91 protein-coding genes and 1 other RNA gene (1 of these 92 running past the window's edge) are annotated in these 109959 nt (G+C 30.0%); 55 read left to right on the top strand and 37 right to left on the bottom strand.

What is annotated here, in order from left to right; translation table 11 throughout:
- Positions 1-253: 253 nt before the first annotated feature.
- The 6 genes from mdh to BTO16_RS08710 form a co-directional block, all read right to left on the bottom strand.
- Entirely contained in the window at positions 254-1180 is a 927-nt protein-coding gene (gene mdh / locus BTO16_RS08735; protein WP_105021202.1) for a malate dehydrogenase, read from the bottom strand.
- 130 nt (positions 1181-1310) lie between these two features.
- A complete protein-coding gene (locus BTO16_RS08730) occupies positions 1311-2312 on the bottom strand; it encodes a DUF6588 family protein (RefSeq protein ID WP_105021201.1) in 1002 nt (333 codons plus the stop codon).
- A gap of 109 nt (positions 2313-2421) precedes the next feature.
- Complete coding sequence (gyrB, locus tag BTO16_RS08725; protein WP_105021200.1) at positions 2422-4359, bottom strand: DNA topoisomerase (ATP-hydrolyzing) subunit B; 1938 nt, start codon at positions 4357-4359, stop codon at positions 2422-2424.
- A gap of 284 nt (positions 4360-4643) precedes the next feature.
- A complete protein-coding gene (gene gatB/aspS / locus BTO16_RS08720) occupies positions 4644-7985 on the bottom strand; it encodes a bifunctional amidotransferase subunit GatB/aspartate--tRNA ligase AspS (protein ID WP_105021199.1) in 3342 nt (1113 codons plus the stop codon).
- On the bottom strand, positions 7985-9382 hold the full coding sequence (locus tag BTO16_RS08715; protein WP_105021198.1) for an amidase family protein: 1398 nt from the start codon (positions 9380-9382) through the stop codon (positions 7985-7987). The genes gatB/aspS and BTO16_RS08715 overlap by 1 nt, the downstream gene beginning before the upstream one ends.
- Positions 9383-9447: 65 nt before the next feature.
- The gene (locus BTO16_RS08710) at positions 9448-9717 is read right to left on the bottom strand and encodes an Asp-tRNA(Asn)/Glu-tRNA(Gln) amidotransferase subunit GatC (RefSeq protein ID WP_170064433.1); all 270 of its coding nucleotides are present in this window, start codon (positions 9715-9717) and stop codon (positions 9448-9450) included.
- A gap of 762 nt (positions 9718-10479) precedes the next feature.
- On the opposite strand from BTO16_RS08710, the gene BTO16_RS08705 reads away from it, so the two are divergent.
- The 10 genes from BTO16_RS08705 (at position 10480) to trpA (ending at position 18777) form a co-directional block, all read left to right on the top strand.
- On the top strand, positions 10480-11871 hold the full coding sequence (locus tag BTO16_RS08705; RefSeq protein ID WP_105021196.1) for an anthranilate synthase component I family protein: 1392 nt from the start codon (positions 10480-10482) through the stop codon (positions 11869-11871).
- Positions 11872-11941: 70 nt separating this feature from the next.
- Complete coding sequence (locus BTO16_RS08700; RefSeq protein WP_105021195.1) at positions 11942-12520, top strand: anthranilate synthase component II; 579 nt, start codon at positions 11942-11944, stop codon at positions 12518-12520.
- 80 nt (positions 12521-12600) lie between these two features.
- Positions 12601-13590, top strand: coding sequence for an anthranilate phosphoribosyltransferase (trpD, locus tag BTO16_RS08695; RefSeq protein WP_105021194.1), 990 nt, complete (start codon positions 12601-12603; stop codon positions 13588-13590).
- Between the two features lie 142 nt (positions 13591-13732).
- A complete protein-coding gene (locus BTO16_RS17605) occupies positions 13733-13906 on the top strand; it encodes a hypothetical protein (RefSeq protein ID WP_170064432.1) in 174 nt (57 codons plus the stop codon).
- 115 nt (positions 13907-14021) lie between these two features.
- Positions 14022-14810, top strand: a complete 789-nt coding sequence (gene trpC, locus BTO16_RS08690) for an indole-3-glycerol phosphate synthase TrpC (RefSeq protein WP_105021564.1) — start codon at positions 14022-14024, stop codon at positions 14808-14810.
- A complete protein-coding gene (locus BTO16_RS08685) occupies positions 14810-15289 on the top strand; it encodes a DNA-deoxyinosine glycosylase (protein ID WP_105021193.1) in 480 nt (159 codons plus the stop codon). The genes trpC and BTO16_RS08685 overlap by 1 nt, the downstream gene beginning before the upstream one ends.
- The gene (locus BTO16_RS08680; RefSeq protein WP_456153914.1) at positions 15286-15981 is read left to right on the top strand and encodes a phosphoribosylanthranilate isomerase; all 696 of its coding nucleotides are present in this window, start codon (positions 15286-15288) and stop codon (positions 15979-15981) included. Before BTO16_RS08685 ends, BTO16_RS08680 begins: the two co-directional genes overlap by 4 nt.
- 57 nt (positions 15982-16038) lie before the next feature.
- Positions 16039-17223: a tryptophan synthase subunit beta gene (gene trpB / locus BTO16_RS08675; protein ID WP_105021192.1), complete on the top strand. Its 1185-nt coding sequence runs from the start codon at positions 16039-16041 to the stop codon at positions 17221-17223.
- On the top strand, positions 17223-17999 hold the full coding sequence (locus BTO16_RS08670; protein ID WP_105021191.1) for a DUF3050 domain-containing protein: 777 nt from the start codon (positions 17223-17225) through the stop codon (positions 17997-17999). Before trpB ends, BTO16_RS08670 begins: the two co-directional genes overlap by 1 nt.
- Positions 18000-18009: 10 nt before the next feature.
- Positions 18010-18777, top strand: coding sequence for a tryptophan synthase subunit alpha (trpA, locus tag BTO16_RS08665; RefSeq protein ID WP_105021190.1), 768 nt, complete (start codon positions 18010-18012; stop codon positions 18775-18777).
- A gap of 50 nt (positions 18778-18827) precedes the next feature.
- Here the strand turns inward: trpA and BTO16_RS08660 are convergent, their stop codons facing one another.
- The 7 genes from BTO16_RS08660 to BTO16_RS08630 all read right to left on the bottom strand — a co-directional run bounded on the left by BTO16_RS08660 (position 18828) and on the right by BTO16_RS08630 (position 28358).
- Positions 18828-19274 (bottom strand): FKBP-type peptidyl-prolyl cis-trans isomerase, encoded by a 447-nt coding sequence (locus BTO16_RS08660; RefSeq protein WP_105021189.1) that lies wholly within the window; start codon positions 19272-19274, stop codon positions 18828-18830.
- A gap of 35 nt (positions 19275-19309) precedes the next feature.
- The gene (locus BTO16_RS08655; protein ID WP_105021188.1) at positions 19310-20923 is read right to left on the bottom strand and encodes an amidohydrolase; all 1614 of its coding nucleotides are present in this window, start codon (positions 20921-20923) and stop codon (positions 19310-19312) included.
- Between the two features lie 8 nt (positions 20924-20931).
- Positions 20932-21294, bottom strand: coding sequence for a DoxX family protein (locus BTO16_RS08650; protein ID WP_105021187.1), 363 nt, complete (start codon positions 21292-21294; stop codon positions 20932-20934).
- A gap of 4 nt (positions 21295-21298) precedes the next feature.
- Entirely contained in the window at positions 21299-22732 is a 1434-nt protein-coding gene (locus tag BTO16_RS08645) for a M20/M25/M40 family metallo-hydrolase (RefSeq protein ID WP_105021186.1), read from the bottom strand.
- A 61-nt stretch (positions 22733-22793) separates the two neighbouring features.
- A complete protein-coding gene (locus BTO16_RS08640) occupies positions 22794-23510 on the bottom strand; it encodes a CDC27 family protein (protein ID WP_105021185.1) in 717 nt (238 codons plus the stop codon).
- A gap of 33 nt (positions 23511-23543) precedes the next feature.
- The gene (locus BTO16_RS08635; RefSeq protein ID WP_105021184.1) at positions 23544-25325 is read right to left on the bottom strand and encodes a porin family protein; all 1782 of its coding nucleotides are present in this window, start codon (positions 25323-25325) and stop codon (positions 23544-23546) included.
- 3 nt (positions 25326-25328) lie between these two features.
- A complete protein-coding gene (locus BTO16_RS08630) occupies positions 25329-28358 on the bottom strand; it encodes a tetratricopeptide repeat protein (RefSeq protein WP_105021183.1) in 3030 nt (1009 codons plus the stop codon).
- A gap of 162 nt (positions 28359-28520) precedes the next feature.
- Between BTO16_RS08630 and BTO16_RS08625 the strand changes: the two genes are divergently transcribed.
- The 23 genes from BTO16_RS08625 (at position 28521) to BTO16_RS08515 (ending at position 47457) form a co-directional block, all read left to right on the top strand.
- Positions 28521-29207, top strand: a complete 687-nt coding sequence (locus BTO16_RS08625; protein WP_105021182.1) for a cell division ATP-binding protein FtsE — start codon at positions 28521-28523, stop codon at positions 29205-29207.
- An 18-nt stretch (positions 29208-29225) separates the two neighbouring features.
- Complete coding sequence (locus BTO16_RS08620) at positions 29226-30323, top strand: glycosyltransferase (RefSeq protein WP_105021181.1); 1098 nt, start codon at positions 29226-29228, stop codon at positions 30321-30323.
- A complete protein-coding gene (locus tag BTO16_RS08615) occupies positions 30324-31079 on the top strand; it encodes a glycosyltransferase (RefSeq protein WP_245892039.1) in 756 nt (251 codons plus the stop codon).
- Entirely contained in the window at positions 31072-31887 is an 816-nt protein-coding gene (locus BTO16_RS08610) for a 2OG-Fe(II) oxygenase (RefSeq protein ID WP_211298213.1), read from the top strand. The genes BTO16_RS08615 and BTO16_RS08610 overlap by 8 nt, the downstream gene beginning before the upstream one ends.
- 334 nt (positions 31888-32221) lie before the next feature.
- The gene (locus tag BTO16_RS08605; protein WP_105021180.1) at positions 32222-33550 is read left to right on the top strand and encodes a tyrosine-type recombinase/integrase; all 1329 of its coding nucleotides are present in this window, start codon (positions 32222-32224) and stop codon (positions 33548-33550) included.
- Positions 33551-33620: 70 nt separating this feature from the next.
- On the top strand, positions 33621-34313 hold the full coding sequence (locus BTO16_RS08600; RefSeq protein WP_105021179.1) for a hypothetical protein: 693 nt from the start codon (positions 33621-33623) through the stop codon (positions 34311-34313).
- A 91-nt stretch (positions 34314-34404) separates the two neighbouring features.
- Entirely contained in the window at positions 34405-34671 is a 267-nt protein-coding gene (locus BTO16_RS08595) for a helix-turn-helix domain-containing protein (protein ID WP_105021560.1), read from the top strand.
- A gap of 4 nt (positions 34672-34675) precedes the next feature.
- Positions 34676-35056 carry a hypothetical protein gene (locus BTO16_RS08590; protein WP_105021178.1) on the top strand — a complete coding sequence of 127 codons (381 nt, stop codon included), beginning with the start codon at positions 34676-34678 and terminating at the stop codon, positions 35054-35056.
- 63 nt (positions 35057-35119) lie between these two features.
- Entirely contained in the window at positions 35120-36376 is a 1257-nt protein-coding gene (locus tag BTO16_RS08585) for a hypothetical protein (RefSeq protein WP_105021177.1), read from the top strand.
- 537 nt (positions 36377-36913) lie between these two features.
- Positions 36914-38167 carry a tyrosine-type recombinase/integrase gene (locus BTO16_RS08580; RefSeq protein ID WP_105021176.1) on the top strand — a complete coding sequence of 418 codons (1254 nt, stop codon included), beginning with the start codon at positions 36914-36916 and terminating at the stop codon, positions 38165-38167.
- Between the two features lie 9 nt (positions 38168-38176).
- The gene (locus tag BTO16_RS08575) at positions 38177-39187 is read left to right on the top strand and encodes a hypothetical protein (RefSeq protein WP_105021175.1); all 1011 of its coding nucleotides are present in this window, start codon (positions 38177-38179) and stop codon (positions 39185-39187) included.
- 71 nt (positions 39188-39258) lie between these two features.
- Positions 39259-39540: a helix-turn-helix domain-containing protein gene (locus tag BTO16_RS08570; protein WP_105021174.1), complete on the top strand. Its 282-nt coding sequence runs from the start codon at positions 39259-39261 to the stop codon at positions 39538-39540.
- Between the two features lie 100 nt (positions 39541-39640).
- Positions 39641-41017 (top strand): DUF3987 domain-containing protein, encoded by a 1377-nt coding sequence (locus tag BTO16_RS08565; protein WP_105021173.1) that lies wholly within the window; start codon positions 39641-39643, stop codon positions 41015-41017.
- 169 nt (positions 41018-41186) lie between these two features.
- Positions 41187-42233, top strand: a complete 1047-nt coding sequence (locus tag BTO16_RS08560; RefSeq protein ID WP_146105370.1) for a DUF6371 domain-containing protein — start codon at positions 41187-41189, stop codon at positions 42231-42233.
- Between the two features lie 86 nt (positions 42234-42319).
- The gene (gene mbpA / locus BTO16_RS08555) at positions 42320-42622 is read left to right on the top strand and encodes a mobilization protein MbpA (RefSeq protein WP_105021171.1); all 303 of its coding nucleotides are present in this window, start codon (positions 42320-42322) and stop codon (positions 42620-42622) included.
- A complete protein-coding gene (locus BTO16_RS08550) occupies positions 42623-43384 on the top strand; it encodes a relaxase/mobilization nuclease domain-containing protein (protein ID WP_105021170.1) in 762 nt (253 codons plus the stop codon).
- Positions 43385-43386: 2 nt separating this feature from the next.
- Positions 43387-43854, top strand: coding sequence for a DUF6730 family protein (locus BTO16_RS08545; protein ID WP_105021169.1), 468 nt, complete (start codon positions 43387-43389; stop codon positions 43852-43854).
- The gene (locus BTO16_RS08540) at positions 43844-44443 is read left to right on the top strand and encodes a ParA family protein (RefSeq protein ID WP_105021168.1); all 600 of its coding nucleotides are present in this window, start codon (positions 43844-43846) and stop codon (positions 44441-44443) included. Before BTO16_RS08545 ends, BTO16_RS08540 begins: the two co-directional genes overlap by 11 nt.
- 42 nt (positions 44444-44485) lie before the next feature.
- Positions 44486-44710 carry a hypothetical protein gene (locus BTO16_RS08535; RefSeq protein WP_105021167.1) on the top strand — a complete coding sequence of 75 codons (225 nt, stop codon included), beginning with the start codon at positions 44486-44488 and terminating at the stop codon, positions 44708-44710.
- A 159-nt stretch (positions 44711-44869) separates the two neighbouring features.
- Positions 44870-45856, top strand: coding sequence for a hypothetical protein (locus tag BTO16_RS08530; protein ID WP_105021166.1), 987 nt, complete (start codon positions 44870-44872; stop codon positions 45854-45856).
- Between the two features lie 195 nt (positions 45857-46051).
- Positions 46052-46267, top strand: a complete 216-nt coding sequence (locus BTO16_RS08525) for a hypothetical protein (RefSeq protein WP_105021165.1) — start codon at positions 46052-46054, stop codon at positions 46265-46267.
- Between the two features lie 219 nt (positions 46268-46486).
- Entirely contained in the window at positions 46487-47101 is a 615-nt protein-coding gene (locus BTO16_RS08520; RefSeq protein ID WP_105021164.1) for a metallophosphoesterase family protein, read from the top strand.
- A 170-nt stretch (positions 47102-47271) separates the two neighbouring features.
- A complete protein-coding gene (locus BTO16_RS08515; RefSeq protein ID WP_245892037.1) occupies positions 47272-47457 on the top strand; it encodes a DNA repair protein in 186 nt (61 codons plus the stop codon).
- Positions 47458-47680: 223 nt separating this feature from the next.
- Here the strand turns inward: BTO16_RS08515 and BTO16_RS08510 are convergent, their stop codons facing one another.
- Complete coding sequence (locus BTO16_RS08510; protein WP_105021163.1) at positions 47681-47875, bottom strand: DNA repair protein; 195 nt, start codon at positions 47873-47875, stop codon at positions 47681-47683.
- Between the two features lie 303 nt (positions 47876-48178).
- Here BTO16_RS08510 and BTO16_RS08505 point away from each other — a divergent pair, with 303 nt between their 5' ends.
- The 7 genes from BTO16_RS08505 to BTO16_RS08475 all read left to right on the top strand — a co-directional run bounded on the left by BTO16_RS08505 (position 48179) and on the right by BTO16_RS08475 (position 56895).
- Entirely contained in the window at positions 48179-48967 is a 789-nt protein-coding gene (locus BTO16_RS08505) for a type IV toxin-antitoxin system AbiEi family antitoxin domain-containing protein (protein WP_105021162.1), read from the top strand.
- On the top strand, positions 48964-49755 hold the full coding sequence (locus BTO16_RS08500) for a nucleotidyl transferase AbiEii/AbiGii toxin family protein (protein ID WP_105021161.1): 792 nt from the start codon (positions 48964-48966) through the stop codon (positions 49753-49755). Before BTO16_RS08505 ends, BTO16_RS08500 begins: the two co-directional genes overlap by 4 nt.
- Before the next feature lie 4 nt (positions 49756-49759).
- Positions 49760-51382, top strand: coding sequence for a type I restriction-modification system subunit M (locus tag BTO16_RS08495; RefSeq protein ID WP_105021160.1), 1623 nt, complete (start codon positions 49760-49762; stop codon positions 51380-51382).
- Positions 51382-52617: a restriction endonuclease subunit S gene (locus tag BTO16_RS08490; protein WP_105021159.1), complete on the top strand. Its 1236-nt coding sequence runs from the start codon at positions 51382-51384 to the stop codon at positions 52615-52617. Before BTO16_RS08495 ends, BTO16_RS08490 begins: the two co-directional genes overlap by 1 nt.
- Before the next feature lie 90 nt (positions 52618-52707).
- A complete protein-coding gene (locus BTO16_RS08485) occupies positions 52708-53403 on the top strand; it encodes a DUF3800 domain-containing protein (RefSeq protein WP_105021158.1) in 696 nt (231 codons plus the stop codon).
- Positions 53403-53867 (top strand): hypothetical protein, encoded by a 465-nt coding sequence (locus tag BTO16_RS08480; RefSeq protein WP_105021157.1) that lies wholly within the window; start codon positions 53403-53405, stop codon positions 53865-53867. Before BTO16_RS08485 ends, BTO16_RS08480 begins: the two co-directional genes overlap by 1 nt.
- A 175-nt stretch (positions 53868-54042) precedes the next feature.
- Positions 54043-56895, top strand: a complete 2853-nt coding sequence (locus BTO16_RS08475; RefSeq protein WP_105021156.1) for a type I restriction endonuclease subunit R — start codon at positions 54043-54045, stop codon at positions 56893-56895.
- 401 nt (positions 56896-57296) lie between these two features.
- Here the strand turns inward: BTO16_RS08475 and ssrA are convergent.
- Positions 57297-57689: a transfer-messenger RNA gene (gene ssrA / locus BTO16_RS08470) on the bottom strand.
- Between the two features lie 174 nt (positions 57690-57863).
- Here ssrA and BTO16_RS08465 point away from each other — a divergent pair.
- The gene (locus BTO16_RS08465) at positions 57864-59069 is read left to right on the top strand and encodes an NAD(P)-dependent oxidoreductase (RefSeq protein ID WP_105021155.1); all 1206 of its coding nucleotides are present in this window, start codon (positions 57864-57866) and stop codon (positions 59067-59069) included.
- Positions 59070-59291: a DUF3820 family protein gene (locus BTO16_RS08460; protein ID WP_105021154.1), complete on the top strand. Its 222-nt coding sequence runs from the start codon at positions 59070-59072 to the stop codon at positions 59289-59291.
- Here BTO16_RS08460 and BTO16_RS08455 read toward each other — a convergent pair.
- The 3 genes from BTO16_RS08455 to kdsA all read right to left on the bottom strand — a co-directional run bounded on the left by BTO16_RS08455 (position 59288) and on the right by kdsA (position 62133).
- Entirely contained in the window at positions 59288-59851 is a 564-nt protein-coding gene (locus tag BTO16_RS08455) for a hypothetical protein (protein ID WP_146105369.1), read from the bottom strand. The two genes, BTO16_RS08460 and BTO16_RS08455, sit on opposite strands and share 4 nt — an antisense overlap.
- Before the next feature lie 388 nt (positions 59852-60239).
- A complete protein-coding gene (locus tag BTO16_RS08450; protein ID WP_105021152.1) occupies positions 60240-61199 on the bottom strand; it encodes a transglutaminase domain-containing protein in 960 nt (319 codons plus the stop codon).
- 115 nt (positions 61200-61314) lie between these two features.
- Entirely contained in the window at positions 61315-62133 is an 819-nt protein-coding gene (kdsA, locus tag BTO16_RS08445; RefSeq protein ID WP_105021151.1) for a 3-deoxy-8-phosphooctulonate synthase, read from the bottom strand.
- A 68-nt stretch (positions 62134-62201) separates the two neighbouring features.
- Between kdsA and BTO16_RS08440 the strand changes: the two genes are divergently transcribed.
- The gene (locus tag BTO16_RS08440) at positions 62202-63209 is read left to right on the top strand and encodes a M28 family peptidase (protein WP_105021150.1); all 1008 of its coding nucleotides are present in this window, start codon (positions 62202-62204) and stop codon (positions 63207-63209) included.
- A 6-nt stretch (positions 63210-63215) separates the two neighbouring features.
- Positions 63216-63722, top strand: a complete 507-nt coding sequence (locus BTO16_RS08435) for a DUF4136 domain-containing protein (protein WP_105021149.1) — start codon at positions 63216-63218, stop codon at positions 63720-63722.
- A gap of 63 nt (positions 63723-63785) precedes the next feature.
- Here the strand turns inward: BTO16_RS08435 and BTO16_RS08430 are convergent, their stop codons facing one another.
- Both BTO16_RS08430 and BTO16_RS08425 read right to left on the bottom strand, forming a co-directional pair.
- On the bottom strand, positions 63786-64229 hold the full coding sequence (locus tag BTO16_RS08430) for a hypothetical protein (RefSeq protein ID WP_105021148.1): 444 nt from the start codon (positions 64227-64229) through the stop codon (positions 63786-63788).
- Positions 64230-64328: 99 nt separating this feature from the next.
- Positions 64329-70997: an alpha-2-macroglobulin family protein gene (locus tag BTO16_RS08425; RefSeq protein ID WP_105021147.1), complete on the bottom strand. Its 6669-nt coding sequence runs from the start codon at positions 70995-70997 to the stop codon at positions 64329-64331.
- 152 nt (positions 70998-71149) lie between these two features.
- Between BTO16_RS08425 and BTO16_RS08420 the strand changes: the two genes are divergently transcribed.
- Positions 71150-72502 (top strand): UDP-N-acetylmuramate--L-alanine ligase, encoded by a 1353-nt coding sequence (locus BTO16_RS08420; RefSeq protein WP_105021146.1) that lies wholly within the window; start codon positions 71150-71152, stop codon positions 72500-72502.
- Here BTO16_RS08420 and BTO16_RS08415 read toward each other — a convergent pair.
- From BTO16_RS08415 to trkA, 6 genes are all read right to left on the bottom strand, one after another.
- Positions 72486-73586: a nucleotidyltransferase family protein gene (locus BTO16_RS08415; RefSeq protein ID WP_105021145.1), complete on the bottom strand. Its 1101-nt coding sequence runs from the start codon at positions 73584-73586 to the stop codon at positions 72486-72488. The genes BTO16_RS08420 and BTO16_RS08415 overlap by 17 nt on opposite strands.
- Positions 73576-74712: a phosphoenolpyruvate carboxykinase (ATP) gene (locus BTO16_RS08410; protein WP_105021144.1), complete on the bottom strand. Its 1137-nt coding sequence runs from the start codon at positions 74710-74712 to the stop codon at positions 73576-73578. The genes BTO16_RS08415 and BTO16_RS08410 overlap by 11 nt, the downstream gene beginning before the upstream one ends.
- Before the next feature lie 58 nt (positions 74713-74770).
- The gene (locus BTO16_RS17600; protein WP_170064431.1) at positions 74771-74941 is read right to left on the bottom strand and encodes a hypothetical protein; all 171 of its coding nucleotides are present in this window, start codon (positions 74939-74941) and stop codon (positions 74771-74773) included.
- Positions 74942-74966: 25 nt separating this feature from the next.
- Positions 74967-77984, bottom strand: coding sequence for a lamin tail domain-containing protein (locus BTO16_RS08405; RefSeq protein WP_105021143.1), 3018 nt, complete (start codon positions 77982-77984; stop codon positions 74967-74969).
- Positions 77985-78146: 162 nt separating this feature from the next.
- Positions 78147-79646 (bottom strand): TrkH family potassium uptake protein, encoded by a 1500-nt coding sequence (locus BTO16_RS08400; protein WP_105021142.1) that lies wholly within the window; start codon positions 79644-79646, stop codon positions 78147-78149.
- A 1-nt stretch (position 79647) separates the two neighbouring features.
- Positions 79648-80994: a Trk system potassium transporter TrkA gene (trkA, locus tag BTO16_RS08395; protein WP_105021141.1), complete on the bottom strand. Its 1347-nt coding sequence runs from the start codon at positions 80992-80994 to the stop codon at positions 79648-79650.
- A 158-nt stretch (positions 80995-81152) separates the two neighbouring features.
- Here trkA and radC point away from each other — a divergent pair, with 158 nt between their 5' ends.
- From radC to BTO16_RS08380, 3 genes are all read left to right on the top strand, one after another.
- The gene (radC, locus tag BTO16_RS08390) at positions 81153-81839 is read left to right on the top strand and encodes a RadC family protein (protein WP_105021140.1); all 687 of its coding nucleotides are present in this window, start codon (positions 81153-81155) and stop codon (positions 81837-81839) included.
- 70 nt (positions 81840-81909) lie between these two features.
- On the top strand, positions 81910-83214 hold the full coding sequence (locus tag BTO16_RS08385; protein WP_105021139.1) for a polysaccharide deacetylase family protein: 1305 nt from the start codon (positions 81910-81912) through the stop codon (positions 83212-83214).
- Between the two features lies 1 nt (position 83215).
- On the top strand, positions 83216-84121 hold the full coding sequence (locus BTO16_RS08380; RefSeq protein WP_105021138.1) for a hypothetical protein: 906 nt from the start codon (positions 83216-83218) through the stop codon (positions 84119-84121).
- Here the strand turns inward: BTO16_RS08380 and BTO16_RS08375 are convergent.
- Genes BTO16_RS08375 through BTO16_RS08360 form a run of 4 tightly spaced genes read right to left on the bottom strand, consistent with a single transcriptional unit; the run spans position 84111 to position 88714 of the window.
- A complete protein-coding gene (locus BTO16_RS08375) occupies positions 84111-84722 on the bottom strand; it encodes a DapH/DapD/GlmU-related protein (RefSeq protein ID WP_105021137.1) in 612 nt (203 codons plus the stop codon). The genes BTO16_RS08380 and BTO16_RS08375 overlap by 11 nt on opposite strands.
- Positions 84723-86315, bottom strand: a complete 1593-nt coding sequence (locus BTO16_RS08370; RefSeq protein WP_105021136.1) for an asparagine synthetase B family protein — start codon at positions 86313-86315, stop codon at positions 84723-84725.
- Entirely contained in the window at positions 86315-87424 is a 1110-nt protein-coding gene (locus BTO16_RS08365) for a CapA family protein (protein WP_105021135.1), read from the bottom strand. The genes BTO16_RS08370 and BTO16_RS08365 overlap by 1 nt, the downstream gene beginning before the upstream one ends.
- Positions 87425-87427: 3 nt before the next feature.
- A complete protein-coding gene (locus BTO16_RS08360; protein ID WP_105021134.1) occupies positions 87428-88714 on the bottom strand; it encodes a lipopolysaccharide biosynthesis protein in 1287 nt (428 codons plus the stop codon).
- A gap of 610 nt (positions 88715-89324) precedes the next feature.
- Here BTO16_RS08360 and BTO16_RS08355 point away from each other — a divergent pair.
- Together BTO16_RS08355 and BTO16_RS08350 are read left to right on the top strand one after the other, a co-directional pair.
- Positions 89325-92279 carry a SusC/RagA family TonB-linked outer membrane protein gene (locus BTO16_RS08355; RefSeq protein WP_105021133.1) on the top strand — a complete coding sequence of 985 codons (2955 nt, stop codon included), beginning with the start codon at positions 89325-89327 and terminating at the stop codon, positions 92277-92279.
- Positions 92280-92296: 17 nt separating this feature from the next.
- Entirely contained in the window at positions 92297-93940 is a 1644-nt protein-coding gene (locus BTO16_RS08350; RefSeq protein ID WP_105021132.1) for a RagB/SusD family nutrient uptake outer membrane protein, read from the top strand.
- A 941-nt stretch (positions 93941-94881) separates the two neighbouring features.
- Here the strand turns inward: BTO16_RS08350 and BTO16_RS08340 are convergent.
- Complete coding sequence (locus tag BTO16_RS08340) at positions 94882-97020, bottom strand: alginate lyase family protein (protein ID WP_262503050.1); 2139 nt, start codon at positions 97018-97020, stop codon at positions 94882-94884.
- Positions 97021-97419: 399 nt separating this feature from the next.
- Here BTO16_RS08340 and BTO16_RS08335 point away from each other — a divergent pair, with 399 nt between their 5' ends.
- From BTO16_RS08335 to BTO16_RS08320, 4 genes are read left to right on the top strand one after another with little or no spacing between them, the layout of a single operon-like run.
- Entirely contained in the window at positions 97420-98106 is a 687-nt protein-coding gene (locus tag BTO16_RS08335; protein WP_211298212.1) for a YjjG family noncanonical pyrimidine nucleotidase, read from the top strand.
- A gap of 33 nt (positions 98107-98139) precedes the next feature.
- On the top strand, positions 98140-98685 hold the full coding sequence (locus BTO16_RS08330; protein WP_105021129.1) for a hypothetical protein: 546 nt from the start codon (positions 98140-98142) through the stop codon (positions 98683-98685).
- A gap of 1 nt (position 98686) precedes the next feature.
- On the top strand, positions 98687-100057 hold the full coding sequence (locus tag BTO16_RS08325) for a DUF5723 family protein (protein WP_105021128.1): 1371 nt from the start codon (positions 98687-98689) through the stop codon (positions 100055-100057).
- Between the two features lies 1 nt (position 100058).
- Complete coding sequence (locus tag BTO16_RS08320; RefSeq protein WP_105021127.1) at positions 100059-100850, top strand: hypothetical protein; 792 nt, start codon at positions 100059-100061, stop codon at positions 100848-100850.
- On the opposite strand, the gene BTO16_RS08315 is transcribed toward BTO16_RS08320, so the two are convergent.
- On the bottom strand, positions 100847-102118 hold the full coding sequence (locus BTO16_RS08315) for a replication-associated recombination protein A (RefSeq protein WP_105021126.1): 1272 nt from the start codon (positions 102116-102118) through the stop codon (positions 100847-100849). The two genes, BTO16_RS08320 and BTO16_RS08315, sit on opposite strands and share 4 nt — an antisense overlap.
- A gap of 76 nt (positions 102119-102194) precedes the next feature.
- Between BTO16_RS08315 and BTO16_RS08310 the strand changes: the two genes are divergently transcribed.
- Positions 102195-102887 carry a rhomboid family intramembrane serine protease gene (locus BTO16_RS08310; protein ID WP_105021125.1) on the top strand — a complete coding sequence of 231 codons (693 nt, stop codon included), beginning with the start codon at positions 102195-102197 and terminating at the stop codon, positions 102885-102887.
- A 57-nt stretch (positions 102888-102944) separates the two neighbouring features.
- Here the strand turns inward: BTO16_RS08310 and rlmB are convergent, their stop codons facing one another.
- The 5 genes from rlmB to BTO16_RS08285 form a co-directional block, all read right to left on the bottom strand.
- A complete protein-coding gene (gene rlmB, locus BTO16_RS08305; protein WP_211298211.1) occupies positions 102945-103700 on the bottom strand; it encodes a 23S rRNA (guanosine(2251)-2'-O)-methyltransferase RlmB in 756 nt (251 codons plus the stop codon).
- Positions 103701-103794: 94 nt separating this feature from the next.
- Positions 103795-106968, bottom strand: a complete 3174-nt coding sequence (locus BTO16_RS08300) for a T9SS type A sorting domain-containing protein (protein WP_105021124.1) — start codon at positions 106966-106968, stop codon at positions 103795-103797.
- Between the two features lie 90 nt (positions 106969-107058).
- The gene (locus tag BTO16_RS08295; RefSeq protein ID WP_146105368.1) at positions 107059-107931 is read right to left on the bottom strand and encodes a hypothetical protein; all 873 of its coding nucleotides are present in this window, start codon (positions 107929-107931) and stop codon (positions 107059-107061) included.
- Between the two features lie 10 nt (positions 107932-107941).
- On the bottom strand, positions 107942-108808 hold the full coding sequence (locus BTO16_RS08290) for a hypothetical protein (RefSeq protein ID WP_146105367.1): 867 nt from the start codon (positions 108806-108808) through the stop codon (positions 107942-107944).
- 26 nt (positions 108809-108834) lie between these two features.
- Positions 108835-109959, bottom strand: the 3' portion of a protein-coding gene (locus BTO16_RS08285; RefSeq protein WP_105021121.1) for a SusD/RagB family nutrient-binding outer membrane lipoprotein. 309 nt of this gene lie beyond the right edge of the window; 1125 of the gene's 1434 nt are visible here — the last part of the coding sequence; the start codon falls outside the window, past its right edge; the stop codon is at positions 108835-108837.

The raw sequence follows: 109959 nt of genomic DNA, 5'->3' as shown, positions 1-109959 counted from the left end.
ATAAATTATATTCTTACTCTAATTATAACTACGAGTCTTGGTCTGAGCTTGTCGAAGACTACTTGATACATCGACAAGCTCAGTGTGAGGTTTTGAGTTTTAATAGTAGTACATAATTGGAAAATTAATTTGATATCATTAAAAGTTAGGTGAACAACAAATAATATTTTAGTGATATCATTTAACAAAAAAATCCAACTCAATGAGTTGGATTTTTACTGTGTACTAACCCCTAAAAACTAGGAATTAATTATTACAATTCTAATAAAGCATTTGTACCAGAAACTCCTTTTGCAGAAGCAATCATTTGTGCTTTTTCATCATCAGATAATTTGATTTCTACGATGCTTTCAATTCCGTTTTTACCTAAAACAACAGGAACTCCAATACATAAATCATTTAAACCATATTCACCTTCTAATAAAGAAGAACAAGGGAAAATCTTTTTAGTATCACAAGCAATTGCTTGTACCATTGCAGAAACTGCTGCACCAGGAGCGTACCAAGCAGAAGTGCCTAATAAACCTGTTAATGTTGCGCCACCAACTTTGGTGTCTTGTAAAACTTGTTCTAATCTTTCGTTAGAAATAAATTCAGAAACAGGAACCGAGTTTCTTGTTGCTATACGAGTTAAAGGAACCATTCCTGTATCAGAATGACCACCAATTACCATACCGTCAACATCAGAAATAGGAGCACCTAAAGCTTCTGCTAATCTATATTTAAAACGAGCAGAATCTAATGCGCCACCCATTCCTATAATTCTATTTTTTGGTAAACCTGTAGTTTTATGAACTAAATAGGTCATTGTATCCATAGGGTTAGATACTACAATAATAATTGTGTTTGGAGAATGTTTAATTAAGTTAGAAGAAACTGTTTTTACAATTCCTGCATTAATACCAATTAATTCTTCGCGAGTCATTCCTGGTTTTCTAGGAATTCCAGAAGTAATTACACAAATATTAGAATTTGCAGTTTTTGCATACTCATTTGTACTTCCTGTAATTTTTGTATCAAAACCATTTAAAGAAGCGGTTTGCATTAAGTCCATTGCTTTTCCTTCTGCATATCCTTCTTTAATGTCTAATAAAACTACTTCAGAAGCAAAATCTTTAATAGCAATGTATTCTGCACAACTTGCACCTACTGCACCTGCACCAACAACTGTAACTTTCATATATTTATTTTTTAATTATGTTGATAAAATTCGTTAAACAAAAGTACGAATTTTAGAAATAATAGTACTGCTAAAAATAAAAAAAGACACCCTAGATTGGTGTCTTTTTTATAAAATGATTTTGGTATTTCTATCTAAAGCTAAACGCAACACCTAAATTAGCGGTATTGTATTCTTGTAACGTGTAGCTGCCGTATAGTTTAAAAAAACCTAAACTTAATCGTAAGCCAGCCGTGGTTCTAAAACTGCCAGCATCAAATGAAGAATCAATAGGGTCTGTTATTGTTCTACTAACTAAAGCGTTGTAATTTAAGGTGTAATCTCCTGTCATTTTAAGAGTAGAGTTTCCTGAACCATATCCAATTCCACCATAAATGTTTATAATAGGAAAATTTAATGAGGCAATTGCTTGAACTGTGTAAGCATTTAGTTTAAATTCTGCTAATCCGTCTTGAACATCAACAGCGCCAGTAGCGTTGATGTTATAATCAACTGTCATTGTTGTGTAAGCAGCAAGTAAAGATACATGTAAAGGTGTTTTTCCTACTGGTCCAAACCAATTTGTAATCTCTTTTTTTAAGCCTACACCTAACAAGTTTCCTTTTACGTCTTCCGAACCAATTTTTGGAACCACTCTTAAACTTACTTCAAAATTTGATGGTAAGCCCATGCTAATTTGTACTGCTGGTGCAGGAACAGCGCTTAAAGGTAAGCTTTCTTTAACTCCGCCTGGTGCACTAAAAGTTGTACTATATGTTACGTTGTTTTCTGTGAAATTAACGGTAGTTAAAGGGGTATTATTTTCCGACCCTGCAACTGAAGCAGCAGTAATAGAACCTGCATTAATTGATGTTAATCCTGATAAGCTAAATATTTCGTCTTTTTCTGGTACTAAAGACGCATTTAGACCAATAGCAATATCAAATCCAAACGGTTTATGAACTTTTGCTGTGTGATACCATCCATTATTCATGCTAAAAATTAGACCTTTCATAGCAGGATCTACATAGGCTTCAATTAATTTAGACCTATCGTCAGTATCTGCTAAAAGGTATCCTTCAAAGCCATCTTGGGCTTTTGTGTTAAACGATAGGGCAAATATCCCTATAAGAATTAATACATATTTTTTCATTATGTGATTGATTTTAGTTATTATTTAATTTTGGTTTTGTAAGCTAAGGTATAAAAAAAAACACACTCTTAACTTAAGAGTGTGTTTTTTGAGTTTGAAAATAAATAAACTAGATATCTATTTTTGCATATTTTGCATTTTTTTCAATAAAAGCTCTACGTGGTGGAACCTCATCTCCCATCAACATAGAGAATACTCTGTCTGCTTCGGTTGCGCTATCAATTACAACTTTACGTAATGTTCTAAATTCTGGATTCATTGTTGTGTCCCAAAGTTGGTCTGCATTCATTTCTCCAAGACCTTTGTAGCGTTGAATAGTTGCAGAACCGCCCATTTGATGTACAAGCAAATCACGTTGATTATCATCCCAAGCATATTCTCTCTTTTGTCCTTTTTTAACTAAATATAAAGGAGGCGTTGCAATGTAAATATAACCTTGTTCTACCATTTCTCTCATATATCTAAAAAAGAATGTTAAGATTAAAGTTGCAATATGGGATCCATCTACATCGGCATCACACATAATAACTACTTTATGATAACGTACTTTTGATAAGTTTAAAGCTCTAGGATCTTCTTCTGTACCTATAGAAACGCCTAATGCTGTAAACATGTTTTTGATCTCTTCGTTTTCAAAAACTTTGTGTTGCATCGCTTTTTCAACATTTAAAATCTTTCCACGAAGTGGTAAAATTGCTTGGAAGTTTCTATCACGACCTTGTTTTGCTGTTCCGCCTGCCGAATCTCCCTCAACTAAGAAAATTTCGCATTGTGCAGGATCAGTTTCCGAGCAGTCAGATAATTTACCAGGTAAACCACCAATGCTCATTACTGTTTTACGCTGCACCATTTCACGTGCTTTTCTTGCAGCATGTCTTGCAGTTGCAGCTAAAATCACTTTTTGAACGATGATTTTTGCGTCATTAGGATTTTCCTCTAAATAATCAGTTAACATTTCTGAAACTGCTTGAGATACAGCAGAAGTAACATCTCTGTTTCCTAATTTCGTTTTTGTTTGTCCTTCAAATTGTGGTTCTTGAACTTTTACAGAAACAATTGCCGTTAAGCCTTCTCTAAAGTCATCACCTGCTATTTCAAACTTTACGTTTTTTAATAATCCAGAGTCATCAGCATATTTTTTTAACGTACTTGTTAAACCACGTCTAAAACCAGCTAAGTGAGTTCCTCCTTCGTGCGTATTTATATTATTTACATACGAGTGTAAATTTTCTGCATATGAAGTATTATAAACCATAGCAACTTCAACCGGAATGCCATTTTTTTCGCCTTCCATAGAAATTATGGTAGAAGTTAATTGCTCACGAGTAGAATCTAAATACCTTATAAATTCTGGTAAACCTTCGGTACTATGAAAAATTTCTGTTGGAAAATTACCTTCATCATCTGTTTCACGTTTATCCGTTAATGTAATTGTAATCCCTTTATTTAAATAGGATAACTCACGCATACGAGATGCTAAAGTATCATAGTTAAATTCAGTTGTTTGCGTAAAAATAGTTTTGTCAGGTAAAAAAGTAACAACGGTTCCGTTAAAATCAGTTTCTCCAATAGTTTTTACTGGATATAATGCTTTTCCTTTAGAATATTCTTGTTGCCAAAGTTTACCGTCTTTATGAACGGTTGCCGTTAAATGTTCTGATAATGCGTTCACACAACTTACACCAACACCATGTAAACCACCAGAAACTTTATAAGAATCTTTGTCGAATTTACCACCAGCACCAATTTTTGTCATTACAACTTGTAATGCAGAAACGCCTTCTTTTTCGTGAATTCCAACAGGAATTCCACGACCATTATCTTTAGTAGTTACAGAATTGTCTTCATTAATGGTAACATTAATAGTATCACAATAACCACCCATTGCTTCATCAATAGAGTTGTCTACAACTTCATAAACTAAATGGTGTAAACCTCTAATACCAACATCTCCAATATACATGGATGGACGCATTCTTACATGCTCCATTCCTTCTAATGCCTGAATACTCGAGGCATCATAACTATGTTTTTTTTCTTCGCTCATTATAAAAGTGACTTGTTAATTTTTAGGTTGATAGCATCCGAAATTAAAAACGAATGTATTTAACTCAAAATTACAATTTTTAAGATTGATTTTAAGGCTTTTGATTGAATTACTTTTAAAATTATCAACATTTGTTAAAAACAAGAAAATGCTTTAAATCGCTTATAATTGGTTTTATTTCTGATTTTAAAATTTTTAAGTAAGCTTGAAGTTTGATGAAATAAAAAAATCTCGCAAAAGCGAGATTTTAAAATGATATCTTTATAAGAATGTAAAAATTTAAGTTACTTTCTTATTACTCTCACGTTCATTTCTTCTACTTTTTTATCAGAAAGCGGAGAAGGTGCATTAAACAATAAGTCTTCGGAAGTTCCTGTTTTAGGAAAAGCCATTACTTCTCTAATAGAAGCTTTCTTCTCTAAAATCATCATTAAACGATCAATTCCCCAAGCGATTCCTCCGTGAGGTGGCGCGCCATATTGAAAAGCCTTGTGCATCGTTCCCACACTTTTTAACATTTCCTCTTTAGTATAGCCCATATTTTTATAGGTTGCTTCTAAAATTTCTGCTTTGTGCGCACGAACAGATCCGCCACCAATTTCGTAACCGTTTAAGATTAAATCGTATTGTTGCGCAATAATGGTTCCTATCTCGTCATCATTGTTGTTCATGTGTTTTTCTAAATCATAAATTGCTGGCATAGAAAACGGATTGTGTGTAAACGTCCATCGTCCTTCTTCCGTTCTTTCAAACATCGGGAAATCAACCACCCAAGCAGGTCTTAATTCCTTCGGATTGATCAATTTTAAAATACGTCCCATTTCTTGACGAACCGCATCCAAAGCTTTATTTGCGGTTGCATAATCCGCAGCTGAGAAAAATACAATATCCCCAATTTGAGCATCCGTAGCTTTTATAATATTCGCTGCAATTTCTTCGCCTAAAAACTTAATAATGGGCGATTGCAACTCATTTTCATTTACAATAATATACGCCAAACCACCTAAACCATTTTGTTGTGCAATGGCTGTTAAGTTTTCAATTTGCCCTTTAGACATTCTTGAATTTCCTTGTTCTTCAGCAGAAACTTTAATACATTTTACAATTCCGCCATCATCAATAGGTTTGCTAAAAACTTGAAAAGTGGTGTCTTTTACAATGTCTGTAATATCTTGCATTTGCAAACCGTAACGTAAATCTGGTCTATCACAACCATATTTATCCATCGCATCTTTGTAAGTAACGATTTCAAACGGATGTAAAATCCATTTTTTACCATAGATTTTATGCACAACTTCGTTAAACATTTTGGTGTTTAAATCGATAATTTGCTGCATGCTTGCAAACGCCATTTCAATATCTAATTGTGTAAACTCTGGTTGACGATCTCCACGCGAATCTTCATCTCTAAAACAACGTGCAATTTGAAAATATTTCTCAAATCCGCCCACCATTAGCATTTGTTTAAATTGCTGTGGCGCTTGTGGTAATGTGTAAAATGAGCCCGCTTGTTTTCTGGTAGGAACAATAAACTCTCTTGCACCTTCGTCTGTTCCTGCAGTTAAAATTGGCGTTTCAATTTCTAAGAATTCTTCTTCGTCTAAAATATCACGTAATAACTTAATTACTTTATGTCTGTTGATGATTGCTTTGCGAACATCATCATTTCTGTGATCTAAAAATTTATACTGAAAACGAACATTTTCATTCGATTTTGTTGCTTTTTTAATTTCAAACGGAAGGGTTTTAGATAAGTTTAAGATTTCTAAAACGGCTGTTTCTAACTCAATTTTACCAGTTCTTAAACCCGCATTGTAATCATCTTCTTTTCGTTGAACTACAATTCCAGTAACCATAAGCACGGTTTCTGGTTTTAATTTTACCAATTCATCTAAATTAGGAAATGTTTCTCTACTTAAACGTACTTGAAAAATCTGGTTGCTTGAGTCGCGTAAATCAATAAAAATTAATTCACCGTGATCACGAACACTTGCTACCCAACCTGCTAAAGTTACTTCTTCTTTTATAGAAGTTTCTGATAACTCAGAAATCTTGTGAGTTCTGTATTCTTCTTTAATAACAATCGGAATTTGAGGTAAAATTTCTTCTTCCTGATTTTTAGCTTTTGGTTGATTGTTTTTTGTTACTTGTTCTAAATTTCTTGATTCTTGGTTCTTAGTTCTTGCTTCTTTTTCATCCAATTGCTCTAAAATGCTTTCACGAATCACTTTACCAGAAGCACCTTTACCAATTATCGCAATTACTTTTCCAACTAGAATACCCGCTTTTCCTTGGTTTCCTGCTTTAATTTCGTTGGCAGTTTCTTCGTTTTCTGCAATTACTTTTAAAACAGCGTCTTTGATTGTGTCTGCAGAAATTGTATTGTCTGTAAAATATTTTTTATAATCAAAAGTTCTGTCTTTTAAATAAGAGGTAATTCCGTTTTGAACTAAAACCGAAGTGATTTTATCATCTTTAAATAACTGAAAAATTTCAATTAAATGTTCAATATTATGGATATTTGCATATTCATCTGCACCAATATTATTTACCAATGTTTTGGCAACAAAAGAAGGGTCATTAAGTACCGTATTTATAGCAACAAAAGTTTGTGAACGTAAAGAATCAGCAGTAAAAAACTTAGCATCTTGTGGCAAAACGCCCCCTTTTATCAGAATAGATTCCACTGCAAAAGGTAAAGAACTTACATCAACCTTAATGTTTTCTACAACCCGCTTAATATTTACAAAAGGTAAATCTGGTTCAGAAATAAAACGATAATCCGCTTCAAATTCTTTAGTACGCATTGTTTTGGTTTGCTTTAAATCAGCATCCCATAAAACCGTAGTTTGCTCTGGTCTAAATTCTTTATGTTCTATATAATAATTTAGTTGTTTTTCAATTTCTTCCTTCAAAGCATCCACCATAAACTTAAACGAATTCAAGTTTTTAATTTCTGTTCTAGGATTTAAATTATAGGTATGTTTTTTTCGAAGTGATACAGAGACATCCGATTTAAACTCTCCTTTTTCAAGATTTGCTTCGGATATTTTTAAATTCTGAACAATTCGCTGAATATATTGTGCATAGGTTGATGCGTCTTCGATATGACGAATACAAGGATCTGTTACAATTTCGATTAACGGTACACCGGCTTTGTTAAAATCGACCAAAGAAACTTTCTTTTCGTGCATCAATTTTGCCGCATCTTCTTCTATGTGAACTTGCGTTAAGCTCACTGTAAATTGAGAACCGTCATTTCTAAAACAAGAAACTTCACCATCCGGAATTACAGGATTGTGAAACTGTGTAATTTGAATGTTTTTAGGATTGTCTGGATATTCGTAATGTTTACGATCCCAAGAAATCACCTCATTCGAAAAAGTAGATTTTACGGCTTTTCCAAAATAAATAGCCTTTGTAATTGCTTCTTTATTAAGAGAAGGTAAAACGCCCATTTGTCCTGTACAAACAGCACATATATTTTGATTAGGTTGTGCTATTTCTTGATTTGCACAAGAACAGAATAACTTCGATTTTGTGTTTAAACGAACATGCGTTTCAAGACCGATAACCAATTCTAAATCGTGTTTTTTTAATAAATCGTTTAAGTGATCTAATTCCATTATATCGTATCTTTTAAGAAGTTAGCAAACTTCAAAACGAGTTCGTCATTATTTTTTGCAGCGGTAATTTGTAAACCAGTTGCTGTTCCTTGCGGAATTGTTAACGTTGGTAATTGACCTAAACTAAAACCAACAGTATAAGCATCCGATAAATACATTGCTAGCGGATTTTTTAAACTTTCGCCAATTTTTGGTGGCGTATTTGGGGTAACTGGCGATAAAATGATATCAACTTCTTTAAAGTCTTTTTCAAAATTCTCACTAATTTGATCTCTTAAATTCAATCCTTTTAAATAGATTTCATCAGAAAAACCTTGCGATAATACTTGGTTTCCACCAACAATTCTACGTTTTGTTTCTTCTGAAAAGTTTTCTGAACGCGTTATTGAATAGGTGTCTTTTAAATTCTCACCTTCAATTCTTTGTCCGTAATTTGTACCATCTAATCTTGATAAATTAGAAGCAGTTTCTGCCATTGCCAATGTGTAATAAGTAGAAACTAAGGTATCAGCTTCAAAGAAATCTAATTCTTTAACTTGAATTCCTGTTGCTTTTATTTTTTCGATGGATGCTAAAAAGGCTGATTTTATCTCAGGATCAATGGCATCAGTTTCTATAAAGTTTTTAAAATAGCCAACCGTTTTTATTTCTTCAGCATTTAAAATATTCGAAGCAGAAATTTCTGATGATTGATAGCTAGTTTGATCTTTTACATCTTTACCACTCATTACATTTAAAATAATTCGAATATCTTCAATCGATTTTGCAATTGGCCCAACACAATCTGTAGAGGATGCATATGCCATTAAGCCAAAACGAGAAACTCTTCCGTAGGTTGGTTTAAATCCGAAGACATTGTTATAACCAGCTGGCTGACGAATAGAACCTCCTGTGTCTCCGCCAATTGAAAAAACCGTAAAATCTTTTGCCACGTTTACAGCAGATCCTCCGCTTGATCCACCACCAACTAAATCGGTGTTTACAGCATTTTTTACAGCCCCAAAAATGGTGTTTTCTGATGATGAACCATGCCCAAAACTATCGCAATTTTCTTTTGCTAAAGGTATTGCGCCAGCATCTAACAATTTTTGAATAGCAGTTGCTGTGTAAGGAGATTTGTAGTTTTTTAGTAACTCTGAACTTGCGGTTGCTAAAGTTCCTTGCAGCATGTACACATCTTTAATTCCAAAAGGAATTCCTTCTAACAAACCAATTTCTTGTCCGTTTTTAATTTTAGCATCTACTTTTTCGGCTAGCGCTAAAGCGAATGTATCTAAAAGCGAGTTTACAGTGTTGTGCGTGTTTGATTTTAATAAATCTAATCTGTCTTGCACTAATTTTGTACAAGTAATCTCTTTATTTTTTAATTGAGTATGTATTTTTCTAATCTGACTCATAAATATTATTTTTTAGTTTTGTTGTTATTACTAACAACTAAAAACTAATAACTAAAAACTATTTTTTATTCTTCTATAACTTTAGCAACAACTAAATAGCCATTTTTTTCTTTCGGAAAGTTTTCAATAATGAGTTGTTTTTCGAATTTAGGGCTGTTAATAACAACATCGTCTCTTAAATCATCTAAAGAAACTGCATTGGTATGATTTTTATTAAAAGAGTTGTTATTTGTAGAATTGGCTTTTTTAATTGCTTCAAATAATTTATTCACTGCCTCAGATGGCTTCGCTCCTTTAATACTAGACAATATGTCTACGGTCATCATTTTACTCATTTCTTTAATTTAAGGTTTAAAAAAAGCCTTCCGAATTCGGAAGGCTTTATTTATATATTTTTAAACAACAACCTTCTTATCCTAACAATTAGGATTATTGAAATTACGATTGTTATTATTATTTATCATTTTTTAAAATTCTATTGCTTAGGCAAATATATGTAGAAAAAATGGTACAGAAATCTCTTTTTTATGTTTTTAAATAATACTTATGGTATCAGTAAAATATTGATGTTTAATTAGTAATTCAATAAAAAAAAATAAAACACACCAACAATTTAAAGTTTAAATCATTGGTGCGTTAATTAATTCAGTAAATTCAAATCAAACATTAGTTCGAGCCACAAAAAAACGATTTTTTATTCGGTTTAGAAAGTCAATTTGTAATTTATGTTATAAATTGAAACTTTAATCAGTAATTAAGTCCTTAAGTGTAACTTGAAGTTAATTTTTTACATCATTTTTATTTTCATTTTAAATTAACAGAAAAATATTGAAATAAATTTGTTCACGTAAAATTTGCTTTCTACATTTGTAACTCAATGAAAAATCAATTAAACATATGGTGGTGGAACTCTCTTAATAAATAAGTGAGAACTAAACCTATATGTAAAAAATATAAAAAAGGCTTATCTCACGATAAGCCTTTTTTACTTTTACAGAACGTCATTACGAGGAGGTTACGACGAAGTAATCTCTTCATAAATAAACAGATTGCCACAGCAAATGAAAAAATTTGCTTCGCAATGAGAAAGAAAAATAATGAAAAAAATACACTTTAAAACAATTTTTAAAACGAAAATAGCAGATACAGTAACACCTGTAGGTTTGTATTTACGCTTTAGAGACAAATTTGCAAATACACTTTTGTTAGAAAGTTCTGATTATCATAGTAAAGAAGAAAGTTTTTCTTTTATCGCTATTGAACCTATTGTAACAATGAAAGTTGATGATTATCAGTTTACTGTTTCTCATAAAGGAACAGAAATTGATGCGCAGCCAATCGATAAGAATTTTTATCAATTATTTGATAAATTCACAAACTCAATAGATTTAGAGTGTCCGTCGGAATTAAAATCATTTAATGGTTTGTACGGATATACAACGTTTGATTCTGTTCAATATTTTGAGAATATCAAATTCACAAACAAAAAAGCACCTTCTGCGATTCCGGAAATGCAATACAGTTTCTATCGATTTATAATTGCCATCAATCATTTTAATGATGAAATGACGTTGATAGAAAATATCGAAGAAGGCACCGAATCTCGTATTAAAGAAGTTCAAACGATTATTGATGCACAAGCATTTAATACCCAGAAATTTGAAATTATTGGCGAAGAAACTTCAAATGTAACAGGCGAAGATTTTAAGGAATATGTTCGAAAAGCAAAATCACACTGTAAAAGAGGTGATGTTTTTCAGTTGGTATTGTCACGCCAATTTCAACAAAAATTTAAAGGAGACGAATTTAATGTTTATAGAGCATTGCGTTCTATAAATCCGTCGCCCTATTTGTTTTATTTCGATTATGGTTCTTTTAAATTAATGGGTTCTTCACCAGAAGCACAAATTAAAATATCCGAAGGAAAAGCAACGATCAATCCAATTGCTGGTACATTTAGAAGAACGGGCGATATGTCAGAAGACAGAAAGTTGGGTAAAAAATTATCCGAAGATAAAAAAGAAACTGCAGAACATGTAATGTTGGTCGATTTGGCAAGAAACGATTTAAGCAAACATGCCGATAATGTTACCGTTGAGGTGTTTAAAGAAGTACAATATTTTAGTCATGTAATTCATTTAGTTTCGACTGTTAGAGGAAAAATTAAAGGAAACCCAATTGAAATTGTTGGCGATACTTTCCCCGCTGGAACCTTAAGTGGTGCGCCAAAATACAAGGCGATGGAATTAATTAACAAATATGAGAATCAAACACGTGGCTTTTATGGCGGTGCAGTTGGTATTATCGGTTTAGATGGTTCTGTAAATTTGGCAATTGCCATTAGGTCGTTTGTGAGTAAAAATAACGTGTTGTATTCGCAAGCAGGAGCAGGTATCGTTATTCATTCCGATGAAGAAAAGGAATTACAAGAAGTAAATAATAAGTTAGCAGCGTTGAATAAAGCGTTGATTTTAGCAGAGAATATTTAAAAATAGCGTTTAGCCTTTGGCGGTTAGCAATCTGCTATAAGCCAAGACCTAAAAGCCAAAAGCTTTAAAGATGAAAATATTAATTTTAGACAATTACGATTCGTTTACCTACAATTTGGTTCACATGGTAGAGAAAATCACAGGAAATTATCCTTCGGTTTTTAGAAATGATGAAATAAGTATTAAAGATGTAAATAATTATGATGTACTTATGTTGTCTCCAGGACCAGGAATCCCTGATGAAGCAGGCATCTTAAAAGAAGTAATTAAAACATACGCAGGCGTAAAACCAATTTTTGGAGTGTGTTTAGGTTTGCAAGCAATTACAGAAGTTTTTGGCGGAAAAATCATCAATTTAGAGGATGTTTTTCACGGAGTTGCCACAGAAATGAGAGTCACAGATAAAAATGCAATTATTTTTAAAGATGTGCCAGAAACATTTTTAGCAGCGCGTTATCATTCTTGGGCAGCAACAGACGAAGGTTTTCCAGAAGAAATACAAGTAACAGCTAGAGATGAAGATGGATTAATCCAGGCGATTGAACATAAAATATTTCCAATTTCGGCAGTTCAGTTTCATCCAGAATCTATTTTAACAGATGTTGGTGAGCAGCTATTGAGAAACTTTATAAATAGTATAAAAAAGTAAGCAAATAAAACGTTGATAAACTTTAGAGGTAACTTTGCATACTGGCTTTAGCATCTTTAAATTTTTAGAATTCCATTGAAATGAAAGCAATTTTAAACAAATTATATAATCACGAAAGATTGTCGAAATCTGAAGCAAAACAAGTCTTAATAGATATTGCTGCAGAGAATTACAATGATGCACATTTAGCGTCATTTATGACGGTTTTTATGATGCGACCAATTACAGTTGATGAACTTTCGGGTTTTAGAAATGCGTTAAAAGAGCTGGCTATAAAAGTAGATTTATCAGATTATAACACGATTGATATTGTTGGAACTGGTGGCGACGGAAAAGATACGTTCAACATCTCAACATTAACTTCTTTTATCGTTGCAGGAACCGGACAAAAAGTAGCAAAACACGGTAATTACTCGGTGTCTTCGCAATCTGGTTCTTCGGATATGTTAGAAAGTTTTGGATACAATTTTACGAATGATGAAGATATTTTAAGAGCACATTTAGAGAAAGCAAATATTTGTTTTTTACATGCTCCAAAATTTCATCCAGCAATGAAAGCGGTTAGCGCAACCAGAAAAGCATTGGCATTAAAAACGTTCTTTAACATGTTAGGACCTTTGGTAAACCCGAGTTCGCCAAAAAATCATCTGTTAGGAACTTTTAATTTAGAAATTGCACGTTTGTACAATTACATTTTACAAGCAGAAGATATTAATTACGGAATTATTCACGCCTTAGACGGCTATGATGAAATATCTTTAACAAGCGGATTTAAGTTTTTCACTAAAAAAGGAGAACAAATTATAAATCCGGAAGATTTAGGACAGAAAAGAATTCAACAATCAGAAATTTTTGGAGGAAACTCAGTTGCCGATGCCGCTAAAATTTTTAAATCAATTTTAGAAGGAAAAGGAACCGAAGCACAAAATAATGTGGTGTTAACAAATGCTGCGTTTGCTTTAACAATTGTAGATGAGACTAAGTCTTTTGAAACTGCTTTTGAAGAAGCAAAAGATTCTTTATTTGGATTGAAAGCAAAACGAACGTTAGAAAAATTAGTGAGTTTGTAAATAAAAAAGGTTCTCGATACAATCTCGCCGAAAAAGCGTGATCACTAGAACCGACATAATAAAAAAAACGTGCTGTCACATCGAGTAAAATTTCTTTTTCAGAAATTTTGTATCGAGATGATATTGCAAAAAGTACTATAAGATGACAAAAAAGAAAAATAATTTAATTTTGATTATTCCTGCATTTCTCTTAATGGGAATGGCACTTGGAATTCAGACTCAAAGTGTTTTAAAACAGTCAATTATTGGTTTGATTGTAGGAGTAATTGTTTACTTTTTTTTGAGTTATAGAAATAAGAAATTTAATAGTAAATAAAAAAACTGTCATTACGAATGAGGTACGAGTGAAGTAATCTGTAAAATTAAAAACAGATTGCTTTTTTACTGAATAAAGTTCAGCATTAATCCTTACAATGACTAAAGATATTTATATGACAATACTAGATAAAATAATCGCATTTAAGAAAAAGGAAATTGCTAAGATAAAAGCAGAAGTTCCTGTTCAAAAATTAGTACAAAGCCCCAGTTTTGGTAGAGCAACTTTTTCATTAAAAAAGTCTTTGTTAGAAGTTGGTTCAACAGGAATTATTGCTGAATTTAAGCGTCAATCACCATCCAAAGGAATTATAAACGACACAGCAACAATTGCCGAAGTTACCAATGGATATTTAGGCGCAAATGTGGCAGCGCAATCTATTTTAACGGATACTTCTTTTTTTGGAGGAACGATGGCAGATTTGATGGAAGCAAGAGTTATTAATCAGCAAAAACCAATTTTAAGAAAAGACTTTATTGTTGACGGATTTCAAATTGTGGAAGCAAAAGCAATAGGAGCAGATGTAATTTTATTGATTGCGGCTTGTTTAACATCCGCAGAATTAAAAAACTACGGAAACTTAGCAGCAGATTTAGGTTTAGAGGTTTTATATGAAATACACACGCAAGAAGAATTAGATAAAATTAACGATTTAGATAATAAAATTATCGGAATCAATAATAGAAATCTAAAGACTTTTGAAGTTGATCTAGAACATTCAATTAAGTTGGCAAGTCAGATTCCAGATTCTTGTATTAAAATTTCAGAAAGCGGAATTTCTGATCCAAGAATAATTATGGGATTAAAAGAATATGGCTTTCAGGGATTTTTAATTGGTGAAACATTTATGAAAACAGCCAATCCAGGAGAAGCTTGTCAAGATTTTATCAATCAGATTAGATAATGGAAAGAGTTTCTTTTGATCCAATTTTACCAGAAAACCCTAAAGTATTTATTTTAGGGACAATGCCTGGAAAACAATCTCTTAAGAAACAGCAATATTATGCAAATAATAGAAACTCATTTTGGAAAATTATTTATGAATTAACAGACGAGGTTTACAGTGAAAATTATACAGAAAGGATTGATACTTTGAAAAAAAATAATATTGCAATATGGGATATTTGTCAGTTTGGAGAAAGAGTAACAAGCTTAGATTCTGATATAAAAAATGAAGTCCCAAATCCTATCAATGAAATTATTGAAATGTTTCCTTCGGTGAAACAAATAATTTTTAATGGCAAGAAAGCTGAAAAATTATATGATAAATATTTTATAAAAATTGAGAATATAATTTATGAAACTGTTTTGTCTACAAGTCCGGCAAATGCAAGGTTTTCGTTTAAAGAAAAATTAAATAATTGGAAAATAGCACTCGTATGAAATTAAAGGTTTGCGGAATGAAATACGTAGAAAATATTCAACAAGTTGCAGCATTGCAGCCAGATTACTTGGGTTTTATTTTCTATGAAAAATCAAAAAGAAACTTTGAAGGCATTATTCCGGAACTGCCAAAATCAATAAAAAAAGTGGGTGTTTTTGTAAATGAATTCATAGAAATAGTAGTTTCGTTAGTAGAAGAATATCAATTAGATGCGATTCAATTACATGGCGATGAATCTGTAGCATACGTTAAAGAACTACAAATTCAATTATCAGAAAGAAGAGTTTTATTTATTGAGGAAAATAAACATCAGAAAAAGGAAAAGAATAAACATTTTATTGCTGATGAAAAAGTAGAAATTATTAAAGTATTCGGAATTAAAGATGAGTTTGAGTTTGATGTTTTAAACCCTTATTTAGAAAATGTAGATTACTTTTTATTTGATACCAAAGGAAAAGAACGAGGAGGAAATGGTGTACAGTTCGATTGGAAAGTGTTAGAGAAATATCCTTTTAAAAAACCATTTTTTTTAAGTGGAGGTATTGGTTTAAGTGACGTTGAAGAAGTTAAAAAAATAGTGAATTCAGGTTTACCAATTTATGCTTTAGATGTAAATAGTAAGTTTGAGAGTGAGCCAGGAGTTAAGAAAATAGAAGAAATAAAGAAGTTTAAAAAAAGTTTAACTGTTTAATTGTTGAAACGTTTAAAAAAGTCAACGGTAACAAGATTATACAAATAGGAGAGAGATATGAAATCAAAATTTCAACCAGATGAAAACGGATATTTTGGACAATACGGAGGTGCATTTATTCCGGAATTACTATATCCAAATGTAAAAGAATTAGCAGATAATTACGTGCAGATTATCGAGTCTGATGAGTTTCAAAAAGAATACAAATCGTTATTAAAAGAGTACGTTGGTAGACCAACACCTTTGTATTTAGCGAAAAGATTATCAGAAAAATATGGCGCTCACATTTATTTAAAACGTGAAGATTTGTGTCATACAGGAGCTCACAAAGTAAACAATACGGTGGGTCAAATTTTAATAGCTCAGAAATTAGGGAAAACTAAAATTATTGCAGAAACAGGAGCAGGGCAACATGGAGTTGCTACGGCAACAGTTTGTGCTTTAATGGGGTTGGAATGTACTATTTTTATGGGCGAAAAAGACATTGTTCGTCAAGCGCCAAACGTTGCTAGAATGAAAATGTTAGGTGCAAAAGTTGTGCCTGCCACAAGCGGAAGTAAAACATTAAAGGATGCAACAAATGAGGCAATTCGCTATTGGATTCAGCATCCAGAAACGTTTTATTTAATAGGTTCTGTAGTTGGGCCAGCACCTCATCCAGACATGGTAGCGCGTTTGCAAGCTATTATTTCTGAAGAAATGAAATGGCAGTTAAAAGAAAAAACGGGTAAAGAAAATCCGGATACAATTATTGCTTGTGTTGGTGGTGGAAGTAATGCTGCTGGAGCTTTTTATCATTATTTGGATGATGAAGATGTAGAATTAATTGCTGTTGAGGCTGCTGGTTTAGGAGTTCATTCGGGAGAAAGCGCGGCTACTTCTCAATTAGGTCAAGTAGGAATTATTCATGGAAGTAAAACTATTTTAATGCAAGATGAATATGGTCAAATTAAAGAGCCATATTCTATTTCTGCAGGTTTAGATTATCCAGGAGTTGGCCCTTTACATGCTTTTTTATATGAAACTAAAAGAGCTAAATTTATGAGTGCAACAGATGATGAAGCATTAGAAGCTGCTTTTGAGTTAACTAAAATAGAAGGAATTATTCCTGCCTTAGAAACGGCACATGCTTTGGCGGTTTTATCAAAAATTAAGTTTAGAAAAGACCAAGTTGTAGTGGTAAATTTATCGGGTAGAGGAGATAAAGATTTAGAAATATACATAAAGCATCTAAAAGAATAATGATCAATAACTTAGTATATATTGAAAAAGAATTAGCCGGTTTAAGAAATGAATTAAAAAATCATTCTCTGTATAAAAAGTTACATACTTTAGAAGACGTGCAGGTTTTTATGAGTCTTCATGTCTTTGCAGTTTGGGATTTTATGTCACTTTTAAAAGCGTTACAAGTAAATTTAACCTGTGTTTCCATTCCTTGGATGCCAGTTAAAAATGCTGAATTAGCGCGTTTTATAAATGAAATTACGGTAGCAGAAGAAAGTGATTTTGATGCTTATGGAGCAATTAAAAGTCATTTTGAAATGTATCTAACTGCGATGCAAGAAGTAAATTCAGATCCTACTAAAATGAACGAATTTATAAAAGCGTTACAAACTAATACTTCTGTAGAAAAAGCATTAGAAAATTCAGAGATACCTAATGACGTAAAAGAATTTGTTAATTTTACGTTTGATACCATAAAAACGAATAAAAGTCATTTAATAGCTTCCGCATTTACTTTTGGTAGAGAAGATGTAATTCCAGATATGTTTATTAATATTATAGAGAAAGCTTCTTTGGATACCAATAAATCGTATGACAGTTTTATGTACTATTTAAATAGACACATTGAATTGGATGGCGATGAACATGGACCATTGTCGTTAAAAATGATTACAGAATTATGTGGGAATGATGCACAAAAATGGGCAGAAGTTTTAGAAACTGCAAAAAAAGCATTGCAACTAAGAATTAACTTGTGGAGTTCTATTGAACAACAAATAATGAATAGAAATTAAAATTATTGATATGAATTCGATACAAGAATTATTTCAGAAAAAAGACAAAAATCTACTGTCTATTTATTTTACTTGCGGATATCCACAGTTAACGGATACTTCAAAAGTGATTTTAGGCCTAGAAAAAAGTGGAGTTGATTTTATAGAAGTTGGTTTGCCGTATTCAGATCCTTTGGCAGATGGACCAACGATTCAAGATAGTAGTCAAAAGGCGTTAGAAAACGGAATTAATTTAGATATTATTTTTGAGCAATTGTTAACCATTAAAGAAACTAATAAAACGCCTTTGGTTTTAATGGGATATTTAAATCAGATGTTAAAATATGGCGAAGATAAATTCTGTAAAAAGATGATCGTATGCGGTATTGATACTGTAATTATTCCTGATTTACCAATGGTAGAGTTTGAAAATCATTATCAAGAATTATTTGACAGATACGGAATTACCAATGTGTTTTTAATTACGCCGCAAACATCCGAAGAAAGAATTAGAAAAATAGATTCCTACTCAAAAGCATTTATTTATGTGGTGGCTTCCTCGTCAATTACAGGAGCAAAAGGAGAAATATCTAGCAGTCAAATAGCTTATTTTGAAAGAATTAAAGCAATGAATTTGCAAAGTAAATTAATTATTGGTTTTGGTATTTCTGATAAACTAACTTTTAATACTGCTTGTAATTATGCACATGGAGCAATTATCGGCTCTGCCTTTATAAAGAATTTAGGAACGAATGGAGTCGATAAAATTGATGATTTTATCAAACCAATTATTTCTTAAACCAAAAAGAAGCGAAACTGTTAAGTTTCGCTTTTTTTTTATCTAAAAATTTAGTTTACTGTAAATAGTTTTATATCAAAGACCAAAACAGCTCCACCAGGTATAGGATTTCTTCCGTTAATACCGTAACCTAAATCGTAAGGAACTATTAAAATTCCTTCTCCGCCTTCATTAAAAAGTTGTATACCTTCTGTCCAGCCTCTAATTACTCGGTTTAAATCGGTAGTGTAACCATTAGGATTCTGGTCAAAAACTTTACCATCTAAAAAATAACCTTTGTAAGAGACAGTAACATTAGCGCTGCTACTTGTAGGTCTTTTTCCTGTACCTTGTTTATTAATTACATAATATAGACCAGAACTAGTTTTTTTAGCGTTTAATTTATTGTCAGCAATATATTTTATGATGTCAGCTTCTGTCTGTATTTCTGGGTTAGCATCATCAGAGCAAGAAGTAAAAAGAAATATTGATAAAAATATAAATAGGTAAGCTTTCATTTTTTGATTTTATTTGCAAATATACATTGATATTTTTAAAACACCTTTTCTCCGTTTAAAAAAGTAGAGACCACTTTAGTTTTCGGAATTTTATGACTATCAATGCTCATAATATCTTGATTTAAAATTACAAAGTCTGCAAATTTACCTACTTCAATAGAACCTTTTTCTGCTTCTTCAAAATTAGAAAATGCAGCCCAAATGGTCATTCCTCTCAATGTTTCTTCTCTTGATAAAGAATTTTCCATTTGAAAACCTTCTTCACGAAGATTTGTTGAATCCTTTCTGTAAGTAGCTGAATAAAATGTTAAAAACGGATTTACCTTTTCGACGGGGAAATCTGTGCCTAAAGCAATTTTTCCATATCTATTTAATAAGTTTCTATAAGCATAAGCGCCTTTCATACGTTCATTACCAATTCTAGCTTCTGCCCAATCCATATCGGACGTGGCATGCGTTGGTTGCACAGACGGTAAAATATCATCAAAATTCTGAAAATCTTTTTTAGATACAATTTGGGCGTGTTCAATTCGCCAGCGTCTATTTTCAGTGTTTTTTAAAACCTCTATGTAGGTTTTTAACATCCAAGTATTTGCAGAATCACCAATTGCATGGGTATTCATTTGAAATTCTGATGCAGCAATTTGTTTGGCAATTTCTCGATATCTTTCTGGAGCGTAAATTAAAGCACCAAAGTGATTTTCTCTATCTGAATATGGTTTTCTCATGGCAGCCCCTCTTGAACCTAGAGCGCCATCGCCATAAACCTTAAATGAACGAACATTTAAACGGTCGGTTTTGGTAATTCCTTTTTTAATGTAATAATCAATTTGATCTTGTTTGTCACCAGAAACCATGGCGTAAATACGCATTTTTAATCGGTTTGATTTTTGTAAATCATCAATTAGCTCGATTGTATTTCTATCTAAACCAGCGTCATCAACAGTTGTTAATCCGTATGAAAACGCGATTTTTTGAGCAGCTAATAAGCCTTGAATTGCTTCTTCATTAGAAGTATCTGGAAACTTGATAAAACGCATAGCCGCATCAATTAGAACACCAGTCATTTTTCCGTTTTTGATAATAATTTCTCCTCCACTAACTTTGGTGTCTTTTGTAATTTTTGATAAATCAATGGCAGCTTGGTTTACCAGTAAAGCATGGCCATCTATTCTATATAACGCAACCGGAATGTTTGGGAATAAAACATCTAATTTTTCTTTTGTTGGGAATTCTTTTACATCCCAATCATTTTGATCCCAACCATCACCAATAATAAAAGAAACATTTTTTTCATCTTGATAAGTCACTATTTTTTTTAAAACGTCCTCATAACTTTTAGTACCCGATAAATCAACTCTTTGTTGTAATAAGCCAAACTCGTAAAAATGACAATGTGCATCAATTAGACCAGGAACTATGGTTTGATTTTTTGCATCAACTACATTCTTTGATTTATAACTTCCTTGAATTTCTTTAGAAGTGCCAACAGCAATAAATTTACCATCTTTAACAGCAAAAGCTTCTGCATTCTCAAATTTTTTGTTAACTAAATAGGTGTTCGAGTTGATGACAATTAAATCTACTTTTTCTTTTTGACAAGAAATTAGTATTAAAGTGAATATAAAAAGTATAAAGGTTTTTTTCATGTGTTGATTTATGAATTTAGATAGATTAAATAAGATAAATACATCAATAAAAATTGAAGAGGGATTCTGATAATAGCTAATTTTTTTGAGCCAATTGCTGGTTTTTCTTTTAATACGTCCCAAATATGTATAGGAAGAAATAGTGACATTAGCATAAAAACTCCTAATGCGGCAATTTTAGACGTCTGATTAAAAAATAAACCAACTCCTAAGATAAACTCGAGTGCTCCAAATATATAATTAACAACTAGTTTTGGTAAAAAATTAGGGATAAATCCGTTAAAAAATCTAGGTTTTTTGAAATGCATAAATCCTGCATAGCAGAAAAAAAGGCCAAAAATAATTCTAAGAATTAATGTAAAAATACTCATTTTATTAAGGTTTTACTGGTGTATTGCGGTATAAATATTTGTCCATTAAATAAATAATACTTGCCATAGACGCACTACCTAGTTCAAGTTCGCGTTTATTTACTTTATCGAAAGTATCATTACTTGTATGGTGGTAATCAAAATAACGTTGAGAGTCTGGTTTATAGCCAACTAAAGTTACATTCTCTTCTTTTAACGGACCAATATCTGCGCCAGAACCGCCTTTGTCTAAGTCATGCAATCCGTAAGGAGACAATAATTTTTTCCAACTTTGTAATAATTCTGTATTTACAGTATTTGCATCGATAGAAAAACCTCTTGGTGTATGACCTCCAGAATCAGATTCTAAGCCACCAATGTGTTTTTCTTTGTTCATTTTTGATAGTGCAGCGTATTCTTTTGCGCCTCTAGTTCCGTTTTCTTCGTTCATAAAAAAGACAACTCGTAAGGTGTTTTTTGGTTTGATGTTATTTTTCTTAAACAAATAAGCAACTTCTAAAGATTGCACAATTCCCGTTCCGTCATCATGAGCGCCTTCACCTAAATCCCAAGAATCTAAATGGCCGCCAACTACTATAATGTTTTCTGGAGTTTCGCTTCCTCTAATTTCGCCAACAACATTAAAAGAAGGAGCATCTGGCAAGGTTTCACAACTTTGTTTAAAATAGAATTGTAAATTAGGATTTTGTTTTAAATCGGCACTTAAAATATTTGCAGCTCTGCTACTAATTGCAGCTGTAGGAATGTATTTATCAACAGGTAAATCTCCATAACTCATAGTTCCTGTGTGTGGAAAATCGTCAATAGAATTTGTCATTGAACGCACAATCACACCTTTTGCACCAAATGCTCCACAAACTTCAGCGCCGTTTACACGTTGGTCTACACAGCCGCCGTAAGCACTAAACGTACTAATTAATGTATCATCAAAAGGGCGGTTAAAAAAGATAATTTTCCCTTCCATTTTAGAGCCTAGAGCTCTGGCTTCGTCTAAACTTTTAACCTCAAGTACTTCTGCTAAAACGCCGTATTTTGGGGTAGCAATAGAAAAACCCAATGCACAAATTGGTACATTTTTTTGTATACCGTTTAACGTGTATGTTGCAATTTCTTTTTCGCCTCTAACCCAATGAGGAACCATAACAGGTTGCAACCAAACAGAATCTAAGCCAACTTCTCTCATAATTCGTTCTCCCCAAATAACACTTTTTGCAGCACCTTCTGAGCCTGATAAACGCGAACCAATATTCTGAGTTAAATCGCGCAGCCATTCGTACGATTTTCCATCGGTTAAAACAGCATTAAATAAGGTTTTAATGTTTGTAGAATCAATCTTTTCTTCGGATGAAAGAGCATCAGAATTTGTTGTTTTTACTTGCTCTTGTTTACAAGAAAATAAAAGAATTGTTAAGGAGGATAAGAGTATAAGTTTTTTCATTTTGTAGTTATTATTAAAGTTTATAAAACTACAAAAATCAATTGAGAAACGGTAGAGGTTATTAAGGATTTAATAATTTTTCAGCTTCGGCTAAAATAAAATTGTATTTCTTTTTATTTAGTGAGGTCATCGCTGTTATTTCTGTTGACATTTCTGTTAGAATTTCTTTTGCGTCTTCTTTTTTATTTCTTCGGATTAAAAATTTAGAAAATTCTAATCTTTCAGGATAGTTTGAGTATCTTCTATCTACTTTTTTAAGTTGAATTTCGGCTTCTTCAAGCATTCCTTTTTTCTCTAAAGCCAATCCGTAAAAATAGATAGATTCTTTAAATTCTTTATTGATGTCTATTTTGTTGGCATATTCAATAACTTTATCAAAATTAGCGGTTTCAAAATAGCAATGCACCAATTTGTTTAAGGTGTGCGGATCGTTTTTAAAATTACCTTCTAGCGCTTTTTCATAATATAAAATGGCGTTGGTGTATTCTTTATTTTCTAGATACGCATTTGCTAAATTTATTTTAGATTGAAAAGTATTTGAAAACTCTAATTCCTTTTCTAAATCTTTAATTTTCTTTGTAGGATTTATTATGGTCGTAATTTCTTGGGTTATTGTTGCAACATCTTGTCTGTTAACTACCTGAGTTAATAAATAAATTATACAGCCAATTAATGGAAGAAAAAAAATGATAAAGTACCAATAATAAGCACTTCTATTTTTATAGGCATGATAGATGCAAAAAACCTGTAAACCAATGGTTATATAATATAGAAACATACTGTAAAGATACTAAAGATGCTTTGTAAAAAATTAATAATCAAATTTATATGTAATACCTGCTAATGCTTGAAAACCTTGTACATCAAAATTTGCAAAACGTTGGTAATTTTGGTTTAACACATTATTTAATTTTAAGAAAGCAGAAAATTTATCATTAAAATGATAACCACCATTTAAATTTACATCTACAAATGAAGATAAAGTTTGCAAACCATTTGTACTTGAAGGAAAAGTGCTGCTATATAAAAGATCATTTCGTTCGTTTACATAAAAAATATTGGAAGTTGCATACCAATTATGGGTTTTGTATTTGGTTATAAATGATGTTTGAAACGTTGGTAAATTCCATGCTTTTGCTTGATTTGTCATCGAAAAGTTATCGAATTGCATAGTAGAGGCAAATGTAATTTCTTTAGTATAATCGTATTCTAATTCTGCAAAAATGGAAGTTGTTTTTACATCATCATACACTACATTAAAAGAGTTTCCATATTCATACCCTTTTAGCGTATTTCCATTTAAAGTTGTATTAGTTCCGTCGGATTTTGAGTTATTTCTCAAAAATAAAGCCTTATCCTGTTCCTCTTTTATACTTGTAGAGATATTAAAACTAATGTCATTATTTAGATTTCCGTTTAATCCTAAAAAAGCTTTATATTTTTCAGAAGTCTGTGTCATAAAAAGCGTAGGAGCTATGTAAGGATTTTCTTCTGAAAATTGCTTGTAGGTATTTGTTTTTAAATCGCCTGTTACTCCGCCATAAACAGTTAAAAACTCTTCGATTATTGGTTTTTGGATATGGACATCTGGATATATCAAAAAGTTATTTACACTATTTTCAGTATCAAAAGAACCGAATATTTTTGCACCTAATTTTACAGAAAAACCACTAAAAGCAGCTTTGTATTCAGGGTTTATTTTTGCTGTAAAAATAGAATATTTTAACGCATCTCGAGTTGCATAGTTGTTCTCAAACTTTCCTTTTAAAAGTTCTAAGCCCGTTTTTATAGTAAGATTATCTAGTTGATTATATATAATATTTAAAGGCAAGTCTAACTGTGTATCAAAATTTAATAAAACTTCGCTGCTATTAAAAGCATCAGAAAAATAAGAGATAGAAAGTGAACTTTTATCTAAGTATGCATCTAAAAAATTAATTTCGCCAAGAACATTAAAATAATTAAAGGTCTGTTTTTCATCAATTAAATTAATTGTATTTTGAGTAAAACTGTTGTTTGGTAAACCATACCAGTTGTATTGATTTCTTTCTGAGTTTAAGCTTACTTTCCAGTCAAAATAGCGTTCCTCTTTTTTGTAGAAAACAGTTGCTAAAAAGTTTGAAAAATTACTATCTAAAAGTGTGTTTTCAACATTATCAAAAGAAGCCGTATACTTTGTGTACAGACCAAATTCACTCTCAAAACGAGTACTGCTATTTATATATGCTTCAAAATAAGGAGATGTATAATTACCAAAACCTGCGGCAATGTAATTGTTATACAAACGTTCTTTTACACCAACATCAATACCTTTTACAACACCTGTTTTAGGTATGAAAGTAGATGCAACGGGTGCTGAGAAAATAGTATACGCTAATTTTTTCTTTTTGCTTTTGTCGGATAATTTTAAAACCGGATTTTTTTTAATCTTACTAGCGTCTGCAATCTCAGGATTGTATTTAGTTTCCACTTCAACAACCTCTGTTTTAACCGTATCTATTTTTACGTTTTTTGCTTTTTCTGCTGGTTTTTTTTGTGCAGAAAGATTTAAAACACCTAATAAAAATAAAAATATAAGAAAACCTTTTTTCATTTTTTAATTTTTTTGGATGATTGAATTATTAGTTTTGGCTTCGGTTTCTTTTATTTTGGTTAGTTCAATTTGCGCCTCTTTTACAATATCTTTATATTGAGAAAAGTTTTTTATTACATTTTCTAAAATAAAAGTTGCCTGGTAAGCATCCTTTAAACTGTAATAATTTTTACCCATAATAACATAACTTTTTACGCCCCAATATTTATAAGCAGAATAATTTGCAATTAATTCTTGAATAATTTTGTTAGAAGCTTCAAATTTTTGTTGTTGATTTTTAAAGAATGAATTGTAGTATAATGTTTCTGCTTTTAACTCGCCAGTTGCATTTTTTTCAAGTGCAGTATAATATTCTTGCGCAGTAACAAAATCATCAGTTTTAATAGCAGAACGGGCAATAATTGTTTTTGCATCTTCTATTAAAGAGTTTTTATCCTTATTTATAGAAAGTACTTTTTTAGCATAAGAAATAGCTTCTTTATACCCTTTGGTTTCATAATAGCCTTTCATTAAATTACTTTGTGCAAACTGTATGTTTTCTGTAGCATACGCTTCTTGCTCTAGTCTTTCTAATAAAGGAAGTGCATCATTAAAATTTTCTTTTTCTAAATAAATTTGCGACAATTTTGCTAGAGCATCTTCGCTATATGCAGATGTACCAGCTTTTAAAACTATTTTATAATTTGCAATTGCAGCATCAAATTGTTTGTCTTTAAATAAAACATCTGCCACATAATAGTTAGCTTTTAAGCTGTGCGTTCCTCTAGGAAATTTTTCTAGGTATTTGTTAAGTGTAAAAATGGTTCCGTAATTATTTTTGCCTTCAAAATATTTTCTTTCTGCAATTACAAATGTTGAGTTGTCTAAATCGTCATCAGAAACATTTATAAAATCTAATTTTTTAACCCAAGCAACATAGTCATCTAGTTTATCTTCATCTAAATAAATGTTTTTTGCATTGTTTACAGCCTGAATTGCATCTGGAGTGTTCGGGAATTTCTGAACCGTAAGCTTAAATTTATCTAATGCTTTTTTATTCTGATTATCGCTATAATACAACAAACCCTGTCTTACTAAAGCTTTTGATAAAAATGAACTCTTAGGATGATTGTCTAACAAACGATCGTAGGCTTGATGCGCCTTTTCATTATTTTTAATTTTGATATACGTATTTGCTATTTGAAATAGTGCATCATCTTTTAAAGAAGAAGACTTGTAATCATTTACAACGCTTGTTAAGGCTTTTATCTTCTCTACGCTTTCATCTCTAAAACCATGACTCATACCTATTTGATATGCTGCATAATCTGCATCTGCACCAGAATTTTTAACCACAAATTGGTAAGCGTTAATGGCATCAGCATAATTTCTTGTAGCAAAATAACTATCACCTAAACGCACATAAGCATCTTCGTTTATTGATTTATCATATTGGCCATCGGCTAAAAATTGTTTAAAAGAACTAATTGCTTTATTGTAGTCTTTTAGCTTAAAATAGCTGTAACCAAGATTGTAATCAATTAATGAAAATTCTTCTTTATTTGATTTTAAAAATCTTTTTGCTGATGTGTATTTCGTAGCTGCTTCCTCGTATTTTTCTAACCTAAATAAGGTTTCTGCCTCCCAATAAAGAGCTTTTTGGTTAATTTCTGCATCTTTAGATTCTTTACCTTTTACAAAGTAAGAAAGTGATTCTTGGTATTTACTATCATTAAATAACTGAATTCCTCTGTAGAAAGAAACCTCGGTTAATAAGGTGCCGTTATCTAATGAACTTTTCTTTTTTAAATAATCTAATGCGCCTTGATAATCTTGCTGATGTATAAATGATGAAACAATCAATTCGTTTATTTCTTTATAAGCGGATGAGTTTGGGTATTTTTTTAAATAGTTTTGTAAAACATCAGAAACATTTTGAAAAGGATTACCAGCCTCATAACTTAATTTAGCATAATTTAAAGCAGCATCTTCTTGAATTTCAAGATTAAAAGTCATTTCGCTAGCTGTTTTAAAAGCATTTAAAGCCTCTGTTTTCTTATCAAGGTTTAAGTAACACTCCGCTAAATGATAATACGCATTTTGTGAAACAGCATTTTTTTCGTCAATAATTTTATTAAAATATGTTATTGCATTTTCAAAATCATTTTGTTTGTAAAGCACATATCCTAATTGATAATAATCTGTATTTGTCCATTTTCCGCCTTGCCCTGCGTAGGCTTTTAAATACGTAATTGCTTCTTCATATCTTTTAAGATTAAAATAACTTTCGCCTACAATTTTAGAGATTTCAGAAATATCTTTTCTTTTAGAAGTTTTTAAAAGTTCTTTACCTACGGTGATACAACGTTCAAATTTCCCTGATTTAAAGCTGATATCTAACAAATAATAAGAAATTTCTGCTTTGTAAGATTTATTATCAGCAATTTCTTTTAATGTAGATTCTGCAACGCCATAATCTTCTAATTTATAAGCAATAAAACCAAAATAATACCTAGAATCATTGCCGTATTTAGCATCATTAATTAAAGGTAAAAACTTGCCTTTTGCTAAAGTTAAGTTATCTGTTACCAGCAAACCATAGCCCATTTTAAAGTTTAATTCTTTTTGATCTTCTTTAGAAAGTAAATCGACATTTACTTTTTGATACCATTTTAATGCGTATGAAGCTTTTTTGTTTGCAAAATAATAGTTGGCAACATTAAAATAAGCTTTGTTTTTTTTGTTACTAGTTGGGTTTTCTTCAACAAAATCAATTACCTTTTGGTCTGCATTGGTTTGGTTCAGTTTTACAGCACACATGGCGTCATAATAAGAAGCATCCGCCTTTAGGCTTGAACTTTTTTGCGCTTTTTCTTGTATTTTTTCAAAGATTTTTTGAGCAGCAGCATAGGCTTTGTTATTGTATAAGGCAAATGCATTATTAAAATCTTTAGTACCATTTACATCTACAATACTTTGTTGACTAAATGCAGTAAAAACTGTTAAAAAACAGCATACTATTAAGAAGTGGCTTTTTACAAAACGAAGTTTCATACAATTTTATTTGTTATACTCTAATTAACGAACATTTTTTAAATTTGTTTGATTGATACAAAAAAAATATTCAATATTATTTTACATCAAAAGTAAGAATAGTTATAATTTATTGCGATAAAATCAACAGAAACTTATAAGTTTGTATAAACAACTATTTTTATGGAAAAACCAGTTTTACATTTAGAAAATGCAGACATTTATCAAAGAGATAATTTGGTTATATCCAAGGTGAACCTTACGATTAACAAAGGAGAATTCTATTATTTAATTGGTAAAACCGGAAGCGGGAAAAGCAGTTTAATGAAAACTTTGTACGGAGATATTCGTTTACAAAGCGGAACAGGTACTATTGTAGATTTCGATTTAAAAGATTTAAAGGATAGAGAAATTCCTTACTTAAGAAGAAAAATAGGAATTGTTTTTCAAGATTTTAAATTATTAAACGATACAACCGTATTCGGAAACTTAGAATTTGTTTTAAAAGCTACTGGCTGGAAAAATAAAGTAGAAATAAAACAAAAAATTAACGAGGTTTTAGAAAAAGTTGGTATGCAATCTCAGTATTACAAAATGGCTTTTGAACTTTCTGGTGGCGAACAACAAAGAGTTGCCATTGCAAGAGCACTTTTAAATGATCCAGAATTAATTTTGGCAGATGAGCCTACTGGCAACCTAGATCCAAAAACATCTTTAGAAGTGATGCACCTTTTAAACGAAATTCACAAAAGCGGCAAAACAATTTTAATGGCAACCCATGATTATCAGTTAATTGTAAAGTTTAAACACAATACGCTAAAAGTAGAAGCCGGCGAATTATTTGAAGTTTCACAGCAAACTACAGTTTAGCCTAAAAAGAATCACTTTTTGAGAAATAAAAGAATATTTGTAGCGCTTACTAATGATATTTCTACTGATTATAGAGTGCATAAAATATGTAATTATTTAATACGTAAAAATTATGAAGTGGTTGTTTATGGTAGAATCTTACCAAATACATTTGATGTAAAAAGAGATTATAAAATTATTAGAAAAAAGCATCTTTTTAATAACAACTTTTTGTTCTACGCAGAATATAATATCAGATTATTTTTTTATTTAATTTTTAGAAAATACGATTATATTTTGTCTAATGATTTAGATACATTACCGGCTTGTTTTTTTGCAAGCAGCATAAAAAATACAGCTCTAGTATATGATAGTCATGAACTTTTTTCAGAAGGGCCAGAGTTGCAAGGAAGAAAATTTGTACAAGGCTTTTGGAGAAAATTAGAGGACTATTTATTACCAAAAGTAAAAAACGCATATACTGTAAGCCAATCTATTATTGATTTTTACGATGATAAATATCAGAATAAAATGGGACTTATTAGAAATATTCCATTAAAAAAAGATGTTTTAGAGTTAGATGATGTTGTTTTTCCAACAACGAAAAGAACTATTTTGTACCAAGGAGTTTTAAATCCTGGACGAGGACTTAAGCCAATGATTAAAGCGCTAAAATTTATTGATAATTTAGATTTGATTATTATTGGTTATGGAAAAGTAGAGGCGGAGTTAAAAGCTTTTGTAATTGAAGAAAAAATGACCGAAAGAGTTCATTTTTTAGGAAGAATATCTAGAGACAAGTTATTTAATTACACAAAAAAAGCAACTTTAGGAATGGTTTTAGAAGAACCTTTAGGATTGAGTTTTCAATTTTCTTTGCCAAATAAATTATTTGATTACATCCATGCAGGTATTCCAATTGTAGCCGGAAATTTACCAGAGATTACGAGCATTGTAAAAGAATACAAAGTAGGTGTTTTAGTAGAGAATTATGAGCCGAAAACCATTGCAGCTGCTATAAATAATCTTTTAAATGATGAAGCACTTATGCTACAAATAAAAGAAAACCAACAGATAGCAAAAGAAATTTTATGTTGGGAAAAAGAAAGTGAAAAATTAGATATTTATTTTAAATAATTGAAAGCTATCAAACCAAAACTATCCATAATAATTCCGGTTTTAAACAATCTACAAGGATTGACAAAAACTATTGATAGTATAAAAAATCAAACTTTTAAAGATTTTGATGTCTGGATTATTGATGGTGGTTCTGCAATAGAAACACAAACATATTTAAGTAAACTAGAAGCGCCTTTTTTTTATCAATCAAAAAAAGATAAAGGAATTTATGATGCTATGAATATAGGAATTTCTTTGTCTAAAGGAGAGTGGTTATATTTTTTAGGTGCAGGAGATTTAGTATTTAGTAAACATGTTTTACAAACTGTGTTTAACAATTCTTCTAATATAAATGCACGTTTAATTGCCGGAAAAATAATTTATGAAGGTGTTTTAAAACCTTTTGTGTACAGTAAAAATAAAATGACAAAAGCACCTTTTTGGTCGCCTTTTATTTGGATTGTAAATGGGTTACACCATCAAGGAACTTTTTATAAAAAAGAACTTTTTTTAAATAATAATTATAACTTAGAATATAAAATAGTATCAGATTATTGGTTTAATATTCATTTGTTTAAAAATAAAGAAAAGTGTTTTTTAATTGATGAAACTATTGCCAAATGCAATTCTGACGGAGTTTCAAAATCAGGAAATTGGAGTTTATATCAGGAAGAAATTGATTTAAAAACAGCATTAAGTTTGCCTATAACTAGGCCTTTTTTTTATATTATTGCAGCAATGAAATTTTTAGTAAGAAAAATTATAAATGATTAACAGAAAAGAAATATCGTTATTAATTGTTGAGAAATTAACAAAAGAAAAAGAGACTTTAAGAGAGAAGTTTCTTGAAAGTAAAAACGAAATTGGTTTTTTTTATATCGACAATTTATTGCCTAACGAATTGGTGCTAACTATACATAAAAAATTTCCTGAACTGCATGAAACTAAAGAGAGAAAGAGTTTAAGAGAGCATAAGTATACTGCGTATCAAATGAATAAATATAATCCTTTACTAGAAGAGGTAATTTATGCTTTTCAGGAAGAAAACGTGGTGAAAGCTGTTTCTGATATTTGTCAAATAGAAAATATGTTGCCAGACGAAAATTTATATGCAGGAGGTTTATCATTAATGGCAAAAGACAATTATTTAAGTCCGCATTTAGACAATTCTCATGATAAAGATAGAGACAGATGGAGGGTTTTAAACTTATTATTTTATGTAACACCAAATTGGAAATTAGAAAATGGTGGTAATTTAGAAGTTTGGCCTAACGGATTAAAAGAAAAGCCAATTACTATTGAAAGTAGATTTAATAGACTTGTTGTGATGACAACACACCAAAAATCGTGGCATTCTGTTAGTAAAGTTCAAATAGAAACGATTAGATGTTGTATTTCTAATTATTATTTTTCTAATACACCTTTGCTTGTTTCAGATTTGTTTCATGTTACTACTTTTAGAGGCAGACCAGAGCAAAAAGTAAAAGATATTATTTTACAGATGGATAATTATGTTAGAAACGGGTTGCGAAAATTTTTTAAGAAAGGAATTAGAGAAAATCCACATCGTTATAAAAAGTAAAAACCCACTCCTCAATGAGAAGTGGGAAATTGCTATGAAAAAGAATGATAAGACGAATCCTATCCTTCTTATAGTCGTTAATTTTTTAAACTTCTTACAAAATTTAAAAAATATTTTGTGGAGACGCCGAGAGTTAAACGCCTCTTTTTGTTACTTTTTAGTACCCCTTTAAAATGGGGGTTTTCTCAATGTATTCAATGTATCCCTTTATTTTAATAGGTTTTTGATAATTGAATCAAATTGAATGTATTTTAAATCGGTTGACTAAATGTTGACTAGATGTTGACTAACTTATTTTTATTCGTTATATTTGAATGTTCAAATGTTCTAAATTATGGCAACAATAAAATATCAACTTCAAAGTAAGTCAGAAAATGCACCTATTTATTTACGCCTATCTTTAGGTAGAAATAAATTATACAAGCGTAAAACTTCATTAAGTATCAACCCTAAAGAATGGAGTGTAGCAAAACAGACAACCGCAGAAAATAAAAATATTGCATCTAAATTAAGAAAGTTAAAAGACTTTATTTTGGATGAGGTAAATAATGCAAATGGAGTAGAAATTAACGGCGACTGGTTGCAATCTAAAATAGATTTACATTTTAATAAATTTGAAGTTGTAGAACTTGACTACATTACTGAATATGGCGACTACTTTATTAAAAACTTAAAGTACAAAACCAATGATAAAACAAAAAAAATAGGAGTAACACTTGCAACTCAAAAGAAATATCAAACCATAGTTAATAAATTAATTGCTTTTGATAAGCATCACAAAGTTAGAACCAAACTAACAGACGTTAATTTGAAGTTTAGAATTGAGTTAATAGATTATTTTAGTAAGGTTGACAAATTAAGTGATAATACCATAGGGCGTTATTTAAAGTTCGTTAAAAGTATCTGTTTAGATGCAGAAAAAAACGGTTTTAAAACTAATAGTCAATTAAAGAATTTTATGGGTTTTTCTATTGATGCACCAAAAGTAATTTTAAACCTAAACGAGATTGAAAAAATTAAAAACACAAAGTTTATTAGTGATAACCACGAAATTGCAAAAGACTGGTTATTAATTGGATGCTTTACAGGGCAAAGGGTTTCGGATTTATTGAGAATGAATATAAGTTTTATAGAACATATACAGGACTTTGATTTTATTGTATTAACTCAACAGAAAACAAAAAAGACCGTACAAATTCCGATACATTTTGAAGTACAAGAAATTTTAGACAAAAGAAACGGCGAATTCCCTCCAATATTTACAAATAATTTAGAAAGTAGTAAAACAATGTTTAACCGCTATTTAAAACAACTTTCTAAAATTGCAGAAATTGAAACTATTGTAAAAGGTAATAAGTTCGACGAAAAAAAGAAAAGATACATTACTGGAATGTACCCAAAACACGAATTGGTTTCGTCTCATATTTGCAGACGTTCGTTTGCTTCAAATCATTATGCAACAGAATTATATCCAACGCCTATTTTAATGAATATAACGGCTCATAAGACAGAAAAAATGTTTTTGACTTACATAGGTAAAGAACCAATAGATTATGGCGTACAACTTGCTAAAATATGGCAAAAGGTAGGTAAAAAACGTAAAAAGGTAATTGAGCAAAAAGCAGATTTAAAAGTAATTAAAAACGCATCTTCACAAAATTAAGTTTAAACCCTTTTAAGTAACATTAAGAGGGTTTTTATATATTAGCAAAGGCAACGCAAAAAAGAAAAAAATGAGTAGTATTAATTGGTCACACAAAAAAAGCAGATATAAACTAAAGCAAGACTATTTAAAAAGTCATTCTAAAGAATTTATGTTTAATTATGAACGTAAATTAATTGAGATGATGAATAGTGATATTGCAACTAGTTTTAGATTAGAAATTGAAGGTATTGAAAGTGAATCTTATGATATTAATTATATTCAAAGTGATGAATATGAAATAAATATATTAGAAACGGCATTGACGTATGTTACTAAATCTTCTAAACTCTATATTAAACTACTTGATAGGATTAATGATAAGATTGATGATAATAATAAAATGAGAAAATTTAATCATTATTGTTTTGTTCTTGCAGATAATTCTTATAAGACTATTTTTTTAGGTAGAAGATTAAAGCAATTAGGTATAAATGTAGATATAAAAAAGACGATTGAAGAAAAGTCTTATAATAAAGCAAAAACCAATACTTTAAGTGGTAAGCAAATAAATTTATATGAACGTTTTTTAATAGCAAATGAAGTACTACAGATTGAAACAAAAATAAGAACTTTAAAAATTAGTGAAGCCGAAAAACATAATTTGTTAAGTCTTATTTTAGGATGCAATATTGACAATGCAAAAAAAATAATGAACGGGAGTTATGATGCTAAAGTAAAAGAAGATTTACTACAAGATTATTTTAAAACTCTAAAGAAATAAAAAAGGGGTAAGCATTTAATTACCCCCTTTTTACCCTTAACCCCCTCTTTCAATATCATTGTATCATATTAATCTTAAACCATTAAAAAAGATGCAAGTACAAATTGAATTACCAAACAATTTTCTAAATGATATTGAGTATATCAAACAGGAATTAACAAACTTAAAAAAACACTTTCAACCAAAAGAACCAAATGAGTACCTAACAAGATTAGAAGTTTCTAAACTTCTTAAAATAGACTTGTCAAGTGTTCATAATTGGACTAAAAAAGGGTTACTACAATCCTATCAAATTGGAGGGCGTGTTTACTACAAACTTAAAGAGGTTGAAAGTTCTATTGTAAAACTAAACAAGTAATACAATGGCAACGCAAAACACACCAATAACCTATATTTTTAAAGAAACTAATATAGGTAAATATACAAGCGTAAAACATTACGAATTTGTATCATTTAACGGCACTACAAACCATTTATCAACGCAATTAAACATAAGTAAAAACAGAAATTGCGCACAATCTACACCTAATTACTGGCTAAAGATAAAGCAAGGTAAAAAATGGGGTAGTTGGTTAACTGGTTTATTCAAAACCTCATCTTCTAATATCTTTAGAGGGGACTTACAAAAAAAGAAACATTTATTGCTATTCAAGTTTTCAAATGATGCAGAAACTTTAAAGGTTTGCTACTTCGAGAACTACTTTACAACGGATTTAAGCAACGTTTTACAGTTTATTAAGTAATCCTATAAAATCATAAAAGAGGGCGTAAAAACCCTCTTTAAATGTTCAATTTATAAGGTAATTGTGGCAACGCATACCTTTAAACCAAATATACAATTTCCTTTGATTGATTTCGTAAAATTTAATGTAAAAGATATAAACGTCGATAACCTCGAGGTTAATTCTTTATTGGATTTTAAGACAATCGTAAACACTAAAACAGGGGAGGTCGGAACTTATAAAAATGCATTTTATAAAGGTTTAGAATTTAAAATATATGAGCAAACAGATAAGACAGATTATAGGCGTATTACTATTGAGGGAAGTTTGCATAAATATTGGAATAGTGGTGCGCATAATTTTAATGATTTCGGCATAAATGAAGTAAATGAAGTCTTAAAAGATTTGAATTATAGGTTTAATTTCACGCCTTTAAATTGCTATTTAAGGCAGTTAGAAATAGGGGTTAATATATTACCTCCAATTAAAACAAAGAAAGTCTTAAAGGCTTGTATAATGCACAAAACAAATATTTTAAAATGGGTTTTTACTAAAGATGAGGGCAACTATATTCAGGTAAAAAATCAAAGGCATTTTATAAAGTTATATGATAAAAAAACACACTATCAAAATAAAGGTTTTCTTATTGATAACGATATTATGAGAGTAGAAAAAAAATGGTGCAAAATGATTGAGTTAAACAAAAAAGGGATTTATACAATTGATGACTTAATAAACTATGATTTGATTAATTTTAAAACAGATTTATTAAATTTATGGAATGATGTTTTGTATTGTGATGTAAGTACAATTAAGGGTACTAATTATGAGAATAAATACAATAATATTAATTGGTGGGAACAATTAGAAAATAGTAACTTCAAATATCATAGAGGTAATTTGAAAAAAATGATAAAAACTAATCCTAAAAATATTAAAAATATTATATCAAATCTTATAAGTCAAAAAGTAGATTTTTTAAATACGCAAACTGTCCAAATTAACCCTTTAAATATACTGTTAAAACAGACAGTTTCTACTCTTAAAGAAGTTGATAAAAATAGGCGTGTTTGTTTAGTAACTGGGTTAAATATATCAATGCAGAAAATTGATAGTATTTTATTAAGTCATACAGGGTTGAGGTATTATTTAAAAACAGATATAAAGATTTATAATGAAGTAAAAAGCAAATATTTATCTTATAAATGGATTGATGCAGATACGGAAACCGAAATAAAAGAGATTGCACACAATATTAGAAATAAGAATTATAACAGTAAGAACAAACAAAAGAGAATCTACACACCTAAACAATATCAACTTTTTGAGGTTGCCGTATAATAAATAAAGTTATTAATGTTTATATAAATTAATCTAATAGTTAAATTCTATTAGGTTTTTTTTTGTTAAAAAGTTTATTAATGATTTTATTTGAATTTTCGTAAACCATAAAAACAGAATATTTTTAGACTTCATTAGTATCTGTTCGTGCGTGTGAAGTCTTTATCAATTTTCGGCATAGGTTTTCACGCCTAAAAAGATTAATAGTTGATTTCTATTGATTTTTGAATAATCAAACTTTTTTCAAGTTTTACACTCAATTATACAGACAGTAAAAAGGGATTAAATTTGTATGAATTATTGAAATGTTGACTAATGGTTGACTAATAAAAACCTCAACAAATTGATTAACAATAAGTTGAGGTGTAATAAAGTGGAGACGCCGAGTATTGTATTTATTATTATTGAATTGTATTTTAAATAAAAATTAGCTATAAAACCCCATATTTTAAAGGTTTTCTTATATTCGTTAAAGTTTAAGGATATAAGCTGACATAACATTTTCAGCACCTAAAACAGCACCTAGAAACTTTAACCATGAAATACTCTTTTAAACTTAAACATCCAAAACAAGAAAAAGAATCGCTTATCTATTTTACATCGTCTTTCAAAGATGAGGGTAAAACCTTTGTTTATTCTACAGGTGAAAAAATTGAAGCTAAGTTTTGGGATTTTAAAAATAAGTTACCATTGTCAAGGGGTAAAACTTCTAAGTTTTCTAGTAGTATAAAATTACAATTAGATAGACATTCAAACCTTTTCTTAGAAACAGCTAGTTTATATAAGAAAATGAAAGAGGATTTTACATCAAAAACGTTGAAGTCAGTTTTTGATGAAGAGTTTAAAAAAACTTCGGGTAAGGCAAATGTATTTTTTGAAGCATATGATGTTTTTACCGCAGAGAAAACGAATAGTAAGGAATGGTCAGTAGCGACTGTTAAAAGATATAAGAATATTAAGAACTTATTAACGAAATTTGAAAAGTTAAAAAAATATAAACTAACTTTTAGTAGTCTAAATGATCGATTTTATAGTCAATTTACGTCCTACTGTTTGGATGATTTAGGGCATATTAATAATACGTATTCGAGAAATTTAGGTTTGATCAAAACGTTTCTTTTTTGGTCTTTGAAAAATAAATACACCTATAATGATACTTTTGTTTCATTTAAAAAATTAGAAAGAGTAGTTACAAAACAATTGGCTTTAACAATTGAGGATCTAAATAAGTTATTAGAATTTGATTTTGATTTAGCAAAGCACGAGAGGGTTAGAGATGTTTTTGTATTTGCTTGTGTTACTGGAATGAGATTTGGAGAGTTGTCCTTAATTAAAAAAAGTAATGTAACCAATGAAAATATAATCCTTAAAGAAGATAAAGACCTCTCTAAGCCAGCAAGAGAAATACCATTAACAAGCATTTCAAAATATCTTTTAAAAAAATACGATTATAACCTTCCTTTAATCGCTAATCAAAAGCAAAACGAATACATTAAAGAGGTGTTTCAAGAACTTGGATATACAGACCTTGTACAAAAAGTAACAACTAAGGGTAAAGAAAATATAAAAGTAGAAATGCCGTATTATGATAGGATTTCTACTCACACAGCAAGACGAACTTTTATTACAATGATGAAGAGGCAGGGGAAGAGTGATAAATTAATAGCTTCTATTACAGGACATCGAGATATGAAAACGTTAAATCAGTATTATCAAGTTAGTGAGCCAGAAAAGAAAGAAGCTATGGATGAAGTGTTCAATATCCCATTACCTAAACTGAAGAAAGCATAAAAAGATAAAATGAAGAAAATTAGAGAATTTATAAGAAAGATTAAGTTAACAAGAAGAGAGAGGCAAGTTGAGTATTGGATAGCAATCTATGATGAAGCATATCCAAAGAGTGAAGTTACTCCTACTGCCGATTCGTTGGAAGTAAATAACAATGATTTAAAAATTAAAAAGTTTAAAAATGAATACCCGTTTTATAAATCTATTATTAAACTGTATTTAAATAAAAGGAAATATAATGAAGAAGAAATAAGGATTAGAGTTGTAGAAGAAATAATCACCTATTTTGAAGTTGTGTACAACAATAAAGAGATTGAAATAAAAACTAATAATTATACTAGTATATCCTCTAAAAGAACATTTTCAAATGAAAAAAAGAACATATTACTAGATCTTAATAGAATGCTTTTTGAAGCAATTCTTTACAGTAAAATAAAAGAACTACAAAACATAACTAAACTAAATAAAATTAAAAAAGAAGTAGAAACACCTATAAATATTGTAACAAACGAAGTAGATGTTATTCCGCTAGAAAAAAGAAATCCAATAGAACAAACTGAAGTTATAAGAGATACTATTGATAAAAAAAACAAACACTTTACTAGTCCTTCTCTAGAGGTTAAGTTAGAAATCGAAACAAATGAAAATACAGCAACAAGAAAAGTTATTATTCTTGAACTAAAAAAACACAATTTTGTAGAGCTTATGAACCCTGTTTGTTCTGAAGAAATATTAAATTTTCTTCTAGATGATGACATAATAGATGATGATGGAAAATGGATTTCTAAAAATTTAAAAAGATCTAGAGATGTAGCTTTATTTATTGGTAGGTTATTTGAAAATAATTTACTTGCTACCGAAAATCAGGCAGATGTATGCAGGAAAGCAACATCTTTTTTTGAAAAAAAAATTGATACAGGCCAGCTAAATACAATAATAAAATTCATAAAGGATGATAACATACCTACTAATGACGAGGAAACTTATCAATATTTATCATTTTTAGATGAAATTAAAATATAAAATTGATAATCAATTGATAAATTGATTTCATTATCAATCCTAAGTTTGAGCCAAATTAAAAACTCAAAATTATGGACAACACTCATTTATTAATACAATCTACGGATTTAAAAGAAGTAAAGAATCTATTAAATCAAATACTTAATAGACCTAAAGAAGACCTAAGTCAAAAGCTGTATACAGTTAAAGAAGCAAGCTCGCTCTTTAAAGTTACAGAGCTTACCGTACGAAATAAAATAAAGGCTGGTGAAATAAAAGCTTTTAAAATAGGAGATTCAGTTCGTATCAAACACGAAGAAATATTTAACTCACTTCAAGAAGTAAAATCAATTAAATACAAAAGAAAAGCGTAAAGGAGCTCCAACTCTTTTACGCTTTATTTTTTTTTAAAAACAACAGTATCAACATATACCGTGTAAAGCAAATATACGGTTTAAAATTCTATTCACAAAAATGGATGAAAATAAACCCAACAGAATCAATACAATAGATTTAGAAAATGATTATTTAAAATTAGTTCACAGAAATGAAAACCCTTTTCCTTTAGATATTTTTCCAAATGAATTACAGGAAATAATATTTGAATTTTTAAATGTTTTTAAATTCAATTTGGACTATTTAGGAGCTGGTGTTTTAGCAGCTGCATCAGCAGCGATAGGAAGATCACATCAACTGCAAGTCAAACCTGGTTGGATCGTTAAGGCGAATCTTTTTACAGTGATTGTAGGAAAACCTGGAGATGCCAAAACACCAGCATTAAGCTTGTGTTTTAAGCCAATTAACAAGGCAGATAAAAAATATTTTTCTGAATATAATGCACTCATGGATGACTATGAAAAGAGTTTAAATGACAAAGCTGAAAATAAAGAGCAACTAAACAAGCCTTACTTAAAAAAAATTCTGATGAACGATTATACACCTGAGGCATTAATATTAGCTCATTCATATAATAAAAATGGATTATGTATTCTAGTTGATGAGTTAGTTTCCCTTTTGAAGAATCTAACTAGATACACCAATTCGGGAGAAGAAGAGGCTCTCCTGTCCTATTGGAGTGGAGCTACGATATCTAAAGATCGAACTTCTTCAAGAAGTATAAGGATAAATGATCCTTTTATTGGATTAATTGGAGGAATACAAATTGGAGCCCTTAAAGAGCTTGCTAAAGGAGGTAAAAAATCTAATGGCTTTATGGACCGTCTACTATTTGTTTATCCTGAAAACTTGGAAAAAGTATTATGGAATAATAATGAAATAGACAAAATTCACTTAACTAATTATAATAATATAATTTCAAATTTATTAGATCTTAAAAATGATAGCCAGGACTCTCCAGTAATATTAAAGATTGAAAAAAAGGCTCAAGAATTTTTAAATACATGGCAAAATAATAATAAAACGGTTGATTTATTTGAATATGAAAGAGGAATTTCTGTAAAACTTGAAGACTATATATATCGTTTTTCCTTAATTATACAACTTTTATCTTCCGCAATAGTAGAGGGTGAAAATAAAGCGGAAGTTCAATTAGCTGCAGTAAAAGGAGGTATAAAGTTATATGATTATTTTTTTCATAATGCAATGAAAGTGAGAGACCAACTAGCTCCGAAAAATTATTTGGAAAGTCTCACACCGCTTAAAAAGGCTATCCTAAAAGATCTTCCTAATACATTTTCAAAAGAGGTCAGTATGAAATTAGCTTGTAAAGTAATTGATGGAAAACCCAGAATAAGCGAAAGAAGTTTGCACACATTACTTAAAGATGAAAAGTTATTTATTAAAGTGTCTCATGGGGAATATGAAAAAGTAATTAAAGATAAAAGCAATTAAGATTGCAATTCTTGCATTTTCTGCAATTTAATCACAAAACCTTTCAGTTCAGTGATTTACGTGTTAATTTTTATGAAATGAAATTGCAAGTATTGCAAATCAATTGCAAAGGAAAAAACTCTAAACACCCTATTAAATATAATAAGTGCAGGAATTGCAGAAAATGCAAATGATATATAAATATTCACTACATCGTAAATCTATAAAACACATTTGCCCTAGGTGTGCTAAAAAAAGATTTGTAAGATATGTCGATAATGAAAGTAATCAATATTTATCTGATAAAGTAGGGAGGTGTGACCGTGAGCAAAATTGTGGGCATCATTACACACCAAAATTTTTTTTTAATGATAATCAAGAAGAATATAAACCAATTCTTTCGAATACTGCTCCGTGGAATAGTATTCAGCAGGATGCTAGTTTTCATAAAAATGAAGAATTGGCAACTAGTTTATGTAATTATGACAAAAATAATTTTGTGAAATTTTTGAAATCAAAATTTGATATTAACAAGGTCAATGAAATGATGCAGCAATATAAAATAGGAACTCAATCTAATAAATTTTATGGAACCATATTTTGGCAAATAGATTTTCTAAATAAAGTAAAGGGAGGTAAAATTATTAATTATGATAATTTAGGAAAAAGAACCAAATATATTAATTGGGTTCATGCTGTAAATATCAAACAAAAAAAGATTAGAAATTTCAATCTAGAACAATGTCTTTTTGGTTTGCATCTAATGAAATCATCTAGTAAAACTATAGCAATTGTCGAGTCAGAGAAAACGGCTTGTGTTATGACTATGCTTTTTGATAAATATTTGTGGATGGCTACAGGAAGTCTAGGTGGATTAAATCAGAAAAAAATAGCACCTCTTAAAAATCGGACAATTATTTTATATCCAGATTTAGGAGAAAGTATAAATAATCATACACCATATTCAAAATGGAAAAAGAAATGTGATGAATTCAAAAAAAAAGGATTTAACATAAAAATTTCAGATTTATTAGAACAAAATTCGACTTATAATGATCGGAAAAAAGGACTAGATATTTCAGATTATTTTATTGAAAATCTAAATACAAAACCAACAAAAATAATAGCAAATAATAATAAAAAAATTTTAAATATGTACAAGAAAAACAGGAAAATAAAAACCTTAATTGACGTTTTTGACTTAACTAATATTAACGGGAATACTATTACGTTTTGAGTAATTTACAAGATGTGTGAAGTGGGCCCAAAGCCTGACTTCACAAATCTTGATTTACTTCCTGCGGTCGCAAATGGAGCAATTACATGAAAAGAAAAAATAATATAGTAACAAAGTTTAGAACGTCTTCATTCGAGAAGAAGTTGATAGTTCTGCGAGCTAAAAAAACAGGCTTATCACAAAGTGAATTTTGCAAGAAGGCTGTTCTTGAAATTGAAATAAAAGAGCGTTTAACTGAAGAACAAATTGAGGTCTATAAAATGCTAATTACATATCATAACAACTTTAAAAGTATTGGAAATTTAATTAAAAAAAAGCATCCTGATTTGTATCAAAAAGTATTTCAAATAGCAGAAGAAATTAAAACTCATTTACATAATTTTAAATAAATGATTGGTAAAGCAGCATCAATATCGCATACAAAAGCATCAATTCAATACGGTTGGAATCAAGAAAAAGATGCAGAAATAGTCCTCAAAAAAAACCTAGCAGGAGATTCACCAAAAGAGATTACTGAAGAGTTCAAAATTATTCAGTCCATGAATGTAAGGTGTAAAAAAAACACAATCTCTTTTGTCTTAAGTCCTACAGTTGAAGATGGAAAAAAATTAGATGTTCAAGGCTTGAATAAAATTGCAAATGAATTCATAAAAGATTTAAAATTAGAAAATCATCAAGCTATTGCTTTTTCTCATAACGATAAGGATCATAAACATTTACACTTATACATTAACAGGATTGATTTTCAAGGCAAAGCTTATAATGATAGTTTCATAGGAAAACGATCTCATAAAGCTGCAGAAAGAGTTGCTTTAAAATTAGGTTTACAAACTGTCACACAAGTTCGAGAAGAAAAATTAGAAGAAGTTTTAGAAATTAGATCAGAAATAAAATCTATTCATGATTTTACTTTACAGAATTTACAAATAGCAAATTTTTTATATTACATAAAGGCTATGAAAAAGAAAAAGGTACTTGTAATTCCAGTTAAAAGCAAACAAGGCAAACTCATTGGTTATCGGTATGAATATAAAGGCATAAACCTAAAAGGAAGTGATGTGCATAGGTCTATGTCTGTAAAAAAAGTTGAAAAAGAAATACAGCAAAACATCAAGGTAAACCAATCAAAACAATTTAAAATAAGAAGATAATAATGGCAAAGATAGAAGAAATAACAGCATTAATGATTAATGAGATTGACACATTTAAAAGTTCCGTATCTCAACTGCAAAAGGTGTTACCATCAATACAGAAAGAAGTAGCTAAAATCGAAAATATTCATATTAAAGTAGATACCTCCTCTTATGATCAGAAGTTTTCTCAATTATTACATAAAATTGAACTTAATTATGCAAGACAAACTAATCAATTAGAACAATTTAAAGACAAACTAAAAAAAAGGATTACAATTCCAAATTGGGTGATTATAATATTTACAACTTTTGTTTCATTACTTCTGATCTCATCCTTGTATAATTTTTACCATTACAAAAATGCTGTAAAAATAAAAAATGAAGCATATCAAAAGGGGAAAACTCAAATTGAGACACATATTATTAGCTTCTTTGATGCTTATCCAAATTCATATAAGACTTATAAAAAGTGGCAAGATGAAAAATAATCCAAAGATCATAGTAATAACAAATCAGAAGGGAGGAGTTGGTAAAAGTACATTATGCGCACTATTAGCAATAAATCTGTCAAGTGATTCAAAAGTAGCTATATTAGATTTTGATCCTCAAGGAAGTTTAAGTCAATTGAAGGACATCATTACTGCTGTCGATATTATTCCCTACAAAAGGGGAGTAGAAGAAATCTTAGAATTAGAGTATGATTTCATCTTTATAGACACACCGCCTTACTTGTCAAATCATTTACCAAAACTTATTGAATTGGCAGATTTAATAGTGGTTCCTTTAAAAGGATCTGCGTTAGATTTATTAGCTTTATCTGGAACTTTAGATCTTATTGAGCAAAAAAACAAGAAAAGTAATACTCTAATTGTTTTTAATATGATAAAAGCAAATACAACATTAACATTAGACATTTTAATAGGATTAGAGGAGTATAACGTCCCAATTGCCAAAACTCACATCTCAGATTTAGTAGCTTTTACAAGATCGGTGTTAGTAGGTGGTGTTAAAAATGATAAAAATGCCCAAAAACAAATAGATAATTTAACAAGAGAAATATTAATCAAACTTATATAATTATATTTTTCTACAATTATATAAAACTATAAATATAGCATTATGGAAAAACTAGATTTTAATGATTTAATCAAAAAGGCTAAAGCAAATAACCAAAGTAAAACAATGCAAAAAGTAGTTCCTATTATATCTAAAGAGATAGATGAAACTCAATTTTCGTTTTATATTGAAAAAAAACTTTTAAAAAGATTGAAGATAAAAGCACTTGATGAAGATTGTAGTGTAAAAAAACTAATAAACAAATCAATTGAAGATAGTTTAAATTAATATTTCTTTATTTTTTTAAGGCTTTAGATAATTTAAAAGTTTGTTTAAATTTGAAATAAATAATTGTAAAAGAAAAAAAAATAAATTTATAAACATATAAAGTGTTTAATTTTTGAGTTACTAGTAAGATTCAGTTCCACGCTTTTTTAATCGTTAAATATGGAAAATAAATATCCAAAAATCGCCAACATTAAATTAAAAATTTCAGTAAGCTGTTCTGAAGAAAACAAAGAAATTATTAAGTTGTATTGGGAACTTAAAGGGATAGAGTTATCTAATTCGCCCAGACAAATTAAAGAACAATTCAAGCTCTCTCAATCTGAATTGACTAAATTAAATACTACTTACTCTAAAGTCTTGCTATATTTATTTTGTAGTAATTGTAATTCTTACGAAAAGCACGAAGCTAAAAGTCAATCTCGATTTAATGAAGCAATAAAAAAACAAAACAATAGATATTCAACAGACTTCAAATGTTCATATTGTGAAGAAGAGGAGGTTGAAGCACTTAAAATACAAAAGATAAAGAAACATAATGATCTGTTACTAAAATTAGATGCTGCAATTGAAAACAAGAACTGGAAAAGACTTTCTAATTTTGAAAAACTCTTATTAGGAAACTGTTTAATAATGGATTTCTATCATTTAAAAAAGCATTACGGAGGTTTGCTTGGTCATCATAAATTCATTGAATTGATTAGAGCTTTAGAAAATATTGAAGATCAATATCTAATTCTATTAGATAGGGATTCCTTTAATAATTACATAACAAATTACCGATATGTAAGTAGGTTAAGGGAATATAAAGAGGAAATAATTTTTGTCGAAGAAGAAATAGATAATTCTATCGATTACGATAAGGAAACGAATACTTTAAAATTAAAACTTACAATAACCGAAAATCAACAGTATCCTGATAGTCCAAAATTCTCTGGAGTTGTTAAGTTTAAAGAAAGAATAGTTATTGAACCAAATGTAGATTATGTTTTTGGTCTTTGGCAGCGTGCTAATAATAATTTATATTTAACATTAACACCACAAGAAAATATAGATATATTACCTACCCAAAAAAGAATATCAAAACTTCCTATTTCAGTGCAAAAAGCAGTTACAGATTTTTTAAATAATATGAGCAAAAACTTTTAACCAAAATAACCATGATAGATATTAACGACAAACTATACATTACAAAAGAAGTAAACAGTGGTAATTCGTTAGCTATTATTAGAATTTAGCTTTGAAGAAAACAGTAACAATAAAAATGTTTCTTCAATTTTAGAAAACACAAATCTCTGCAATGGTGATTTAAATCCAGATGTAGAATTAGAACTAATTGAGTTTATGTATCCTTTTTTAAAAAAGTTAAATAAGAATGATATTATAGCATTGTATTTCTGGACAATAAACAACTTGTATGTAAGATATCTTGAAGATTCAGATAATATTCCTGAAAATGATTTTGATGAAAATGATTGTGATGAAATCTATAATTTTAAATTTGGTAGAAAACTTGCTTACAAAACTATACGAGCCGGAATCTACAGAGTTAGAGGATGAACTTTTTGAAGAGTTAAAAAAACTTTTAATGAGTTATGCTACCTAATTTTATTTTCCGCAATAGAGGAGTGTACACTTCAGTATATTGATGAGGCCATTGAAAGCTATTGTGATTAAATAATCTCTATTTAATGAACTATTTGAAATAAATAAAACAATGAAGCTAATTTTAATTTTAAAAGGTACAATGTTCTAAGTATAAACTTAAAACATTGACAAATGAAGCATTTTAAAAAGTTTAAAAAAGCATTCGGATTAAACGAAATTAGATTAATTGATTTTCCAAAGAAACAATCAAATGTAAAAATTTCTAGAATTTGTAATTCAGATAAAAGAGGTGGTTGCTCCTGGTGTTTTTCTCACGGAATTGATACTAATAATTCTAAAAGCAGTAAATATTGGAATAACAGAAGCTGGAAAAGTTATAGAAATAATCAATTTAAAAAGAATATTAAATTATTTTTATTCCTTAGACTCCTCAAAAAAACAGTTATAAAAATTTATAATATCACTCATAATAATGAAATTAAAATTTTTATTGCTGGTAATTATGATTTCTTTTTTGAAAGAGCACATAGGGATATCATAAAAAATAAAATCCCGAAAAATGTTATTTACTTGAATGATTCAGGTTGTGAGATAGCAGACTTAAAAATTTGGGGCTCTCCAGTTCAACCCGAGTTTTATAATTGGGCTTTCAATATAGAATGTGGAAAAGAAATAAAACAACATTGGGATTTAATACCTAAAAATATTGATATTCTAATAACCCATGGTCCACCTTATGGTATTCTTGACAAAACAACAAGGAATGATCTTGTTGGTTGTGAATAATTAGCTAAAAAAATAATTGAAATAAAGCCAAAAATTTACGTATTCGGACATATTCATGAGGCTTATGGAATACTTGAAAAAGATAAAACAACTTTTATTAATGCAAGTATTTTAAATGAAAAGTATATTTACACCAATAACCCTATTGTTATCGAAATTCAAAAATAGAAATGATGTTAAAACACTTTGAATACAAAAAATACAAAGGTTCAATAGAATTCAGCAAAGTAGACAATTGTTTTTATGGAAGAATAGTTAATATTATTGATTTAGTCAATTATGAAGCAAAATCAGTTTCAGACTTAAAGAAATATTTTATTGAAGCCGTTAAGTCTTACAGTGAACAAATTAAATAAATGTTTAACTCAGCACTTATAACTTCATGAAAAGTTTTAGAATCACTATGATGAGTTCAAATGAATTGACATTAAATGGGGTATAATTATATAAATCTACAATTATGGAATCCAGTAATTATATATCAATCCTTTTATTACTTTAGAGGTTTAAAAGAAGCTACAAGAGTTAATAAAGAACTTCAAAGAAACATTTATTTACAGTTTACTGTTAGTATATAACCTACCTAAAGCAACCATAACGAAGTTGCGAAGGGGGACTGACAACCTCTTTAAAAACAGCATTTAACTTATCCATAGATTGAGCTTCATAATTAACTAAATCATCTATTCCTATAATTTTACCAAAAAAGTAACTATCCTTATTGCTAAACTTAATAGTTCCTAAGTAATTCTTATGTTTTAAGGTATTTATCATGGGTTATGTTTTTAAAAAAAAGTATTCTATGTATTAGTTTTTAGTATAATTATGAAGTTTTTCTCCCTTTAAATTTACTTATCTCGTTCAAGCTTCGCAAAATTCCTACTAAGTCACATTCTGTTTCCTTAGCTCAAATATTTGCCTGTTTCACTTCACTAACTAAAACAATTTATAATGTATTTAAAATCAGATTTTTAAAAATAAATCTATACTAATTTTGAATTGGAAAGAAAAATATCATAGTAAAAAAACTGTATAATTACCTTAAAAAGGTATCTTTATCGAAAATTCACTATAAAATTGAATATTTCTGACTACATAAAGCAATTACAATCTGTTGAAGAATATTCTTTTTCATGGGATGAACTTGTAGCAGCTTGCGATAAAACAGATACCGCTTTAAAAAGAGAGCTTTCTAGATTGGTAACTAAAAAGGAAATTGTAAACTTAAGAAAAGGATTCTATTTAATAATTCCTCCTAGATATTCTAAACAAGAACAAATACCAGTTCAACTATTTTTAGATAAGCTTTTTAAGTATTTAGATAGAAATTATTATTTAGGTTTTTATTCTGCTGCTAAGTTCCACGGTGCAGGGCATCAACAGGTGCAAAGAGACTATGTGATGACCGATAAAGCATTTTCAAATATAAAAAAATCTTCTTTAGATATTCATTTTTTTACAACTTCAAAATGGCCAACTAAAAACATTTTAGACAAAAAATCTGATGCAGGAATATTTAAGATCTCTAGCCCAGCACTTACAGCAGTAGATTTAATTCATCATCAAAATAAGTTAGGCGGAATAAATAGAATGTTAGCCATTCTTGAAGAGTTATCTGAAGAACTTACTAAAAAGGATATAGAAGAATTACTTACTTGGTATCCTCATAAAAGTACTTTACAACGATTTGGTTTTTTATTAGAAGAGCTGCAAGTAGAAGAAATTCTTTTAGAACCAATAATGAAACATTTAAAAACATCAAAATACTTTCCAGTACTATTGAGTCCAAAATCAAAACAAAAACCCGGCGCAGTAAACAACGATTGGAAAGTAGATATAAACATCAAGCTAGAAAACGACCTATGATTCCGAAGCCTTACATAGCAAAATGGCAAGAACAAGCACCTTGGAAACAATTCTATCAAGTAGAACAAGACCTTGTAATTAGTAGAGCATTAGTAGAAATTTTTTCTGATGATTTTTTACGTGAAAATTTAGCTTTTAGAGGAGGTACAGCTTTGCATAAGTTGTATTTAAACCCTGCTCCACGATATTCTGAAGATATTGATTTGGTTCAAATTAAACCAGGACCCATAAAACCAATAATGGAACGTATTAAAGAAGTTGTTACTTTTTTTGAAGAACCTAGAAGAACGCAAGTAAAAGGGCATGGAGCAAAAGCAACATACCGTTTCACTTCCGAGTATGAAGATATTAGATTACGCTTAAAATTAGAAATTAATTGTAAAGAACATTTTAATGTTTTGGATTGGGTAGATTTTCCTTTTGAAGTAGAGAGTGAATGGTTTTCTGGAAAAGCTAAAATTAAAACATATAGCATTAACGAATTATTAGGTACAAAATTACGTGCCTTATACCAACGTAGTAAAGGAAGAGATTTGTTTGATTTAGATTATTCAAGGTTAAATATGGAATTAGATATTAAGCAAATCATTAAATGTTTTAAAGAATACACAACATTTTCTACAGGAAACAGACCGCCTAGTAAAAAAGAGTTTTTATTAAATATTGAAGAAAAAGAACAAGACCCAAATTTTACAGGAGATATGGAAGCTCTATTAAGAACAGGTGTAAAATATAATCAAGAGGAAGCTTTTAACTGGCTTAAAAGCGAATTGATAAACAAGATATAACAAAATGTCAGAAGACCATAAAAAACAATTAGAACAACAACTCTGGAATATTGCGAACACCCTTAGAGGTAAAATGAATGCAGATGAGTTTCGTGATTATATATTAGGCTTTATTTTCTATAAATATTTATCCGAAAAAATGGAGATATATGCCAACAAAATCTTGAAAGAAGGTGGCGATACATTTCTATTTTCTGAAATAGATGAAAACACAGCAACAGGAAAAGAATACATAGAGGCTATAAAAGAAGAATCTTTAGAGAAATTAGGTTACTTCTTAAAACCATCAGAGTTATTTTCTGCTGTTTCAAAACGTGGTAATCACAATGAAGATGAAAAAGAAAGTGATGCTGTAGCAGAAAATACTTCATTAACCTACAATACAAAAGACAATTTCATATTAGAAGATTTACAAAAGATTCTAAACAATATCCAAAACAGTACAATGGGAACGGATAGTGAAGAAGATTTTGAAGACCTTTTTGAAGATATGGATTTAAACTCTACCAAATTAGGGAAAAGTCCAGAAGCTCGTAACGAGATTATTGCCAAAGTACTCGCGCACTTAGATAAAATTGACTTTAAATTAGAAAATACAGAGTTAGATGTATTGGGAGATGCTTACGAATATCTAATAGGGAAATTTGCAAGTGGAGCAGGTAAAAAAGCGGGAGAGTTTTATACACCACAAGAAGTAAGTACAGTATTGGCTAAATTTGTGACTACTGGTAAAAAGAAACTAAAATCGGTCTATGACCCAACGTGTGGTAGTGGTTCTTTACTATTGCGTGTTGCTAAAGAAGTAGAGGAAGTAAACAACTTTTATGGACAAGAATTAAACCGTACTACGTACAATTTAGCACGTATGAATATGATATTGCACGGTGTGCATTATCGTAAGTTTGATATTAAACAAGAAGATACTTTAGAACACCCACAACATTTAGAACACCGTTTTGAAGCTATAGTAGCTAATCCACCGTTTTCTGCTAATTGGAGTGCTAATCAACTCTTTATGAGTGATGATAGGTATAGTCAATATGGTAAATTAGCACCTAAAAGTTATGCGGATTTTGCTTTTGTTCAGCATATGATATATCAGTTGTCTGAAAATGGAACAATGGCAATTGTATTGCCTCACGGTGCATTGTTTAGGAAAGGTTCTGAGCAGAAAATAAGAAAATATTTAATTAACGAAAAGAACTATTTAGATGCAGTAATAGGATTACCAGAGAAAATATTTTTTGGAACGGAAATACCTACTTGTATTTTAATTTTCAAAAAATGTAGAGAGAACCCAGAAGATGTTTTATTTATTGATTCAAGTAAATATTTTGAAAAATCTACTCAAAATTTTTTAAGACCTACTGATGTTGATAAGATAATTAGTATATATAGACAGAGATTGACTGAAGATAAATATAGTTATTTGGCTTCTTTAAATGAGATTTCAGAAAATGATTATAATTTGAATATTGCAAGATATGTAGATACATTCAAAAAGGCTGAAGATGTAAATCTCATAGAGTTATCTGATGAAATAAAAGATATGAATAAATCAATTTCAAAAGCACAAAATAGCTTATTAGAGTTTTGTTCAGAACTAAAAATACCAACACCTTTTTAATGGAATTAATTAAAGGCACAGAGCCAAGGTTGCGTTTTCCAAATTTTAAAGAAAATTGGAAGGAATATAAGTTATACGAACTTTTAGTTGAGCATAAAATACGTAATAAAGACAACGAGGTTGTTGAAGTTTTTTCAGTAGCAAAAGTCAAAGGAGTTGTTAATCAAATTGAGCATTTAGGGCGTTCATACGCATCTGATAATATTTCAAATTATAAAGTGGTCAATCCTTATGATGTTGTTTATACTAAAAGCCCTACTGCAAATTATCCGTTTGGTATCATAAAGCAGAATAGAACAAATAGGACTGGAGTTGTATCTGTTTTATATGGCGTGTTTAAGCCTAAAAATAGATACATTGGCTCTTTATTACACTATTATTTTTCATCCTCAATTAACATATATAATTATTTAGTACCTGTAGTTAATATTGGTGCTAAAAACACAATGAACGTTGGTAATTCTGATTTTTTAAACGGTTTCAAATTGAGTTTGCCTACTAATGAGTTAGAGCAGAAGAAAGTATCTATATTTTTTTATGACTATGAAAATTATATTAAACTATTAAATAATAAGCTTGCACTTCTCATTAAGTATAGAAATGCTGTAGTTGAAAAAATATTTTCACAAGAAATAAGATTTAAAGCAGATAGTGGAAGTAGTTTTCCTGTATGGAGAGAAATGAAGGTTTCTGAAATATTTGAAAAATATTCAAATCCTGTAAATGTTGTTTTAAATGAAAAATATAAGGAAATAGGGATTCGTTCACACGGTAAAGGTATTTTTCACAAAGAAAGTAAAACAGGTGATGAAATAGGTAATAAGAGAGTCTTTTGGTTAAAAGAAGAATTATTTATTTTAAACATTGTTTTTGCTTGGGAAGGTGCAGTAGCTAAGACTTCAAAAAATGAAGTTGGTATGATAGCATCACATAGATTTCCAACATTTAAAGCAAAAGATTCTATTCTTAATCTTGATTTTATTTTAGCATTCTTTAAAACAAGAAAGGGTTTACACCTACTTCAATTAGCATCACCAGGAGGTGCAGGTAGAAATAAAACATTGGGGAAAGCAGATTTTGATAACCTTAAAATTCTTATTCCTGACATCAAAGAACAAAATAAAATAGCTGATTTTATTATTGAATTGGATTTGAATATTAAAAGTTTAAAAAAGCAAATCGATAAGGCTAAAAAATATAAAAATGGTTTATTACAACAAATGTTCTGCAATTAATATATTATGTGTACACAATCAGAACAAGTATTAGAAAATCAGTTAGTAGAGCAGTTGTCAAATATTGCGTACTCTTAAAAATATAAAGTAATGAATTTTGAAATATACTGTGATGAAAGTGGTTTAGAAGCTTTAAGTCATAAAGAAGCACACTTATATACTGCTATTGGTGGTATTTGGATGCCTGCCGATTATAGAGATATTTTTAAAGAGCATATAAATGCTATTAAAGTAAAACACAATGTATATGGTGAGCTAAAGTGGAATAAAGTATCGCCTAAGTTTTATGCTTTATATAAGGATATTATAGATTATTTTTTTCAAACAGAACAAGTTCGTTTTAGAACCATATTAATAGAAGCCGACAAAGTAGATAATTATGTTTTTAATAATAAAGACATAGAACTTGGTTTTTATAAATTTTATTATCAATTACTACACCATTGGATTTTTGATTTTAATAATTACAACATCTTTTTAGATTTAAAAGTAAATAGAGATAAAACACGTTTAAAGGCACTCAGAAATTCATTAGACAATTCCAATCTTACATCTGGTATAAAACAAGTTCAGGGACTTCCATCGGATGAATCTTTAGGTATACAATTAGCAGATATTCTAACAGGCTTAACAAATGCTAAGTTTAATAAAGAGATTACAAGTACTGCTAAATTGGGTTTAATTGCTCATATAGAAAACACGTACTTAGGTAATACAATTGCACCTACACCTAAATGGGAAGAAAAATTTAACGTATTTAAGATTAATCTTCAAGGTGGTTGGTAATGGCATATAAAAAATTAAAACCACATTTAATTGATGAAGCAGTAAGAGAAGCAGAAATGCGAAAGCTATGGCACGATGAGTATTGTGTAACAGAAATTGAAACTTTTGATAGCGTTAAAGTTAAGTTTTATGATGATATGTTTGACCATTGCTTTTATGAAAGTGCAAATAGAGTAGAAAAGGATAAATCTATTTTGTCACTAAATAGACTTGAAAAGATGCTTTGGATAAAAGAAACATTATTGGATGGTGAAGCAATATTAAAAAAAGGGTGGGACAATTATAAAAAAACCCATTATACAAACAGAAGGGTTGCGGTTGTAAAAGGAAATTATGTTGTTATCATACGATTCACAGGAGTTTTAAAAGCTAAATTGATAACTGCTTATGAAAAAAATGACATAGAAAATATATTAGAAAGTCCTGATTTTGAAAGGACAGAAGAGTTTTTCGGAAAAAATTAGGCACAAAAAAAACGTTGATTCGGGTTCAACGTTTAAGACCTTTGTAAATTCCCTACCTAAGGTAAAGAACAGTGCAAATATACAAAATGTTTTCAAATATGAATACTTTTCAACAATATAGTTGCACTTATGCACATTGCTTAATACAAAATTGATGCCAAATTAACAAAAACAAATGAGTACACAACCAGAACAAGTATTAGAAAATCAGTTAATAGAGCAATTATCAAATCAAGGCTACTCAAAAGTTAGTATTCCAGATGAAGCATCATTATTAACTAATTTAAAAGCACAATTAGAAAAGCATAACAATATTACGTTTACTGCTAAAGAGTTTGAGCGTGTATTAAACATATTAAGCAAAGGTTCTGTATTCGAGAAAGCTAAAACACTAAGAGAAAAACAGCATATTGTTAGAGATAACGGAGATAATTTATATTTCGAGTTTTTAAATACCGAGCATTGGTGTCAAAATCAATATCAAGTTACCAATCAAGTTACTATTGAGGGTAGTTATAAAAATCGTTACGATGTTACGCTATTAGTAAATGGCTTACCATTAGTACAAATAGAATTAAAGCGTAGAGGCTTAGAAATGAAAGAAGCCTTTAATCAAATAAACCGTTATCAAAGACATTCATTTGGTGCTAAATCTGCCTTATTTCAATACGTTCAAATCTTTGTTATCAGTAACGGTGTAAATACCAAATACTATGCAAACAACAGGCATCAATCTTTTAAACAAACATTCTATTGGACAGATAACGAAAACAAGCGATTAACCAATATTTTAAATGGTTTTACAAGTGAGTTTTTAGAGCCTTGTCATATCTCTAAAATGATATGTAAATACATTGTTTTAAACGAAACGCATAAAATATTAATGGTGTTGAGACCATATCAATACTATGCAGTAGAAAACATAATAGATAAAGTCAAAAATAGTACACATAACGGTTATATCTGGCATACTACAGGTTCAGGTAAAACGCTTACATCTTTTAAAGCAAGTCAAATTATTATGAAAATGCCACAAGTTAAAAAGGTGGTGTTTGTAGTAGATAGAAAAGATTTAGATTATCAAACTACTAAAGAATTTAATAGCTTCTCTAAAGGCAGTATAGATGGTACAGATAATACTAAAGCATTAGTAAAACAGTTTAGTGATGATACTAAAATTATTGTAACTACCATTCAGAAGCTAAATACAGCAATTAGTAAAAAGAACTACTTAGCGAAAATGGAAAAAATGAAAGAGGAGCGTATCGTCTTTATTTTCGATGAATGTCATAGAAGTCAATTTGGTGATACACACAATCGTATAAAAGCGTTCTTCAATAACTTTCAAATGTTTGGTTTTACAGGAACACCAATATTTGCGGACAATGCAGTTAAAAACGAATTAGGTAAACGTACTACTAAAGAATTATTTGGTGAGTGCTTGCATAAATACGTGATTACAGATGCTATTAAAGATGAAAATGTATTAAAATTTGCAGTAGAATATGTTGGTAAATACAAACAAAAAGAATCTGCAACAGAAATAGATATTGAAGTAGAAGACATTGACCGTAAAGAGTTAATGGAATCACCAAAGCGTTTAGAGAAAATAGCAGATTATATTATAGCAAATCATAATCGTAAAACACACAACAAAGAATTTACAGGAATGTTTTGTGTTGGTAGTACAGATATGTTGGTCAATTATTATGATATACTATACCGTAAAAAATTAGAGGGCAAACACAATCTAAAAATAGCAACCATATTTAGTTATGTAGCTAACGAAGAAGATGCAGATGCAAACGGATATATTCCAGAAGAAGTTTCGGTAGTAGAAGATACACCTGCTTTATATGGAATGCATTTACACAAAAGAGATAAATTAGAAAGTTATATAGGGCATTATAATGAAATGTTTGGTTCTAATTTTACAACAAAAGATAGTCAATCATTTTATAATTATTATAATGATATTTCAAAGAAAGTAAAAGAACGGAAGATAGATGTTTTGTTGGTTGTTAATATGTTCTTAACAGGTTTTGATAGTCCATCATTAAACACTTTATATGTAGATAAGAATTTAAAATATCACGGATTAATACAAGCGTATTCACGTACAAATAGAATTATAAACGAGCAGAAATCACAAGGTAATATTGTGGTGTTTCGTAATCTTAAAAAAGTAACAGATCAAGCAATAACACTCTTTAGTAACAAAGATGCTATAGATGTTATTATAATGAAACCTTACGAAGATTATACTCAAAAATTCAATGAAGGGTATATAGAATTACTTAAAGTTACACCAACTGTAAATAGCGTTAATGATTTAGTAAGCGAAGAAGATGAATTAGCCTTTATTAAGGCATTTAGAGAGTTAATGCGTTTAAAAAATACAATGACAACCTTTGCTAATTTCGATTGGGAAGATTTAGCAATGCAAGAACAATTGTTTAATGATTTCAGAAGTAAATATTTGGACTTATGGCAAAAAACAAAAGACGATACTGCTAAAGAAAAAGTATCAATATTAGACGATGTAGATTTTGAATTAGAATTAATTCATAGAGATGAAATTAATGTAACTTATATTCTAAAACTATTAGCATCTTTAAAAGATGTTAAGAAAGAAGAACAAGAAGCTAAGAAAAAAGAAGTAGTAGATTTATTAACAGGAGAAGCTAATTTAAGAAGTAAGCGAGTGTTAATAGAAAAGTTTATAGAAGACAACCTTCCTGAAATAGAAGACTCAGAAACAATACCGCAAGAGTTTGAAAAATTCTGGTCAGAAGAACAACAAAAAGCATTTGAAGTATTTGTAAAAGAAGAAAATCTATCATCAGATAAAACACAAAAACTCATAGAGGATTATCTTTACGCAGAAAGAGAACCATTACGTGATGAGTTATTAGATTTAATAGAAGGAACTAAACCAAATGTTTTAAAACGTAAATCAATAGGAGATAGAATTTTAAATAAAGTAGTAAACTTTGTGGAGACTTTTATTAATGGTTTGGATGGGTGACTTATGAGGCCTTTTGCAAAAAAAAATGTTTAATAACGTCATTAATTATTTTATCAACATTACTTTTTCTTATAGGTAGCTCAGTATAGAAACTCGATGAAGCAAATTCAGCTGGAGTAATACGTTTAATATGTTTTTTAATAATCGTTTCCTCTTCATCAGGATACTTTTCTTTTAACTTAATAATAAAATCATCATAAATCTTTGCGTATTCGGAACGTTCTAAGGAAAAGGAATCTGCCGAGTCACTTTTCCAATCCTGATCTTCTAAATATATATAGTTTAAAATCTATATTTTAAGTAAAAGACTTTAGTAGAGAGGCTTTCAATAAATAAAAAACAGCACCCAAAACAGCACCTTAAAAAATAAAACCCTGTAAATTAGTTATTTACAGGGTTGAAAGTGGAGACGCCGAGAATCGAACTCGGGTCCAAACAAGCAGTCAAAAAGCTTTCTACATACTTAGTTTTTGATTGGTTTTCGTTTAAAAGATGATCAAAAACAACCTACTTTTAACTTAACTTCTTTAGTTTCAAAAACCCGCCGAAGTTTCAGGTTTTCTATGTTTATATTTACGATGCCCTAATATGAAACGCCATAAACCAAGGCTTTTCGTGGACATAAAGCTTGCACACCTTGTGTGCCTAGGCCAATCCTACTATATTTCGGATTAAGCAGCTAAAGCGTAGTTATCTTCGCCGTTTAAAAAGGTGAAATAAGTTTTACAAGAATAATTTCATTCCTTGGTATGCTTACAAATCTACTGATCTTGCTGTCAAAACCAGTCGTCCCCAAAAATGTCAATGAAATATTTCTAATTAGAAATACAGTTTGCAAAAGTATAAAAAAATACAGTTGTTTATCATTATAAAATCTAATATCTTCGAACAAATATTACACTAATACTATTTAGCCTGTTTAGGTTGATTTTATTTCAGCATTTCAGTAGCTCCTAAAACATATAAAAATGAAGTTTGCAATTATCAAAGAGCGTAAAAACCCACCAGATAGAAGAGTTGTTTTTTCACCAGGAAAATTAAAAGAATTTCAAGATCAATTTCCATCATCAGAAATAAAAGTAGAAAGTTCTTCTATTAGAATTTTTACGGATGAACAATATAAAGAAGCAGGTTTTAAAGTTACAGAAGATATAAGCGATTGTGAGGTGTTATTTGGAGTAAAAGAAGTGCCAATAAGTGCTTTAATTGCTAATAAAAAATATTTTTTCTTTAGTCATACTATCAAAAAACAACCTTACAATAGAGAATTGCTAAAAGCAGTTTTAGAAAAAAATATTCAGTTATTCGATCACGAAACTATTATCAGAGAAAATGGAGCACGTTTAATTGGTTTTGGCCGTTACGCAGGCATTGTTGGTGCATATAATGGTTTTAGAGCAATTGGTATCACAAACGGAACTTTTAATTTACCAAAGGCAGAAACACTAGAGAATCAGCAAGAATTAATTACTGAATTAAAGAAAATTAATGTGTCAAACATTAAAATTTTATTAACAGGAAGTGGTAAAGTTGCTTACGGGGCAAAAGAAATGCTGGACGCAATGAATATTAAAATGGTTTCTGTAAACGATTATATAACCAAAACTTTTAGTGAACCCATTTATTGTTTTTTAGATGTTTTAGATTATAACAAACGTAAAGACGGAAACGTAATTGATAATTCCGATTTTTATAATAATCCAGAAGAATATGAATCTGATTTTATGCGTTTTGCTAGCGTAACAGATTTCTTTATTGCGGGTCATTTTTATGGAAACGGAGCGCCTTATTTATTTACAAGAGAAGATGCTAAATTAATAGATTTTAAAATTAAATATGTGGCTGATATTTCTTGTGACGTAGATGGTCCTGTAGCATCAACTTTAAGAGCATCTACAATTGCAGACCCTTTTTACGGTTACAATCCTAAAACGGAATCTGAGGTAGATTTTAAAGATAAAGATGCTATTGTTGTAATGGCTGTTGATAATTTACCCTGCGAATTACCCCAAGACGCAAGCGAAGGTTTTGGAGAAATGTTTTTAGAAAATGTAATTCCTGCATTTTTTAATAATGATAAAGACGGCGTTTTAGAGCGTGCAAAAATGACTGAAAAAGGTAAGTTAACAGCACGTTTTTCTTATTTACAAGATTATTTAGATGGTAAAGAATAAATGATAGAAGACAAACAATTTCTTATTGATTTAGCTAAAATGAAAATGCCCTTTGGTAAATATAAAGGCACTTTTTTAATTGATTTGCCAGAACATTATATAGTTTGGTACAAAACTAAAGGATTTCCAAACGGAAAGCTAGGAAAGCAAATGGAGTTGGTTTATGAACTGCAATTAAATGGTTTAGAGGATATGATTAGAGAAATTAGAAGAAAATTTTAATTTTTAACAACCAAGCCATACGTAATATGTGCAACTCCTAAAATGTAAATTGATGAATACCAGTAATTGGGAATTAATATACAAATCATTGTAAGCAGTAAACTAACACCAGATAGCACAAAAAGGTTCTTACTCTTTTTAATTTTTAAAAATAGTAATGAAATGCCATACAAAAATAAAAAAGTAGGCGCCATATAATCTGCAAAATCTTGAGTAGTTAAGATAATAAGAATTGAAAAAATTAGTATAAAACTAGTTGTAAAAGCCCGAAAATTATTTTTTGTCTTAGCGTTCCAAAGTTTATATTCTTGTCTTCTGGCTTTTCTTCGACCTTTAAAAAACAAGGCTAAGGCAGAAAGTACAATCGTTAAAAAAATAATACCTAAAACTAAAATTTCAATTATTTCAGCAGATAACATGCCCATTGGGTTGTCATCGATTAAAAAACCTTCAAGTATTTTTTTAATAGAAAAAGCCGCTAATAAAAAGTACAATCCAATTTGAATACTAGAATATCCTTTTAAAGAAAAATTTAATTGAAAATTATCTTGTTTATCCATAAATTTTAAAAATCTTGCTAATATACAAAAAAATGAAACTTGTAAAAGCATACCTTTTAAATCAGACAGAACCATTTGTATGGTTTTAATGTATTTGCACGTTTCAATAGAAAGTGCTTCAATATAATTTGATTTAAAACAGAGGTGTAAAGTACATTTTTTTTATTTGTATCACAAACCTTTTTGTTTTTTAGATGCATTTTAAAGGAAATTATTCTATATATTTTCATGTTATTTAACAGCGTTTATATAGTTTTAATGACTGATGATAAAAAAATAATTTAAATTTTAAAACAGTTAAATAGACAAGATATTAATTAAGAAATTTTAAGTGTGGTTTTAGCCGACGAATTCAAGAAAAAAGTAGCGATTTTTTATAAAAGAAGTTTTAATCAATTTCTACTTTAAAGTGCAAAGCATCTTCATTATTGATATACAAAACCAAACTGGTATTTGTTTTTGGATTTTTAATTGTTAAAGTTGTTGTAGTTTTTATGGATGTAATAACAGGTTTTTGTCCAATTTTCATCCCTTTTAAAGTGTAGAAAAGTAAGAGGTTACTGTCTAAGTTATTGAACCTAAGTATAATGTCTTCGGATGATTTAAGTTTAATGATTCCTGTTAGTGGAGAAGTTAAATCAGCATTTAGCTGTAAAAATGGATTAGAATAAATTGGCTGATTGTAAAATTCTTTTTCATCCATCCTTCCAAAACGGATTTTCCAGATTTTATCATCTGGATAATGAGTTTTAAAAATTTTACTTTTAGGAATATCATAAAAATAGGCATTAAAATTTCGATTCCATTTGTCATTTTTTACAGATCCAGCAGCCCAAGTTGCATCCAAAACTAACCAATTTCCATCAATTTTAACTGCATTCCAAGCATGGTTTGTAGAGGTTGCAATTTTACCAATTTCAGCAGCTGTATTTCTTACATTTCCTTTAATTACTTCGGCTTCAATTTTTAATAAATCACATATTTTTTTAAAAGACTGTGCATATTCTTCGCAAACTCCTGTTTTATTTCTAAAAGTTTCAGCCACTAAATTGTCTTTAAGAGCTTGTAATTTTTCTATTTTTTCTTCTTCGGATGTATATTGAAAATTATATTTTCTTTTTCTTGGATTGTAAAATTCGCTTAAATTATAACGAATATTTTCTGTCAACCAAAAAAATGCTGCTCTAGATTTATCCGCATCAGAATAAAAATCTTTTTCAATTTGATTGGCCAAATCTTCAACTTTAGAAAATCGTGGGTAGTTTATAACAAGAGCGTCAACTTTTTCGAAACTTTGTGAAAAAGTAGACATGTTTATGTATAAAAATAGAAATACAAGTTTTTTCATCATCTAAAAGTTAAACAAGAATAAGAACCAAAAATTGTGCCTTTAAGATATTTAAGCAAAAAAATCCTTCAGGTTTTAAAACTTGAAGGATTTTAATAGCATAAATTACTATATTTTATAAATTATTTATTGTTTTTCTTATTGCAACTAAATTGCTCAATAAACTTTCTAAATTGTCTAAATGCAACATGTTTGCTCCGTCGCTTTTTGCATTTGCAGGATCAAAATGAGTTTCAATAAATAAACCATCCACATTATTTACAATTCCTGCTCTAGCAATTGTTTCAATCATACCTGGTCTTCCGCCAGTAATTCCTGCAGTTTGATTTGGCTGTTGTAAAGAATGTGTTACATCCAAAATTGTTGGGGCAAATTTACGCATTTCAGGAATTCCCCTAAAATCGACAATCATATCCTGGTAGCCAAACATGGTTCCGCGATCTGTAATCCAAGCTTTATTAGAACCTGCATCTAGTACTTTTTGGACTGCGTGTTTCATGGAAGCCGGACTCATAAATTGTCCTTTTTTTAAATTGACTACTTTTCCTGTTTCTGCGGCAGCAACAACTAAATCTGTTTGTCTTACTAAAAACGCAGGAATTTGCAAAACATCTACATATTCGGCTGCTTTTTGTGCATCCGAAATTTCGTGAATATCTGTAACCGTTGGCACGCCGAAAGTTTCGGAAACTTTGCGTAAAATCTTTAATGCTTTTTCATCTCCAATTCCTGTAAAACTATCAATTCTACTTCTGTTTGCTTTTTTAAAGCTTCCTTTAAATATAAAAGGAATTTTTAATTTATCAGTAATTGAAACTATTTTTTCAGCAATTCTTAATGCCATTTCTTCGCCTTCAATAGCGCAAGGCCCAGCTAAAAGAAAAAAGTTATTTTCGTTTGTGTGTTTTATATTCGGAATTTCAGATAAAATCATTTGTATACTTTTTAGGCAAAAATACATAAAAAATTAGTCTTATATTTAGGCTTTTAAAAATCAAAAAAATGAAGAGAATATTTATCACTTTAGTCGCATCAGTATTTATAATTTCTTGCAATAGTGCAAAGAAAGTTACCAAAACAGCCGTAAAATCAACCAAAACAGAAGTTGTAAAAAACGCCTTTTTTATTGATTCTATGATTGTTAAAAAGCACTTATATACATTGGCTTCTGATGAAATGGAGGGAAGAAAATCTGGAACTCCTGGAATTGAAAAAGCTGCAACATATATAGAAAATGAATTTAAAAGAATTGGTTTATCAACTTTTGAAAATCTAGAATCGTACAGACAAACCTTTAATTTTACACCAATAAAAGGAGAAAAAGAAATTACGAGCGCAAATATTATAGGTGTTTTAGAAGGCAAAAGTAAAAAAGGCGAATATGTTATTATTTCTGCACATTACGATCATTTAGGAAATGAAGGTAAAGGTGAAGATAAAATTTATAATGGCGCAAACGATGATGCATCTGGAGTAACGGGCGTTTTAGCTTTGGCAGAATATTTTAAAAAAGTAGGAAATGAAAGAACGATTGTTTTTGTTGCTTTTACTGCTGAAGAAATGGGTTTAATTGGTTCTACTCATTTTGGAAAAGGAATTGATGCCAGTAAATTTGTTGCAGGAATCAATTTAGAAATGATAGGAAAAGTACCAAGTTTTGGACCAAATACAGCATGGTTAACAGGCTTTGAAAGATCAGATTTTGGAAAAATAATTCAGAAGAATTTAGTAGGAACAGGATATCAATTATTTCCGGATCCGTATACAAATTTTAATTTATTTTTTAGATCAGACAATGCATCTTTAGCGCGTTTGGGCGTTCCTTCGCATACCTTTTCTACAACACCTATAGACGTTGATAAAGATTATCATAAAGCTTCTGATGAAGCTAAAACTCTAAATATGACTGTAATTACACAAACAATTCAGGCAGTCGCAAAAGGCACAGAAAGCATTATTAACGGTAAAGATACACCTACAAGAGTTGTTCTTGATAAAAAGGAAAAATAGTAAATAATGAAGAATTTAAAATATCTTTTTTTCATCTTATTGATGAGCTGCTCATCGGCCAAAGTGATGACAGATTTCGATAACGCTATTAATTTTTCTGATTTTAAAACTTACGGTTACTATGAAGATGTTGGCAAAGGTTTAAATGAATTGGATATTAAAAGAGTAATTTCTGCTCTTAATTTAGAAATGGAACAAAACGGATTTGCAGATTTAGATAATCCTGATTTTTTTATCAATATTACTTCTAAAATATCAGAAAGCAGAAATAGGAATTCAATAGGAATAGGTTTAGGAAATGGTGGTTTTGGTCTTTCTGGCGGCATCCCAATTGGAGGTAAAAAGCTAAATGAAGAATTTGTTATTGAGTTTGTGAATTCTAAAACAAATCAAGTTATCTGGGAGGGAATTTTAAATTCTAAAATTAAAGAAAAAAGAACTCCAGAAGAAAAAGAAGCTCATTTTCAAAAAGTAATTACTAAGATTTTAGAAAAATATCCGCCTAAAAGCTAATTCTGAAATATAACTGCCTCTAAATTTAATTTAGAGGCAGTTATATTTTGAAGAGTATTTACCTTAAAATTGGTATCTAACACCTAAACCAAAATTAGAGTTTATATTATTTGAACCACCTCCAATAACTATTTCTGGCCTATAATCTAGTGATAAAAGTATTGGTGCACTAAAATTATATTCAATACCAATAACTCCAGCAGCAAAAATTGCTAAATCTACATCTGAAACTAAACCAGCTCCAAAACCTGCATACCAATTAAAACGTTCTTCTAAATCCCAAACCCATTGGTACAAACCTGTTGCTTTAAAATCGCTAAAGTCGTTTCCTAAACCTAAATCTACTTCTAGTCTGTTATTGTTTCCTAAAGCTTTCTGATAAGAAATCTCTCCTCCAGCTCCATTTCCACCACCAATTCTTAAACCAATAGCATTTTCAGAAATATCTTGTGCATTAACTGAAAATACAGCTATTATAAACGCCAATGTTAAAATTATTTTTTTCATAATTGTGATTTCATTTTTTAAATTATTTATCGCGCAAATTTAGATTTAATATTCTCTTTAAATGAACTCAATTCCTAAATATTTTGCTTCAAAAGGAATTTAATTCTCAACATTAATTCTTAAACCTTTAGAATGACTACTAAATTCTGGTGCATACATACTTTGTATAGTTGTAATTCCGTTGCTAAAATTACCAGCATTATTTACACGAACATCATATTCAAAAACATAAACGCCTTTTGGTATTCTATCAAAAAAGAAATTAGTTGCGGCATCTTTTGTACTTTCATAATAGCCTAAATTGTCTTGCCATTTATATTGAGACAGTACATTAATTGGCTCAACGCCAGAAGCTCTCATATCTTTCATATGAATAAATTCCATAGCTCTATCTGAACGTAATTCTATACGTACCGTAATTAAATCACCAACTTTTAAGGATGAGTTTTCGTTTATTTCTCTCAATTCTTTACCTGTATCGCCATTTACTTTTAAAAATAGTTTTTTATTGATTTTTAAAGGAGTATCTGCGGATGTAATTTTATCTAAATCTTCAAAATATTGCCAATACAAACCACCCCAAGCAATTCCGTTTCCTTTTTTGTTGATGGTAACTTCGGCCATTTCTGATTTAATATCATCGGTATTCCAAGAAGTTTTAAAATATCCCGTTCCAGCTTCCACTTTTATAGCTGGCATTTCTGACGGATTTATTTCTAAATCGCCCACTTTAATATCAACCATCTCTGTTACACTTCTACTTTGCTCAGTGCTGTCTCTAATCCAATCGCTTCCATTTAATAATAAAGCATACACGGCTTCTGTGGTTGCTTTTGTGGTTTTCCATCTGTTTGTTTGCTTGTTTTTTAGCAACCAGATTTTTAGATTATCGATGGTTTCTGTGTCATTTTCAATTTCAGAAAAAGTCTCAATTAGTAAAGCTTGCGTTTCAATTGGCGCTTGATAATAGTAATAACCAGCAGTGTTTGTTTTCCAATACATTCCTAATTCATCAGAAGTAATAGAATTTTCTTTTAATGATTTTAAAATTTTATTTGCAACTGCTTTTTTATCATTTCTAAAAAGAGACAATGCAATTTGACCTTTTGCATATAAATTATAGTCATTCCAATATTTTGCAGTTTGATTTTGATAATAATCAATAGCAGTTTTTGTTTTTTCATCCAAAGAAATAGTACTGTAAAAACTACGCATATATAAAAACTGAATGGTAAAATAATTCAAGTTATTTCTTTCTAAAAACTCGGTATATTTTTTCTCTCCTTCTTTTTTCGTTTTCGATTCCGCTTTAATTTCTGATGCTCTTTCTAGTAATTTTGTATACCGATCTAACAATTCTTTGTCTAAAAATAGAACTGTTTTTTCAAGCATATCTTTGGTGGATGTACTAAAATCAGAAACACCTAATTTTTGTAAATGTCCAAAACCAGTGGCAATATGTTGTGTAATATAAATACTTTCATATCTACTGCCTTTAAACCAAGGAAATCCACCAGAATTCATCTGAATATCTTGCAATTTATTGATTGCTTTTTCTTGTTCGTTTTTCATCTTTGTTAAATCGAACAACAACCCAATTCTTTTCTTTTGCTCAGTTTCTGATTGCGCATCTCTTAACCAAGGAGTTTCTTGAATGATCAAAGATTTTAACTCTTCATTTTTCTCTAAATTAGATAACAATGCATCTGATGACCCCCAAGAATTAAACACTTCCTGAATCTTCGGATTTGAATTTGCCACAAAACTTGCCAAGGTATTTGCATAAAATCGAGAGAAGGTTTGTTCTGCACATTCATACGGATATTCCATTAAATAAGGCAAAGACTGAATGGCGTACCAAACAGGATTCGAGGTCATTTCTAAGGTTAATTTGTGGTTTTTTAAAGTTGATGAAGTAGAGCCTGTACTGAGCGCAGTCGAAGTATTCTTTAGTTTATCTAGGGTAAAAGTTTTAGTTTCATTACCTCGAACCCACATAGAAAGTGTTTCGGTAACTAATATTCTATTTGATAAAACAGGCAACGCGTTTTGTTCTCCATCAGAAAAATCGCCTGCTTTTGCTACAATTTTATATTGAACGGCTTGCACGGTTTCGGGGATTGATAAACTCCAAGAAACGCTTGTATTGCCATCTTTGTCAACTGTAAAATTTTTGGTGGTATTTGTATTTTGTAATAGGGAATCTATTTCCTTACCTGTAATTGCATCCGTTAAAATCAATTTTGCCACACCACTTAATTTATTGTTTGTTAAGTTGGTAATTTTTGCACTTAATGTAATTGTATCTTTTTCACGTAAAAAACGAGGCGCATTTGGCACTACCATTAATTCTTTTTGTGTAACCGTTTGCAAGGTTTTGCTTGCTGATTTTAAATCTTTAGAATGTGCTAATAATTGCAATTTCCATCTTGTTAATGCTTCTGGCATTGTAAAATTAAAACTTACTTTTCCGTTTTCATCCGTTTTTAACTGCGGAAAAAAGAAAGCAGTTTCTTTAAAGTTTTTACGAGTTTGTACTTTTGATAATTCCTTATCTAATTTTGCCAAGCCAGCTTTTGTAGTGATAATGATAACGCCGTTTACAGCTTTTGCACCATAGAGAACTGTGGCAGCAGCATCTTTTAAAACTTGCATTTCTGCAATATTTTGAGGATTTAAATTTTGAACTTCATCGGGAGTAAGTATTTTTCCGTCAACAATATATAGCGGCTTATTTTCACCATTAAGAGAAGAAGCACCTCTAATTGTGATATTTTTTGAAGACCCAGCACTTCCATTATCCATCATAAGTCCAGCAGCTTTTCCACTTAACATATTTACAGCTCCAGTTATAGATTCTTTTTTTTGAGTCCCATAACCCACTACAACAACTTCATCTAAATTACTTTCATCAGCTTCTAATTTGAAATCTAAGTTTGTTTGTTTACTTACAGAAATTTCTTGTGTTATAAACCCTAAATAACTAATGATTAAAACATCACCAGTTTTAATTTTAATGGAATAGTTACCGTCAAAATCTGTTTGTGATCCAAAAGTTGTTCCTTTAATTTGAACGTTAACTCCATGCAAAGGTTCTCCATTTTCATCAGCTATAAAACCAGTAATTGTTCCGTCAAAATCAGTTCTAGAACTATCTATTTTTCTTTTAGTAGTTCTTAAATATTGCTGATTTATCCAGTTATTATTGCTTAAACTAAAACCAAACCAGTTATAAGAATCGTTGCCAATTGAAGGAAATCCGTTATAATTTCTTTGTATATTCTTGATATTGAAATACGCATTGTTAAAGCTTTTATTTGCAGTACTAATGCTGTAAGAATAATAATTTTGTTTTTGCTCTATTGGATTAAATTTCCAATCATGAGACTTAAATTCATCCAAAGAAGCGTCATACATAGAAGCTAAAACTTCTGCTGCAACTGCATCATTTTCATCGTTTTTAATGGTAAAACCCCAAGTTTCATTTGCTCCAGGTTGTAATTTATCCCTAAAAATATTCGTGCTAATTTCTATACTTTCTTGTTTTTTGGGAACATTAATTAATATGTTTCCGCTTTCAAAATAATTATAATTCACAAAGTGATATTTAATGGCAAAACCGCCAAGATCTCCTTTTTTTACAGGGATTTTAATTGTTTTTGAATTGTTGTTTAACTTCACCAAACAGGTTTCTATAATTTTATGATCCTTTTCAATTTGCAGAACAACTGTCATATCTTTTGAAGCTGAGCTAATTTGGACTTCAACAGCATCACCAATTGAATAAAAAGATTTATTGGTATTAATGTCAAACAAAGAATTATCAGCAACTTCTTTTTCTTTGGATGAGAAAATTGTTATTCTCTTTTCGTCTTTTACTTCTTGATTAAATTTGTCTTTACTTTCTACAACAACAATATATTTTCCAGAAACCCAAGTATCAATATTTTTTAAAATGATTTCTTTGGATGTTGAAGTATCAAAGTTTTCGTTAAAAACGATTTCTCCTTTTTTCCAATTCTTTTCATCACTTTCATCATCAGAATACGGGTCATTTGGGAAGAGTTTTCTAAAGTCATTTTCAGAAATATCTTGATAATCAGGCGCAGGCCAAGGTCTTTTTCTTAACGCTTTTTTTGGTGCTTTTAATTTGTAAACTTTTACAGTTCCTTTTGCGGAAACAAACTCATCATTTAAATTTTTAGTATCAATTTTAATACTGTTATCATTGGTGTTTTTATCAATTTTTTCATCCAAAGAAATAGAAGCAAGTAAACTGTGATATCCAACTTTAACAATGCTAGTAGCGCTTCTTGTCTCTCCATTTATGTCGGTGACATACGCAGTAATTTCATAATTAAAAATGGGTAAACTTTCTTTAGAAACGCTTTCATCAGGAATTGCTTTAAATGGTATTGAAAAATTACCAGATGCATCTGTAATGCTTTCACCATTTGTGATTTCTTGAGAATTTGAAGCAGGATTTGGTCTGTACCAATAATACCAACTTGGATATTGCACTTTTCTATGAACCCTGTAAACCACTTTTGCATCTGTAATATTTGCGCCAGAAAACGCTTTTGCAAAACCATTTATAGTAATAGAATCATTGATTTTAAAACTTTCAGTAACGGGTTTAAACTCGGTTTTAAATTTGGGTCTTTTGTATCCTTCTACAGAAAAGTGTATTTCATTATCGTAATCAAAATCAAAATTTGCATGGTCATAAAATTTGCTATCATGTTCAACACTTTCATCAACTTCAATAGAAAACTCGCCAGTTAAACCATTATTCGGAACAGTAAATTTGCCAGCAACAGAACCAAATTCATTTAGTTTTAAATCTAACGATGCTATTTTTTGATTATTAACATCAAATAATGTTACTGCTACAAATTCGTCTGTAAAAACTGCTGATTTATCACCTTGTTTTTTAATTACAATTGCCTTAAAATAAACAGTTTGCCCCGGTCTATAAATACTTCTATCTGTAAAAATAAAAGGCTTTATTGTGATTTCTTTATTGTTGTCTTTGTAGGTGTTTCGATCATTTTTATAAAAATAATGAGATCCAAAATAAGCAAAATCATTTTTAGTTTTTACATTAATATCAACATTGCTATATTGATTTTTACCATTAAAAGAAGCGAATCCGTTATTGTCTGTTGTTAATTTTTTATTGATAAAATAATCCTCATTATTACTCGTGTTTTTTAAACGTATCTCTGCCTTTTTAATAGGTTTTCCTGTTTTTCTATCCACAATTTGATACGTGTAATGTTCGTCAAAATTGTTTTCAATTAAAGTTAAATTTGTAACCTGAATTTGAGTTGTTCCATAAATGAAATTTTCTTGTAAATCCTCACTTTCTGATGCAAGAATTAAATACATTCCGTTTTCAAATTTTGGAACAAGTACTTCTGTTGTATGTTGTAAATAATCCTGTTCATTTCTAAGCTGATGTTGCCAATTTGCAACTTTTTCTTGCTTACTAATAAATGTTTTTTTATCTTCTAACTTGTATAATTTACGAAAAAATTCAAGTTTATTTTGATTGATTTTATATGCTGTAAAAAACAATTTTTCAACATTATTATACGTTACTAAGAGTCTTGAAGTATGTTGTATAGGAATATATTCTTCGGCAATAATAGAAAGTGCTTTTTGCTCAATTTGGGCTTTTAAAAGGTGGCATTTTTCAGCCCCAAAACTTTTAGGAAATTGTTTGATTGTTTCATCACAAATAGTAATTGCTTCTTTGTTTTTAAAGCGATCTTTAGTGTTTTCTGCTGATGAGGAATTTGCTTTATTTCTATAAATATTTGCAATTTCAAAAGCGTATAAAGCACTTGCTTCATGGTTTTTAAATTGTTCTTTGGATGCAATTAAAGTTGATAGTAAAATATTTTCTGAATCCTTAAAAGTTGCATGTTGATTCACGAAATTCAATCTTTGGATGTCAATTTCTGCAAGCGCATTTTTATTGTCTTTTTTAATATGAAAAGAAATTAGCTTTTGATATATTTTTAGTGCGTTCAATTGCAAAGACAAACTATCTTTTGATGTTATTTTTAAATTAGAAAATGTTTTTACATCACCCAAAAAAGCAGCATCATCAACAATAAATTTGTAAGCAGGACTTGTAATAGCCGTTTCTGATGTTTTATAAAACTGTAAAGTGTTGTTTGCTAAAAAATCAAATAAGGTTGGTCTAAAAATTTTAGACTCTTTATTAATTTGTAAAATATCAGAAAAGGCTGTAATTTCTATTTTTTGAAGTTGCTCTGTATTTTGTAAAGAGGCTTCAAAATAACAATGAATTTCTTTAAATAAGGTCTCTAAATCCCAAGTTCTAAAATCTTCTGAATCAACTTTATTTTCAGTTTTAGTTCTATTGTAAAACTGATATCTATTTTCATTAAAATATTGCCAATATAAATTAGCCAAAATATTTTCTAATACGTTTTTTGTTGGGAAATTACTTTTAGCAATGTGCTCTTTATAACTATTGATTACTTTTAATTGTGCATCTTCTTCTAAAGTTAAAGCAAACTTACTCTTATAAAAAAGTGATTTTATAATTTGGGGAGAATCGTTTGTTTTATGAGCTTTTTCATAAATTTCATCCACAATTTTTAATGCTGATTTTGGCAAACCATCAACTTCAAATTTTTCTACTTCAAGCCAAAGTTCGTCATACTTATTTTGAGCATTTACAGATAATGAAAATAAGAAAATCAATAATAGGGTAGTTGTAATTTTTTTCATAATCAGATTTTTTTAATTTTCAAAGTGATTTTAATAAGTTTAAAATAACAAAAACAACCAATTTAGTTTTTACTTTTTGAAACTAATTTTAGTTCTAAAGATACTTTATATTGTATAAAGCTTTTGTATTTTTACATCCTAAAATTTGTTCGATGATAATTCATTTTATTGCTATTGGCGGAAGTGCAATGCACAACTTAGCCATTGCTTTACACCAAAAAGGATACCAAGTTTCTGGAAGTGATGACACAATTCATGATCCATCAAAATCTAGATTAGAGAAATACGGGTTGTTACCCCAAGAATTTGGTTGGTTTCCAGAGAAAATATCATCAAAATTAGAGGTGATTATTTTAGGCATGCATGCTAAAAAAAATAATCCTGAATTATTAAAAGCGCAAGAATTAGGATTAAAAATTTATTCGTACCCTGAGTTTTTATATGAGCAATCTATTAATAAAACACGCGTTGTTATTGGTGGTTCTCATGGAAAAACGACGATTACTTCGATGATTTTGCATGTGTTAAATTATCATGAAAAAGCAGTAGATTATATGGTTGGCGCTCAATTAGAAGGCTTTGAAACGATGGTTCATTTAACTAATGAAAACGATTTTATTGTTTTAGAAGGTGATGAATATTTGAGTTCGCCAATTGATATGCGTCCAAAATTTCATTTATACAAACCAAATATTGCGTTGTTAAGCGGTGTTGCTTGGGATCATATTAATGTTTTTCCGACTTTCGAAAACTATGTTGAGCAGTTTAAAATCTTTACAGATTCTATGGTTAACGGCGGAAGTATGGTGTATAATGTTGAGGATGAGATTGTAAAGGAGGTTGTAGAATCATCAGAAAATCATATTAAAAAGTACGCGTATAAAACACCAGAGCATTTTATTGAAAACGGAATTACCTATTTAGTAACTGAAGAAGGGGATTTACCTTTAGAAATTTTTGGAAAGCACAATCTTCAAAATCTAGCAGGCGCAAAATGGATTTGTCAACATATGGGAATTGATGAAGACGATTTTTATGAAGCAATTGTAAGTTTTAAAGGCGCAAGCAAGCGTTTAGAAAAGATTGTAGAAAACGATTCAACGGTTATTTTTAAAGATTTTGCACATTCGCCAAGTAAAGTTGCGGCAACCACAAAAGCGGTAAAAGAGCAATACGCAGAAAGAACTGTTTTAGCCTGTTTGGAACTGCACACGTATTCTAGTTTAAATGCAGAATTTTTATCAGAATACAAAGGAGCATTAGATTTTGCAGATAAAGCAGTTGTTTTTTATTCTCCTCATGCAGTAAAAATTAAGCAATTAGAAGAAGTTACAGCAGAGCAAATTGCCAATGCTTTTGACAGAGATGATTTAGTTATTTATACAAATCCGCAAGAATTTAAGAACTTTTTATTCAGTCAAAATTTAAAAAATTCGGCAGTCGTTTTAATGAGCTCTGGTAATTACGGAGGTTTAGATTTTAATGAAGTTAAGAGGTTGGTTTAGTGAAACCAAATTTTCTTTTGATAAAGTCCATATCAGTAATTTTATTTTTTAAATATATGCGATATTTTTTATCGTAAGTCGATTTTAAGAAATAGAAGGTTATCAAGTTTATGAGAAACATAAATCTTAAAATATTATTATGTAAATTTTTATATCTTGGATTTTCAACTTTAATAAAGAAGTTTTTTATATACTTTTTACTTTTTTTGTTTTTATCATATTTTAGTGATGGAGGAAAATTAAACAAATATGAACCAATTCCTAAGAACGAATTTAATTCTTTAAAAAAGATGGGGTGTAGTTTAATCGATATTAATGGATTTATTTTTAAAGATAGCAGATATATATCATATTGGCTTCTTAAGTCAAAATTATTGAGTGAATACCATTTATCATTTAATTGCTTTGCTAATATAGTTGAAACAATTTGATTATTAGAGTCTAACACCTTGCAATTATATTTAGCGACTTTTATTGTTCCTTTAATGTCTTGATAATTATAATTTTTATCAAAGGGAAGTTCTATTATTTTCTGATGAATTTCTACGGCACTAATTTTTTTCGAATTTAGTAGTCTTGGATAATGTCTGAAATTTGGAGGATAAACTCCTGATAATTCATTTTCATAATATCCATTTAGTTTTAAAACATTAGCAACTTTTTTAATTTTTTTGTCGGAAACAATAAAATCAATATCACCAACCATTCTCTCACCAATATCTTCATATAAATCTTCCAATAAATTACCTGTTCCTTTCAAGAAAATAGGAGTGACGTTATTTGATACTAATAACGCATTAATCTCTTTTGCTTGTTCAATTATTTGCTGATTTCTTTCTCTGTTTAAATCAGTAATATGAATCATATATTCAACCAATTCTGATGGTAGATAATGTAAAAAATCGGCCCTTTTTAAATTACAGTACAATGCAGGAAAAACATAATGAGCAGTGCTTACTTTTACAACTGAATCCCAATTAATACGATTTGATTTTAACTCGTTTTCAACAATAATTTTATTGTGTTGTTCATGTGTAATCGTTAAACATTTTCCAATAAAAAACAGTGTTTCTTTATATGTCATTATTAAATATTTTTGTGACAGTTTCTATCATTTTCTCGTTGTTAGAATAGGTAAGTTGATAACAATTTAAACCTTCAAACCAATCTAAAAAAAGTTGTGCATTTTCTTTCTTAGGTGATAACCAAGAATCGGGAACTAATTGTTGAAAAGCATCTATTTTTGATAATTCCTTAAAATTTAACTCTGCATCTTTTGTGTATTTTATAAAAACCAAGCCATCACAAGGCAAGTGCGCAAAGAAATCATCATTATTTGGCTTTAAATAACGAACTATTTTATTTAATCGTACAAAGTTATATTCTGCGGATGTTTCTAATTCCGGATACATTGGTAACAACGTTTCTAAACTATTTTTTTTGATAGAGATGGCAGCAGGAAAACTATAAACCTCTTGTTTCCTTGCGTCAACAGGCACAAAGTCATCAGCTAAACAAGTAAAACCATTTGCTTGTAAAAGTGCAAGTGAAGTACTTTTTCCGTTGCCAGAATCTCCTAAAAAAAGCATAGATTTTTCACCATTGCTAATCGCAGATGCATGAAAAACTCCTAACCATTCACTTTCTTCTTTTTGATGAATTTTCTGAATGAACTCCATAGAAAATTTGCCTTGAAAATAATGAATATCTTTAGCACTCCAAGAGCCAATAAAGATGTTATTTACATAAAGAAAGATGAAATTATGATCTATAAAAACCTCAAATTCGTTTTGAAACGCTGTTACCTCATCAATAACTAAATGTGCAAATTTAGGATGTACAAAAGAAAGTTCTTTTTCACTTAAATAAGAAACCTTAAAAACACTATTATTAATCTTATAATACTTTATAAATTCAAAGTTTATAGGTCTTTTTATATCTTTATGATCATTACCTAATTCTGAGTTTTTAGAAGTGTTTTCTTGAAAAAACCTTTTATCAAGTTCTAAAACTAAGTCGATCGTTTTATCTAAAGGAACTGCTAGTTTTTTTGATAAAACGATTGCAATTTCTTTGACTGTTATTCCTTTATTTAATCTTTTTAAAATATCTGCAGTTGTATTTTCTAGTACTACATATTCGTTATTTTTCTCAAACCAAGAAATGGTTTTATTTTCGATAATTTTATAAAGTGTGGTTGTATTTTTCATAAAGAATAAAAGTAGTTATTTTGTATTTATTAAAACAATAAAACTATTTAAATTTATTTTAAAATCCTGTTCCGGGGTTTTCAGGACTTTGAGCTTGGGCTTTCTGTGGGTTTAAGATTAGGTAAGTGCCAAGGGCAGTTAATGCTGCATATTTGCCATAATTACTTATTTTTCTTATTGCATCCTTACGAGTAATTTCTTCCTGTGTATTTCTTCTGTTTTTTTTCATCTTGTATTGTATTTAAATTCTCGTTTTATTCTAAAGTTATTTTCTTATTCAAAGTTCCAGTTTCAGTTTCTAGCTGAACAATGTAGATTCCAACAGCTACTTTCGGTAAAGAAATATCTTGAATACCTTTAGAAGTAAAAGAAGAATTTAAGACCTGTTTACCAAGAAGGTTAAATAGTTTTAGATTTGTTTTTCCTTCTGATAAACCAACAATTCTTAAATTATGATTATTCGTTTTGTAAATACTAATATTCTCTAAATTAATTTTATTTGTATTTAGAGTTGATTTTGAAGTAGTGTGTAAATAAAATCTTCCTATTCCGTTTAAACTTTCGGATACGGTAATTTTATAAGTACTATTTGCTTCATCTAATCTTGTAAAAGTATTTAGTTGTCTATCCTCTAAAAATACTTTAAGATCATTAGGTAAGTTTAAAACTTCGGTAGAAAAAGTAAGTTCTTTATCACTAGCTGAATTAATTCCAATAGCAATTACCATACTTTCATGATTGGAATTAGGCAAAGATTGTAACTGATATCTTTTGCCATTACCATTGGTAACTAAATGAGAGTACAAGGCAAATGAATGTGTTACTCCACCAAATAATTTACCATCATAACCACTATCAAACCCAGTAGTTGTGCCATCAATGTAATATATGTTTGCATATCTGGTATTTATACTATCAGATACAAATAGATGAATTTCGGGTCTTGAAGTTTTTTGAAATGTTTCTAAACTTTGGTGTGAAACATCAGCAATATCAAAAGTAAGATTTACATCGTCTGCTGCTTCAATAAAAAAACCTTGACCTGGTGAAATTTTATAGGTACTATGTAATTCTGAAGTTCTAGTATCATAAGAAGAGCCATTCCAAAAATAGGCTTCTGTTTCTGCTAAAACTGTTGCTTTTGGATTGTCAATAAAGAAGTTACCAATATTTAAATAGGCAGTAAAAGGATTTCCAACCAAGTTATAGTTGCTAACATCCGTAGTGATACTTTTTGTTTGATTTGTAGTATAAATACCATTACCAATAAAAGATACCGTTCCAGAACTATTTCTTATTAATCCGTAACCTTGCCCAACATTAAAAGTACTGCTATTGCTATTATCGGACTGTAAATAACGCCAATAATCTGTAGCGGTGTCAGAACCAGTGCCGTCTGTATCTGTATCTAAAGAGGTATTATCATAAAAGCTGATTCCTCTATTGAGATTTTGACCCGATACTATTGAATTAGAAGTTGCCCAATTATTATCATAAACTTCGCCCAATACTGGTGACGATATAAAATACCATTTACTACCATTTGATAATGCTCTATTATAGGTTACCGTTCCAGAAAAAGTAGATTTAGCTATTAAAGTTGCGCCAGAATTTATAACTAAAGAATTTACAGTAACCGCCGATGAGGTTGTTGGTTGATTTGTTGCCTTAATAATTTGAACATCATCACCCGTTCCTGGAATTGTTCCTAAACTCCAGTTCGATGCCGTTGCCCAAGAATTATCTGTAGCGCCCGTCCAAGTGTTTATGCTAAAAGGCTGTCCTGATGTATTGTATCTTCCAGGAGAAGCCAGAACTGGGTTTGATAGAATTTCAGAATGTTTTACAAAACTACCTGTTAAGTCATCGTTTCTTGCTATTGATTGTTTATCACCGCCTTCATTTCCGTATGTATATGTAGTAACTATATTTCCTTTAAAATTTTTTAGAACAACAGTATCGCCCGCATTATTTAAACCTAAACCATTGGCCGTATCAGTCATACCAGGAATATCTGTTGGTGTTCCACCGCCAAAAATAACAACAGAACCACCGGCTGGAATTATGGTTGCGCCAAAAGTGTATTTCAAGCCAACTGTGTCATAAATAGTATAACCTGTTAAATCTTGAGCAACAACCTCTAGGTTTATTAATTCAATAAATTCATCGGAAGACGAGTTTATAGTTCCGTCTCCATTAGCATCAACGATGGCTCCTGGATCAGCAAGAATTTCATTAATAATTATATTAGGAATGGCTGGTAAATCCTCATCAATAATCAATATTGTATGAGTAGCTGGCGAAATAACTAAACCAGTAACCGAACTTGTTTCTGTAATGGTTAAAATGATATTTTCATCGTCGAAATCATCAGTATCAGGATTTATATTTATAGAAATATTTTGACTACCATTTGCCGTAAATGAAAGCGAATTTGTATTTAGCGTGTAATCATTAATCTCTGCTGAACCACTTACTGTAATAGAAACATCAATTTGATTGCCATCAAAGTTCGATACGGTAACCGGAATTAAAACATTAAAACTAGTATTTGTCTCTGTTTGGTTACTTGAAGCAACATCAAAACCTATAATGGGGGTTGTAGCTTTTGGTGCACCAGTTAAAATAATAGTATCTAAACCAAAAGCCTCATAATTAGAATTAGAGTCGCAGACAATTCTTATATAAAGTGAGTTTCCAGCACCTGTAAAATTGTTACTTACAATGGTTTGCAGTTCATAGGTAAGGGTTGTTCCGTTGGCGGTGTTGTTTCCGCTGATAGTATTATTTGCAAGATTTAATGGAAAATTAGTGGTGCTTTGAGCAATGAAATTATAAAGAGTAGACCAATCTGTATCATTCCAAGAATATTCTACCTTCAAGTCGTCATTTGTATCCCAATCATTTGGTACAGCTCCAAAATCAATAGAGATTTCAAAATTTTCATATCCAGTAACATCAATTAATCCTGTTGATAAAATTCCGGCGGCAGAAATAGTATTAGGATTAGAACCCACAAATAACCAAGAACCAGTAACATTGGTATACGGACCGTCACTGCCTGTTTCATAAATATCTGAATCACTGGGTTCTGCTCTGTGAAAATATTGTTTTCCAGGATCCGTTGCGGGTGTTTGATTTGGCGTTTGACTATAGCCATCTAAATTTGTCTCAAAACCTTGAGAGTATAAAGTTGTTTGACCATTAGATTTGTTTACGGTTATTGCTAAAAATATAATGAAAGCAATTTTAAAAATGTTTTTTCTTTTCATGTTAATTTATTTGAGCTTACAAATTAATTATTATGAAAGGAAATTAACTACGGGAATCCGTAACGCGGCTATATTTATTTTATTTACACTAATTAACAGCGTAAATTATTATTAAGATAAAGGAAATAGCGCTTTTTTAAAAAATAACTGATTTAAATATTCTTAACTTTTTCTCCAAAAAAACGGAGTAAATAGAATTAAAACTGTAAACAGCTCTAATCTACCTATCAACATTAAAAAAGAACAAAACCATTTTGCAGTAGAAGATAAATGTGCAAAGTTATTTACCGGACTTACAGAACCTAATCCTGGACCAATATTACCTAATGATGAGGCTGCTGCGCCTAAAGCAGACATGAAGTCTAAACCTAAAAAAGTTAAAATTACAGAAGAGACAATAAAAATTAACATGTAAATAATAAAGAAAGAAAGGATGTTAAAAACAATCGTCTGGCTTACTGATTTTCCATCATATCTAACAGGAATTATTGCATTTGGATGCAACGCTTTTTTAAATTCTAAAAAGCTGTTTTTTAGCATTATAATATGTCTAACTACTTTTACGCCTCCACTTGTAGAGCCTGCAGAGCCGCCAGTAAAAAATAACGCAAAGAAAATAGCAGTAGCAAAGAAACTCCATGTTGTAAAATCTGCGGATACAAAACCAGTTGTTGTTACTACAGAAGTAACCATAAACAATGCGTGTCTAATAGCACTTTCTGTATCTCCATACACATTTGGGTGTGCAATTGTGGTTTGTAAATTTGGGTCTTGATAAAATATAATTAAAATTGCTATGATAGCAGAGGTTCCTAAAATGCCAAATAAATAATATTTAAATTCTTCACTTTGAAATACTTTACGGATTTTGCCTTTTAAAGCAAAGTAAATAAGTACAAAGTTAGTACCCGCAATTAGCATAAAAAAGATAATAATATATTGTACAAAAGGTAAGTTATTGTAATAGGCAATACTACTATTTTTTGTAGAGAACCCGCCAGTACTTAGGGTTGCCATTGCATGGTTTATGGCGTCGAACCAAGTCATTCCCGCAATTTTTAATAAAAAGAATTCAGCAAAGGTTAAGGCTACATATATTAAATATAATCGCTTTGCGGTGTCTGTAATTCTTGGATGTAATTTATCTGCTGATGGTCCAGGAGCTTCTGCCATAAAAAGTTGCATTCCTCCAATTCCTAATAGTGGTAAAATTGCAATGGTAAGTACTATAATTCCCATTCCGCCAATCCAATGTGTAACGCTTCGCCAAAAAAGAATTCCTTTTGGCATAGATTCTATATCGGTAAGAATCGAAGATCCTGTGGTAGAATACCCAGAAATAGTTTCAAAAAAAGCATCGGGAATACTTGGTATTGCGCCAGAAAATAGATAAGGTAACATCCCTGTAAATGATAGTATAAGCCATCCGAGAGTAACTATAAGATATCCTTCTTTTTTGTGAATATTTGTGCTTTTAGGTTTGTTTAAAAAGTAGAGTAAAAGACCTATTAAAACAGTGAAAATTCCTGCAATTAAAATTCCATTTGCGGCATCTTCGTCATTAAAATAACTAAAAGGGAAAGCAATAAACATAAACAATCCATTAAGAATTGCAGTGATGCCTAAAAAACGATATATTATTTTTAGATTTAGGTTTCCCATTTTAATTAAAAAAACGCTCTACGGTTGATATTGCTTCTGGTAAGCAGAAAACAATTACTTTATCTCCAGTTTGTATTTGCATATCACCAAAAGACATTAACGCTTTTCCGTCTCTAATAATTCCACCAAAAACGGCTTCTCTAGGAAAACGTAAATCTCTAATAGGTTCTTTTGTTACTTTTGATTTTGGTTTTACTTCAAACTCAAAAACTTCTGCATCAATATTATGCAGATTGGCTAATTCTAAAATTTCGCCTTTTCTAATATGTTTAAAAATATTACTTGCTGCAATTAATTTTTTATTGATAAGTGATTCAATTCCAATAGTTTGAGAGATATCAATGTAATCCATATTTTCAACCAAGGCAATTGTTTTTTTAACACCTTTAGATTTTGCAACTAAACAAGACATAATATTGGTTTCAGAATTACCTGTAACGGCAATAAAAGCATCCATTTCTCTAATGTTTTCTTCCTCTAACAGTTCTAAGTCTCTTCCATCCCCATTAATAACCAAAGTATTGGTTAAACTTTCTGCTAAACTTTCTGCTTTTTCTCTGTTTTTTTCAATCAACTTTACTCTAAAGTTATCTTCACAAAGATTTCTTGCGGTTTTTTCGCCAATGCTACTTCCGCCAAGAATCATCACATTTTTAATATTGAATTGCTTTTTCCCAAGAATTGGATACAAGTCTTTCATGCTGTAATTTGGTACAGAAAAATAAACTTGGTCGTGCACTTGGTAGGTAGTATCTCCTCTTGGGATTATGGTTTGAGAAACATTTTCTCTTTTAATAGCGATGGTTATAAAATCTACATCAGAAAATTTTTCTTTTGCTTCTTTTACAGTTAAATTGATCAACGGTGATTTAAAGGTTAAGGCAGTTCCCATCACATTAAATAAGCCACTTTCAAAAGCAACTGTATCGTTAAATGAAGATTGGTTTAACAACATTTTTATTTCATTCGCTGCCAATTCTTGTGGCGAGATCATAAAATCTACTCCAAATTTTGTAAAATCTACTTCACAGTCATTTAAAAACTCTGGATTATCGATTCTGGCAATAGTTTTTTTAACTCCTAAAGATTTACCAATAACAGAAATTGTAAAATTGGTATTTTGACTATCGGTTACCGCAATTAATAAATCTGCAGAATCGATGCCAATTTCCTTTAAAAGTTTAATAGAAGTTGCGTCACCTTTTTTGGTAATAACATCTAAATGATTATTGATGTAGTTTAATCTGTCGCCATCAAAATCTATGATGTAAGTGTCTTGAGATTCATAAGAAAGAAGCTTTGCTAAATGAAAGCCAACGTCTCCAGCACCTGCAATAATAATTTTCATATTTGAACTATAGAAATAGACTGCAAATATACAAAAGTATGTATATGGTTTTTTAAAAAACAGTGTTCTTTTCAAATCGAAGGTTCTCAACTTTAATAGTTCTTACAAATCTTTAGAAAAATAAAATTCATTTTACTATTTTTAACAAAAATTGTTACATGGAAAAATTAACTATTAAATCTTGGGCTTTAGATGATAGGCCTAGAGAAAAATTGGTGGCTAAAGGGAAAAATGCGCTTTCGGATGCCGAATTAATTGCGATTCTTATTGGTTCTGGAAACAGAAATGAAAGTGCTGTTGCTTTGTCTAAAAGGATTTTAAATTCGGTTGAAGGCAATATTAATGCACTTGCAAAATTATCTGTAGAAAAATTAATGACCTTTAAAGGAATAGGCGAAGCAAAAGCAATTTCTATAATTACCGGTCTAGAACTGGGCAAAAGAAGACAATTAGAAATTGCTTTAGAAAAACCAAAAATCACGAGTAGTAAAGACGGATTTAATATTATGCAGCCAATTATTGGTGATTTAGAACACGAGGAGTTTTGGGTGCTTTTTCTAAACAATTCTAACAAAGTATTGGCAAAAAATCAAATAAGTAAAGGTGGTTTAACGGCTACCATTGTAGATGTTAGATTGTTGTTTAAACAGGCTTTAGAGCTCACTTCTGTAGCGATGATTGTTTGTCATAATCATCCTTCTGGCAAATTAGAACCTAGTAATGCAGATAAACAATTGACCCAAAAAATTAAACAAGCTGGCACAACCTTAGATATAAAACTACTAGATCATTTAATAATTACCGAAAAAGCGTATTTTAGCTTTGCAGATGAAGGATTACTGTAAGTTTTTTGCTTTTAAACGGCTGTAAGCTTTGAATCTTTGTTACTTTGCAGTTTGGAATTATAGACAAAAAATGATATTAGTTTACACACATAAAATAACTCCTAGAATACGTTATATTTTTAAGCATATTTTAACGAGAACATTATTAATTCCGGTTTCTTTTAGTTCAAAAATAGAGGATTTTGTGGCACACAATGGGCCTAAATTATCATACACTAAAACACCTTTAGGAAACGAGTTTTTTATAAAAAGCAACGATTTATTATTTGAGCAAGGTGTAAACGACTTAGAAATAAGTATGCAAAAATGGGACGAAATCCCTTGTTTTTTTACAACAAATAAAAAATCAAACATACCTTTTGATATTTTTGCAGCAAGTTTCTATCTAATTTCAAGATATGAGGAATATTTACCTCATGTAAAAGATCTTCATGGGCGTTTTACAGCAGAACAAAGTGTGGCATACAAACATCAGTTTTTAGAAAAACCAATTGTAGACATTTGGGCTTATAAATTTTTAGATATTTTAAAGGAAAGATTTCCTGAATATGAATACGACAAAAGAAGTTATAATTATATTTCTACAATAGATATAGACAATGCATTTGCCTATAAACACAAAAGTTTAATTAGAAGTGTAGGAGGTTTTTTTAATGATTTATTTAAATTTAAATTAATAGAAGTTTGGAATCGTTTTACAGTTGTTTGGAACCTAAAAAAAGACCCTTTTGATACTTTTGATAAAATTTTAAGATTAAAAAAAGAATACAAGGTTAAAACGATATTCTTCTTTTTAATTGGCGATTATTCAACCTTTGATACCAATGTTTCTGCGTCAAAAACAAAATATAAACTTCTTATAAAAGAAATGGTAGACTATGCAAGAGTTGGCTTACATCCGTCTTATTTTACCATGCAAAATGCACCACTTTTAAAGAAAGAAAAAGAGCGCTTAGAAGACATAACAAATATGCCCGTAAAAAGGTCAAGACAGCATTATCTGCGTTTCTCTTTGCCAGAAACGTATCAAAATTTAATAGATTTAGAAGTAGAAGAAGATTATTCGATGGGTTATGCTAGTAACGTTGGTTTTAGAGCGGGCACTTGCACGCCGTTTTATTTTTATGATTTGGATTTTGAGATTCAAACGCCATTAAAAATATTTCCTTTTGCTTTGATGGACACCACTTTAAACGATTATATGAGGTTAACGCCGAAACAATCATTAGGTAGAATTAGAGATTTAAAAAACGAAGTAAAAGCTGTTGACGGAACTTTTATTACCTTGTTTCATAATGAAAATTTAAGCGATTATTTGCGATGGAAAGGTTGGAAACGCTTGTATGAATCGATGCTAAAAATTGCTACTTCGTAAGATGATAACTTATATAAGAAGAAAAGAACTAGATGTTACTAAGTACGATGCTTGTATAGAAAGTGCCGTTCAATCTCGAATTTATGCATTTTCTTGGTATTTAGATATTGTTGCAGATAATTGGGATGTTTTAGTTTTAGATGATTATAAAGCGGTTATGCCAATTACTTGGCGAAAAAAAATGGGCATTAAATATGTATATCCGCCGTTTTGGTTATTAGAATTGGGTGTTTTTTCTTTGGATGAAAATAAGGAGATACAACCATTTTTAGAGATTTTATACAGCAAGTTTAAATTTGCAGAACTTAGATTAAACACTGAAAATAAGTTTTTAAAATCGGAAAATTTAATTGACAAACAGTTTCAATATTTGGATTTAAAAATTGGCTATGAACCGATTTTAAAAGGATATAATAGAAATAGGAAAAGAGAAATTGTTAAAGCAAACAAACATCATTTAGTTGAAAATTGGACTGATAATCCAGAAAAGCTAATCACAATTTTTAAGGTAAATATTGCAGAACGAGTAAAAGGTATTTCAGAGAATGACTATAGTAATCTACTAAATCTAATGAATTTTGCTATAGAAAAAGGAGTAGGAGAGTTGTTAACTATTTATGATGCAAATAATAAGTTGTTGGCAGCAGCTTTTTTTCTGAAACATAAAAAGAGGGTTACGCAATTAGTTTGTGCATCCGATATTTCGAATAGAAAAAATGGGGTTCATACTTTTTTTAATGATCGCGCTATTTTTAAATACCAACCAGACTTTAATGAGTATAATTTTGGAGGTTCATCCATGGAAAATATTGCTAATTATTATTTAAGTTTTGGCTCAAAAACTGAAGGATATCAGCAAGTGAAATACAATAATTTACCTTTTTTTATAAAGTTATTTAAGAAGTAGTAGATAGAAAAACGTCAAACTCTTTTGGTGTTTTTTTATTAAAAACAATTTTAGATAAATCTTCAGAATACCGTTCTTTTTGTTTTACAACTTTACAGGGGTTTCCAACAGCCACAGAATTGCTAGGAATGTCTTTATTAACTAAAGAATTTGCGCCTATGATAACATTATTACCAATAGAAACTTCTGGTAAAACGGTAGTATTTGCACCAATCCAAACATTATTGCCAATTATAATAGGTTTCCCGTTAGAATGTTCCCTTAAATTATTACTTTTATGATTAGATGAAATAATTGAAACTCCGGGTCCGAGTTCAATATTTGAGCCAAAAATAATTCCGTTATTCGCTTGGATGTAATTGTTTAGGTTGTCTCCAGGATCACATAAAACACCTTTTTTAATTTTCTCTGGTGATAAAACTTTAGATGTAAAATGAACTGGCCATTTTACTTTTGGGTTTAATCTAAATAACTTTTGTGGAATTAAATAATGAAGAAATAAAATATAATAGCGTTGATATCCATATTTTGGTCTGTAATATTTTGGGTACAACCAGTTTATAATCCATCCAAAAAAGAAAAAATCTATTTTTTTAAACATCTACTTTAGTTCGTTTTTAGAATAATATAAATACCATTGTACAACTACTTCATTGTAATTTTTAGATAGTTTAGAAACGGTTAAGCCTTTTGATTTTATTAATTTAATCATTTCATCTGTTAAGGGCTTGTAATTTACCCAATCATTTTTTAGTAAAAATTTCTGTTTGATAAAAGTAGGTAAAAATGGTTTTAACTTTTCTTTTATTTTTTGAGTTTGTATCCCCTTTTCTGATGGTTGCAATTCACTTTCAAAATGAATGTTGTATGGTTTAAAATATTCATTAATTAAAACGTCATTAAAAAACGTTTTCATTAACTTTTGTTTAACTGGTAGTTGTTTAAAGAAGTTTAACAATTCCTTATCCCAAAAAGGAAATCGATGTTCAAACCCAAAATAAGTATAAAAATTTGCAGAATTAAAGATATATTTTGCAATTTTTTCTTTGATATCATAATCTTCAAAAACCGATGAAGGAATTTTCTCTAAATAGTTTTGGTCAAAATTTTGTAATCTTTTTTCAATCTCGTGTTTTAAAGTTTTCTTTTTTGATGTTGATAAAGAATAATTTGAAAGTTTTTGTTCAATAATTAAATCAGCAATTTGAGAATGTTTTAAGTTCTCTGGAATTACTTTTAAAAACTGACTTCCTCCTAACAAATCTCCTGCATAACCAGGAATAAAAATAGCATCTTCAGGAATCAAACTCTTTTCCTTTAAATAGTTAACCGCAAAATACTCCTGTAAATTTGGCATGGAAGAAAGTTTCCCTGCAAAATGCGCATATTCTTTAAATTCTGCTGTTTCTAAATATCCGTCAATTAATTGAGTATTGTATTCAATAAAAATCCATTTAAAATTTAATTGTTCTGCTGTTTTTTTAGAATTTTCGATTTCAAAACTGTCTTTTCTGCCGTATGTATAACACAGCACATTTTTGTAGTTGAATTTTTTTAAAAGTACAGCAATTAATCTCGAATCGAAACCACCACTTAAAGGAACTACAACGGTTCTGTTTTTTAACGATTTTAGAAACCTTTTAAAGGCATTTTCAAAAGCAGTTGTTGCGTTATTTTTTAAAGTTTGATTCGCATCAGAACTTTCTTTTTGTATTGCATACGAATAGAAAAAATCACTTTCAATTAGTTGGTCATTTTTTATGATAATATATTCGCTTGCCTGCACTTGAAAAACATCTTTTAACAATGTTTTTTTTCCGTGTGTATGATTTGATGCTTTTAATTCAATTTCTGCAAGCGCATCAAAATCATCAATATTAAATGTGTTTTTTAGGTAAAGAATGTCATCACTTATAAAAACTTTATGGTCTTGAAAAGTATAAAAAACAGGAAAAGATCTTGTTATATCAGAAGCAATGTAAACTGTTTTTTTATCAGAAAAAAGTATTGTGAAAACGCCATTTATTTTATATAAAAATTCTTTAAAATCTGACTTGTTTTTTATGATTATTAGATAATTTAAAGCATTTTCTCTTTCGTAAAATTCATCATCAATAAAGAAATAACCTTTTAAAATAAAGGAATCATTTTTAAACCATTCAAAGCCTTTGTTATGTTTTAACGTAATATTCATTAAAGAAACTTCTTTTTTATTTTATAAACAATTGCATGCATGTATAAAGAAAGCTGGTATTTATCTTTTAAAATCGAGTATGTTTTAACATAAAATTTATTCGATAGTAAGATACCTAAAAAGGATTTGTTTTGTAAAGAGTTTTTATCTGTATGAGATTTAATTAGCTTCTTGTTTTCTTTTCTAAATAAGACTCTAAAAGCTTCTTCTTGCCATTTTTTAGTGTAATTTGAAAAATTAGATAAGTCATTTATTTTCTTTTCAAATTCATGAATATTAGTGGAAGAAATTTGGCCTTCTTTAATTGCATACGGAACAAAATTAAATGAGAAGTCATTTTTTGTAAAATGTAACTTTAATAAAGCGCTATTATCGGTTTCTTTATAAGGTTTATGATTAGGGATGTCGAAAATAAAGTTTCCTAACGAATAGAAAATGTATGTATTTTTGTGTTTTTCGAAACCTTGCAGCGTGTGAGAATGATGCGCAATAACACAACTAACGGCTTCTAATTCAGAAATTTTTTTCAGAAATCTTCTTTTAACTGGAGAAGGAAAAAGACTAAATTCTTCACCGCCATGAAAATTTACGATGATAAAGTCAACCCTGTCTTTATAGTTTTTTATTTGTAGTTTTAGTAAAGAGAAATCATCCGAGTTAAAAATTTGTGCATTTTTTATTTTAGTTGGTTTGCATTTTGCAATACCAAACAATGCAATTGAAATGTCATTTTTATTTAAAATTAAAGGAGTGAGTGATTTTTCTTTTGATAAATCTGCCCCAAAACAAACACACTTTTCTTCCTTAATTTTAGATAATGTATTTTCTAAACCAACTTCACCATAATCTAGTATATGATTGTTTGCTAGATTAAATATGGTAATGTTTCTTTTATTTAAATAATTTATGCTGTTTACAGGACTTTTAAGTGGTGTACTTTTGTTGAAAATCTTTTTAGAATCTGTTGTTGAACCTTCTAAATTACCAACAACAAAATCAGAATTATTTAAATTAGTTAAAAATTCATCAGAAAAAATTTCTGAATCTAATTTAACTTTTTCTATAAAAGAACCTGTTATACTTATGTCTCCGGTAAATGTTACAGTCATAAATTAGTTATATATGGTGCTATTTTTGTTTTCAGTTTTAGTTATTTTAAAGAAATAAAAGAGAATAAAAATATTAAAAAGAACACCAATTGCCGAAAACATGATTAGTGATATTAATATATCATTATAATAATGGTAACCAAAATAGAGTGCTAAAAAACGAAATGTTAAAAGTAAGATGTCATAAAATAGAATTACTTTTTGTTTGTTTAAAATTACAATTAATGAAGATATTGGCGAACTTAAAAACATAATAAATAACCACGGAATTAATATTCTTAAATAGGTACCAACATAAGTCCATTCTTCACCAAAAATTATATCTAAAAAATAAGAAATAATAGTTAATGGAATAAAAATTAAAAATGAAATTCTTAATAAGTTTTTAAAGGTTTTTTTTACAGTTTTGTATAATTTTTCTTCTTTATTATACACTTCTGTTGCTTTGTTAAAGAATACTTGGCTTATAGAATCTTGCACAATACCACTAGGTGCTCTACCAATTTTAATTGCTAAACCATAAATACCTGCGGATGAAAGCCCAAAATATTTGGTAATCATTAGAACAGGAATTTCATTAGAAAGTGTGTTGAGAAAATTAATAAGAGTATTAAACAAAGGAATGTCCTTGTATTTTTTTGCTAAAAAAAGCATTTTAGAAAAAGAAATTTTGTTCTTTAATTTAGATATTGATTTACTTGAATTTTTAAAGAGAAATAAAAGTTGAGATATTTGTCCTAAAATCATTCCAGGAACTAATCCTAAATTATTTAGACTACTATAGCCTATTGCAATTTGACTAGCACTCATTACGGTAGATTTTGTAATAGTACCATTTGCGATATTTTTAAACTTTTTAGATCTATTGTTCCAATAATTTAATGATGTTATACATCCAAAAAGGAAAGTGCTAAAAGGTATAAAATAGATGAGGTATGACAGTTTTTCTATTTCAAAAAATGATAAAATAGGTGTTTTAAAGATTAGTATTGTTACCAATAATAGTATACTTAGAATAAGAATAGCGATTATTGACATTACAAAAATGTTAATAGCTTCCTCATCTTTTTTTGGTAAAATTATTGCTAGTTCAAGTTGTAAAGTAATAATTGGTTTTAAAACTAAAACAGATGAAGTAAACAGCATGTAAACCCCAAAAAGTTCTGTAGAGAAAAGTCGTGTTAGTAGTAAAATTGATCCGTAAATAACAACTTGACTTAGAGCAGAACCTGTTATTAATGTTAAAACATTTTTAACAAACTCTTTTTTTAAAAAAGAAAATAGTTGCATATCACTAGCTTAATTACTTTTTTCAAATATAATGGAAATGAAGCAGATATAGCATGTCTTTTTCTATTTAGATCTTACTTTATGGGATTTTGAAAAAAACGCTGATTTAGTATTTAAAAAGGTTTTTGATAAACAAAATAGTACCATCGATTTAAACAGCTTTCTAGAAATTTACAGACCTTTTAATTTGTTCACTATTGTACCAATGTTTTGCTGTAGACGATACTTAATATATGCGAGAATATAATTATTTGATACTACTCCTTTTAAGATAACAATATCTTAAAAATCACAAATCTCTATCAATAGTTTTCCACAACGCTTTTAAACATCTCCTTTTAGAACTGTAAATCTATATTTTGTGCTCCAAACAATATGAATTGTCAGTTTAGAAACTAAATGCCAATCTGTTCGTTGTTCATTCATGAATTAAAGGTGGGTTTTTAGAAGCTAAAGCGAAATGCATTAAAACGCATATTTTCAACTATTTACGAGGAAAAGTAAACTTATTAAAACGAAAACCACCTTCTTTTAGGACTTTACTACTCAATTAATAATGTAGTTTTGTACAATAATTTAATAAATATTTAACATAATTACTTAACATGATATGAAACAAAAATCGAGACACAGAAAATCCTTTCAAAGTCAAAACTTTAGTTTATTAGTATTAGTATTGATATTTTTTGGCTTTACCGGAGGAGATTTAATTGCACAGCAGATTACAGGTACTGTTGTAGACGCTTCAAGTACGCCCATACCGGGAGTTAATGTTGTGCAAAAAGGAACTTCAAACGGTACAATGACCGATTTTAATGGTAAATATTCATTAAATATGAAGAGTGGAAAAAAAATATTAGTTTTTTCATCTTTAGGTTTTAAAAAAAGAGAAGCACCAATTGGTTCTAAAACTTCAATAAATATTACCCTTGAAGAATCTAGTGAAACTCTAGATGAAATTGTTATTGTAGGGTATGGTACACAAAAGAAAAGTGATTTAACAGGTGCTGTAGCTTCATTAGATAAAAGTAGATTAGAAAAAGTGCCAAACTCTAATTTTGCACAAGCTTTACAAGGTGCTATTGCAGGTGTTTCTGTTGTGAACACTGGTGGCTCTGCAGAAGGTAACGAAGTCGGTATTATAATAAGAGGTAGAAATTCTATACGAGCTGGTAATGGACCCTTAATCGTATTAGATGGTATTATTTATAACGGAAGCATTTCGGATATAAATCCTACCGATATTGGCTCTTTGGAAGTGTTAAAAGACGCATCTTCTGCGGCTATTTATGGAACACGTGGTGCTAATGGGGTTATTTTAGTTACATCTAAAAAAGGAGTAAAAGGTAAAACTAAAATACGTTATGATGGTTTTACAGGAGTAGACAGGGCTTTTAATTTGCCTGACATGTTAACTCCAGAGGAATTTTATAATTTTAAGCTTACAAGAACTCCAGATGCTATCTCACAAACAGAGGAAGATAATTTTTTAAATGGTACAGGAACAAATTGGTTAGACGAAGCCTTAACTACTGGTTTTAGACAACAACACACATTATCTGTATCTGGTGCCACAGATGATACTAATTTTTATGTTTCTGGTAGTTATTTAGATGTCAAAGGAGTTGCACTTAACGATACCTACTCGAGGGCATCTTTAAGAATTAACGTTACTAACAATATTAAAGATTGGCTTACTTTTTCTACAAATTCTCAATTAACTTATGGAGATAGAAGCGGTATACCTGCAACTTGGAGCGGTAATAGAGGTGCATATAGTGCAAATCCATTAACCAATGTAAGAGACGAAAATGGAGATTTAACGATACTTCCTTGGCCAGAAGAAAATTTCTTTACAAATCCTCTAGAGGGTTTACTAGCTCAAAACCAAGATGAGTCCTACAAACTGTTTACCAATAATTTTATTGAGATAAAAGCACCTTTTGCTAAAGGATTATCTTTTAAACTTAATACAGGTTTTACCTACACTGCTAGAAATATAGCTACCTATTACGGAATAAATACAGGAACAGGAAGTGCTGTATCAGGTCGTGCAAACACGGCAGAGAATCTTGAGAAAAATACGTTAATAGAAAATATTTTAAATTATGAGAGATCATTTGGTAAACATAAAATTTTTGCTACTGGTCTGTATAGTTATCAACGTGATATATCAGAAAATAATAGATTGCAATCCGTAGGTTTTCCAAGTGATGTTTTAACTTGGTACCAGTCAGATGTTGCAAATTTGGTAACACCTAGCAGATCCTTTTCTGAAAGGGTAGTTTTATCTTACATGTTAAGATTAAATTACACCTTTGACAGAAAGTATGCATTAACATTAACAGGAAGAAGGGATGGTTATTCTGGGTTTGGAGAGAGCAAGAAATTTGGTGATTTTCCTTCTGTAGGTTTTGCCTGGAACGCAGACAATGAGTCTTTTTTAGAAGATTCAGAATTTATTAACACCTTAAAATTAAGATTGTCTTACGGTATTAATGGTAATGATGCAATTAGTGGTTACGAAAGATTTGCTAGATATACTGAATTTTCTTACCTCAATGGTGGTTCGCAGGCAGCAGGTTACATACCACAAACACTAGGTTTAAATGATCTAGGTTGGGAAACTACAACATCTTTTAATGCAGGAATTGATTATGGATTTTTAAATAATAGAATTACAGGGTCTATTAATGGTTATAAATCTAAAACAACAGACCTTTTATTGTTAAGAAGAATTTCACCAATAAACGGGGAAACCTCTATAATCAACAATATAGGATCAGTTGAGAACCAAGGTTTAGAATTTGATATTAATGCAACAGTATTAAATAAAAATGATTTTAAGTGGGATATCGCAGCAAACTTTTCTTACAACGAGAATAAGATTGTCGATTTGTATGGAGACGGAGAAGATGATGTGTTGAATCAATGGTTTATTGGTCAGCCAATTCGTGTTAATTTTGCCTACCAATATGATGGTGTTTATCAATTGGGTGACGACGTTGCCAATGCACCAATACCAAACACAATGCCAGGACATGCAAGAGTTGTAGACCAGAATGAAGATGGTGCTATTGATGCAGACGATAGAGTACTATTAGGTCAAAATGATCCTAAATACTTTGGTGGCTTAAACATGACCTTTGCCTATAAAAATGTAACTTTAAGTATTGTTTCACAAGGTTCTTTTGGTGCTACTAAAATAAATAGCCTTTTAGCTGATAGTGTTTTTGCAGAAACTCAATTAAACACAGCAAACAAAAATTGGTGGACTCCAGATAATCCAACCAATGACTTTTATGCAAATGATATAGATGCAAATCCAAGAGGTGTTCGTATTTACGAAAGCGCTGATTACTGGAGGATTAGAGATGTTACCTTATCATACAGTTTACCAAATAATGTAGCAGATGCTATTGGTTTAAGTAACTTAAATGTTTATTTTACTGGACGTAATTTAGCAACTTTTACCAAGTTTGGTGGCTTAGATCCAGAATTTAGCAGTGATACAGACATACCGCTACAAAGAACTTTTACTTTAGGTTTAAACTTAAGTTTATAAAAATTAAAATTATTAAAATGAAAAAAATAAAAATTATAATATTTAGTTGTAGTATTTTTTTACTTCTAATTAGTTGTTCAGAAGATGTTTTAGATGTAACACCAAGACATTTTATTGGTCCTGATAACTTATTTGTAGACGCATCTGGTTTTGACTCAGGATTAAACGGCTTGTATGCCCTATTTAGAAGAGAAAGAGGCGGAGAAAGAAGTGGTACAGATAATAATGATCTACTAATTGATATTGCTATTTCTGGTACCGATAATGCCTATGGAAACCACCGTTCAGGATGGTGTAGAGTGGGTAATGAATACGATACAAGAAACATACCTGAAGAAGCACATAATCGTAACTTCTTCACGTACCTTTACCAAGTAGTAGGCTCTGCTAATGCAATTATTTCTAGGGCTGAAGATCCTGGTATAGATTGGACACCAACAGAAAAAAATAGAGTAATTGGCGAGGCACGCTTGTTTAGAGCTTGGGCATACAGACATTTAACTTTTACGTATGGTGATGTACCTCTTTCTCTAGTAGAATTAACAGGATCAACTGTTAGGTCTGATTGGACAAGAACTCCTGTAGCAGAAGTGAGAGCTCAAATGTTAGAAGATTTATTATTTGCAGAAGCAAACCTCCCAAAAACATCTTCAAACCCAGGAAAATTGGTGCAAGGTGTTGCTACACATTATCTAGCAGAATTATATCTAACTTTAGATGACTATCCAAATGCTATTACAAAAGCTAGCAATCTAATTAATGGGGTAAATGGAAGTTATAGTTTAATACAAAGTAGGTATGGTGTTAAATCTAGCATTCCAGGAACACCTTTTACAGACATGTTTCTTCAAGGAAATTCAAATAAAACAGAAGGTAATACAGAAGTCTTATGGGTAATGCAAATGGAGAGAGATGTAAATGGTGGTGGTGTTAACATAATGAGACGTTGGTTTAGAAATAGATCTTTTCAAGTTAGAGTGAATGGATCAAGAGGATATTTTTCATTTACAGATGATGCTGGTGGAAGAGGTATTGGTAGAGTAGGACCAACGCAATTCGCTTTAGAACTTTATGAAGAATCCGATCACAGAGGTGGACGATTTGCATGGAGAACCTACGAGGTTTTGAATAATCCTAGTAATATTCCTAACGGATTTGCATTAGGAGATACTATTTTCTTCGATTACAAAAATAAAATGGAACCTAATAACCAGGCATCATGGCCAAGTACTAGAAAGTGGGACAACGCATTTAACAACGATCCAAAAGAACCACTAAATGCTGTTGGAGAGGGTTATAATGATCAGGTGTATTTACGTTTAGCAGAAACCTATTTAGTTTTAGCAGAGGCACAATTAAAGAATAGTAATCCTGGTGGCGCAGCAACAACGATTAATTTTCTTAGAAGACGTGCTAATGCAAGTTTAATAAGTGCTGCAGACGTTACTGTTGATTTTATTTTGGACGAACGTTCAAGAGAACTTTGGTCTGAAGAACATAGAAGATATTCTTTAGCTCGTAATAACAAATTAGTAGAAAGATATAGATTGTATGCTAGACGTTATAGCTCTAGTATAGCAGATAAAGACAAATTAATGCCAATACCTCAATCCGTTATTGATGCAAATACCACACCAATGGAACAAAATCCAGGTTATTAAGCATAAATAGTTTACGAGCTAGCAGTAGTTTATATCGTTTTTTAAAAAAATCTACCTCCTTCTATACAGACTGTGAGGTAGATTTTTAGTTTATTCAATAGTAACATTAATACCAGTACTTTGTTAATAACTGTTTTTTTGTGCTACTAGCACTACTTATAAAATGAATGATGACACAGTAAATGAAACAGGTAAAAAATACAATCCTCACGTTCTTAGTAATACTTTTATTTGGTCGTTAAAATGCTAAAGAAAAACCAAAAAAAAATCAATACCTTCTAATCGATGTAAAAATAGAACAACACCACAAACACGGAGCAAAAGAGAACACATCCCAGAATATAATTTTTATTTCAGTTGATGATTTATAGGATTAGGAATAGGCACTAATGGATTAAATATTTGTCATAGAATTTAGTTAATAATCATGAATATGCGAAAGTTAGCAAAGAACATAAAAGATGTCTACTAAAATAAGATGCACTTTCCGTAATAAAAACAAAACGGCAAATAGAATAGCTCTTTAAGCAACTAAAACAGCGTTTTCCATTGAAACATTTTCTAGGAGATAATGAAAATACAGGTATATTGCGTATCAATAGTCAATCTTTTGTTTGCTGTAATTAAAAAGAAACTAGAACGTAGTTGGGCGTTTTCTAATCTAGTTAGTTTTTGTAAAATTCATCTTTTTGACTACCATAATTTAATTTTTATATAATCCAGAAAAAGACCAGATTATTGACAAAGCAGAAAGTGAATAGCTAATAGTTAACCAGTAGCTTGTTTTTAGAAAAATACAAGAATTTAAGCTAAAAAATATAATAGCCAATTAGATAAAAGATTAAATCGTTAGATTTAATCTTTTATCAGATGTTAATGACTTTTTATAGTGTTTTAAAAAAACTAAAATAGTTCAAAAATTAATTGATAGTATCGCACAATTACTTGATAACCGTCGTCTTTACTGTATCACCTTCTTTTTCTATCAATACTATTTCTCCGTGCACCATTATATCATCCAACACTTTAAAAAAGTGACTATATAAATCTGGTGATTTATAAGCAACTACCAAAGTATATTCTTTTCCGTCCAAAAATAAAGTAACTGCTTCTGCATGACTATCTGGAACTAGTACCCCTTTTTTATTATAGACAGGTATTTTTTTAAAGCGTAAGTCATTTTCATCAGAAAAGTGAATTAAAGAAATCATAGAAGTAAATCCAGTGCCATTTTTAAAAATTTCACCTCTCTTACTTTCCTCTTTTAAATTGTATTCTGATGAATACCAAGAATCTGAAAGCTTCATTTCAACTTTATCAATCGGTTGTATGATTAAGTTTTTATTCTCGTAATCGGTAGAAATTACACCATCAGTAATTTTAACTTTCTTATTGGGAAAATTAAAATACTGAGAATACTTATGACTTTCTTTTGCCGAAAAACTATCAAAAATTAACCAAACATCAGGTTTTAAGTATAGCATTCTCCTTTTCATGGTCACAGGGTCGTCAAGTCTCTCATAAGCAGTGTTTTCTGCTTCGCCATAATCAAAAGAAATAGCAGACTTTGTATAAATATCTTTAGACCAAGCTTCATAACTAGTGCCCCAAGCACCCTTTAAAATACTATTTGGTAGCTCATCTACACCCAAAGAATTGTGACTGATATTACTTTTAAAGAAATTTCTCCATTTATTATTTACGTAAGTATATCTTCCATTATCTACCAAATAATCTTTTCCATTCGCAAAAATAGTAAAGCTTAAAAGATCGTCATGTGCATGACCTGCTGCCAATTTTCTTAAATGTAATGAAGTATAAGTTGCATCTTCTTTCCATGAAGACCGCATATAAAAATCACCATTACCTTGTTGATATACAGATAAAAAATCTGGGTCTTGTGCCTTTATTTTTTGGTATTTATCATTACCCTCTTTTCCCAAAATTAAATAATTTTCTAAATCAAGTGTTTTATGTGCTCTCGATTTTATAACGCCATCCGAATACAAATAAGTAGCAAGTGAGAGAAGACCTTGCGTATTGGTATCATCACTATCTCCTAATAATGGTTGGTGATAATTAGGTTTTTGCCAAGCTACATTAGCGTAGGCCATCTCTTTTGTCTTATTTATAAGAACCTCTGTAAGTTTAATGCTATTTCTATCCGCTAAGAATTTTACATTCATTAAACTATGCATCACTTCATTGTGATACATTGGCGAATGCTCCCAGTGTGCACCACCTTCTACGATCTGTAAATCAATACATTCAGTTAATTTTTGGATGGCGTCTTGCTGCCAAGTAGCTGCCAATTTAAATTCTTTTAAAAATATAGAGACCTGAAATAATCCTTGATTTTCTAGCACACCCCAATTGCTCGTTTTTGAAAAATCACTATAATTATTGGTAATATACTCTCCATGAAGATGCAAAGAATTTAAAAATTTCTCAAGAAATTGAGGTGTTATATGTTTCGAATTTTTTATGTATTCAAATGACTTTATCCAATTTTCGCAACGCACTCCTGCTTCAATTCTTCTCCAACCAGCACTTGCATTATAAACGTCTTCTAAATTTGGTAACGGATTATTTTCAATCCAGTGTTCTATTTGCGTCACAAAAGTTTTAGCATATTTTTCTTTTCCTGTAAAAAAATAAGCCTTCGCTAAATGTGTGTAAAATTTATGTCGATTTAACATATAGGTCCATTCAGGATCACCAAACGGATTTATTGCCCAATCTATCTCTTTTCCAAATTGATAAGGAATATTGGTTTTTTCCATATCCCAATCTTCTCTAAAAACAAAATACTGATTAACAACCTGATCCGCAATCTTAATTGAATTCGCAATATCTTCTGGATATTGCTCTCTCAAATATGAAATCTCTTCCTTTGTAACCCTATTGTAAAGATCTTCTTTTTCTCTATAAAATTTAAGAAGAGCTTTTAGTGGTTTTTTATTAGTAACATAAGATGTTTTCACCTGCTTCATACTGGGTGAATCTAGATTTAAATTCTCAAATAAATTATTGCTTAAAGGTAGTTTTTTTTGACAAATGGTAAGACTAGAAATAGTCATAAAAACGAATATGAGTAGGTGTTTTTTATTTAACATTTTTTATTTTGAGGATTTATAGTTAATAGTTGAAAAAGGAACTTTTTTTTAAAAGTTCTCCTTTCGTAAAAAAAAAAAGAGCTTCAAAAGTTTTATAATTACCTGCATAATAAAAACTTTTTTTTGATGTTAAACTTTATAAATTTTAATTTATTTTTTTTACTGATTTTTAGCTGTAAGGTTTTATAAAAAGTAGTAGATATTGTCAAATATAATTAAAAGACTAAAGTTGACGCTTAAATAACAACTTGACTTAGCGCAAAACTTGTTATTAATGTTAAAACATTTTTAACAAACCCTTTTTTTAAAAAAGAAAATAGTTGCATATTACTAGCTTAAATACTGTCTTCAAATATAATGGAAATGAAACATATACAGCACGTCTTTTTCGATTTAGATCATACTTTATGGGATTTTGAAAAAAACTCTGATTTAGCATTTAAAAAGGTTTTTGATAAACAAAATATTACCATAGATTTAACCAGCTTTCTAGAAATTTACAGACCTTTAAACCATCAATATTGGAAACTGTATAGAGAAGAAAAAGTAACCAAAGAAGAATTAAGATACCAACGATTAAAAAAATCTTTTGATGCTGTAAATTTCACTATTTCAGACGATTTAATAGATGTAATTGCCATTGAATATGTAGAGTTTATGCCCGATTTTAACCATTTATTCGAGCATACTTTTGAAATTTTAGACTACTTAAAAGAGAAGTATCAATTGCATATTATTACAAACGGATTTGAAGAAATTCAAACTAAAAAAATGCAATCCTCAAATATTCTGCATTATTTTAAAGAAGTAATTACATCTGATTCTGTTGGTGTTAAAAAACCAAATCCTAAAGTTTTTAACTTTGCATTAGAGGTTGCAAATGCAAAAAATGAAAACTCCATTATGATTGGCGATAATGTTGAGGCAGATATTCAAGGTGCAATTGATGTTGGTATGCACGCAATTCATTTTAATTTTATTGGAGAAAATGTAATTGATTCTCGTTTTCCAAGCATAAAATCGCTTTTAGAATTAAAACAATATCTTTAATTAAATTTCGTTTTAAAAAATAGACAATATCATATGAAACCCCTTAATAAAATAAGCATGTTTTTATGCTTTTTAGTGCTTACTTCTTGTTATGAAAGTTTAGATCTTAACCAGTTAGATGATCATGTTTCCAAACCAGTGCTTACTTCGTCATTAACTTATTTTACGCTTGTATCCGCTCAGTTTTTTGACTCGAACGGGATACAACAAAATAGTATTTCTGATAGTACACAATTTAAAGGATTTGAAAATTCGTATATTAGAGACAACCTTGTTAAAATTGATTTTAATGCAGAAATTAAAAACGAATTTGATAGAGAAGTATCGCTTCAAGTAGATTTTTTAAATAATAGTAACAATGTTGTTTATTCTTTCACGACCATTTTAGTAGAAAAAGAGGATTTAAATTTTAAATTTTTAGAAGAAATCGAAATTGCTTCACATCCAACTATTTTAAACACAACTAAAGTAAGAATTTCTACATCCATAGAAAACACTGGCACTCAAATGAACCCTAATGATACTCGTGAGCTTGTTTTTAAATCATCAGTAACACTATTTATAGAGTCAAGTATATAAAATGAAAAGAATCTTATGTATTATACTGATTTTGTCAGCCGTTAAAATTTCTGCTCAAAACAAACAAGTTTTATATGATTTTGCAGAGTTACCGCAAACATTATTACTAAATCCTGGTGCAGAAACAAATTATAAATTTCATTTTGGTGTGCCATTAATGTCTGGGTTTTCATTAGATTTCGGATCTTCTGAATTTATTTTAACAGACTTATTTGCTTTAGATAATAGAGATATTGATGAAAAAATTTCTTCGACTATCAACTCGCTAACCACTAAAGATTTTTTAAGCTTTAATTCTCAGATCGAAATATTGAATGGTGGTTTTAGATTAGATGACAAAACATATATAAGCTCTGGTTTTTATGAAGAAATAGACGCTATAAGTTATTATCCAAAAGATCTTTTTATTTTATTAAGTGAAGGCAATAATCCACATTTAAATAAAAGTTTTAACGCATCTCAATTGCTCTATAAGTTAGATGTTTTAGGAGTTTTGCACGCAGGAGTGTCTAGGAAAATGAATGATCAATTAACTGTAGGAGGAAGGTTTAAAATTTATTCATCAGCCTTAAATATCGAGTCAACTAATAACACAGGTACTTTTACAACTGTTTTAGGCAGGGATAATATTTATAGACATTATTTAAGTAATGTTGATGTAAGTCTTAATACTTCTGGTTTAATTAAAGATGGCGAATATATAGAGGATCCAAACACGTATTTAAAAAATACTTTTTTAGGAGGTAATCTAGGGTTTGGTGTTGATTTTGGTTTAACCTATCATATAAATGAACAACTAGAATTTTCAGGAAGTATCTTAGATGTGGGTTTTATTAATCATTCAAAAAATATTAAAAATACTACAGCAAAAGGTAGTTTTGTTTTTGACGGTATCGAGTTTGAATATGATGCAGATAACCCAACAAATTATTGGGGACAAATTGATGAAAACTTTAAAGAGCAATTGCCAACAGACGAAAATGAAGAATCGTATATTTCATGGAGACCTGCAAAATTAAATGCTGCATTAAAGTACAGTTTTGGCGAAAGAAGAAGTAAAATTTGTTATGATAATACCTATAAGGATTTTTATACAGATGCAATAGGTGTGCAGCTTTATAGTATTTTTAGACCATTAAATCCGCAATTAGCACTTACTGGTTTTTATCAAAAAGCAATTACACAAAAAATACAAACAAAAGTAACGTACACTATTGATGATTTTTCTTACGCTAATATTGGAGCAGGTCTTTCTGCACAATTTGGTAAAGTTAATTTGTACGGAATGCTAGACAACATCTTAGAGTATTCTAATCTTGCAGCTGCAAATAGCGTATCTTTACAAATGGGAATCAACGTAATATTTAATTAAAATGATAAAAAAAACAATCTTTCTTTTAGTTCTTTTAATAAGTGCCTCACTTTTTAGTCAGCAGACAAATTTCGATAAATATCAATATATAATTGTAGCTGATAAATTCGATTTTTTAAAGGAAACAGATCAATACCAAACAAGTTCTTTGACTAAATTTTTATTAAAAAAGAAAGGGTTCAAGGTTTTTTTAAGCAACGAAACTCTTCCAGAAGACTTATTAGTAAATAGATGCTTAGGATTATTTGCAACCGTTATTGACGAATCTAGTTTGTTTGTTATCAAAAACAGTATACAATTAAAAGATTGTTATGGTATAACGTTATTTACTTCAGACATAGGTAAAAGCAAAGAAAAAGATTTTAAAAAAGGCTATCAAGAAGCTATTAGAATTGCCTACGATTCTATGACCGATTTTAAATATACTTACTCTGCTTCTTTGGTTGATTCTATAAAGATAGTGAAAAAAGAGGCTGTTATTATAGATAAACAGAGTAATACAATAACAACCCCAATAATTGCGGAGACTACAGATATTATAATAGAGGTAAAAGAAGAAAACACAACACCTTCTAAAACTTTGGATGTTTTATACGCCCAAAAAATAACTAATGGATTTCAGTTGGTAAATACGAAACCAGAAGTAGTTTTTTTAATTTTAAAAACGAACGTAAAAGATGTTTTTATAATTAATAATAAAAACGGAACTTTATATAAATCGGGAGAAAATTGGATTGCAGAGTTTTATGAAAATAACCTGTTAGTAACCAAAGAGTATCAAATAAAATTTTAATAATTATATTTATTTTTCCATTTATTTTTTAAGGTGTCTCTAAACTGATTTTCTCTTGCATTGTTGCCAGGTTCATATAATTTTGTGCCAGAAATTTCATCAGGTAAAAATTCTTGATCTACAAAATTATTAGGATAATCATGAGAATACTTGTAATTTTTACCATAATCTAAATCTTTCATTAATTTAGTTGGCGCATTTCTTAAATGCAACGGTATTGACAAATCACCCGTTTTTTGAACTAAACTTAAAGCATTATTAATTGCTAGGTAAGAAGCATTACTTTTAGGTGAATTTGCTAAATATACAGCACACTGACTTAATATAATTCTAGATTCAGGATTGCCAATTACCGAAACTGCTTGAAACGTATTATTTGCTAAAATTAAAGCTGTAGGATTTGCGTTACCAATATCTTCGGATGCAGAAATTAATAATCTTCGTGCAATAAATTTAACGTCTTCGCCACCTTCAATCATTCTTGCCAACCAATAAACAGCACCATTTGGGTCGCTTCCCCGTATAGATTTTATAAAAGCAGAAATAATATCATAATGTTGCTCACCGGTTTTATCATATCTCGCCGTATTTTTTTGTACTTTTTCTAAAACAAGCTTATTTGTAATTTCTATTTCATCATCCGCAGAAACCAATAACTCAAAAATATTTAAAAGTTTTCGAGCATCGCCGCCAGAAACTTGTAACAAGGCATCTGTTTCTTTTAGAGTAATTTTTTTAGTTGATAAAAAGGCATCTTTTTCTATTGCTCTATGCAGTAATGCAATTAGATCTTCTTTATCAAAAGAGTTTAAAATATAAACTTGGCAGCGAGAGAGTAGGGCAGGAATCACCTCGAAACTCGGGTTTTCTGTGGTTGCACCAATTAAAGTAACCCAACCTTTTTCTACAGCACCTAGTAAAGAATCTTGTTGCGATTTACTAAATCTATGAATTTCATCAATAAATAAAATAGGATTTTTTGTGGTAAATAATCCGCCACTTTTCTTCGCTTTTTCTATCACTTCTCGCACATCTTTTACGCCAGAACTTATAGCGCTTAATGTGTAAAAAGGTCTTTTAGATTCAGTAGCGATAATAGTAGCAAGTGTTGTTTTTCCGATTCCAGGAGGACCCCAAAGAATTAAAGACGGAATAATTCCTTGTTTTATTAATTTTGTTAAAACGCCATTTTGGCCAACTAAATGTTGCTGACTAATATAATCTTCAAGTGTTTTAGGTCTAATTCTTTCTGCCAAAGGTTCATTCATTCTGTAAAAATAACAAAGATTTCTGACAGAAATTGCATAATTTGTATTTGGTTAGATTTTTGTTATTTTATGGTTGATGGAAGACAAACATAAAATTAAATTAACAAAGTCATTTTTACTGGTTCCAATTGTATATGTAGTTTCAATTTGGGTTCTTTATTTGATTGAAATTAAATGCAACCTTAATTTTAACAAGTACGGAGTCTATCCAAGAACTTTTGAAGGTTTTAGAGGCGTTTTCTTAACGCATTTTATACATAGCAACACAAGTCATCTTTTTAACAATTCGGTACCTTTATTCGTGCTTTTAAGTAGTCTTTTTTATTTTTATAAAGAAGTTGCCTATAAGGTTTTGTTATTTGGAGCTTTTTTTACAGGATTTTTAACTTGGCTAATAGCAAGAGAATCTTATCATATTGGTGCAAGTGGAATTGTATACCTTTTGTTTAGTTTTGTTTTTTTTAGCGGAATTATACGAAAGCATTACAGATTAGTAGCGCTTTCATTAATTATTATTTTTCTTTACGGAAGTATGATTTGGTATATTTTACCGATCAAAGACGGCATGTCTTGGGAAGGACATTTATCTGGTTTTTTAACAGGTTTTGTATTTGCAATTATTTACAGAAAGAAAGGAATTGTAAAACAAGTACATCAGTTTAAAGAAACAGAATTTGATCTATTATTTGATGAACAAGGTAATTTTTGTCCACCATTAGAGGTCGATTTAAACGAATCAGAAGAATCAGGAAAAGAAATTAATTTATAACAGAATACGAGCAATTGAGTATTTCTTTTTTTTATTTTCTAAAAACCAGAAACCATTCTATTTCTTATTTACAATAACTCTTTGTCTTAAAGTTTCGTATAAGAAAGCGCCACAAGCCACGGATACATTAAGAGAAGCAATTTCACCTAATAAAGGTAATTTAGCTTTATAGTCAACCATTTTTAATACAGAAGGGTTTACACCTTTATCCTCAGAACCCATAACAATTGCTATTGGTTGATTAAAGTTGATGTCATAAACTAAATCATCAGTTTTTTCTGTAGCGGCAACTGTCTTAATATCTGCTGCTTGCAATAAATATAAGGCATCTTTTATATGATCTACCTTACAAATAGGTATTTTAAATGCTGCACCGGCAGAAGTTTTTACTGTTTCTGCATTTACGGGTGCACTTCCGTTTTTTTGGATGATAATTCCGTTAACACCAGTACATTCTGCAGTTCTTATAATTGCGCCAAAATTGCGAACATCAGAAAGTTGATCTAAAACTAAAAACAAAGGAATTTTATCACTTTCTAAAGTATCCTCAATAAGTCTTTCTAAATCATAGAAATCTATAGGAGATATTTGGGCAACAGCACCTTGATGATTGCTGTTTTTAGATAGTCTGTCTAACTTTTCTACAGGAACTAAGCTCGTAGTAATCTTCTTTTCTTTTATGATTTTATCTAATTCATAAAAAAGAGCACCTCTCAATCCTTTTTGAAGATATATTTTATTGATTGTTGAATCACTTTCTATAGCTTCAATAATTGCTCTAATTCCAAATATGATAGTAGTCTCTTTTGTCATGTTGCAAATGTATGTTAAAAAAGAGCATAAAAAAACCACCAAAAGAAAATTCTTTAGGTGGCTTTTAATATTATAATACTTAAATAAGAGTTAATTATTGAATAATAATTTTTTGCGATGTTTTCATACCACCCTTATTCATTTTTACTAAATACATACCTGGTTTTAACCCAGATAAATTTAAACGTTTTTTAGCATTAGAAATATTTATGATTTCAGAATGTACTTTTTGTCCAACTAAATTGTAAACATTTAATTCTGTTTTATCAATATTCTTAGCAGAGGTTACAAACACCTCTCCATTTGATATGGTTGGAAATACTTTTACTTTAGAAGTTGCAAAAATTTCAGTATTTACGTTCAGTGTTCCTGCTTTAAACTGTCCAGAAAAGATACCTCTTCCGTGTGTTGCAGCAAAAACCATATTATCATCTCTTAAATCTAAATCTAAAACTTTAACATTGCTCATTCCATTAAAAGAAGTTTGCCAAACAGGGCTATCGCTAGAGAAATTTGAAGTAAACCAAACACCAAGTTCAGTTCCTATAATAACTTCTTCTAAGTTTAAAGGATTCTGTAAAATAGCTTTAACAGGTAAATCAGGTAAATTTCCATCTTTTGCTTTCCATGTAGCACCCTTATCATTTGTATACCAAATATTATTAACACCATAATTGTGCATTGTAACAAAGATATCGTTTTCAGATTGTCCGTATTCTACATCAGATACACTACCTACGAGTATATTTTTATCTAAACTTGTCCAAGTTGGTGTAGCTGTATTTGCATTTTCAATTAAAAGAATATCTCCTAAAAGTGTACCAACAAGCACTGTTGATGAGGTTTTAGTATATGTAGAAATCGTAAATGCCGTTGGTCTGTTTGTTAGTAAAGCATTTGTTAAATCTGTTTTTGTTAAAGTAGCAGTACTCTTAATTCCTGAGTATCTTTTTATAACAGAAACACCTCCAGATGAATAGTTTGAATATAAAATATCTAGATTAGAATCTAAACCCTGTGGATTAATAAAAGATCCAGCTCCTGTATCTTCACTATTAATTGTTACGTTAGGACCATCAAAATTATACAAGTTGATACCATCATTATAAACATAATTTCTAATAATATATCTGTCTGTACCATCTTGATCAAAGAATGTATAAGCACCATCACCACCATAAATTTCAGTAGCACTATCAGTTGCAGATGTATTACCATCTTGAATTAATTGTGTTCCATTATCTTGTAAACCACCAGCAATATAATCTCCTGTAAATGCAGTTGTTGGTCCTACACCTAGTGTGTAAAATTGAGAAGTTACCAAACCATTAGTTCTTTCTACAGTAGTTGTACCTCCATTTGCAGTGTAAGCTACACCACCGTCATTTCCAAACACAACTTTTTTAGAATCATTATGTCCAAAAGCTGCTATGTGTTGATCTGCATGTACCTCTTGAAAACCAAATCCACCATACCAATGTGAAAATTGTGTCCAAGCTGATGCGCCATTGGTCGATTTAAATAAATCGATACCTCCTGCATATACTATCTCATCGTTATTAGGATCAACTTCTAAAAGTAAATCATAAAATGCTTGTCCTCTTGTAAAATCTGCCGCAGTAATACCAGTATCAGCATCGTTTGGCAACGCTTTATTTTGAGTTAAGAATGATACTTTAAATCCATCAGTAGATTTTTTTATAGTAACTCCTTCAGCTAGTTCAGCTAAAACATATATCTTATCAGCCACAGTAGAAGATACTGCAATTTGAGTTCTAATTCCACCTACAACAGTATACGCTTTTGTAAAGGTGTTACCATCAGTAGAAGAAAATATTTCACCACCACCATCACTAAATAATTTACTTCTGGTTGTAGCTAACCATATTTTACCATTTGCACCGATTTCGATATCATTAGGACAATGTTTGTTACCATTAGCAGTTAATGGAAGGTTAATTTCTGACCAGCTATTTCCACCGTTAACAGATTTATACAATCCATAAGATAAACCTCCTATAGTAGTAGTAGCGTTCGATGAACCATATAGTGCATCAGCTGCAGCTACATATATTTCAGAAACGCCACCATTATTTCTAATTTTAATGTCATTTATGTGTTGAATACCAGGAACTACAGTAGCAGTAAATGTACCAGATGCAGGGTTAAGTGAACCAGATACAGCACCAGATGCTAAAGCAGCTTCCATAAGGTCTCCGTTTTCTTTAGATATCATAACTGCCGGGATTGTTATTGTTGCATCTTCACCACCCATTGGTATTGGTTCTCCAGATACATTATTCATAACAATTACAGCAACAGCACCCGCATTTTGAGCGTTTTTAACTTTAATTACAAAAGAGCAATCACCTCTTCTTACTAACGCTATTTTGCCAGTTGCATTTCCACCAAAACTAGTACAGCCTTCAGTTGGGTTGCCAGATGTATCACTAGCAAGAATAAACCCTGCTGATATTTTTGAAGTAATTACAGGTCCAAAATTAGTTGTTGGAAAAGATTGGTAATTACCTGCAATAGTAGATGGGCTTGTTACTGTCATATTAGAAGAAGACACAAAAAAGCTTACGCCTGTATTTCCTCCAAATATATTACTCCAAGTAGCACCACCATCTGTAGATTTCCAGATACCGTCTCCGTTTGCAGAACCATCTGTATGACCAACATATGATTCTCCTGTACCCACATAAAATACTTGTTTATTATTTGGGTCGAATGTAATTGTAGATACTGTTAAGTTTTCTGGAATACCAACTCTTTGCCAAACAGAATTTGCATCTGCTATATTTGTGTTTTTCCATAAACCACCACTAACACCACCTGCAAAAACCGTATTGTCAGAAGCATCGTTTGGATCAAACATAACCGCTCTTGTTCTACCACCAACATTATTTGGTCCACGTTCTACCCAGTCATTGCCAATAGCGCTTCCTGGTGAGCGAGAAAAATAGTTTTGTGTTAACGATAACTCTTTTTGCAATTCTGCTACTTTTATTGGTGTTGGTCTACCCAATTCTGGATTCATAGTTAAAATCCATTGTTCTTCATTATACTTATTGGGTGTTAAACCAAATGCTCTTCTTTCTTCTTTAGACAATTTTAAGGTTTCCTTAAAAGGGTTTTTGTCTATATTTTGTTTGTGTAGTTTCTTAATTTCATCGTTAGCCGCCAAATTATCACTATTAACGAATGTAGAAACTAGATAGATGCCTAATGTAAGTAGGACTATAGATGCTATAATTTTTTTCATTTATAAGGGTTTTTTTTTAAGTAAAAAGCACCCCTATATAAAAATATAGAGGTGCTTTTGTTATTTATTATTTATGTTTATCGTCATTGATTACATAGGTGTTACTGTGTAATTATAACCATTTACTGTAACAGTTGCAACAGCTGTTAAAGTACCAGCTGGTGTAGACAGGTTATTTGCAGTATTTGTAAATGACCCAGCAGTAGCAAAATTTGCTTGGCTATACGACACAGTTACAGGAACTGTTTCAGTTTCTGCAAAAGGTGTATTAGGGTTATCATATAAATTTAATACTACAAAGTAATCACCGTTAGGTAAACCTGTTATAGAACCAGTTTCTGTACAAGCACCAGTAGCGCCTAAATATTGTACAAAATCTCCAGCAGTTGTGTATAATTCTACATCAAAATCTATAGTACAAAAGTCTATAGTCGTTGAAGCAGGACCATTATCAAATGTATACTCACCAGCCCAAGTTGTAGAGAATTCTAAAACATCATTTACAAAATCGTTACTAATAGTAACTGGTAAATTGAAGCTATTTATTGTAAAATTAGCATCTACCATTGCTTGCAAATTAAAAGTTTCTGTACCTTCAATATCACCTGTTTTAAATACTTCTACATTAGTAGAACCAACCGTTTGTCCGGCAGCTATTACAATTTCACCAACTGAATAATCAGCTGAATTTGCGTTACCACTTGCTTGCTTAAAAGAAACAACTGCATTTATTGGTTGCGGTTGCGCTATTGTAGCTGTTATCTTTATACTATAAGTACTTGGATTATCTTCATCTATTAAACTTTCGTTTATTGTGTAAGAAGTCTGAGCACTTGACAGTGTTACTGCTACATCACTCCATTTAAGAGAAGAAGCACCTGTAAATTGGTCATTGTCCTCACAAGAAGTAAAAAGAATACTAATTGACATGACTAAACATATCGATTTTATTATATTTTTCATTTTTTTATTTTTATAGTTTAGTGAAAGTAGCAATATTTTCTATTTTATCAGCTCCACCACCAAATTCAACGATATAGTATAATACTAACTTACCTGTAGTAGCATCTGCACTACCATCTTTAAAGCTATATACTTGATTTGAATAAGTCCCTTGTGCCAAACCTTGTTGAGCAGCATTTAATGTTCCACAAACATCATTAAAGTTTAAACCTACATCTGGTGCAATTGATGCAGCTGCCCATCTGTATGTGGTTGTAGTTTTGTATAATCCTGGACCAACTTCAGAAATAAGCTCATTTGGGAAATTAACATTTAACCCATTACTTGTTACAACATTTAAGCTATAAGCACCAGCTAAATCAGATGCACAGTTAATAGTAACATCATATTTGCTAGAATTAGAACCTTGGTAATATACTTTACCAGTAGTTGTAAATACCTTAACTCTAAAATTGATTTGATCACCAATTCTTAAACTTTTAGGATCTAAGTTTAATCCACTTAAATAGTCAGCAACAGTACTATACGAAATAGTGTAAGGTAATGTTGTAGTTTCTGCTACCACAGTTTCAGCGCCACCATTAAAAGATTTTACAATCTCGTATTTACTTACATTTTTAGCGAAAGCTCCAGGCTCAAGTGCTAAGTTAATTAATAAATCAGCATTTACATCAATCAATGCTACTTCAGAGTTTGCTAAGTCTAAAGGGTTAAGGGCGTTTCCTAACAGTTTACCAGTTGTTCCACTTAAAGTGGTTACAACTCCTTCTGCAGAAATATTATAATCTACGTCCAATGAGTCTTCACTATCTACACATGATGCAAACGTCATAATCATTGACAAGAAAAATATCGATAATATTTTAATTTTTTTCATTTTATATGTTTTTAATTTTTAAAAATTTATTGCCAAAATAAAGTACTTGATAAAACATCAGATCCAATCTTTGAAACTGCAGCATCATAACTTGTTTTGTTTAATGATGATTCAGTTGTTGGGTAATGTAAACGAGAAGGAATTGAACCAAGAATTGATTCTGCTGCAGGTGATAATGCAGGAATTTTAGTTCTTCTCCATTCTGTCCAAGTTTCAAAACCTTGACCGTATAAAGCAATCCATACTTGTGTTGCTATTTTAACTTTTCCGTCTGCTTTAGAGCTAAAGTTTAAAGATGATTGTGTTAAATAAGAAGTAGCGTCTAAACCATTAAACTTATAACTAGCTGTTATTCCTTTTTTATACCAATCTAAAGCCATTGCATTACCACCAGTAATGAAACCTTCGTTTGCTGCTTCAGCAACTAAGAAACTTAACTGAGAATAAGACATTAATACACCAGGAAGAGTAGGTGTTAAATAGAAAGCACCTAAAGGAGAAATATTTGCATATGTATATCCTAAACCTTCATTTGGCAATGTAGTTTGTGCACCAAAACCAGAAGGCTTTCCTACAATGTTTCCGCTTGCATTTTCACCAGCATAAACAGCTAATCTATCATCATTTAATCCTGTTAAAATACTAACTAAAACCGAATTTACTTTGTACTCAGCTCTGTTACCATCAACGATAGTTTCCCATATAGGGTTTGCATCTGGTACAGCAGCTAAATATGTTAATTGAGCACTGTCTTCATTAGAAGTAAACATTTTACCCATTAAAGCCTGTAGTTCTGTATTTACATTTCTAGTTTTAGAGATTCTCATTAAAGCTCTAAACTTTAAAGAGTTTGCAAGCTTTAACCATTTACTAGTGTCACCACCATAAAATAAATCAGAAGTTGCAGTAATTTCTCCAGACCCATTTGCTAATAATGCTGATGCATCAGTTAACATTTTAAGGATTCCTTCATATACAACTGCTTCATCGTCATATGCAGGCTGTAATATTGCACCATCAATAGCTTCTGTAAATGGTATAGGGCCATAAAAATCTACTAATGTTTGGTATCCTACAGCTCCCATAACTAGGGCAGCACCTTTAAGGCTATTGTTCTCTTCTATCTCTGCTAATTTATACATAGCATTAGA

This window comes from Polaribacter glomeratus (assembly GCF_002954665.1).
Classification (GTDB): domain Bacteria; phylum Bacteroidota; class Bacteroidia; order Flavobacteriales; family Flavobacteriaceae; genus Polaribacter; species Polaribacter glomeratus.
The sequence above is the reverse complement of the archived record's forward strand: the minus strand, read 5'-3'. Positions and strand labels throughout refer to the sequence as shown.

Excerpts from the sequence above, each read along its gene's own strand:
- BTO16_RS08635 (WP_105021184.1), bottom strand. The coding sequence starts at position 25,325 with ATGAAAAAAGGTTTTCTTATATTTTTATTTTTATTAGGTGTTTTAAAT.
- mbpA (WP_105021171.1), top strand. The coding sequence starts at position 42,320 with ATGAAAAGAAAAAATAATATAGTAACAAAGTTTAGAACGTCTTCATTC.
- BTO16_RS08705 (WP_105021196.1), top strand. The coding sequence starts at position 10,480 with ATGAAAAAAATACACTTTAAAACAATTTTTAAAACGAAAATAGCAGAT.
- BTO16_RS08315 (WP_105021126.1), bottom strand. The coding sequence starts at position 102,118 with ATGAATGAACCTTTGGCAGAAAGAATTAGACCTAAAACACTTGAAGAT.
- BTO16_RS08380 (WP_105021138.1), top strand. The coding sequence starts at position 83,216 with ATGATAACTTATATAAGAAGAAAAGAACTAGATGTTACTAAGTACGAT.
- kdsA (WP_105021151.1), bottom strand. The coding sequence starts at position 62,133 with ATGATTTTATCTGAAATTCCGAATATAAAACACACAAACGAAAATAAC.
- BTO16_RS08655 (WP_105021188.1), bottom strand. The coding sequence starts at position 20,923 with ATGAAAAAAACCTTTATACTTTTTATATTCACTTTAATACTAATTTCT.
- BTO16_RS08460 (WP_105021154.1), top strand. The coding sequence starts at position 59,070 with ATGATAGAAGACAAACAATTTCTTATTGATTTAGCTAAAATGAAAATG.
- BTO16_RS08440 (WP_105021150.1), top strand. The coding sequence starts at position 62,202 with ATGAAGAGAATATTTATCACTTTAGTCGCATCAGTATTTATAATTTCT.
- BTO16_RS08430 (WP_105021148.1), bottom strand. The coding sequence starts at position 64,229 with ATGAAAAAAATAATTTTAACATTGGCGTTTATAATAGCTGTATTTTCA.
- BTO16_RS08530 (WP_105021166.1), top strand. The coding sequence starts at position 44,870 with ATGGAAAATAAATATCCAAAAATCGCCAACATTAAATTAAAAATTTCA.
- BTO16_RS08320 (WP_105021127.1), top strand. The coding sequence starts at position 100,059 with ATGATAAAAAAAACAATCTTTCTTTTAGTTCTTTTAATAAGTGCCTCA.
- BTO16_RS08355 (WP_105021133.1), top strand. The coding sequence starts at position 89,325 with ATGAAACAAAAATCGAGACACAGAAAATCCTTTCAAAGTCAAAACTTT.
- trpB (WP_105021192.1), top strand. The coding sequence starts at position 16,039 with ATGAAATCAAAATTTCAACCAGATGAAAACGGATATTTTGGACAATAC.
- BTO16_RS08290 (WP_146105367.1), bottom strand. The coding sequence starts at position 108,808 with ATGAAAAAAATTAAAATATTATCGATATTTTTCTTGTCAATGATTATG.
- BTO16_RS08515 (WP_245892037.1), top strand. The coding sequence starts at position 47,272 with ATGATGTTAAAACACTTTGAATACAAAAAATACAAAGGTTCAATAGAA.
- BTO16_RS08450 (WP_105021152.1), bottom strand. The coding sequence starts at position 61,199 with ATGAAAAAACTTGTATTTCTATTTTTATACATAAACATGTCTACTTTT.
- BTO16_RS08435 (WP_105021149.1), top strand. The coding sequence starts at position 63,216 with ATGAAGAATTTAAAATATCTTTTTTTCATCTTATTGATGAGCTGCTCA.
- BTO16_RS17600 (WP_170064431.1), bottom strand. The coding sequence starts at position 74,941 with ATGAAAAAAAACAGAAGAAATACACAGGAAGAAATTACTCGTAAGGAT.
- BTO16_RS08545 (WP_105021169.1), top strand. The coding sequence starts at position 43,387 with ATGGCAAAGATAGAAGAAATAACAGCATTAATGATTAATGAGATTGAC.
- BTO16_RS08535 (WP_105021167.1), top strand. The coding sequence starts at position 44,486 with ATGGAAAAACTAGATTTTAATGATTTAATCAAAAAGGCTAAAGCAAAT.
- BTO16_RS08710 (WP_170064433.1), bottom strand. The coding sequence starts at position 9,717 with ATGAGTAAAATGATGACCGTAGACATATTGTCTAGTATTAAAGGAGCG.
- BTO16_RS08640 (WP_105021185.1), bottom strand. The coding sequence starts at position 23,510 with ATGTTTCTATATTATATAACCATTGGTTTACAGGTTTTTTGCATCTAT.
- BTO16_RS08325 (WP_105021128.1), top strand. The coding sequence starts at position 98,687 with ATGAAAAGAATCTTATGTATTATACTGATTTTGTCAGCCGTTAAAATT.
- radC (WP_105021140.1), top strand. The coding sequence starts at position 81,153 with ATGGAAAAATTAACTATTAAATCTTGGGCTTTAGATGATAGGCCTAGA.
- BTO16_RS08560 (WP_146105370.1), top strand. The coding sequence starts at position 41,187 with ATGATATATAAATATTCACTACATCGTAAATCTATAAAACACATTTGC.
- BTO16_RS08730 (WP_105021201.1), bottom strand. The coding sequence starts at position 2,312 with ATGAAAAAATATGTATTAATTCTTATAGGGATATTTGCCCTATCGTTT.
- BTO16_RS08550 (WP_105021170.1), top strand. The coding sequence starts at position 42,623 with ATGATTGGTAAAGCAGCATCAATATCGCATACAAAAGCATCAATTCAA.
- rlmB (WP_211298211.1), bottom strand. The coding sequence starts at position 103,700 with ATGACAAAAGAGACTACTATCATATTTGGAATTAGAGCAATTATTGAA.
- BTO16_RS08335 (WP_211298212.1), top strand. The coding sequence starts at position 97,420 with ATGAAACATATACAGCACGTCTTTTTCGATTTAGATCATACTTTATGG.
- BTO16_RS08630 (WP_105021183.1), bottom strand. The coding sequence starts at position 28,358 with ATGAAACTTCGTTTTGTAAAAAGCCACTTCTTAATAGTATGCTGTTTT.
- trkA (WP_105021141.1), bottom strand. The coding sequence starts at position 80,994 with ATGAAAATTATTATTGCAGGTGCTGGAGACGTTGGCTTTCATTTAGCA.
- BTO16_RS08650 (WP_105021187.1), bottom strand. The coding sequence starts at position 21,294 with ATGAGTATTTTTACATTAATTCTTAGAATTATTTTTGGCCTTTTTTTC.
- BTO16_RS08580 (WP_105021176.1), top strand. The coding sequence starts at position 36,914 with ATGAAATACTCTTTTAAACTTAAACATCCAAAACAAGAAAAAGAATCG.
- BTO16_RS08575 (WP_105021175.1), top strand. The coding sequence starts at position 38,177 with ATGAAGAAAATTAGAGAATTTATAAGAAAGATTAAGTTAACAAGAAGA.
- BTO16_RS08595 (WP_105021560.1), top strand. The coding sequence starts at position 34,405 with ATGCAAGTACAAATTGAATTACCAAACAATTTTCTAAATGATATTGAG.
- BTO16_RS08700 (WP_105021195.1), top strand. The coding sequence starts at position 11,942 with ATGAAAATATTAATTTTAGACAATTACGATTCGTTTACCTACAATTTG.
- BTO16_RS08465 (WP_105021155.1), top strand. The coding sequence starts at position 57,864 with ATGAAGTTTGCAATTATCAAAGAGCGTAAAAACCCACCAGATAGAAGA.
- BTO16_RS08590 (WP_105021178.1), top strand. The coding sequence starts at position 34,676 with ATGGCAACGCAAAACACACCAATAACCTATATTTTTAAAGAAACTAAT.
- BTO16_RS17605 (WP_170064432.1), top strand. The coding sequence starts at position 13,733 with ATGACAAAAAAGAAAAATAATTTAATTTTGATTATTCCTGCATTTCTC.
- BTO16_RS08295 (WP_146105368.1), bottom strand. The coding sequence starts at position 107,931 with ATGAAAAATATAATAAAATCGATATGTTTAGTCATGTCAATTAGTATT.
- BTO16_RS08480 (WP_105021157.1), top strand. The coding sequence starts at position 53,403 with ATGGCATATAAAAAATTAAAACCACATTTAATTGATGAAGCAGTAAGA.
- BTO16_RS08415 (WP_105021145.1), bottom strand. The coding sequence starts at position 73,586 with ATGACATATAAAGAAACACTGTTTTTTATTGGAAAATGTTTAACGATT.
- BTO16_RS08645 (WP_105021186.1), bottom strand. The coding sequence starts at position 22,732 with ATGAAAAAACTTATACTCTTATCCTCCTTAACAATTCTTTTATTTTCT.
- BTO16_RS08485 (WP_105021158.1), top strand. The coding sequence starts at position 52,708 with ATGAATTTTGAAATATACTGTGATGAAAGTGGTTTAGAAGCTTTAAGT.
- BTO16_RS08370 (WP_105021136.1), bottom strand. The coding sequence starts at position 86,315 with ATGAATATTACGTTAAAACATAACAAAGGCTTTGAATGGTTTAAAAAT.
- BTO16_RS08365 (WP_105021135.1), bottom strand. The coding sequence starts at position 87,424 with ATGACTGTAACATTTACCGGAGACATAAGTATAACAGGTTCTTTTATA.
- BTO16_RS08455 (WP_146105369.1), bottom strand. The coding sequence starts at position 59,851 with ATGGATAAACAAGATAATTTTCAATTAAATTTTTCTTTAAAAGGATAT.
- BTO16_RS08420 (WP_105021146.1), top strand. The coding sequence starts at position 71,150 with ATGATAATTCATTTTATTGCTATTGGCGGAAGTGCAATGCACAACTTA.
- BTO16_RS08330 (WP_105021129.1), top strand. The coding sequence starts at position 98,140 with ATGAAACCCCTTAATAAAATAAGCATGTTTTTATGCTTTTTAGTGCTT.
- BTO16_RS08410 (WP_105021144.1), bottom strand. The coding sequence starts at position 74,712 with ATGAAAAATACAACCACACTTTATAAAATTATCGAAAATAAAACCATT.
- BTO16_RS08600 (WP_105021179.1), top strand. The coding sequence starts at position 33,621 with ATGAGTAGTATTAATTGGTCACACAAAAAAAGCAGATATAAACTAAAG.
- BTO16_RS08385 (WP_105021139.1), top strand. The coding sequence starts at position 81,910 with ATGATATTAGTTTACACACATAAAATAACTCCTAGAATACGTTATATT.
- BTO16_RS08400 (WP_105021142.1), bottom strand. The coding sequence starts at position 79,646 with ATGGGAAACCTAAATCTAAAAATAATATATCGTTTTTTAGGCATCACT.
- BTO16_RS08565 (WP_105021173.1), top strand. The coding sequence starts at position 39,641 with ATGGATGAAAATAAACCCAACAGAATCAATACAATAGATTTAGAAAAT.
- gyrB (WP_105021200.1), bottom strand. The coding sequence starts at position 4,359 with ATGAGCGAAGAAAAAAAACATAGTTATGATGCCTCGAGTATTCAGGCA.
- trpA (WP_105021190.1), top strand. The coding sequence starts at position 18,010 with ATGAATTCGATACAAGAATTATTTCAGAAAAAAGACAAAAATCTACTG.
- BTO16_RS08340 (WP_262503050.1), bottom strand. The coding sequence starts at position 97,020 with ATGACTATTTCTAGTCTTACCATTTGTCAAAAAAAACTACCTTTAAGC.
- BTO16_RS08300 (WP_105021124.1), bottom strand. The coding sequence starts at position 106,968 with ATGAAAAAAATTATAGCATCTATAGTCCTACTTACATTAGGCATCTAT.
- BTO16_RS08405 (WP_105021143.1), bottom strand. The coding sequence starts at position 77,984 with ATGAAAAGAAAAAACATTTTTAAAATTGCTTTCATTATATTTTTAGCA.
- BTO16_RS08475 (WP_105021156.1), top strand. The coding sequence starts at position 54,043 with ATGAGTACACAACCAGAACAAGTATTAGAAAATCAGTTAATAGAGCAA.
- BTO16_RS08310 (WP_105021125.1), top strand. The coding sequence starts at position 102,195 with ATGGAAGACAAACATAAAATTAAATTAACAAAGTCATTTTTACTGGTT.
- BTO16_RS08525 (WP_105021165.1), top strand. The coding sequence starts at position 46,052 with ATGTATCCTTTTTTAAAAAAGTTAAATAAGAATGATATTATAGCATTG.
- BTO16_RS08520 (WP_105021164.1), top strand. The coding sequence starts at position 46,487 with ATGAAGCATTTTAAAAAGTTTAAAAAAGCATTCGGATTAAACGAAATT.
- BTO16_RS08510 (WP_105021163.1), bottom strand. The coding sequence starts at position 47,875 with ATGATAAATACCTTAAAACATAAGAATTACTTAGGAACTATTAAGTTT.
- BTO16_RS08680 (WP_456153914.1), top strand. The coding sequence starts at position 15,286 with ATGAAATTAAAGGTTTGCGGAATGAAATACGTAGAAAATATTCAACAA.
- BTO16_RS08495 (WP_105021160.1), top strand. The coding sequence starts at position 49,760 with ATGTCAGAAGACCATAAAAAACAATTAGAACAACAACTCTGGAATATT.
- BTO16_RS08670 (WP_105021191.1), top strand. The coding sequence starts at position 17,223 with ATGATCAATAACTTAGTATATATTGAAAAAGAATTAGCCGGTTTAAGA.
- trpC (WP_105021564.1), top strand. The coding sequence starts at position 14,022 with ATGACAATACTAGATAAAATAATCGCATTTAAGAAAAAGGAAATTGCT.
- BTO16_RS08610 (WP_211298213.1), top strand. The coding sequence starts at position 31,072 with ATGATTAACAGAAAAGAAATATCGTTATTAATTGTTGAGAAATTAACA.
- BTO16_RS08660 (WP_105021189.1), bottom strand. The coding sequence starts at position 19,274 with ATGAAAGCTTACCTATTTATATTTTTATCAATATTTCTTTTTACTTCT.
- gatB/aspS (WP_105021199.1), bottom strand. The coding sequence starts at position 7,985 with ATGGAATTAGATCACTTAAACGATTTATTAAAAAAACACGATTTAGAA.
- BTO16_RS08570 (WP_105021174.1), top strand. The coding sequence starts at position 39,259 with ATGGACAACACTCATTTATTAATACAATCTACGGATTTAAAAGAAGTA.
- BTO16_RS08715 (WP_105021198.1), bottom strand. The coding sequence starts at position 9,382 with ATGAGTCAGATTAGAAAAATACATACTCAATTAAAAAATAAAGAGATT.
- BTO16_RS08540 (WP_105021168.1), top strand. The coding sequence starts at position 43,844 with ATGAAAAATAATCCAAAGATCATAGTAATAACAAATCAGAAGGGAGGA.
- BTO16_RS08425 (WP_105021147.1), bottom strand. The coding sequence starts at position 70,997 with ATGAAAAAAATTACAACTACCCTATTATTGATTTTCTTATTTTCATTA.
- BTO16_RS08360 (WP_105021134.1), bottom strand. The coding sequence starts at position 88,714 with ATGCAACTATTTTCTTTTTTAAAAAAAGAGTTTGTTAAAAATGTTTTA.
- mdh (WP_105021202.1), bottom strand. The coding sequence starts at position 1,180 with ATGAAAGTTACAGTTGTTGGTGCAGGTGCAGTAGGTGCAAGTTGTGCA.
- BTO16_RS08685 (WP_105021193.1), top strand. The coding sequence starts at position 14,810 with ATGGAAAGAGTTTCTTTTGATCCAATTTTACCAGAAAACCCTAAAGTA.
- BTO16_RS08350 (WP_105021132.1), top strand. The coding sequence starts at position 92,297 with ATGAAAAAAATAAAAATTATAATATTTAGTTGTAGTATTTTTTTACTT.
- BTO16_RS08490 (WP_105021159.1), top strand. The coding sequence starts at position 51,382 with ATGGAATTAATTAAAGGCACAGAGCCAAGGTTGCGTTTTCCAAATTTT.
- trpD (WP_105021194.1), top strand. The coding sequence starts at position 12,601 with ATGAAAGCAATTTTAAACAAATTATATAATCACGAAAGATTGTCGAAA.
- BTO16_RS08375 (WP_105021137.1), bottom strand. The coding sequence starts at position 84,722 with ATGTTTAAAAAAATAGATTTTTTCTTTTTTGGATGGATTATAAACTGG.
- BTO16_RS08605 (WP_105021180.1), top strand. The coding sequence starts at position 32,222 with ATGGCAACAATAAAATATCAACTTCAAAGTAAGTCAGAAAATGCACCT.
- BTO16_RS08625 (WP_105021182.1), top strand. The coding sequence starts at position 28,521 with ATGGAAAAACCAGTTTTACATTTAGAAAATGCAGACATTTATCAAAGA.
- BTO16_RS08500 (WP_105021161.1), top strand. The coding sequence starts at position 48,964 with ATGATTCCGAAGCCTTACATAGCAAAATGGCAAGAACAAGCACCTTGG.